We start from the raw sequence: 106,697 nt of genomic DNA on the forward strand, positions 1-106,697 counted from the left end.
CCCGACCGTTCCTGCTCACGAAGCGCGGCCCGGGTCGCGACCACACGACGGACGGGAGGGGGGGGGGGGGGGGGGCCCCCCGCGCCCGCGGCAGGGGGGGGGGGGGGGGCGCGCGGCGGCGGGGCCGGGGGGAGAGGGGGGGGGGGGGCGGGCCCGCCGCCGCGGGGCGCGGGCCCCCCCCCGCCCCCGCCGCCCCCCGCGCCGGGGGGGGGGGGGGGGGGGGGCGCCCCCCCCCCCCCCCCCCCCCCCGTCACGGGGTTCCGACGTCAGTCGGCGAGGATCTGCAGGAGGTCCTTGCGGAGCTGGTCGATCTTGGCGGTCGCCGCCTTCGCCTGCTCCTCCGTCGCGCTGGTGCGGTACATGTGCAGGACGCCCATGGTCTTCCGGAGCGCCTCGATGAACTCGCGCGACGAGTCCGGGAGGCCCGGCGCGTCGAAGGCCGCGGCGATCTCGTCCGCCTTCGCCTCTGCCTCGGCCTTGCCGGCGTCGGTGAGCTCGAAGAGCGTCTTCCGGCCGTCACCCGTGGAGACGACGAGGTCCTCGTCCACGAGCTGCTGGAGCGTCGGGTAGACCGAACCGGGGCTCGGCTTCCAGGCGCCGCCGGTGCGTTCGGCGATGGTCTTGATGACGGCGTAGCCGTTCTGCGGACCCTCGGCCAGCAGGCCGAGGATCGCGAGGCGGACGTCGCCGCGGCGACGGCGTTCGCGGCCGAAGCCGGGACCGCCGAACCCCGGACCGCCGAAGCCGGGTCCGAAGCCGCGACCGAAGCCGGGGCCGAAACCGCCGCGTCCGCCGTGGTCGTGGTCACCGCGGTCGCGGCCGGGGAAGCCGGCGCCGTGGTGCTGCCGCGCGCCGCCGAAGCGGGGGCCGCGCGGGTGCTGGGTGGTGTCGAAGTCGTTGTGCATGGGTCGCATGATGCGTCCTTCCGTCGTGCTGAGTCGGCTCGCGAGCGGTCTGACTGGAATCGTCTTCGTCGTATCGCGATGTGTTAACGATAGATCGGTAACTATCGCTCTGTCAAGGGGTACGTCCGCACGGGCCGCTGTCGGTGGTGACGGGCAGGATGGGACGGACCATGACGGACGTCCTCGAGCGCTTCTCCCCCGCCACCGCGGAGTGGTTCCGCGGCGCCTTCGCCGCACCGACCCCGGCGCAGGCCGGTGCGTGGGACGCCGTCTCCACCGGGCAGCACGCGCTCGTGATCGCCCCGACGGGGTCCGGCAAGACGCTGGCATCGTTCCTGTGGTCGATCGACCGACTCATCAGCTCGACCGACCGTCCACCCGCGAAGCAGCGCACCCGGGTGCTCTACGTGTCCCCGCTGAAGGCCCTCGGCGTCGACGTCGAACGGAACCTGCGCAGCCCGCTCGTCGGCATCACCCAGACCGCACGGCGCCTCGGGCTCGAACCGCCCGACGTCACGGTCGGGGTCCGCAGCGGTGACACCCCGTCGTCCGATCGGCAGAAGCTGCTGCGGCAGCCGCCGGACATCCTCATCACGACGCCGGAGTCGCTGTACCTCATGCTCACCTCGCAGGCGCGCGAGACCCTGGTGAACGTCGACACCGTCATCGTGGACGAGGTGCACGCCGTCGCGTCCACCAAGCGCGGCGCCCACCTGGCGGTCTCGCTCGAACGACTCGACGACCTGCTCGAGAAGCCCGTGCAGCGCATCGGGCTGTCGGCCACGGTGCGCCCCCCGGAAGAGGTGGCGCGGTTCCTCGGCGGACGCGCACCGGTGTCGATCATCGCCCCGCCGGCGCAGAAGACGTTCGACCTGCGGGTCGTCGTGCCGGTCGACGACATGGCCGAGCTCGGTGCACCGCCCGTCGGTGCGGACGCGACCGAGTCACCGACGAACGGGTCGATCTGGCCCCACGTCGAGGAACGCGTGGTCGACCTCGTCGAGGAACACCGGTCGACCATCGTGTTCGCGAACTCCCGCCGCCTGGCCGAGCGGTTGACGGCACGGCTGAACGAGATCCACGAAGAACGCGTGCTCGCGGCGGCGGGCTCGGTCGGTGACGGGGCGCTGGTGCCGGCCGGTGCCACCCCCGCCGACGACGGCCTGCCGGTCGCGCGCGGGCGTCCGCAGTCGCCGGCACGGACCTCGGCGCACGCCGTCGCCCCGCAGGGCACGAAGCGGCCCCCGGCGCAGGTGATCGGCGCGTCCGGGCAGATCGGTGGCGGGGGCTCCGACGCCGCCGTGCCGGTGCTCGCCCGCGCCCACCACGGTTCCGTCTCGAAGGACCAGCGCGCCATCATCGAGGACGACCTGAAGTCCGGTCGACTGCGCTGCGTCGTCGCGACGAGTTCGCTCGAGCTCGGCATCGACATGGGCGAGGTCGACCTCGTCGTGCAGGTCGAGGCGCCGCCCTCGGTCGCGAGCGGTCTCCAGCGCGTCGGTCGCGCCGGGCACCAGGTCGGCGAGATCTCCCGCGGCGTGCTGTTCCCGAAGCACCGCGCCGACCTGGTGAACAGCGCCGTGACGGTCGAGCGGATGGTGGCCGGGCAGATCGAGTCGATCTCGGTGCCGGCGAACCCGCTCGACGTCCTCGCGCAACACACCGTGGCAGCGGGGGCGATCGACACGGTCGACGTCGAGCACTGGTTCGAGCTCGTGCGGCGGAGCGCCCCGTTCAGCGGTCTGCCCCGCTCCGCGTTCGAGGCCACGCTCGACCTCGTGACCGGGCGCTACCCGAGCGACGAGTTCGCCGAGCTCCGCCCGCGCCTGGTGTGGGACCGCGTGCACGGCACCCTGACCGGGCGTCCGGGTGCCCAGCGGCTCGCGGTCACCAGCGGCGGGACGATCCCCGACCGCGGCATGTTCGGCGTGTTCATGGTCGGCGAGAAGGCCTCACGCGTCGGCGAGCTCGACGAGGAGATGGTCTACGAGTCCCGCGTCGGCGACGTCTTCGCGCTGGGTGCGACGAGCTGGCGCATCGAGGAGATCACCCACGACCGGGTGATCGTCAGCCCCGCGTTCGGGCAGCCGGGTCGCGTGCCGTTCTGGAAGGGCGACGGTATCGGTCGCCCCGCGGAACTCGGCCGTGCCACCGGGGCCTTCGTGCGCGAGGTCGAGGGGGCTTCCGACGACGACGCACGCGCCAGGGTCGCCGCCGGCGGGCTCGACGAACGGGCCGTGACGAACCTGCTCACCTTCCTCCGCGACCAGCGCGCCGCGACCGGACACGTGCCGAACGACACGACCCTCGTGATCGAACGCTTCCGTGACGAGCTCGGCGACTGGCGGCTCATCCTGCACTCGCCGTACGGCATGCAGGTGCACGCGCCGTGGGCCCTGGCCGTCGCCGCACGACTCCGTGAGCGCCACGGGATCGACGGCGACGCCATGGCCGCCGACGACGGGATCGTCGTGCGCATCCCCGAGACCGATGCCGAGCCTCCCGGCGCCGACCTGTTCGTGTTCGAGCGGGACGACCTCGAAGCGCTCGTGACGGACGAGGTCGGGGCGTCGGCGCTGTTCGCCGCGCGCTTCCGTGAGTGCGCCGCGCGGGCGCTCCTGCTGCCCCGCCGGAACCCCGGGCAGCGGTCCCCGCTCTGGCAGCAGCGGCAGCGGGCCTCGCAGCTGCTCGAGGTCGCCCAGAAGTACCCGACCTTCCCGATCGTGCTCGAGACCGTGCGCGAGGTCCTCCAGGACGTGTACGACGTGCCCGCCCTGCTGGGGATCGCTGACGACATCGCGGGCCGGCGCATCCGGTTGGTCGAGACCGAGACGGAGACGCCGTCGCCGTTCGCGCGCTCGCTGCTCTTCGGGTACGTCGCCGCGTTCATGTACGAGGGGGACTCCCCGCTCGCCGAGCGTCGGGCGGCCGCACTGTCCCTCGACTCGACGCTGCTCGGCGAGCTGCTCGGTCGTGCCGAACTCCGCGAGCTGCTCGACCCGGCGGTCATCGCCTCGGTCGAGCGTGACCTGCAGCGGCTCTCGCCGGACCGCCGGGCGCGCGACGCCGAGGGGATCGTCGACGTCCTGCGGCTCGTGGGCGCGCTCGACCTCGACGAGATCGTGGACCGGAGCTGGCTGGCGGAGGCGGACGACCGCGCCGCAGCGACGACCGAGGTGCAGACCGTGCTCGCCGCGCTCGAGCGAGACCGCCGCGTGCTCGCGTTCTCGCACGCCGGTGCGACCCGGTGGGCCGTGATCGAGGATGCCTCCCGCCTGCGCGACGCCCTCGGGGTGCCCCTGCCGATCGGCGTGCCGACGGCGTTCGTCGAACCGGTGGCCGATCCGCTCGGCGACCTGGTCGGCCGGTACGCCCGGTCGCACGGGCCGTTCTCCGCGCAGGACGCCGCCGGACGGCTGGGGCTCGGGATCGCCGTCGTGCAGGACACCCTGCGCCGCCTCGTCGCCGACCGTCGCGTGGTCGAGGGCGAGTTCCGTCCCGATCGCCAGGGTGCCGAGTGGTGCGACGCCGAGGTGCTCCGCCGCATCCGCACGAAGTCGCTCGCGGCGCTCCGGCACGAGGTCGAGCCGGTCGCGCCGGACGCCCTCGCGCGGTTCCTGCCCGCGTGGCAGCACGTCCGGACCGCCGGCACCCGCGGTGGGCTGCGTGGCGTCGACGGGGTGCTCCAGGTCGTCGACCAGCTCGCCGGGGTGGCACTGCCCGCGAGCGCGTGGGAGACCCTCGTGCTGCCGGCACGCGTCGGCGACTACGCGCCGAGCATGCTCGACGAGCTCACCGCCACGGGCGAGGTCCTCTGGTCCGGCGGCGGCACCCTGCCGGGCAACGACGGCTGGATCCGCCTGCACCTCGCCGACACCGCGGCCACGACCCTGGCGGAGCCCTCCGGCGACGAGACGACCGAGCTCCAGCGGGACGTGCTCGGTGCGCTCGCGGGCGGCGGCGCGTACTTCTTCCGGCAGCTCGGTCAGGCCGTGGGCAGCACCGACGACACCGCCCTGTCGACCGCACTGTGGGACCTGGTGTGGGCCGGGCAGATCACGAACGACACCTTCGCGCCGTTGCGCGCGATGCTCGGTGGGAAGGCGAAGAGCTCGAGCGCACCCCGCGCACGGGCGTACCGCGGGCGTCGTCGGCCGACGATGCCGACGCAGTCCGGTCCGCCGTCCGTCGGCGGCCGGTGGTCCCTGCTCCCCCTCGCCGAGTCCGACGCGACCGTCCGTGCCGCTGCGACCGCCGAACAGCTGCTCGAGCGGTACGGCGTCGTCACCCGCGGCGCCGTGCAGGTCGAGGGCGTCCGGGGCGGGTTCGCCGGCGTGTACCGGGTGCTCTCCCGCTTCGAGGAGTCCGGCCGGGCCCGCCGGGGCTACTTCGTCGAGGGCCTCGGCGCCGCGCAGTTCGCGACGGGGCCCACCGTCGACCGGCTCCGCACGTACGCGCGCGACATCGACGACGACGAACGGGCCGACCCGGACCGGTCGCGTGATGCCCTGACGCTCGCGGCGACCGACCCGGCGAACGCGTACGGGGCATCGCTGCCGTGGCCGTCCGACACCGCCGCCGGGCCCGACGACGACGGTCCGGGCAGCTCCGACGGTACCGCTGGTCGTCCCGGCGGGGCCGCCGACTCCGCCCCCGCGAAGACGACGGGCCGCGGGCACCGGCCCGGGCGCAAGGCGGGTGCGCTCGTCACGACGGTCGACGGGCACCTCGCGGTGTACGTCGAACGCGGTGGCAAGTCGGTGCTGACCTTCACCGACGACCCGGCGGACCTCGCCGTGGCGGCGGCGTCGATCGCCGCGACCGTGCGGAGCGGCCTGCGGAAGCTCTCGGTCGAGCGGGTGGACGGGGACTTCGTCCTCGAGACCCCGCTCGGTTCGGCGCTGCGCGAAGCCGGGTTCACCGCCACGCCGCAGGGGCTGCGTCTCCGTGTCTGAACGCACGACGGGGGTGCCCGGTGCCTGAGGGCGACACCGTCTTCCGTGCCGCCCGTCGGCTCCACGCCGCACTGGCGGGGAAGGTCCTCACCCGCAGCGACTTCCGGGTGCCGGCCTTCGCCACGCTCGACCTCGTCGGCCGCACGGTGGACGAGGTCGTCCCGCGTGGCAAGCACCTGCTCCACCGGATCGGCGACCTCACCGTGCACTCGCACCTCAAGATGGAGGGGCGGTGGGACGTCTACGCACCCGGGGACCGCTGGCGTCGCCCGGCACACCAGGCACGGGTGGTGCTCGACGCTGCGGAGGTCTCGACGGTCGGCTTCGCGCTCGGGGTGCTCGAGGTCGTCCCCCGCGACCAGGAGTCCGAGATCGTCGGGTACCTCGGCCCCGACCTGCTCGGTCCCGACTGGGACGCCGACCTCGCGCTGGCGAACCTGACGCGGGACCCTGATCGTCCGGTCGGCCTCGCACTGCTCGACCAGCGGGTGCTCGCCGGCCTCGGGAACGTCTACCGCAACGAGCTGTGCTTCCTGCGCGGAGTCCTGCCGACCCGTCCGGTGCGCGAGGTGCACGACCCGGCGCGGATGATCGCCCTGGCGAGCCGGCTCATCCTCGCCAACCGTGACCGCAGTGCCCGCGTGACCACCGGGGTCGATCGGCCCGGTCGGCGCTTCTGGGTGTACGGCCGGGCGGGGAAGCCGTGCCTGCGCTGCGGGACGCCGATCCGGTACGGGGAGCTCGGTGAGTCGGAGCTGACCCTGCGGGACACGTACTGGTGCCCGCGCTGCCAGTCCTGACCGGGCGCAGCGACCGCGCCGGCGCTACGCGCGCGACATGATCCACGCCAGCATGTACGACCGCGAGTTCGCCGAGTCGACCACCGCGTCCGGCAACGCCCGCGCCTCCCGCAGCGCCGTGGCCGCATCGGCCCGTGATGCCAGCGCCCGGTACATGAGCAGGTAGTCGCCGAACTGGACGTCGTACCTGCCGTCCGGCACGGCCTCGGCCAGCACCCGGCGGATCTGCGCCGCCCCGCCGGCGTCGACGTACGAGGCGGCCACGGCCGGCATCGGGATGAGCTCGATCCCCGCGGGCGCGGCCGCCGCGGCGCTGAACCAGGTCGCGTGGTCGCGCTTGCCGCCCCAGGTCAGCGAGACCACCCGGTGCCGGAACTCCGGGAACGCGGACAGGTCCGGGTCGAGCACGTCCCGCGCGGCCGAGGCCGCCTCGTTCGAGAGCAGCCACGTCCCGATCGACCGGAGCGACGACGACCCCGACGACGACCCCGACGACGAGCCGGACACCGCTCCCCACAGCGCGACGCCGTTCCACGCCGAGACGGCCTCGGACGACGACTCCTGGTTGTTGCCGTCCGCGAACGGCGAGAACCCGGACGCCCACGAGTGCTGCACGTACGGGTCGTAGACGCGGAGCGCCGGGAACGAGGCGGTGCCCTCCGGCGAGGCGATGTCCGCGGCGACGAGGTCGGCCACGGTCCGCCACCGGCTGACGAGCGCCGGGTCGTCGGCGGCGAGGACCGCGGCTGCGGACAGGACGTAGCCGTAGTGGAAGTGGTGGTCGTTGAACTCGTCGGAGCCGAACGAGGCCTCCTGCCCGACGAGTCCGTGCAGCGTGGGGTCGTAGGCGAAGCACCGCGCCGTGCGGGTCCCGCACCCAGCGGGGTCGAACCACTGGTCGAGCTCGTCGACGACCGAGGTCTTCAGCGCGTCCGCCACCGACGCGAGGTCGAGCTGCGTCGCGAGCCGGTACAGGTTCGCGACGCGGTACAGGTCCTTCCCACCGCCGTAGCTGTCCGCGGCGTACGACGAGGCATCCACCGTGGACGCGTCGGCGCGGACCTGGGTGACGAGCGCCGCTCGCTCCGCGGACGACAGCCCCGACAGGTCGAGGGTGTCCGATGGCCGGACCGTGTCGACCGCGAACCGCAGGGCGGTGCCGGTGCAGACCGGGGCCGGTCCCTGGACGGTCTCGTAGTGCAGGCCGGTGCACTCCAGGCCGGTCGTGCCCTGCCCCGACTGCGGGACGAGCACGCCCCGGTCGCCGGAGCCGAAGTCGTACGTGAGCGTCGTGCGCTGCTTCCCCCGCGAGGCGCTGCGGTCGAGCGCGACCCCCGTGAGCGGACGGGCGGCGGCGACGAGTCTGGCTATCTGTGCCGCGGTCGCGCCGTCCGGGACCGGCAGGAGCACGACACTGCCGCCGGACCGCAGGTCGATCGCGTCGCCGTCGATCGTCCCGTCGCGGACGACGAGCTGCCAGGTCCGGCCGCCGCTGGTGACGGTCCCGGTACCGTCCCCGGTGCCGTCGATGGGCGAGGTCGCGGTGACGGTGCCGGCACGCGCGGCGGTGTACGTCACGAGCGGCGAGCCCTCGGCGATCACCGTGTGCCCGAGGACGGTGGAGCCGTCACGGTGCTCGACGGTCACGGACACCGAGTCGTAGGCGGACACCAGGGTCGAGGTCGCACCGAGGTCGAGTCCGACCTGCTGCGTCGCGCCGCCGGCGATGGTCTTCTCGGTGGCCGTGACGGTGGGGAGCCCGGCCGCGAAGCCGTCGTCGGTCACCTGCCACGAGATCGGGCTGGGGAACACCGGCTGCGGTGCCGCGCCGAAGACGAGTCCGGAGAACCAGCGGTTCGTCGGCGGCAGCAGGCCGTCGGCGAGGCGCATCGCGCCCGCCTTCGACGACGCGACGTCGCCGAGAGCGGCGACCGCGCGCGCCTGTGCCGCACCGTTCGCGGTGGGCGAGGTGGTCTCGCCGGGGTGATCCGTGCCTCCAGGACCGGTGCACGCGGTCACGAGCATCGCGACGGCCGTCACGACGGTGACGCTGGTGGACAGCCTGGAGGCACGGCGCACGCCGACCCGACGGCGCGCGTCCGGCGCCTGGTCGCGACGGGCAGACCGAGGCAGCCGGAGCATGGGGCTACAGTCCGATCTGCCGCGCGAAGTCACGGACGAGGTCCGTGACGCCCGCGAGCCGGCCGTCGTCCCGCAGGTGCAGGGTGGCGTCCACCGGCGTCCCGGGGCTCGTGATCCCGCTCGACGGCGACGCGGAGAGCTCGGGGCTCTCGACGTCGACCGTGGTCTTCGCCTGTCCCTGGTCGTTGGTCTCGACGCTGACGCTCTTCACGGTGCCCCGGATCGTCGTGTCGTTCGGGAGCACGAGGTCGACCGCGGCGCCGTTCCGGATCCGCCCGTAGTCCCGGGCCGTCACGATGAAGCTCGAGGTGACGAAGAGGCTGTCCTCCTTGTGGATCGTGCCGAGCTCGGAGCCGGCCTGGACGTATCCGCCGGTCTTCACGTCGACCTTGGCGACGGTACCGGAGACCTCGGCCTTGAACGTGATGAAGCCGTCGGCGCCGATGTCGTACGCGCTCGTCTGCGTGTTCGCGCCCACGACGCCCTTCCGGATGTCCTGCGCGAGCTGGAGGCTCTGCACCTGCAGGAGCTGGTCGCCCTTCCGGACGGTGTCGCCCTCCTCGACGTACTCCTCGGTGACGGTCCCGCCGTAGTCGGTTCCGACGGCGTACTCCTGCGCGGCGATCGCCGCCGAGGTGCTCGCCACGGCGCTCTGCCGCTGGTTGAAGACGAGCGTGCACGCCGCCACGACCACGAGCACCACGATGAGTCCCGCGAACAGCCGGAGTCGGTTCGTCCAGGTCATGCCGTCACCCCGTCCAGCATCGCGGTCAGCCGGTCCGTCACGCGGTTCCGGGCCTGTTCGCGGAACGCGGCGATGATGAACGCGAGGAACACGAGGGTGTTCGTGGTGTTCCAGGCCGTCGCGAGCGTCAGCTGCCCGTTGTCGAGGTCACGCCAGACCGCCACGACGCTCGTCAACGCCAGGAACACGAACACGAGCACCTGCGGGACGATGAAGTTGAACGGGGAGGGCGTCCGACCACGGGAGGCGCCGGTGACGTGCCACGCCTGCTCCTTGCCGCAGACGACGTTCCAGAGCGCGCTCGCGTAGATCGGGAACGAGACCGCGGCGAGCAGGAGCGTCTCGTACCGGAACGACCCGAGGGCGTAGAACGCGAGGAGCACCTGCGCGCCGTAGAAGCCGAGGTAGAACAGCACCCACTCGCCGGCCCCGATCGTCAGGTTCATCGGGCGCAGGTCGAAGTAGATCTCGAGCGGCGGCACGAGCAGGAGGAGCCCGGGGACGATGCCCGTCAGGTAGAAGCTCGCGGTGACGAGGTACTGCAGCCGCTGGTCCATCGTCAGCCGGTGCTTCGGGCGGAACGGGAAGTGCGTGAGCAGGATCTCGAAGCCGCCCGTGGCCCACCGGAGCTGCTGCTTGGTGAAGCCCTCGATGGTCTCCGGGGCGTCCCCGACGGCGAGGGTCATCGGGATGAAGACGGTCTTCCAGCCGCGCTCGTGGAGCATCAGGCTCGTCCAGACGTCCTCGGACTTCGAGTCGGTGTACATGCCGCCGATCTCGTCGATGGCCTCGCGGCGGAAGATGACGTTCGTCCCGACGCAGAACGCCGCGTTGAACCGGTTCCGGCCGGGCTGGATGAACCGGTAGAACACCGTCTGCATGTACCCGGCACCCCGCGAGACGAGGTTGTGGAGGTTGCCGTACGACTGCGGGGTCTGCACGAAGGCGATCCCGTCGTCGGCGAAGAACGGCACGGTCTCGAACAGGAAGTCCGGCTTCGGCACGAAGTCCGCGTCGAAGACCGCGAAGTAGTCGCCCTTGGCGAGCGTCAGCGCGTGGTTGATGTTGCCCGCCTTCGCGCCGTGCGACGACAGTCGACGGACGTACCGGGCGCCGAGCTCCTCGGCGAGCGCCCGCACCTCGTCGCTCCGCCCGTCGTCGAGCACCCACGTGCGGTGCTCTCCGCGCATGGCCACCGCGGCCTGCACGGTCGCGGCCACCTTGGTGAGCTCCTCGCCGTAGACGGTGATGAAGACGTCGACGTCCACCCGGCGTCCGCGCACGTGCATCGGCCAGCGGTGGGGCTGGTCGGCGGCGCCGCTGCGGGCGATGGTGTCGCGGTCGAACAGGGTGTCCTGGGTGTGGTGGAACGCGAAGTCCCGGGGATCGGAGCCGCCGGACAGGATCGTCCACATGGACAGGAGCGCCTGCCCCACGAGCACGCTCTCGGCGACGATCACGAGCCCGTACGGCAGGAAGTCGCCCCGGTTCGCCGGGTCGAGGAGGAACACCGCGTACGCCATCACGCCGAGCGTGGCGACGAGCACGATGAGGACCATCACGGGGCTGTGCGCCCGGCTCTCGGCACGTGGTCGGACGTAGGGCACCGGCTCGGTCTGCCGGCGGCGTCGGGCGCGCTCGCGGTCGCGCGGCGTGAGCGGTGCCGGGAGCTGGAAGTCGAAGGACTGCAGCTCGTCGGTCGCCTCTGGTGCTCGGAGTGGCGTCTGGGTACGACGGACGTCGGGTGGTGCGGACATGGCGTGGTCTCCTGTCGGGTTCGGAGAGGACTCACGCGTGGTCGGGCGCAGGCGCCGACGCATCGTGAGACGGGCGTCGGCGGCTGCGGCGACATGGATCCGGACCCTCGGGAGGTCCGGCCGGCGAGGGACTAGGGATCCTGCGCCGGCGGTGCTCACGACCGTGGGTGCGGTCGCGGTGTTCGGTGTGTCGTGTCGTGGTGCGGTCGTGCGGTCGACGGCCCGTCGCCGTCGGTTCTGCGATCGTAGGGCCGCGATCGGGCCGGTTGCGTGACGAACGTGTGAACACGGCCCCGGGGGCGGCGATCGTGCGGTTTCCCGCAAGCGGCCGCCCCCGACGCGACGTCAGGCCGCGGAGCGTCCCGCGGCGGGGCGTCGGCGCAGGGTGGCGTCGAGCACGGCCGGCGGCTGGTACTGCTGGTCGAGCCTTCCGACGTCGGTGCCCGGCGGGACGATCGCGTCGATGCGGTCGAGGACCTCGTCGGGGAGCACCACGTCGGCGCCGGCGAGCAGGTCGTCGAGCTGCTCCACGGAGCGCGGGCCGATGAGGGCGCTCGTGACGCCGGGGTGCGCGATCGCGAAGGCCATCGCGAGGTGGGTCATCCGGATGCCGGTCTCCTCGGACAGTGCGACCACCTGTTCCACGGCGTCGATCCGTCGCTCGTCGCGGTTGTGCCGGAACATGGTCGCGCGGGCGAGGTCGGTGTCCTGCCCCTTCCGGAAGCGGCCGGTCAGCATGCCGCCGGCGAGGGGACTCCACACGAGGGACCCCATGCCGTACCGCTGGACGACCGGGAGGACCTCGCGCTCGATGCCGCGGTTGAGGATCGAGTACGTGGGCTGCTCCGTCCGGAAGCGCTCGAGCCCGCGGCGCTCCGACGTCCACTGCGCCTCGACCTGCATCGACGCGGGGAAGTCCGAGCTGCCGATCGCCCGGACCTTGCCGCTGCGGATCAGGTCGGTCAGGGCGGACAGGGTCTCCTCGAGGTCGACCGTGTCGTCGGGTCGGTGCGCCTGGTACAGGTCGATGTGGTCGGTCCGGAGGCGCCGCAGCGACCCCTCGACGGCCTGCGTGATCCACCGCCGGGAGTTGCCGCGCCGGTTCGGGTCGTCGCCCATCGGGCCGTTGAACTTGGTGGCGATGACGACGTCGTCCCGGCGGCCGGCGAGCGCCTTGCCGAGCAGTTCCTCCGAGCCGCCCTGCGAGTAGCGGTCGGCGGTGTCGATGAAGTTGATGCCCGCGTCGAGTGCGCGGTGGACGATGCGGATCGAGTCCTGCTCGTCGCCGTTGCCGATGCTGCCGTCGGTGCCGAGCATCATGGCGCCGAGGGCGAAGGGGCTGACCTGGATGCCGGTGCGGCCGAGGGTGCGGTACTGCATGTGCGGTTCCTCCTGTCGATGGCGTTCCGGGTGTCGGTGCCGTATCGTGGCCCGAAGTGGAACGCTCTTCCGGAACTATACGGAACGGCTTTCCGTTTACGCAAGAGGAGGACTCCGTGCGCGCCGACGCCCGACGCAATGCCGACGCCCTGACCGACGCCGCCAAGGCCGTCTTCGCGACCGACGGGGTGGACGCCCCCGCGAAGCTGATCGCGGACCGGGCCGGAGTCGGCGTCGGCACGCTGTACCGGCGGTTCCCGCAGCGCTCGGACCTCGTCGTCGCGGTGTTCCAGCGGGCGGTCGAGTCGACGGCGGCCGCCGCGGACGAGCTCGCCGCCGCGCACGCCCCCGACGAGGCGCTCGCCCTGTGGTTGCAGCGGTTCACCGAGTTCGTCGCGACGAAGCGCGGGCTCGCCGCCGCCCTGCACTCGGGCGACCCGGCGTTCGAGGCGCTGCCGGACTACTTCCTCGCGCGGCTCGGTGGCGCCCTCGGTGGGCTCCTCGACGCAGCGGCGGCCGCGGGGACGATCCGCCCCGACGTCGACGCGCAGCAGCTCCTGCACGCGGTGGCCGACCTGTGCCACGGTGCTCCGACGATCGAGCAGAGCCAGCTGCTCGTCGGGCTGCTCGTGGACGGGCTCCGCTACCGCGCGACGGCCTGACCGGCGGGGTGGAGCCGCTCGGCCGCGGTCACCCGGACGGCCTCGGTCACGCGCTCGAGCAGCGGTGAGGCCAGGTTCCAGCGCTGCCACCAGAGCGCCACGTCCGCCCGACGCCCGGGAGTGAGCTCGACGAGGTCACCCCGGTCGAGGGCATCGAGGCACTGGGCCTCCGGCAGCATCCCCCAGCCGAAGCCGAGCGACACCGCACCGGGGGAAGTCCGCCGAGGTCGGGACGAAGTGCCGCGGCCCGGACGGTGCGTGGCCGAGCACCCGCCGCAGGTACCCCTGCTGCAGGTCGTCGTCGCGGTCGTAGTCCACGAGGGGCACCCGGTCGAGGAGCCGTGTCATCCGCTGCTCACTGTCGACACCCGGCAGGTACCGGGCGACGAACGACGGGGAGGCGACGGCCCGGTACCGGTCGATCCCCAGCGGCACCGAGGAGCACCCCTGCACCGGCTCGGCCTCGGCCGTGACCGCCGCCATCACCGTGCCCGCGCGGAGGAGTTCGGCGGTGCGGTCCTGGTCCTCGCGGTGGAGGTCGAACACGACCTCGGTGTCGGCACGCACGAGGGCGAGCGCGTCGAGGAACCAGGTGCCCAGCGAGTCGGCGTTCACCGCGAGCGGGATCGACGGGACGACCGAGTCGCCGCCGCCGAGCGCCCGGGTGGTCTCCTCGTCGAGCAACTGGGCCTGTCGTGCGTGACGGAGGACGACCTCGCCGTCGGGGGTCGGGCGGACCGGCGTCGTCCGCTGCAGGAGCACCCGGCCCACCTGCTGCTCCATCGACTTGATGCGCTGCGACACCGCCGACGGCGTGATCGACAGCGCTCTGGCCGCGGCGTCGAGCGTCCCGTGGTCGACCGCGGCGAGCAGGGTCTCGAGGTGTTCGCGCTGCAGTCGTGGCATGCAGCTGAGCTTACGCAGCATCAGGAACGTGAGCTGTTCTGCACGTGGCCGCGGCCGTACGGTCGGACCGTGACCATACTCCTCCCCCTGCTCGCGGGCCTCGGTACCGGGCTCGCGCTCATCGTGGCGATCGGTGTGCAGAACACGTACCTGCTCCGGCTCGCGGTGACCTCGTCGGTACGGGTCGTGGCAGCGGCGGTGGTGGTCTGCGCGCTCTCGGATGCCGTGCTGATCCTCGCGGGGGTGCTCGGCGTCGGGGTCGTGGTCGAGCGGTTCCCGGTGGCGCTCGTGGTGATCCGCTTCGTCGGTGCGGCGTTCCTGGTGACCTACGGGGTGCTCGCGGCTCGGCGGGCGCTGTGGCCGTCCGGCGCGGCGATGCGGGTGGAGTCGGCGGCGGCGGCGGACGACGGCGTGCCGGTGGCGACCGCGGCGGTGGGACCGGCCACCTCGGCGACGGTGGGTGCGGGGCGGACGCGCACCGCGCCTCCTGGACCCGGACGGACCGACCGCGCCGTCACCATGCGGACGGCCGTCGTGACGATGCTGCTGTTCACGTGGGCCAACCCGCACGTCTACCTGGACACGCTCGTGTTCCTCGGGTCCGTCGCGAACCAGCAGGGGCCGGCGGAGCGGTGGTGGTGGACGGTGGGGGCGGTCCTCGCGAGTTGCCTGTGGTTCGGCGCGCTCGGGTTCGGCGGACGGCTGCTGCGACCGTTGTTCGCGAAGCCGCTGACGTGGCGCGTGTTCGACGGGCTCGTCGCGCTCGTCATGCTCGGGTTCGGCGCGGCGCTCGCACTGGGCGCCTGACGCGGCGCGCGGCCGCGGCGCGCGAGCGCGCCCACGCCCGCGTGGAACCACGTTTCCGACACCGAACCAGCCCCCGCGCGTGGTTCGGTGTCGGAAACGTGGTTCGACCCGCCCGCCAGCGCCCGCGCGCGGCCCCTACTGCAGCCCCTTGCCCACCCGGCTGTTGCGGCGGCTGTACCCGAAGTAGATCGCGAACCCGACCACGAGCCAGACGACGAACCGGAGCCACGTCTCGACCTCGAGGTTCAGCATCAACCAGAAGCACAGCACCGCCGAGACGATCGGCAGCACCGGCGACCACGGCACCCGGAAGGCACGCGGCGCGTCGGGACGCGAACGACGGAGCACGATGATCCCGATCGACACGAGCACGAACGCGGACAGGGTGCCGATGTTGATCATGCCCTCGAGCTTGTCGACCGCGGTGAAGCCGGCGAGCAGCGCGACGACGACCCCCGCGACGACCTGCACGCGCACCGGCGTCTGCGTCTTCTCGTTCGTCTTCGAGAACCAGCGCGGCAGCAGGCCGTCACGGCTCATCGCGAAGACGATGCGGGACAGGCCGAGCAGCAGCACCATGACGACCGTGGTCAGACCGATCAGGGAGCCGATCGCGATGATGCCGGCGGCCCACGGCAGTCCGACGATGTCGAAGGCCGAAGCCAGCGACGGCGTCTTCTCCTCGGCCAGGCGCTGGTACGACACCATGCCCGTGATGACGACGCTGACGCCGACGTAGAGCAGCGTCACGATGCCGAGGCCGATGAAGATGCCGCGCGGCAGGGTCTTCTGCGGGTTCTCGGTCTCCTCGGCGCTGGTCGCGACGACGTCGAATCCGATGAACGCGAAGAACACGAGGGAGGCCGCGGCGAGCAGGCCGAAGACGCCGTACTGGGCGGGCTCCGAGCCGGTGAACCAGGACACGAGCGACTGGGTCCAGACACTCCCCTCCGAACCGCGGGCGGGCGACGCCGGCGGGATGAAGGGGGTGAAGTTCGCGGCCTTGACGAAGAACGCACCGGCGACGATGACGAACACGACGATGGCGACCTTGATGACCGTGATGACGGCCGAGACCCGCGACGACAGGCGGGTGCCGAACGCGAGCAGCACCGTGAAGATGCCGACGATCAGGACCGGGCCCCAGGTGAACGGGATCGGCCCGAGCTGGATCGTGCTCGGCAGGTCGACGCCGAACACCTCGAACGCGGTGCTGAGGTAGATGCCCCAGTACTTCGCGATGACGGCGCTGGCGGTGAGGGTCTCGAGGATGAGGTCCCACCCGACGATCCAGGCGAGCAGCTCGCCCATCGTGGCGTAGGTGAACGTGTACGCGGAGCCGGCGACGGGGATCGTCGAGGCGAACTCGGCGTAGCACATGATCGCGAGGCCGCAGGTGACCGCGGCGAGCAGGAACGAGATGATGACGCCGGGCCCGGCGAAGTTCGCGGCGGCGTTCGCACCGACCGAGAAGATGCCGGCGCCGACGGCGACCGCGATCCCCATCGCGGCGATGTCGAACGTCTTCAGGGAGCGTTTCAGGGACCGGCCCTGCTCCTCGGAGTCGGCCAGTGAGGCCTCGATCGACTTGATGCGGAGCTTCTGTGCCATGGGGTGGATCCCGTCATCGGCTGGCGGCGGACCCCGCGACATTACTGGTGTACCACCCCGACACGCAAACACCGCGGACGGGTGTGGCCCGGCAGCGCGGCCTGCGACTGCGCGTGGTCCGGGGCCCGGGAGGCGCGGCTCGGCTCAGACGGACCGGCGCCAGTCCGACAGGAACCGCGCTCCGGCGTCGTCGTGGATCACGCCGTCGGGTGCCGTGAGCACCGGGTAGGGCGTCGCCGGGACCCCGTCGGACGGGCGGACGTCGACGTGCGCCACCTCGTGGCCGTTCGCGTGCAGCCAGTCCGCCATCGCGTAGTCGCTCCGGGAGTCGCCCATCGTCCGCCACGCCAGGGGCAGCTCGCCGTCCTGCGTGAGGAGCTCGAGCGACCGCTCGGCGCCCATGTCCTTGCCGCTGCGGTCGGACTCGACGTCGGTCGAGATGATCGTCGGGTCGATGCGCCACTGCACGGCACCGTCCGCGTCGGGGCGGACGTCGTCGAGCCGGCGGACCCCGAGCCCGCGGCGCTGGAGCGCGGCCATGGCCTTCGCGTCGAACTCCGGCTGGCGGGCGAGGTAGGTGGCGTTCGGCACCTCGACGCGCTGCTCGATCGAGACCATCGCGCGCTTCGTCTCGTCGAAGAAGACCAGGTCGGCGTACTCGTCGCGGACGAGCTCGCGCATCTCGTCGGCGTAGTCCCGCGGCAGCGCCAGGTCCTCGGCGACGGTCAGCTCGCCCATGCCGCCCTCGTACTGCGGGCCGATCGAGCACCAGACGGCGCCCTTCTCGCACACGGCGTGCACGCGGCCGCCCGCGGCGAGACCGCCGGCGAGCAGGGGTCCGACGACCTCCTGCCGGATGAAGGCGTCGCTCCGCCCCGTGTTGAACACGACGGGGATGCCCTCGGCCGCGAGCGCGACGAGGTCCTCGATGATGCTCGGGATCGCGATGGTGCGCGAGACGGGGCTGGCGATGGGCCCGTCGACGTCGAGCAGGAGTCCGAGGCGAGGTGCGTTCACGACGACCATCCTTGCAGCCCCGGTGGTCAGCGCCGTGCGGCCGTCCGCGCGGTGAAGCGATCGAGCAGCTGGCCGAGGGCCTCGGGCGCGGGTACATGTCCCTGCCCCGGCACCTCGGCGTACTCCGACCCCGGGACGGCCTCGACGACCGCTCGGGCCGCCTGCCGCATCCACTCGAGGCCGTCGCCACCGGCCGCGACGAGGACGGGCACGCCGACGGCTGCAGCCACCCGCTCGGGGATCGCGAGACCGTTGAGGACCCGGACGTCACGGCTCAGCACGTGCGCGTCGACGACGAGGGACCGCCACAGCGCACCCTTCAGCCGGAGTGCGGTGATCTGGCCCATGGGGACGCCGAGGACGTGCGCGAGGAACGCCCGGACGGCCTGGGCGCGACGGCCGACCGCGACGTGCTCGTCGAGGACGTCCGCGAAGACGACGTCGTCGGCGTGCGGGTCGACGGTGGCGCGGTAGGGCGGTTCCCAGAGCACGGCGGCGTCGAGTCGGACCCCGCCCGCGAGGCCGTGCAGCACCACGCCCGCGCCCACGCAGAGGCCGACCGCCGTGACGGGACCCTCGACGTCGGCGACGACGGCCGCGAGGTCCTCGACCTCGCGCTCGATCGCCCACGGGTCGGTGTCGCCGCTCGCGCCGCGGCCGCGTCGGTCGTAGGTGATGACCCGGTAGCGGTCCTGCAGGGCCGCGGTCAGGCCGGTGACGAACGGGGTGCCGTGGTGGTCGAACGCTCCGCCGACGACGACGAGCGCGGGGCCGGTCCCGGCGTCGGACACGGCGAGCACCGTGCCGTCCGCGGAGACGACCGTGCGGTCGACGTGCTGGTCCATGGGGTCCTCGAAGGTGGGTCGACCGCGGTGCGCCGCTGGCGCGCGTGGGGTCCTTCGGGTCTGGTCCTTGGCGGGTCGGTTGTGTCGAGCATGACAGCCCCGTGCCCCCGCGTCGACACCCGCAACCAGGGGGAGAACACCGGTCCGGCCGCTCTCGACTCAGACCAGTGCCGTCGTGCCCACCGACTCCCGCTCGAGCAGGGACCGCTTCACGTCGAGCCCCCACGCGAAGCCGCCGAGCGTGCCGTCGGTCCGCAGCACGCGGTGGCACGGCACGAACAGCGCCGGTGCGTTCCGCGCACACACGCTCGCCGCGGCCCGGACGGCGTCGGGTCGCCCCATCGCCGCGGCGAACCCGGTGTAGGTCAACGTCCCACCGGCGGGGATCAGTCGGAGCTGCCGCCAGCCCTCGGCGAAGAGCTCGGTGCCGAACTGGCGCACCGGCACCTGCATCGCGTGCTCGACCTCGCCCGCGTAGAACGCGTCGACGGCGTCCGCCGAGGCCACACGTCCGTCCACCACGCGTTCCGGCCGGTGCCGGTCCGCGAGGCGCGCGAGGATGCGCTCCGCGTCGTCCGTCCAGCCCGAGGCGAGGACACGGCCCTCGGTGTCCTCGAGCACGGTGAAGGGGCCGTCGGGGGTGTCCAGCGTCTGGATCGTCGCATCGGTCATCGTTCGTCCTTCCGGGCGGCCGGAGCCGCGGTCGTGTGGGTCGCACCGGTCGTCGCCGTCGCGCGGTCGATGATCGGTCGCCAGCAGTGCATCGTGAGGTAGCTCCGCCACGGCGCCACCTGCTCCGACCATAGGGAGAGCTCGCGCGCCGAACCGGGCAGACCGAGTTCCTGTGCACCGTTGCGCACGGCGAGGTCGCTGTGGAGGAAGACGTCCGGGTGGTGGCGGACCCGGAGCGCCACGTAGTCGGCCGTCCAGGGCCCGATGCCCTTCACCGCGAGGAGTCCGGCGCGCAGCTCGTCGAGCGACTGCCCGCCGTCGACCACGAGCGACCCGTCGGCGAGCGCGGCGGCCACCCGGAGGATCGTGTCGACGCGGGCAGCCGGGCCACGGAGCACCTCGTGCCCGCGGGCCGCGATGACGGCGGCGGACGGGAACAGCAGGCCGTCCGGCGCGATCGCGGACGGCATGGGCGCACCGAGCGCCGCGACCAACCGTGTCTGCGCCGTCCGGGCCGCCGCGACGGACACCTGCTGGCCGATGAGGGTCCGGAAGACGATCTCGTGCGGGTCCACGGCGCCGGGCAGCCGGATGCCGGGGACCCGGGCGACGGCGTCGGCCAGCTCGGGCACCGCGCCGAGCACGGCGTCGACGGCTTCCGGATCGGCGTCGAGGTCGAAGTACGAGCGCACCCGCGCCACGAGCGTCGGGAGGTCGGAGAGGTCCGTGACCCGCACGCGCAGGTCGATCCCGGTCCCCCGCCCGGCCACCCCGGGGACGGCGGCCGAGGCGCTGAACCAGGCCGCGCCTCCTGGCAGGTCGAGCACCCGTCCGTACGACGTGACCCGCCCGGTGTCGTCGACCTCCACCTGCTCCGTGCCCGCCAGGGCGTGGAGCGCGTGCCAGTCGAGGAGCCCCTGCGCGTCGAACGGCGCGCGCGCTGGCAGGTGCACGTGCAGCGCCCCGTCCGCGACCGGTCGGAGCGTGCGGCGTGCGCGGAGCTCGGTCGGCGTGACCGCGAAGACCTCGCGCACGGTCTCGTTGAACTGGCGGACGCTCGCGAACCCGGCGGCGAACGCGACGTCCGCGACGGGCAGGTCGGACGAGGTGAGCAGCGTCCGCGCGGTCTGTGCGCGGTGCGCCCGGCTGAGCGCCTTGGGCCCGGCCCCGAGCTCGGCGGTCATGATGCGGTTGAGCTGCCGCTCGGAGTACCCGACGCGGGCGGCGAGGCCGGGCACGCCGTCGCGTTCGACGACGCCGTCGAGGACGAGGCGCATGGCGCGTCCGGCGACGTCCTCGCGGAGGTCCCACTCGGGGCTGCCCGGTGTCGCCTCGGGCAGGCAGCGCTTGCAGGCGCGGAAGCCGGCGAGGTGCGCGGCGGCACTGGTGCGGTAGAAGGTGACGCCGGACTCCCGGGGCGTCCGGGCCGGGCACGAGGGGCGGCAGTAGATGCCGGTGGAGTGCACGGCGGTGACGAACTGCCCGTCGAACCGGGCATCGCGGGAGGCGACGACCCGGTAGCGCTCGGCGTGCAGTGCCTCTGGTGCGGTGGACATGCCCACAGCCTGACACGGCGCACCGACATCGACTGGCGGAAATCAGACAGGGCAGCGGACGTCCGTCGGTGCGGGAACGGCGGCCTGGAGGCGCGGCTAGTGTGGGCTGCGTGACCCTGGTGGACGACGTGGCCGGCTCCGGCGACCTGCCCTGCCGGACCGACGTCGAGATCGCGCTGCTGCTGGTGTCCCGGCGGCACCGGTACGAGGGGCGACCGGCGGACGGGGCGCTGCCCGCCGTGGACGGCGAGCCGGACGACCTGCGCGAGCGCGTCGAGCTGCGCGCGGGGCTCGGGATCGTCGGCGACCGGTACTTCGCGTCGCGGGCGCACGTGCACGCCTCGGTGACGGTGATCGGACTCGAGGGGCTCGACGCCGTCGCCGCCGAACTCGGTGCGGCCGTCGACCCGGTCGCGACCCGGCGGAACGTGTTCCTCCGCGGGGTGGACGTCGAGGCGCTCCGGGGCGAGCCGTTCTCCCTGCAGAGCACGGGTCACGAGCCGGTGCTCTTCCGCGGATACCGGCCGGCGAACCCGTGCGCCTGGATGGACCACGAGGTGGCCCCGGGGGCGTTCCGGGCGATGCGCGGGCGGGGCGGGGTGCGGTGCGACCCGGAGTCCGACGGCGTCCTCGCCCTCGGTCCCGCGGTGCTCCGCACGGCCCGCCCCGTCGCGCTCCCCTGACGCGCCGGCGCGCTCGGGGCGCCGAGACTCGGGCCCGCGGACTCTTTCGCGCTGCCGCAGCCCACGCCGAGTCCGCCGAGCCGAGACTCGGCCCAGCCTCCTACGCGGTCAGTGCGGACTCGATCGCGTCGACGAACGCCGGCAGGTCGTCCGGGTTCCGCGAGGTGATGAGCCCGCCGTCGACCTGGACCTCCTGGTCGACCCACTCGGCCCCGGCGTTCCGCACGTCGGTCTGCAGCGACGGGAACGACGTGATCGTCTTCCCCGACACGACGCCGGCCTCGATGAGGGTCCACGGCCCGTGGCAGATCGCGGCGACCGGCTTGCCGGCCTCCGCGAACGCCTGCACGAGGGAGACCGCCTGCTGGTCGGTGCGGAGGGTGTCGGCGTTGATCGTGCCCCCGGGGACGACGAGCGCGTCGAACGAGCCGGCGTTGACACCGGCGATGGTGGTGTCCGGGTCGACGTGCTTGCCCGGGTCCTTGTCGCCGACGAGGGTCGCGATCGCCCCGGTCTCCTGCGCCGCCACCGTCACGGTCGCGCCGCGCTCGCGGAGCTGGTCGATCGGGACGACGATCTCGTCCTGCTCCACGCCGTAGTTCGTCGCGATGACGAGGATCTTCTTGCCGTCGAGTGCTGCCATGGTCGTTCCTTCCGCGGCCCGGTCGTTCCGGCCGCACGACCAGCGTCGTCGGGGAGCGCTGGAAGCGTCCGCAGGTGGACAGCCGTGGGCGGCGGTCGGGTCAGCCGCGGATGCGGAAGGCCGTTCCCTCGCGCTCCACGGAGATGCCGTCGTAGCCGCCCACTCGGTACAGTCCCGCGGTGACGTCGGCCTCGAGCGTCCCCACGACGACCGTGGTAGCCCCGGAGGCGATGGCGGCCTCGAGCCCGGCGGGTGCGTCCTCGAACGCGACACAGTCGGCGGCGTCGACACCGAGCAGCGCCGCACCGCGCAGGTACCCGTCCGGGTGCGGCTTGCCGTGCTCGACGTCCTCGGAGGCGACGAGCGCCTCGGGCACGTGCACACCGGCGGCCTGCATCCGCTCCACCGCGAGGTCGCGGGGCGCACTCGTGACGATCGCGACCGGCACCCCGGCGTCGACCAGGCGGGACACGAACGCTCCGGCGCCCGGGACCTCCGAGATGCCCTCGGTGCTCTCGCGCTCCTCGGCGACGAGCCCGGCGGCGATCCGCAGCTGCTCGTCGTGGTCGAGGTCGGGCAGGAAGCGCTGGATCGTGCTGATCGCCTGGCGGCCGTGCGAGAAGGCGAGGATCTCCGCGGGGTCGATGCCGTGCTCGACGCCGAACCGGGTCCAGGTCGCCTCGACCACCGCGGTCGAGTCGACGAGCGTCCCGTCCATGTCGAAGAGGACCCCGGACGCCACGATGTCGATCACGCGCCCGACCCTAGCGTGCCGCCCCGGTCACTCGCCGGGGTCCGGCGCCCGTACGTACCGGGTGAGCAGCACACCGTCACGTCCGAGGAGCACGTGGGCCGGCCGGAAGCGCCGGAGGTCGGGCGAACCGCCGTGGGTGATGCGCGGGCCGGCGCCACCCTCGAGCGACGGGTCGACCGTCAGCGTGAGTTCGTCCACGAGGTCCGCCGCCACGAGCGCCCCGAAGAACGTCGGTCCGCCCTCGCAGTGCACCGTGCCGAGGCCGCGCGACACCAGGGCGTCCCGCAGGGCGACGGGGTCGACCGTGTCCGGGTCGTCGTCGGAGCTGCACGGCACGACGTCCGCGACCGCCGCGAGCGCCGCGGCCGGGGGCGACGACGCTGCGGTCGTCGAGGTGAGGACGATCGGACGCACCGGCGCCTCGGTGAACACCCGGGACGCCGGGTCGACGGACAGCGAGCCCGAGACGATCGCGAACACCGGGTGGTCGGGCAGCCCGTGTGCCCGCCGCCAGGCCACGTCGGCGTCGTGCAGCACCATCGGCCCGTAGCCCTCGTCACGGACGGTCCCCGCGGCCACCAGCACCGCGTCGGCCACCCGGCGCAGCAGGTCGAACACGCGCAGGTCGTCCGGCCCGCCGAGCGAACCCGAGACCCCGTCGCCCGCGGCCGTCGCCGAGCCGTCGAGCGTCGTCACGAAGTTCACCCGCAGCCAGGGTGCGACCGCCCCCGCCGTGTACAGCTCGAGCAGCTCGTCGTCGGACAGGTCGGCGATCGACGGCGGGAGGACGCTCACGTGTTGTGCCGCGCTTCCACCGGTGCCCGCCAGCCGAGCGTCGCCTCGACCATGCGCATCGCGTCCACGCTCTCGGCGACGTCGTGCATCCGGACGATCCGCGCGCCGAGCATCGCGCTCACGGTCGCGACCGCCAACGACCCCGCCAGTCGCTCACCGCGGGGACGCCCGAGCGACTCCCCCACGAAGTCCTTGTTCGAGACCGCCGCGAGCACCGGGTAGCCGAGCGCGACCACCTCGGGCAGGCGTCGGGTGAGCTCGAGCGTGTGCACCGTGTTCTTGTTGAGGTCGTGCCCCGGGTCGACGATGATCCGCGACTCCGGGATGCCGGCCGCGAGGGCCCGGTCGACCCGCTCGCGCAGGAACCCGACGACCTCGGTCGTCACGTCGCCGTACTGCGGCGGGGCCGGCAGCGGACGACGGGGCTCCGCCAGCGAGTGCGTGATCACGATCGTCGCGTCGGAGTCCGCCACGACGGCCGCCATCCGGGGGTCGGACAGCCCGGTCGTGTCGTTGACGACGCTCGCACCGGCCTCGATCGCCGCTGCGGCGACCTCGGGCCGGAAGGTGTCGACGCTGATCGTCACGTCGGACTCCTGCGCGAGCTGCCGGACGACGGGCACGACGCGGTCGATCTCGTCGGCGGCGGGCAGCTCCGGCCCCGGCGCGAACTTCACGCCGCCGATGTCGACCCAGTCCGCGCCCTGCTCGGCCGCGTGCACGGCGGCCTCGACGGCACGGTCGAGTGCGAAGGTCGCGCCGCGGTCGTGGAACGAGTCGGGCGTGCGGTTCACGATCGCCATGACGGCGATGCGGTGGTCGAAGTCGAAGGTCCGGCGGCCGATGGTGCGCACGGGCTCGCGCAGGTCGGGGACGACCCACCCGGGTGCGGTGGCAGCAGGGCCCTGGCGCGCCCCGCCTCGCTCGGTCGTCACGCGTCCGCCCCGCGGCCGGCTCCGACATCCGCGCCTGCACCGATCAGGGCGATCGCCTCGGCCCGTCCGGCTGCCTCGGCCAGAGTGCCGGTCGCTGCCACGGTCACGGTCGTCGACCCGGTCTGCCGCTCCCCACGGGTCGTCACGCACTGGTGCTGCGCGTCGAGGACCACGAGGACGCCGGCGGCCCCGAGCCCCTCGGCGATGGTCGCCGCGACCTGCTCGCCGAGCCGCTCCTGCAGCTGCGGACGGGAGGCCACCGCGTCGAGCACGCGCGACAGCGTGCCGAGGCCGATGAGCCGATCCCCCGGCGCGTACGCGAGGTGCGCCACACCGAGGAACGGGAGCAGGTGGTGCTCGCAGACGGACCGGAACTTCACGTCGCGCACGATGACGAGCTGCCCGCGGTCGCCCGGTTCGGCGTGGACCGTGCCGTCGCGGGCGATCGCCACCGCGTCCGTCCCGACGCCGGAGAAGAACTCGGCGTACGACTCGGCCACACGAGCGGGCGTGCGGGCGAGTTCCGCGCGGTCGGGATCCTCGCCGATCGCGAGCAGGAGCTCCCGCACGGCGGACTCGATGCGCGCACGGTCCAGACGTTGGTTCACCCGTCCATCCAACACCAGCCCTGGCCGCAGGACGCGACCGGCCACCGGGGGTGACGTACCCCGTCGAGGCGAGCCGCGCCTCCAGGAAATCCCCTGGAAGGAAGCTGTGACTTGCCGGAAACCCAGCGCCCTTTAAGCTTGTTCGGTGAGCGCCCCGCAGACCGACACCACGCCCCGGAACCGCTTCGCGACCGGCCTCGACCGCTTCTTCTCCATCACGCACCGCGGATCGACGATCCCCCGCGAGATCCGGGGCGGCCTCGTCTCCTTCGTGACGATGGCCTACATCGTCATCCTCAACCCGCTCATCCTCGGTGGGTTCAGCCAGGACCAGGCGCCGCAGGACGTCCTCGGCGGCTGGCTGCAGAACGCCCAGGTCGCCGCGGCCACCGGACTCGTCGCCGGGCTCATGACGATCGCGATGGGCCTCATCGCGAACCTGCCGTTCGGCATCGCCGCGGGGCTCGGGATCAACTCGTTCCTCGCCGTCAGCGTCGTGCACCAGGTCACCTGGGCCGAGGCGATGGGCCTCGTCGTCATCAACGGCGTCGTGATCGTGGTCCTGGCGTTGACGGGCATCCGGACGATGATCTTCACGGCCGTGCCGGCGCAGCTCAAGGCGGCAATCACCGTCGGCATCGGCCTGTTCATCGCGTTCATCGGCCTGGTCGACTCCGGGTTCGTCCGCACCACGAAGAACGCCTCGCCGCCGCTGCAGCTCGGCGAGGACGGCTCCATCGCAGCACTGCCGACCATCGTCTTCCTGATCGGCCTCGTCATCATCGGCACGCTGATGGCCCGCAAGGTCCGGGGTGCCCTGCTCATCGGCATCGTGGCGACCACGGTCATCGCGATCATCCTGCAGGCGATCTTCAAGGTACCGACCTCGGTCGACTCGCCCACCGGCTGGAACCTCAACGCGCCGGGGCTGCCCTCCGCGCTGTTCGCGGTGCCCGACCTGTCGCTCGTCGGCCACGCGGACGTCTTCGGTGCCTTCACCCGCATCGGCCCCATCGCCGCGTCGATGCTCGTCTTCACCCTCGTCTTCACGAACTTCTTCGACGCCATGGGCACGATGACCGGCCTCGCGAAGGCCGCCGGGGTCGCGAACCCCGACGGCACCTTCCCACGCCTGAAGTCGGCGCTCGTCGTCGAGGGTGCCGGCGCGATCGCGGGTGGTGGCGCCTCGGTGTCGTCGAACACCGTGTTCATCGACTCCGCCGCCGGCATCGGTGAGGGCGCCCGGACCGGCATGGCCTCCGTCGTCACCGGTCTGCTGTTCCTGGCGTCGATGTTCCTCACGCCGCTCACGCAGGTCGTCCCGCTCGAGGTCGCAGCCGCCGGGCTCGTGGTCGTCGGTGCGCTCATGGTGGCGCAGGTGAAGGACATCGACTGGACCGACTTCGGGGCGGCGCTGCCGGCGTTCCTGACGATCGTGATCATGCCGCTGACCTACTCGATCGCGAACGGCATCGGTGCGGGGTTCATCAGCTGGGTGCTCATCAAGCTGCTGTCCGGCCGCGGCCGTCAGGTGTCGTGGCTGCTGTACGTCGTGGCCGCGGGCTTCCTGCTGTACTTCGCGCGGGGGCCGCTCGAGGTGCTGCTCGGCGTCGGCTGAGGCGCGGCGCGGCGCGCTCGCGCTTGCGTCCGCTCGCTGCGTTCGCGTTTCGCACAACGAAAGTCGCCCCGAACCACGGGCAGTCGTGGTTCGGGGCGACTTGCGTTGTGCGCGGGCGCAGGGCCCGGGAGGCGCGGCCTCAGTCCGCCAGGTCGGCCGGCGTCGCCTCGTGGTGGCGTCGGCCCTGGGAGCGCCGGTCCTCCTTCATGCCCGCCTCGAACAGGTGCTTCCGTCCCTGCACGAGCTCGTCCCGCGCGGTCCGTTCGAGCTCCTTCGCGAGGGCGTAGTACCCGTCGTCGTAGTCCTCGACGACCTGGAACGTCCACCGGCCGGCGATGACGTTGCGTCCGACGAGCTCCGAGTCGATGCGGTCCGCCAGCTCGGTGTGGCCCGCGTCCCGGAGCTGCTCGACGGCCTCGCCGAGGTTCAGGTCCGCCATCCCGGTCAGCCGGTGGAACCCGTAGAGCAGTCCGCGGGCGTGCTCGATCACCTCGACCGCTGCCGACAGGGTGCCGAGCGCCTCGACCGTGGCGTCCGAGACCCCCTCGGGCACGCGGTGCTGCTCGTCGGGGCCCTGTGCGTCGTCGTGCGGTGCGTCGTTCGTCATGGGTCCCGTCTACCGGACCGCTGCTCCCACCGCTCCGAGGTGCCTCACTTCGTGGCGTTCGGGTGGTGCGACCCGAGCTCACCACGGAGCGCGTGACACGCGAGGTCCTCGGTCAGCGGGTCGGTCGTCAGGCGTTCCCATGCTGCCGCCACGGCGTTCCGCTGCGTGGCGACGACGTCCCGCCATCCCTGCTCCGCTGCTCGGTTCCCGAAGACGATCGTGTACTCGGTGGTGCGGACCGGCCGCACCACGCCGGAACGACGGGCCACCCGTCAGGGCTTCTCGACGACGACGGGGCTGTCGGTCACCTCGACCTCGGAGGTGTCCCAGCCGGCGGCGATGGCTTCGGCGGAGTTCCGCCATGCCTGCATCTCGAGCAGGAGCCGGCGCGGCTGCCGCAGCGAGAACGAACCCCGTGCGACCTCGACGATCTCCTTCGCGAACCGCTGCTGATCGGCGCGGCTCAGGAGCTTCAGCCACGGGTAGGGGATCGCCAGACGGTCGTGCAGCGGCAACTGCTCGTTGATCGTCACCGCGGCGATGAGCTGGGCGGCGATGTCGAGCACGGCCTCGTCGTCGTCCGAGCGCTCCTTCGTCGTCAGCACGAGCGGCTTGCCGTCGCGACGGGTCACCTCGAGCGGTTCCTGCTCGGCCGCGGCGAACACCTCCTTCGCATGGCGCGAGAGGTCGGAGGACTGCACCGCGCGACGGGGCCGAGACGGTGCGGGAGCAGGGGCGAGGATCGTCACGGATCAAGGCTATTCAGAACACGTTCTGAATACAAGTGGCCGAGGGACCGGCCGGGGCGGTACGGTTCGGGCATGACCAGGTGGGTCGCGCTGCTGCGCGGTGTGAACGTCAACGGGATCACGATCAGGAGCGCCGAACTCGCGGCGCTGTTCCGGGAACGCGGGTACCAGGACGTCCGGACCGTCCTCGCCTCGGGGAACGTGGTGTTCGGCTCGGACGGCACGGCCGCGGCGCTGAAGACCGACATCGAGCAGTCGCTCCGAGACCGCTTCGGCTACGACGCCTGGATCGTGCTCGTCCCCCACGACGACCTCGCCGCCGTCGTGGACGGCTTCCCGTTCCCAGCCGCCGAGGACCGCCACGACTACGTCGTGTTCGGCTCCGACGAGGACGCCCTCGACGACCTGCTGGCCGACCTCGAGGTCGACGAGTCCGTCGAGCGCGTTGCCCGGGGTGCGGGAGTCGTCTACTGGTCGTGCCCGAAGGGGTCGAGCACGGACACGGTGTTCGCCAAGCGGGCCGGTGCCGCACGCTTCAAGCGGACGACGACGACCCGCAACGCGAACACGCTCCGGAAGCTCCTGTGAGCCGGGGTGGTCTGCACCACGTCGAACTGCGCACCGCCGACCTCGACGCGTCCGGTCCCGCGTGGGACTGGCTCCTGACCGAGCTCGGCCACGAGCCCTTCCAGCGCTGGCCCGACGGGCGCAGCTGGCGGCTCGGCGACCTGTACGTCGTGCTCGAGACCGCCCCGCTGCCGGGCGAGCACGATCGACGACGCCCGGGCCTGAGCCACCTCGCGTTCCACGCCGGTGGCACCGACGACGTTGCCCGGATCTGGGCGGCCGCGCCCGCGTGCGGATGGCGACCTCTACGAGGACCGCCATCCGCACGCCGGCGGGCCGGACCACCACGCGGCGTTCCTCGAGGACGCCGAACGGTTCAAGGTCGAACTCGTCGCCGACTGAGCGGCGACGACCGGACGCGGGCAACCACGCTCAGGACTGCGGCGGCTGCCCGTTGCTCGCGGTGGTGCCACCGTCGACCGGCAGGATCGCCCCGGTGATGAACGACGCCGCGTCACTCGCCAGGAACAGCACGGCCGCCGCGACCTCGTGCGCACGACCCGCGCGGCCGAGGGCGATCCGCTCCTCGAACTTCTCCTGCAGCTCCTCGTCCTCCGCCTGGTCCTGCGTGAGGTCCGTCCACACGAGCCCCGGCGCCACGGCGTTCACGCGGACGCCGAACTGCCCGTTGTCGAGCGCGGCGGCCTTGGTGAAGTTCGAGACCCCACCCTTCGCCGCGTTGTAGGGGCTCATCCGCCAGTCCGCGTCCTCGCCGGACACCGACGAGGTGTTCACGATCGACCCCTTCGTGGCACGGAGGAACGGCAGCGCCGCACGGGTGCCGTAGAACACGCTGGAGAGGTCGGTCTCGATCACACGGTGCCACTCGTCCGGCGTGATGTCCGTGATGTCGCCGGAGCTGAAGGTGCCGGCGTTGTTCACGAGCACGTCGATGCGGTCGAACCGCTCGATGGCCGTGTCGACGACCCGCTGCCAGTCGGCCGGGCTCGCGACGTCCGCGTGGAGCGCCACGACCCGGTCCCTCGGCAGGCTGTCGCCGACCGCTCGTACCTTCTCGTCGACGCTGTCGGTCAGGACGACGGACGCGCCCTCGTCGACGAACGCCCGCGCCGTCGCCTCGCCGATGCCGGACCCGGCACCCGTGACGATCGCCACCCTGCCCTCGAACCGGTTGCCCATGGTGTCTCCTCTCGTTGCACGATCCGTGCCCGGGGAGACGCCATCGGCCCAGCGGGGCACGGCGAGCCATGGTGCCCGCACCCGCCTGGGCGCGTTCGGAGGGTGTCAGGCGGACGTGTCGTCCGGCTCCAGGTCGCGGTCGAGCGAGATCGTCGGGATCGACGCCGTGACGACCGATCCGTCGGCACGCAGGGTGCCCTGGATGTCGGCCGTCGTCGGCGCGCGCCCGGACATCCGCGGGCCCTGGTGCGGCAGCGGCACGACGGTCGGCTCGCCGGCGGTGACGTCCCACTGCTGGTTGTGCACCCACGCGGTGAACCCGGAGCCCGTCTCGACCGTGAAGGTCATGGCGTCCTGCTCGAGGTCGACGCGCACACGCGATCCGCGCACCGTCAGGCGGTAGGTGATCCGCTCCCAGTCCTTCGGCAGCCGCGGGTTGAAGGTCATCCGGCCGCCGTGGTCCCGCATGCCGCCGAACCCGTTCACGACCGCGCCCCAGATGCCGCCCGTCGAGGCGATGTGCACCCCGTCGGTCGTGTTGCCGTGCAGGTCGGCGAGGTCGACGTACAGCGCCGTCTGGAAGTACTGCAACGCGAGGTCGTGGTAGCCGACCTCGGCCGCCATGATCGACTGCACGACCGCCGACAGCGTGGAGTCGCCCGTCGTGAGGGCGTCGTAGTAGTCGAAGTCGCGACGCTTCTCGGCAGCGGTGAACTCGTGCCCCTGCAGGAACAGTGCGAGCACGACGTCGGCCTGCTTGAGCACCTGGAACCGGTAGATCACCAGCGGGTGGTAGTGGAGCAGCAGCGGGCGCTTGCTCTCGGGGGTGTTGTCGAGGTCCCAGAGTTCCTTGTCGAGGAACTGGGCGTCCTGCGGGTGGATGCCACGGTGCGGGTCGAACGGGATCTCCATCGACTCGGCCGCGTGCTCCCAGTCGGTCACCTCTTGCGCCTGCAGCCCGGTCCGCCGCACCATGCGCTCGTACTCTTCCGGGTCGTCGGCTGCGAGCTCGCGGCAGGCGTTCACGGCGAACCACAGGTTCGCCCGGGCCATCACGTTCGTGTAGAGGTTGTCGTCGACGACCGTCGTGTACTCGTCGGGACCGGTGACGCCGTCGATGTGGAACTTCTTGTCGCCGTTCGACCGCCAGAACCCGAGGTCCTCCCACAGGCGGGCGGTCTCGACGAGGATGTCGATCGCACCGCGCTTGAGGAACTCGCGGTCGTCCGAGGCGCGGACGTACTGCATGAGCGCATGCGCGATGTCCGCGTCGATGTGGTACTGCGCGGTGCCGGCGGCGTAGTAGGCGCTGGACTCCTCGCCGTTGATCGTCCGCCAGGGGAACAGCGCGCCGTGCTGGTTCAGCTCGCGGGCGCGGGACCGAGCCGCGTCGAGCATGTTGTAGCGGAACCGCAGGGCGTTCCGGGCGACGATCGGCGCCGTGTACGACAGGAACGGCAGGACGTAGATCTCCATGTCCCAGAAGTAGTGGCCGCCGTACCCGGAGCCCGTGACGCCCTTCGCCGCGATGCCGTGCCCGTCGGTCCGGGCCGTGGCCTGCGCGAGCATGAACAGGTTCCACCGGACGGCCTGCTGGAGCGCGGGCTGCCCGACGATCTCGACGTCGCTCCGCGCCCAGAAGTCGTCCATCCACTCGGCCTGCCGCGCGAACGCGGCGTCGACGGACTCGGCACGCGAGCGGTCGAGGGTCCGCTCGCAGCGGTCGGCGAGTTCGCGCGCCGGGACCCCGCGGGACGTGTGGTAGACCACGTGCTTCGTCAGGCGGATCGGCTGCCCGGCGCGCGCCTGCACGCGGTAGACGTGCTTCGCCAGGTCGTCCTCGATCGACGAGGACTCGTCCCAGCTGTTCTCGGTCTCGAGGTGGTGCTCGACGCCGACGCAGATCGTCATGCCCGAGCTCGCCGCCTGGTACCCGAGCAGCGAACGGCCGCCGGTGCTGCGCTTGAGCTTCGGCTCGAGCATCCGCTCGGTGAACGCCTCGGCCTTGCGCGGGTCGAACGCGTTCGCCGCCGCACGCATCCCCGCGTGGTACTCGTCCTGCACGTCCTGCCGGTTGAGGATCTGGCTCGACAGCAGGATCGAGGCGTCCGCGTCGAGCACGGTCACCTCGTAGTCGATGACCGCCAGGTGCCGGTCCGTGAACGACACCAGCCGCCGCGACCGGATGAGCACGCGCTTGCCCGAGGGCGTCGACCACTCGGTCTCGCGGAACAGGTACCCGCCCCGGAAGTCGAGCCGCCGGGTGTGCCGGAGGATGTCCGCCTCGGCCAGGACGAGCGGTTCGTCGTCGACGTACAGGCGGATCACCTTGGCGTCGGGCGCGTTGATGATCGTCTGCCCGGTCTTCGCGAAGCCGAAGGCGTCCTCGGCGTGCCGGATCGGCCAGGTCTCGTGGAAACCGTTGATGTACGTGCCGTACTGCACGCCGCCACGACCCTCGTCGAGGTTGCCGCGCAGGCCCAGGTACCCGTTGCCGACGGCGAAGTTCGTCTCGGCGACGCCCTGCTCGTCGGGCGCGTACTCGGTCTCGACGAGGGCCCACTCGTCGATCGGGTAGCGGACGCGGTCCAGCGGGTCGGAGGTGATGGGGTTCATGGTGCTCCGTGGGGAAGGAGGGTGTTCGTGGGGAGGGTCGGGAGGGCCTGGAGGCGCGGATCGCCCCGGCCGCTTCGCCTACGTCGTGCTCGTGGCCGGTTCCGGCAGCTCGTCGACGAGTTCGTCGAGGTCGCCGACCACGACGTCGGCGCCGTGCGCCCGGAGCGCGTCGGCCCCGGCTCCGCGATCGACGCCGATGACGAGCCCGAAGGCACCGTTCCGTCCCGCCTCGACCCCGCTCGTGGCGTCCTCGACCACGACGCACTCGGCAGCGGTCAGGCCGAACCGGCTCGCGGCGTCGAGGTAGGTGTCGGGCGCGGGCTTGCCGGCCAGACCGTCTTCGCGGGCGACGAGGCCGTCGACCACCACGGGGAAGCGCTCGAGGATGCCGGCCGTGCGGAGCACCTGCACGGCGTTGGCGGAGCTCGACACGACGGCGACGGACAGCCCGGCGTCGATGGCGGCGACGAGGAACCGGAGCGAACCGGGGTAGGGCTCCACCCCGTGCTCGGTCAGCTCGGCCGTGAACTCGGCGTTCTTCCGGTTGCCGAGCCCGCACACCGTGTCGGCGTCCGGCGGGTCGTCCGGCGTGCCCTGCGGCAGGTCGATGCCGCGGGACTCGAGCAGGGAACGCACCCCGTCGTACCGAGGCTTGCCGTCGACGTACGCGAAGTAGTCCTGTTCCGTGTACGGAGCGACGCCGTGCTGGGCGAGGTAGGGCGTGAACAGCCGGCTCCACGCACGCATGTGGACGTCGGCGGTGGGGGTGAGGACACCGTCCAGGTCGAACAGGAGCGCTCGCTGGTCAGCGAGTCGCGCGGGTGTGCGCCGGTCCGGCGTCGTCATGTGCTGCCCTCCGGGGGACGGGGTCGTCGACGTTGCTTCCGGACGAGTCTAGGACCGCTCCAGGACCGGCGTTCAGGCGCGCCGGGCCCCTGTGGAAAGAGTTCACACACTCGTTCGCTGTGCAGGAGGTTCAGCGCAGCGCAGCGCCCGACGGCAGCGTCCGCACCCACTCCTCGATCGCCGAACCGATCTGCTGCCGGGCGTCGGTCCGCGAGATCGTCGCGGTGTCGTCCCCGGGCTGCGCACCGTACGCACCGAAGTCGGCGTGGTTCGCGCCCTGCACCTCGACCGTCATCGCGTTCGACGGCAGCAGGTGCCGCGCGGCGTCGACCTTCTCGGGGGTGGAGAGCCCGTCACGCGACCCCGAGACGCTGAGCACGCTGATGTACGACTTGCTGATGTCGTTCGCGCAGTAGCTGCCGAGCAGGAGCAGCCCGTCGGCGTCCGGCGCGAGCTGGCACGCGCGCACGCCACCGAGCGAGTGCCCGCCGACCGCCCAGGACCGGACGTCGGGGGCGTGGGACTCGAACGTCGACAGCGGGCGGGTGTCGAAGAAGGCGAGGTGCAGCGTCGGCTTCGTGATGACGACGGTCGTCCCGCTGGCGACCACCTGCCGGAACGTCGCCATGTACGCGTACGGATCGACCTTCGCGCCCGGGATGAACACGATGCCCGCGCCGTTCGCGGTGCCGGTCGGCGTCATCACCACGGCGTCCCCGGCGTCCCGGACGGCCACACGGTCGTCCCGCCAGACCTGCAGCGCCGCACTCCGGGTGCCCTGCATGACGATGTTCGCCCAGACGAGGAACACCACCGCGATCAGCACGATCACGGCGACGACCCAGGCGGTCCAGCGGAGTGCTCGGTTCATGGTCTCCCTGCTTCCTGCGGGCGTCGGGCGGTGACGGTGAGCCAGCGCTCGTCGGCACCCGGGCGCGTGGTCTCACGGACGTCGACGTCGGTCCAGCCGGAACGGCTGACGACCTCGGCCAGGGGTCCCGGCGTCCAGTAGGCGAAGTGCCGGGCGAGGTCGAGCTTCCGCGTGCTCCACGCGTCGCCGTCGCCGAGCTTCACCGTGGCGGCCAGCACACCGCCGGGGTACACGGCGTCGCGGAGCCGCACGAGGACGCCCTCGAGCTCCGTCCGACCGACGTGCAGCAGCACGGCGTTCGCGAACACGGCCTCGTACGGGCCGCCGAACGCGTCCGAGCGCACGTCGACGAGGCGCGCCTCGTGCCCCGCGGACCGCAGCGCGTCGACGAACGACCGTGCCCCGTCGGTCCGGTCGACGACGAGTCCGGCAGCCTCGAGCGCGAGGGCGTCACGCCCCGGGCCCGACCCGAGCTCGAGCACCCGCGCCCCGACCGGGACGAGTGCGAGCAGGTCGTCGACGAGCCCGGCACGGTGGTCGTCGGTGCGCTCGGCGTAGCGGTCGGCCGCACGCTCGTAGGCGTCCAGCGTGCGCTCGGCGGCGAGGTCACGACGCATCACGACCTCGTGCCGACCGTCGGGCAGCGGGTCACCGGGCTCGTCGGCCGCGGTGAAGCCACAGCGCTCGTACGTGCGACGGGCCGTGGCGTTGTCCGGCATGACCGACAGTTCGAGGGTGTCGGCCCCGGCGCTCGCGGCCCAGGTCGCGACCGCACGGATGAGCGCGGCCGCGATCCCTCGGCCGCGCGCGGCGGGGTCGACCCACATCGAGATGAGTTCGGCGGTGCCGGGGTCCTCGCCCGGGACGCCGCTGGCCATGCCGACGACGGAGTCGTCCTCGGCGTGGGCGAGCAGGTCGAGCGCTCCGGGGATCGAGAGGCGGGTCCGCCACCGGTGCTCGGGCGCGTCGGCCCAGTCGGCGAGCGTGGACCCGAAGGCCTCGGGAGCGTCCGCGAGCGCCGCGAGCCGGACCGGACGCCAGGTCTCCCAGTCGTCCGCCGTCACCCGGCGCAGCGCGATCGTCACGCCCCGACGCTACCGCCCGCGGGTGCGAGCCGACCCTGTCGGGCCGACCCGCGCCTCCTGGACCGGATCAGACCGCCGCAGCCTCCGTGACGGCCGCACGCAGCTCCGCCGCCGCGGCTGCGACGTCGTCCGCGCTGTAGATGGCGCTCCCGGCGACGGCGATGATCGCTCCGGACGCCTGCACGGCCGCGATCGACGACGCGTTCACGCCGCCCGCGATCGAGAAGGGGACGCCGGAGGCCTCGCCGGCCTCGAGCAGGGTGGAGAATGTGAAGCCCTCCTCGGCCTGCTCGTCGAGCCCCGCGTGCACCTCGACGAACTGCGCGCCGAGGGCGACGACCTCACGGGCCCGGGCGGGCTTGTCCGCGACGCCGATGAGGTCGACGACGACGCCCTTGCCGTGCTTCTCGGCAGCGGCGACGGCGCCCGCGATGGTGGAGTCCCCGGCGACGCCGAGCACGGTGACCAGGTCGGCGCCCGCGGCGAACGCGATGTCCGCCTCGAGCTCGCCGGCGTCCATGGTCTTGAGGTCGGCGAACACGGTCTTGTCCGGGTGCGCCTCCTTCATCGCGGTGATGACGGAGAGCCCGGCGCTCTTGATGAGCGGCGTGCCGAGCTCGAGGACGTCGACGCTCGGGGCGGCCTTCGCGGCGAGGTCGAGCGCGGCCTCGGTGGTGAGGGTGTCGATGGCGAACTGGATCTGCATGGGTGTGCCTTTCACTCGAGGTTGGCGTGGCTGGGCCACAGGTCGTCGGCGGAGCGTCCGCTCCGGGTCCACAGGGCGTGGAAGAGTGCGTCGCCGAGCAGGACCACGGCCTGCTCGAAGCGGCTGCCCGCGTACTGCTCGGAGGCGCTGCCCGACCGGTCCGTCTTCGTCGCGGCGGGGACGACGAGGGTGACGGCGGCGAGCGCGCCGAGCGGCGAGTCGTCGGTCGTCGACACGGCGAGCACGTCAGCGCCGACGTCGACCGCGGTGCGCGCCGCCTGGACGATGCCGGTGGTCGTGCCGGAGCCGCTCGCGACGAGCAGGACGTCCCCCGTCCGGATGGCCGGGGTCGTCACCTCGCCGACGACGTGCACGTCGAGTCCGAGGTGCATGAGCCGCATGGCCGTCATCCGCAGCGCGAGGCCGGAGCGGCCGGCCCCGTGGACGAACACGCGCTCGGCACCGCTGAGCAGCTCGAGCGCGGCATCGGTGTCGCCCTGGACCGTCTCGGCGAGGTCGGCGGACTCGCGGACGATCAGGGCGAGGGCGTCGGTCACGGTGTCAGCGGGCATGCCATCGATCGTGGTCGGGACGCGGGTCCGCCGCCGCTACCCGACACGGCGGGGTCCCCGTCCGATCGGGTGGCCCCACCCGCTCGGGTGGGAGTCGTACGGTTGGTCACGTGACCGACAACGTGCGCGATGACGGGGCGGCGGCTCCGTCGGCCGTCCAGGAGGCGCGGCGCGACCCCGCAGGACGCCTCGCCGCCGCCGACCACGCGCGCACCGTCGCGGAGCAGGCGGACCGGCACGCACTCACCCTGGAGTCGGTGCTCGCCGTGCTCCGGTCGCCGCGTGTCGGCGACGCGGCCGCCCGTGCCGAGGCCGTCGAGATCGCGTCGGCAGCGCTCGTCGACCTCCGGACCGTCACGGACCGGCAGCGCGGAGCCCTGCTCGAACCGGTCACGGGGGCGTTCTCGCGGCTCCGGGCCGACCTCCGTCCGCTCGTCCGGTTCGGGGACCTCGACGTGCAGTTCGTGGAACCGCCGGCGACCGGTCGAGCACTCCCCGGGGACGTCGCCCACAGCGCCCGGGCGATCGTGCGGACGGCGGTGCTCGCCCTCGTCGACGAGGGAGCTGCGCGGCGCGTCCGGATCCAGTGGGACTGCGACGGCCGGAACCTGCTCATGCAGCTCCGCGACGACGGAGCCGGCACGCTCGACGTGCACGACGACACCGTCCGGCCGATCGCCGAGCGGGTCGCGACCCTCGACGGCGAACTGCACGTGGCGTCCACGGCGGGCTGGGGGTCCGTGCTCGACATCGCGATCCCGCTCGACCCGCCGGCGGGGACGCCGGTGTCGTCGGAGGCGTCCGACCTCACGCCGCGGGAGCAGGACGTGCTGCGACTCGTCGCCACCGGGATCGGCAACCGGGAGATCGCCGACGGGCTCGGGATCAGCCCGAACACGGTGAAGTACCACGTGGCGAACCTGCTCCGGAAGCTCGGCGCGCGGACCCGGGCGGAGCTCGCCGCGGTCAGCTCCCGGGCGTGATCCCGGCGGGGCTGAAGCGGTAGCCCATGCCCGACTCGGTCACCAGGTAGCGCGGGTGTCCCGGGTCCGGCTCGAGCTTCCGCCGCAGCTGCGCCATGTAGAGCCGCAGGTACCCGGAGTCGTTGCCGTGCGACGGTCCCCACACGTCGGTGAGGAGCATCTCGCGCGTCATGAGCCGGTCGGGGTTCGTCACGAGGACCTCGAGCAACCGCCACTCGGTCGGGGTCAGTCGGATGGCCGGACCGGACGGCGGCGTGACCTGCTTCGCGACGAGGTCGACGACGAGGTCCCCGATCGACACCGAGGGCGTCGCACCCGCGGCCGACGCTGCCGCGACCTGCCGCCGGCCGAGCGCCCGGAGTCGGGCGAGCAGCTCGTCCATCTGGAAGGGCTTCGTGACGTAGTCGTCCGCGCCGGCGTCGAGCGCGTCGACCTTGTCCGACGAGTCGGTCCGACCGGAGAGCACGAGCACCGGGACCTGCGACCAGGCCCGGATGCCCTCGAGCACCCCGATGCCGTCGAGCCGGGGCATCCCGAGGTCGAGCAGCACGAGGTCGGGCCGCTCGGTGATGACCGCGTCGATCGCGGCCCGGCCGTCCCGGGCGGTGACGACGTCGTACCCGCGGGCGGCGAGGGTCACGGCGAGCGCCCGGACGAGCTGCACGTCGTCGTCGGCGATCAAGACCTTCATCGCGCACGGCCCTTCATCGGATCTCCACTCCCAGGTGTCCGGCGATCGGCAGCCGCACCACGACGGTGAGTCCGCCGCCGGGGGTGTCGTCGACCTCGATCGTGCCGCCCATGCCCTCGGTGAAGCCGCGGGCGAGGGCCAGTCCGAGTCCGAGTCCGGTGTCGTTGTCGGTGTCGCCGAGGCGCTGGAACGGCTGGAACACCTCGTCGACGCGGTCCGACGGGATGCCGGGGCCGTGGTCGGCCACCCGGAGCTCGACGCCGCCGCCGAAGGCACTCGCGGCGATGCGGACCCGGGTGTCCTCCGGGGCGTACCGCACCGCGTTGGCGAGGAGGTTCACGACGACGCGCTGCAGCAGCACGGCGTCGGCGAGCACCGGCGGGAGGTCGGCGGGCAGGTCGAGGTCGACGTCGTCCGGACCGAGCTCGAGCTCGTCGAGGGCGGGGGCGACCACCGTCTCGAGGGCGAGCGGCACCGGCGTCACGGCGAGCACCCCGGCCTGCACGCGACTGACGTCCAGCAGGTCCGCCAACAGCACCGCGAGCTGACGCAGGCTCTCGTCGGCGGTGGCGAGCAGCGCCTCCTGGTCGTCCGCCGACAACTCGATGTCCGGCGCCCGCAGCGTCTGCACGGCCGCCGAGGCGGCCGCGATCGGCCGCCGCACGTCGTGGCCGACGGCCGCGAGGATCGCGCTCCGCACCCGGTCCACCGCCGCGATGCGCTCGGCGTCGACGGCCGCGCGGGTGAGGTCGCGGTGCTCGACGGCGGCGTCGAGCTGCTGCTCGACGACGCGCAGCAGTCGGCGCTGGGTCGGGTCGTCGGGCGCGCCCGCGAACTCCAGGACGGCGCCGGACGGGAGGGACGTGGCGGCGTCCGGCGTCTCGCCGAACGTCCCGGACGTGGCCGGCACCTCGTCGCCCTGCCGGATCCGGACGCCGGCGAAGCCGAAGGCCTCGCGGGTCCGGTCGAGCAGCGCCTGCAGGGCGTCGTCGCCGCGGAGCACGCTGCCGGCGATCCCCATGAGGAGGCCCGACTCGGCGGCGGCGCGGCGGGCAGCTCGCGATCGACGGGCCGAGCGGTCGACGACGAAGCTCACGAGCACGGCGCTGATGACGTACATGACGAGGGCGACCAGGTGCCACGGCTGCTGCACGGTGACCCGGTGCAGGGGTTGGACGAAGAAGAAGTCGAGGCTCAGCCCGGACAGCACGGCGGCGAAGACGGCCGGCCACATCCCGCCGACGAGCGCCACCACGAGTACGAGCAGCTGGTAGGCGAGCACGTCCACGGTGATCGAGTCGGGGTCGGTGCTGAACGACAGCAGCCAGGTGAGCAGTGGACCGGCGACGAGGGAGAGCACGAACGCGGCGACGATCCGGCCGCGGGACAGGCTGCCGCCGAGCCTCGGCAGGGCGAAGCCACCGCCCGCCCGCTCGTGGGTGACGACGTGGACGTCGATGTCGCCGGACTCGCGGATGACGGTGTTGCCGATGCCCGGGCCCGTGATCGCCGCGGCGAGCCGACTGCGGCGGCTCACCCCGATGACGATCTGCGTGGCGTCGATCGACTTCGCGAACCGCACCAGGGTCGTCGGCACGTCGTCGCCGACCACCTGGTGGTACGTCCCGCCGAGCTGTTCGAGCAGGGTGCGCTGCTTCCCGAGCGCCCCCGGGTGGCGCTCGCGGAGGCCGTCGTTCGTCGTGACGTGCACGGCGGCGAGCTCACCGCCGGCGCTGCGGGCGGCGATCCGGGCGCCCCGGCGCAGCAGGGTCTCGCCCTCGGGGCCGCCGGTCAGGGCGACGAGGACGCGTTCCCGGGTCTCCCACCGGTGGTCGATGCCGTGCTCGGCGCGGTAGGCCTTGAGCGCGTCGTCGACCTCGTCGGCGAGCCAGAGCAAGGCGATCTCGCGCAGGGCGGTGAGGTTGCCGAGCCGGAAGTAGTTCGACAGTGCCGCGTCGATCCGGGTCGCCGGGTAGACGAGCCCGTCCGACAGTCGCTCGCGCAGCGCCGCCGGGGCGAGGTCGACCACCTCGATCTGGTCCGCCGCGCGCACCACGGCGTCCGGGACGGTCTCGCGCTGGACGGTGCCGGTGATCTCGCGGACGACGTCGCCGAGGGACTGCATGTGCTGCACGTTCACGGTGGAGATGACGTCGATCCCGGCGTCCCGCATCGCCTCGACGTCCTGCCAGCGCTTCTCGTTCGTGCTGCCGGGCGCGTTGGTGTGGGCGAGTTCGTCGACGAGCGCGATGTCGGGCCGGCGAGCCAGCACGGCCTCGAGGTCGAGGTCGTCGAGCTGGACGCCGCGGTGCTCCACGATGCGTCGGGGGACGACCTCGAGCCCGTCGACCAGTGTGGCCGTGGCGGCGCGGCCGTGGGTCTCGACGACGGCGACGACCACGTCGCGGCCCTCGGCGCGCAGTCGGTGCCCCTCTTCGAGCATCGTGAACGTCTTGCCGACACCGGGCGCCGCACCGAGCAGGACCCGCAGCTTCCCGCGCTTCACGTGCTCATCCTCTCGCGTCCACCCTTGCTCCACGACCGATCGACTGATATTCTCCTCACAACCGTTCCCACCAAGGCTCGAGCATCAGCTTCCTCAAATCGGGTGGGACTGTCCCGTCCCGCGTCCGTCTCGGACGCGGGACGGTGTTCTTCCCCGCTCACGTTCGTTCCCTGCGCTGTAGTTGCTGCCGGCTTGCCCGAGATCACACGTTCCCCCGATCTCGGAGCCGATCGATGCCAGACCCAACGGTCGCGATGTCCCGCTACCGCCACGCGCAGTTCCGGCAGGCGTTGCACGCGCAGGGGCTCGATGACTCCGCGTCCTCGGTCTGGCGGGTGCACGACTTCGACAGCTCGCTGCGATCGGTCACACTCGGTCTGGTCGAGCAGGTCGAACTCGCGCTCCGTGGTCGGCTCGACGTCGCAGCCGGAGCCCGTTTCGGATCGCGCTGGTACGTCGACCCGCGGTCCTTCCGCGCGACGTTCGACCACAGTGCGATGCTCCGCCGCGTTCGATCGGCACTCGAGCACGCGGCCGATCCCGCCGTCGGGTCGGCATGGCGCGAGCGGCGGTTCGAACGCGTCCCGTTCGGGATGCTCGCCGAAGCGCTCAGCCTCGGCGAACTGTCCCGGATCGCCGCAGGTGTCGAGCCGGCCACCCGCGACGAGATCGCCGCAGCGTTCCGGCTCCCACCCGCGACGCTCCGCCCCTGCCTGCAGCACCTGACGCACGTGCGCAACTGCTGCGCGCACCACACGCGGATCTGGGCCCGGAAGTTCCGGATCCCGCCGCCGACGTTCGGCTCCCCACCCGACCTCGTCGCGCGACTGTCGAGCCTGCCGAAGCGGACCCCGGTGCACTCGCTCGAGCTCCTGGCCCACCTCGCCGAGACGGTCGGACCGTGCGACCGCCACGCCGCAGCCGTCCGGCGCCTCGTCGACGAGCACGACGACCTGGTCGTCGGCATCGGCGGGCGGCCGACTTGGGCAGCGGCGTGACGGCACGGTCAGGACGCCTTCGCGAGCGCCAGGTTCAGCTCGAGCACGTTCACCACGGGCTCGCCGAGGAACCCGAGCTGCCGCGCCTCGGTGTGCTGCCCCACCAGGGTCCGCACCGCCGACTCCGACATCCCCCGCGCAGCGGCCACGCGGGACACCTGCTGCAGCGCGTACTCCGGGCTGATGTCCGGGTCGAGGCCGGAGCCCGACGCCGTCACCGCGTCCGCCGGCACGTCGGAGACGGGGATCCCGTCGGCCTTCGCGACCGCCGCACGCCGCTCCTGCACGCTGCGGAGGAGGTCGGGGTTCGACGGCCCGAGGTTCGACCCGCTCGACGCCCCGGCGTCGTAGCCCTTCTCCCCCGCGGCGCTCGGCCGCGACTGGAACCACCGGTCGGCTCCGCGGCCGTCGAACGACTGCCCGATGAGTGACGACCCGACGACGGTGCCGTCCGACGACGTCACCATCGAGCCGTTCGCCTGGTCGTGGAACGCAGCCTGGCCGACGCCCCACACCGCGAGCGGGTAGGCGATGCCGAGCACCACGGTGCTGAGGAGGGTGAGCCGGACCGCCACCCCGAGTGAGCGGAACGAGGAACGAGATGCAGACGTCATGAGGAGAACCCCGGGATGAGACCGACCACGAGGTCGATGAGCTTGATGCCGATGAAGGGGACGACCACGCCGCCGAGCCCGTAGAGGAGCAGGTTCCGGCCGAGGATCGACGATGCCGAGGCGGCGCGGTAGGCGACGCCACGGAGGGACAGCGGGATGAGCGCCACGATCACGAGCGCGTTGAAGATGACGGCGCTGAGGATCGCGGACGCGGGACTGTGCAGCCCCATGACGTTGAGCGCGGCGAGCCCGGGGAACGCCATCTGGAACATCGCGGGGATGATCGCGAAGTACTTGGCGATGTCGTTCGCGATCGAGAACGTCGTGAGCGCCCCGCGGGTGATGAGCAGCTGCTTGCCGATCCGGACGACGTCGATGAGCTTCGTCGGGTCCGAGTCGAGGTCGACCATGTTGCCGGCCTCCTTCGCCGCGGTCGTCCCGGTGTTCATCGCCACGCCGACGTCCGCCTGCGCCAGGGCCGGGGCGTCGTTCGTGCCGTCACCGGTCATCGCGACGAGGTTGCCGCCCTCCTGTTCCTTGCGGATCAGGGCGAGCTTGTCCTCCGGCGTGGCCTCGGCGAGGAAGTCGTCCACACCGGCCTCGGCGGCGATCGCCTTCGCGGTGCGCGGGTTGTCGCCGGTGATCATCACCGTGCGGATCCCCATCTCGCGCAGCTCGGCGAACCGTGCCGCCATGCCGTCCTTGACGACGTCCTTGAGGTGGACGACCCCGAGCAGCGTGACCGCACCGGAGGGTGCGCGGCGTCCGACGACGAGCGGGGTACCGCCCTGGTCCGAGACCTCGACGACCGTGGCGTCGATGGCCTGCGCGACCGCCTCGGGGACACCGGCTGAACCGGTTGCAGCCCAGGCGAGCACTGCCGACGCGGCACCCTTGCGCACGGAGCTGCCGTCGGGCAGGTCGACGCCGGACATGCGCGTCTGTGCGGTGAAGGGCACCTCGACGGCACCGGCGGGGAGGTCCGGGGCGACGCCCGCTCCCGCGGCGAGGTCGACGATGGACCGCCCCTCGGGGGTCCCGTCCGCGGCAGACGACAGGGCAGCCGCCTCCATCAGGGCCGGCTCCGTGACACCGGGGACCGGCACCACGCGCGACGCCCGACGGTTGCCGTACGTGATCGTCCCGGTCTTGTCGAGCAGCAGGGTCGTGATGTCCCCGGCGGCCTCGACCGCACGGCCGGACATCGCCAGGACGTTGTGCTGCACGAGTCGGTCCATGCCCGCGATGCCGATCGCGGAGAGCAGGGCACCGATCGTCGTCGGGATGAGGCAGACGAGCAGGGCGATGAGCACCGGCACGCTCACGGTCGCCCCGACGAGCCCGGCGATCGGCTGCATCGTCAGGCAGACGATCACGAACACGATCGACAGCGAGGCGAGCAGGATGTTCAGCGCGATCTCGTTCGGCGTCTTCTGCCGGGCGGCACCCTCGACGAGCCGGATCATCCGGTCGATGAAGGTCTCACCGGGGATCGACGTGATGCGCACGACGATGCGGTCCGAGAGCACCCGGGTGCCGCCGGTGACGGCACTCCGGTCGCCTCCGGACTCGCGGATGACCGGGGCGGACTCACCGGTCACGGCCGACTCGTCGACGGACGCGATGCCGTCCACGACGTCGCCGTCGCCCGGGATCACCTCGCCCGCGACGACGACCACGACGTCGCCCTTGGCGAGGTCGACGGACGCGACCTCCTCGGTCTCGTTGCCGGTCGCCGCCGCGTCGGACCGGTCGTACCGGAGCACCCGACGGGCACTCGTGGTCGAGCGGGTCTTCCGCAGCGTGTCGGCCTGCGCCTTGCCCCGGCCCTCGGCCACCGACTCCGCGAGGTTCGCGAAGACGACGGTGAGCCAGAGCCACACGGCGATGGCGATGGTGAACGCGGACGGCTCGACGACGGCTGCTGCCGTCGTCAGCGCGGCGCCGACCTCGACGATGAACATGACGGGGTTCCGCCACATCAGTCGCGGGTCGAGTTTGCGCAGGGCACCCGGGAGGCCCGCCACGAGTTGACGGGGTCCGAAGGCGGACGAGCGTGTGGCCGGCCTGGAGGCGCTGGTCGCCTCGTGCTCGGAGGTCGCGGTGGTCATGGTCTCGGCTTTCATCGGGCGAGGGCTTCTGCGAGCGGTCCCAGTGCGAGCACCGGGAAGTAGGTGAGTGCGGTCACGACGACGGCGACGCCGCCGAGCAGGACGATGAACAGCGGCCGGTGCGTGGGCAGCGTGCCGACGGTCTCCGGCACCCGGTCCTGGGTCGCGAGGGACCCGGCGAGCGCCAGCACGAACACCATCGGGACGAACCGGCCGAGCAGCATCACGACGCCGAGCGCGGAGTTCATCCACGTCGTGTTCGCCGTCAGGCCGCCGAACGCGGAGCCGTTGTTGTTCGCGCCCGAGGTGAAGGCGTAGAGGAGCTCGGACAGGCCGTGGTTGCCCGGGTTGAAGATCGACGTGCCGACGACCTGCTCGCGGACGCCCGGGAGCACCAGGGACAGGCCGGTGCCGAGGAGCACCAGGGTCGGGGTGACGAGGATGTAGAGCGACGCGAAGGTCATCTCGCGGGCCCGGATCTTCTTGCCGAGGTACTCGGGGGTCCGACCGACGAGCAGCCCGCCGATGAACACCGTGATGACCGCGAGCACGAGCATCCCGTACAGCCCGGAGCCGACGCCGCCGGGGGTGACCTCGCCGAGCATCATGTTGACGAGCGCCATCATCCCGCCGATCGGCGTGAAGCTGTCGAACATGCCGTTCACGGCGCCGGTCGACGTCGCGGTCGAGGTCGTCCCGAAGAGCGTCGTGCCGAGGATGCCGAACCGCACCTCCTTGCCCTCCATGGCGGCCCCGGCGGCGTGGGTCGCGCTGCCGCCGCCGCCGAGCTCGGCGATCGACATCACCGAGAGCGAGACGAGGAAGATCGCGCCCATCACGGCGAGGATCGCGTAGCCCTGACGGTCGTCGTCCACCATGCGGCCGAACGTGCGCGGCAGCGAGAACGGGATGACGAGCATGAGGAAGACCTCGACGAGGTTCGTCCACGCCTGCGGGTTCTCGAACGGGTGCGCCGAGTTCGCGTTGAAGTAGCCGCCACCGTTCGTGCCGAGTTCCTTGATGGCCTCCTGCGAGGCGACGAACCCGTCCGGGATGTGCTGCGTCCCGCCGACCAGGGTCGTGACGTCGGTGCCGCTCCCCCACGACTGGATGACACCACCGGCGACGAGCACGATCGCGAACACGAACGCACCCGGCAGCAGGAGCCGGCCGGTCCCGCGGACGACGTCCACCCAGACGTTGCCGAGCGTGCCGGAGCGTCGACGGGCGAACCCGCGGACGAGCGCCACGGCGACGGCGAGCCCGACCGCCGCGGAGAGGAAGTTCTGCACCGCGAGGCCGGCCATCTGCACCGTGTACCCGACGGTGACCTCGGGCGAGTACGACTGCCAGTTCGTGTTCGCGACGAACGACGCCGCCGTGTTGAACGCGAGCGACGGACCGACGTTCGGCAGCCCGAGGTCGCCGGGCAGCACGACCTGGATGCGCTGCAGGAGGTACACGAGCAGCAGCCCCACGGCGCTGAAGAGCAGCACGCCGCGCAGGTACGCGGGCCACGACTGCTCAGCGTCGGGGTCGACGCCGATCACCCGGTAGACCCCGCGCTCGATCCGGCTGTGCCGCGTCGGCGTGAACACCCGCGCCATCCAGTCGCCGAGCGGCCGGTAGGCGACGACGAGCAGCAGCACGAGGGTGGCGACCTGGACGATCCCGGCCCACGTGTCCGCGGTGCTCATCAGAACTTCTCCGGGCGCACGAGGGCCCAGACGAGGTACACGAGCGAGGCGACGCCGAGGACGGCGGCGGCGATGGTGATGGTGATCACAGCCGTTCCACCGCCTTGGCGATGAGTGCCACCACGCCGAACACGGCGAGGACACCGGCGACGACGAAGACGTCGAACACGAGGGACTCCAGAGGTTCACGGGGTCCGCGCCGGGCGACGCGGACGGCACCACGTGTGGTGCCGAACCGATGCTGGATCCGCAGCCGCGCCTCCTGGGCCGTCCTGACGGTTCCCTAACGCGCTCCTGACACACGCATGCGCGTCACTAACGCCCATTGCTCGGTGTCCGCTGGATCTGCTAGCGTTGATACATCACGATCGGCCCGCTCGCCTCACGGCTCGGGCCGATTTTCTGTTCGCGGGAGGGCGATGGAGTACGGGAAGCCGTGGCTCTCGGTCGAGGAGCAGATCGACAAGCTCCGCGGTCGCGGATGTCACATCGACGACGCGACCTCCGGATCGTCGGTGCTCCGTGAAGTCGGGTACTACCGACTGACCGGCTACCTGTACCCGTTCCGAGAGTCGTGTCCCGTCGCGGACGACGACGGACACCGACGTGTCGTGGTGCGCGATCAGTACCGGACGGGGACCGACATCCGTCACGCCGAGGCGCTCATCGACTTCGATCGTCGACTCCGGCTCCTCGTCATCGAGGCGGTCGAGCGGGTGGAGGTCGCCGTGCGGACACAACTCGGCCATGTCCTCGGGGCTCACTCCCCCTTCGCTCATGAGGACTCGACGTTGTTCACCGAGGCCTTCACGACACCGCGCCCGACGGACGCCGACGGTGTCAGCGCCTACACCGCATGGCTGGTGCGGGTCGCTGAACGCCAGAACTCGTCTGACGAGGCGTTCGTCGGACACTTCCGCACGAAGTACGACGGCCGGATGCCGATCTGGGCGCTCACCGAGATCCTCGAGCTCGGCCATCTCGCGCGTCTCTACGGAGGTCTCAGGAACGACGTCGCGACCGAGATCGCCCGGTCGTTCGGCGTCCCGACGAAGAAGACGATGCTGAGCTGGCTGTCGTCCGTGAACTACGTGCGCAACGTCTCCGCCCACCACGCCCGCCTGTTCAACCGGAAGTTGGTGGCGGCCCCGAAGCGGCCACGACCGTCGGAGGTCCCCGTGTTGGGGCATCTCTCCGACGGCACCGCGCCGAAGGAGTTCGGCGTCTACAACACTCTCGCTGTGCTGGCGTACCTGCTGCGGTCGATCCCGTCGGACCGCGACTGGGCACCGCGCGCAGCGGCGCTCGTGCGCTCCTTCCCAGCCGCCGGTCCGGTGACCGTCGCATCGATGGGCGTCGCAGCCGGATGGCTCGACGAAGCCCTGTGGGCGGACACCTGATCAGTCCCGGCGGCGCGCGCTCGCTCGCCCCAGCCGCTCGGCGAGCACGGCGGTTGCCGCACGGAGTTCGTCGGGCCCCTCGACGGTGAAGTCCGCGGTGGCACCGGCGAACGCCGCCGCGAGGCCCTCCCACGACCAGGAGCCGCGCGTGAGACGGCACCGGTCCGGGCCGAGCGGCTCGAGCACGGCGTCGTCGGGGAGGTACGGCGCGACGGTCTCGGCCGGCACCTCGAGGACGGCGGTGCCGGTGCACGGCCAGACGTCCTCGCGGTCGGACCCCTTGAACCGCGCGGCCACGAACGCTGCCGGATCGCCACCGGGCACGGGCCGTGTCGTGAACGGCACGCGCGTCCGCATCCGCGGGGTGATGCGGTCGACGCGGTGGGTGCGCCAGTCTGCGCGGTCGAGGTCCCAGTCGAGCAGGTACCAGCGGCCGTTCCGGGCGACCACCGCGTGCGGCTCGACCCGGTGGGGCGTCTCGTCGGGGCCGTACCCGAAGCGGAGGACCTCGCCGAGGTGGACGGCCTCGCTCACCGCGACGAGGACCTCCGGGTCGACGGAGGTGCGGCCGGCCGACGTGACCGCGTCGATCGCGTCCACCCGTGTGCGCAGGCGCGCGGGCATCACCTGTCGCACCGTCGCGAGCGCCCGGGCGGCCGATTCGGCGATGTCTGCACCGGACGCGGGCGCCACGGCGAGCGCGATGGCGATCGCGACTGCCTGGTCGTCGTCGAACAGGAGCGGGGGCAGGTCCGCACCCGCTGCCAGCCGGTACCCGCCGGCCGGGCCGCGCAGTGCCTCCACGCGGTAGCCGAGGCCGCGGAGCCGGTCGACGTCGCGGCGGAGCGTGCGCGGGCTGACCTCGAGCCGCCCGGCGAGCTCGTCGCCGGGCCAGTCCCGGTGCACCTGCAGCAGCGAGAGCAGCGCGAGCATGCGCGAGGACGGTCCGGACATGCCTCCAGTATCGGTGGAGAAGCGGACAGGATCTGACCGCAATGCCCGGGATGCTGGTCCCATGAGCATCGAAACGACAACCCACCTCAACTTCGACGGACAGGCCCGCGCGGCCCTCGACTTCTACGCCTCGGTCTTCGGCGGCGAGGTCGCGTCCATGACCTACGGCGCGATGGGCGCCTCGGACAAGCCGGACTGGGCCGACCGCATCGTCTGGGGTCAGGTCGCCACCGACGCCGGGCTGCGCGTGATGGCCTTCGACGTCTGGCCGGGGCAGCCGTACGACCAGGGCACGAACGCCTTCTACGTGTACGTGCACGGTGACGACGCGGCCGAGCTCGAGCGGTACTGGGCGGCGCTGTCCGAGGGGGCCGAGATCCGGCAGCCGCTCGGTCCGTCGGCCTGGGCGCCGCTGGCCGGACAGCTCCGCGACCGCTTCGGCGTGATCTGGGCGCTGGACGTCGCGTGACGTTTCCGAGCCACTTCCCCACGGAATCCGACCGCCGGTAGCGTGCCGGCATGCCCGAGTTCCGTCCGATGCCCGGCTACGAGCTCGGCGACGGGTGGGTGGCCGCGCGTCGACGCCGCTCCCGGTTCGGCCGGGTGTGGCGCTGGGCCGGCCCGCCGGTGGCGCTCCTCGCCCTCGTCGCGGCCGTGCTGCTGTTCCGCTGGTACGCGGGCGTGGCCGACCAGGTCCGGTGGGAGTGCGCCGTGTCCACCTGCGGGACGAACGACCCGCGGTCCTTCGCGCCGGAGGGGTGCTGGGCGCTCCTGGTGCTGGCCACGCTCGGCGTCGGACGGCTGCCGGGGCGCTGGTGGTGGCGAGCCGGACTGCTGCTGGCGTTCGCCGTCGTCGCCGCGTGGTCGATCGACTGGTGGCTGCTGCCGGGGACGGACCTCGGCCTGTTCGTGACCCCGATCGGCGCGGGTGGTGTCGGCGCCGTGCTGCTGCTCGCCCGGATCGGGATCGCGGTCGACCGCGCGCGCGGACGGTCCCACACCGCTCGGCGGCGACCGCGGTGACGGGCGGTCAGCGCGCGGGACTCCACGTGCTGACCGTCACGGCAGCGGTGACGCTCGTCGGCGCGAACACCTGCCCCGGGTCGACGTGGTGGTGGCTCGGCCCCATGTGCACCACGTCGTGGACGTCCTCGGCGGACAGCTCCATCGTCCACGTGAGGTCCTCGGCCGAACGCTGCGCGAATGCGGGCGTGAGGGAGTCGTGCAGCCGCCGTTCCTTCTCGGGGTCCACCGTGATCGTCGCCTCGGCCAGCTCCGTCAGGTGTCCGGTGCGCGGGGTCACCACCACGAGGAGGCCGTCGGGGTGCAGCACACGGGCGTACTCCGTCTGGTTGCGTGGCGCGAAGACGTCCAGCACGACCGCGGCTGCGCCGTCGACGACCGGGAGGCGCTCGGTCACGTCCCCGACGACGGCCCCCGCACGCTCGTGGATGCGAGCGGCCCGTCGGATCGCGACCGCGGACAGGTCGAGTGCGACCCCGAGCCGCGGGACGGCCTCGAGCGCGTGCGCGAGGTACGTGCCCGGCCCGGACCCGACGTCGAGGACGACACCGGGCACGTCCACGGACGCGACCGCCCGGGCCACGGCCCGTTCGACCGGCGCGTAGTGCCCGCGCCCCAGGAAGCGCAGCCGGGCGTCGACCATCTCCGGGGTGTCCGCCGTCAGCGCACGACGCTTCGCGGGCAGCAGCGTGAGGTGACCCTGCTTGGCCTCGTCGAACCGGTGGCCCGTGGCGCAGCCGACCTGGCCACCGTCGACACGGCCGAGGGGCTCGGCGCAGACGGGGCAGGCGAGCATCGGCAGCAGGTCGTCACGCACCGGCCCAGCGTACGGGGCCTCGCTAGCCTGGCCGGATGTCGCTGCAGCAGCTCTTCGGCCTCGACGGACGCACCGCCCTGGTGACGGGAGGCAGTTCCGGCATCGGGCGAGCGATCGCCACCGCCCTCGCGGACGCCGGCGCGCACGTGCTCGTCGCTGCCCGGACCGCGGCGACCATCGACGCCACCGTCGCTGCGATCCGGCAGGCGGGTGGCTCGGCCGACGGCATCGTCGCAGACCTGTCCACGCGCGCCGGAGCCCACGCCCTCGCCGACACTGCGGGCGATGTCGACGTGCTCGTCAACTCCGCGGGGATCAACCTGCGGCCGCCCATGGCCGACCTCGACGAGGACACCTGGGACGCCACGATGGCCGTGAACCTCGACGCGCCGTTCGTGCTCGGGCAGCGGCTCGCGCCAGGCATGGCCGCTCGCGGGCACGGCCGCATCATCGGCATCAGCTCCCAGCAGGCGCACCGACCCTTCGCCGCCAGCGGCGCGTACGGGGTCTCGAAGGCGGGCCTGGAGGCGCTGGCCCGGTCCCAAGCAGAGGCCTGGTCCGGGCACGGGGTCACCTCCAACGTCCTCGTCCCCGGTTTCGTCCGGACCCCGCTCAACGAACGGCTCAGTGCCGACCCCGCGACCGTCGCCGCCCTCGCGGCACGGACCCTGGTCGGGCGGAACGGGCTCGCCTCGGACTTCGCCGCCGCCGCGGTGTTCCTCGCCGGCCCCGGTTCGGTGTACGTCACGGGGCAGTCGATCGCGATCGACGGCGGGTTCTCCGTGCACTGATCCCGGTACGGTCGGGGCATGGCCGTCATCCACCGCGCAGAACTCCGCCCGTCGAAGCTCGAGGCGCTCGCCGCCTGGCTGCCGGACCAGCCCTGGAGCGGGGTGTCCGCCGGCGACGACCTCGCGATCGCGGGGAAGTTCCGGTTCGACGACCCCGCGGGCGAGGTCGGCGTCGAGACGGTCCTCGTGCGCACCACGGACGGCCGGGTGCTGCAGGCACCGCTGACCTACCGCGGCGCACCGCTCGACGGCGCCGAGGCCTTCCTCGTGACCGAGATGGACCACTCCGTGCTCGGACGACGCTGGGTCTACGACGCCGTGGGCGACCCGGTGTACGCCGACGTCCTGCGCCGGGCGATCGCCACGGGCGGGCACGAGGCCACCCTCGAGCGCGCCGACGGATCCGGGGCGTGGGACGCCGAGGGGACGGCATCGGGCAGCGGGTCCGACGCCGACTCCCCCGCCGTGACGACCGTGGACACGCAGACCTCCGGCGCCCTGACCTCCGTCGCGACCGACCACGGGACGCTCGTCGTCGCCCGTGCCGTCGGGGCGGAGCTGCCCGCTGGTCGCACGCTCACCGGCAGCTGGGCCGACGGGACCGGCGTGCTCGCGGTCCTGGTGCCCTGAACCGGACCGCCTGACGGACGCGGCGCCCGTGGCGGGGCCGAGCCGCGCCTCCCGTCCGTCGCTCGCGCCGATGCCGGTACGGACAGGGCCTGCCTGCCCGGGCACGCCGATGGCAGGATCGAGGGCGTGAAGACACTGGAGTTGCCACAGACGGACCTCACCGCCTCCGACGTCGTCGTCGGCCTGATGCGGATCAACGACATGAGCGACGAGGACATCCGCGCGCTCTACCGCGCCTCGCGCGACGCGGGCGTGACCATGTTCGACCACGCCGCGGTGTACGGCGGGTGGCACGGCTGCGAGGAGCGCTTCGGCTCGGCCGTCACGCTCTCACCCGCCGAGCGCGCCGAGATCGTGCTGCAGACCAAGGTCGGCATCCGCCCGACCCCGAACGGCGCGTACTTCGACTTCTCGTACGAGCACATCATCGAGTCCGTGCACGAGTCGCTCACGGCACTGCAGACCGACCACATCGACGTCCTGCTGCTGCACCGCCCCGACGCCCTCGTCGAGCCGGAAGAGGTCGCGAAGGCCTTCGACGAGCTGCACGCCGCCGGCAAGGTCCACCACTTCGGCGTCTCGAACCACACGCCGGGGCAGGTCGACCTGCTGCGCCGCTCGGTGCGGCAGCCGCTCGCGTTCAACCAGGTGCAGCTGAGCATCACGCACGCGAACGTCATCGCGCAGGGCGTCACGGCGAACATGGGCGGCCTCGACCAGTCGATCGACCGCGACAACGACATCCTCAACCACTCGCGCAGCAACGACATCACGCTGCAGGCCTGGTCGCCGTTCCAGAAGGGCTTCTTCGACGGCGTCTTCCTCGGCGATCGTGAGCACTACGCCGAGCTGAACGACGTGCTCGAGGAGCTCGCGTCCGCGCACGGGGTCACCCCGACGGGCATCGCCGTGGCGTGGATCACCCGCCACCCGGCGCACTTCCAGGTCGTCCTCGGCACGACGAACCCGCAGCGCGTCCGGGACTCGGCCGCCGGGTCGGACGTCGTACTCTCGCGCGAGGAGTGGTACCGCGTGTTCACCGCCGCGGGGCACACCGTTCCCTGAGCGGATCGGGCAGGGTGGGACCCGTGCTCCACGACCTCACCCTGCCCGTCCCCCTCGTCGCCCGCTCCGGCCCGGTCACCGTCCGGGACGCCTCGCCCGACGACCTCGACGCCCTGATGGCGCTGCTGTCGGACGATCCGATCAGTGCCGCACGCGGGGACGTCGCCGCGCCGGAGGACGAGCCGCTGTACGCCGCCGCGCTCCGGGCGATCGTCGAGGACCCGGCGAACGCGCTCCTCGTCGTGACGGACGAGCGGGACGTCGTCGTCGGCACGCTGCAGCTCACGCGGATCCCCGGGATGGCCCGGCGTGGATCCGCCCGGCTGCTCGTCGAGGCCGTCCGGGTGAGCAGTGGCGTGCGCTCGGGCGGGATCGGCAGCGCGGTGATGCGGTGGGTGGTCGACGTCGCCGCCCGGGAACTCGGGACGCCGCTCGTGCAGTTGACCTCGGACGCGGACCGGACGGACGCGCACCGGTTCTACGAGCGGCTGGGGTTCACGGGCTCGCACGTCGGGTTCAAGTACCGCGTGCCCGGCGGGCCCGCCGGGCGCTGACGCGCCGCGCTGTCGCGGCCCGCGGCCGCGGCCCGCGCCCGCGGCGTCGCTTGCCGTCGCACAACCGAACGCACGTCGAACCGCGGTTCCGCGCGGTTCGTGGTGCTTTTGGTTGTGCGCAGCACGAGCGCTGCCGCGCGGGCGGCAGCGCGCGGCGCAGGCAGCGGCGCGGCGTGCGGGCAGCGCCGCGCGCCGCGCGCGGCGCGCGGCGCGGGGCGCGGGTCAGTCGGCGCGGGTCGGGGCGCTCGGGACCGCCACGTCCACCGGCGACACCCCCGCGGGGTCGGCCGACGCCCCGCCGACGACGTCGAACGTGATGCCGAGCTCGGCCGCCGACTCCTCGTCGAGCTCGAGGCCGTCTTCCTTCACCTGGTCCTCGGGGATGGCACGGCCACCGGACGGGTCCCACGAGTTCGCGATCGACATGCGCCCGAGCATGCCCGGTCCGCTTGGCAATCGCCCTGGAAGTCCGTCAGAGATCGTCCGGGTGCAGGCGGTCGCCGGCCTGCGGTCGCCGGAACACCGGCCCGCCGCCGGCCTCGTCCTCGTCGTCGTGACGGACCGGCGAGACGCTCGGGTCGGCGGAGTCCTCGCCGACGTCGGCGCCGCGGTCCTCCTCGATCTGCAGCTCGTCCTCGTCGGAGCCGTCCACGGGGATCGAGCCGCCGTCCTGTTCGGGATCGAAGGGTGTGCTCATCGACATGGGCCGAGCATGCCCCCGCCCGGTGAACGGCGGGTCAACGCTGTCCGTCCGCCGCGATCAGCTCGAGCTGGGTGAGCGGCAGGTCGGAGACGGCCGTGAACGTGAAGGCCGCCCCGGAGCCCTGCAACCGGAACACCCGGGTCTGCCCGGCCCAGTCGAACACCGCGTCCTGCACGGCGACGCGGGTGTCCCCGAGCGCGGCCTCCCACGAGTGGACCCCGGGTTCCGCCGCGGTGACCGTGTAGAGCGAGGTCGGGACGTCGGGGACGTCGAACGACACCGAGGTCCCCGCGGCGAGCACCGTGACCGTCCGCCCGGTGTCGTCGACGAGCGAGGAGGCGGGCGACGGGAGGTCGGCGGACGACAGGCCGACCGGCAGCAGGTCGACGGGGGTGTCCCGGTACCCGTGCACGTCGGACGCGGACACCGGGCGGGTGTCCGATGCCCAGCCCTGCGGCTCGGGCGACAGCGTGAACACGATCCGCGACGCCGACACCACCACCGAGTGGGGGATGCTCACCGACGTCCAGGGTGAGCCGTCGACCGTCACCGACGCGACGTACGCGCCCTCGGAGCCGTCGGCGACCTCGATGACGGTGGGCGCGCCTCCCGGCTGCTGCAGCACCGTCCTGCGGACCGACGGCGGCACGAGGACGTAGGTGCCCGTGGACGGCGCCAGCGGGTAGAGGCCGATCGTCGCGAAGACGTACCAGGCGCTCATCTCGCCGTTGTCCTCGTCGCCGGGGTAGCCCTGCCCGAGGTCGGACCCGACGAAGAGCCGGTGCAGCGCCTCGCGGACGATGCGGTGCGCCTCGTCGTGCCGCCCGGTGAACATCGGGAAGAACGGGATGTGGTGCGCGGGCTGGTTGGAGAGCCCGAGCATCCCCATCCGCACGTCGCGGGCCTCGGTCATCTCGTGGATCGGGAAGCCGTAGGAGCCGGAGCGGACGGTCGCGCCGGTCTCCGGGGTGGTGAAGAACGCGTCGAGCGCGGCGTCGAAGCGGGACGGGCCGCCGTGCAGGTCGACGACGCCGGACCCGTCGTGCGGAGCGGTGAAGGCGGTCCCCCACGCGTTCGTCTCGGTGTAGTCGTCGCCCCAGTCCCGCGGGTCGAACTCGGTGCCGACCCGCCACGAGCCGTCGGGGTCGCGCCCGATGAAGAAGCCCCGTTCGGAGTCGAACACGTTCCGGTACTGCAGGGACCGACGGGCGAACCACTCCGACTCGGCCTCGTAGCGGGCGAGGTCGGCGGGTGTCCGGGCGCGCGAGGCGAGCAGGCCCGCCATGACGGCGAGGCCCCAGTCGTTGATGGCCGCGTCGAGGGTCCAGCTCATCCCCTCGTGGGTCGCGGTGTCGACGTGGCCGCGGAAGGCACCCGGGAGGCTCCCCTTGCGTCCGACACGCTCGTCGCGCGGCGGGACGGTCGCGTTCCGCAGTGCGCTGCGGTACGCCTGCGCGAGGTCGAACCCGGTGACGCCTTTCACCGCGAGGTCCGCGAAGACGGTGTCGCTCGTGGTGCCGGTCATGCAGTCCTCGGCGCCGGGGGCACTCCACCGGGGCGTCCACCCACCGTCGTGGTGGTGCTCGACGAAGCCCTGCGCGAGGTCGCCCGCCGTGTCCGGGGTGAGCAGGGCGAGGAGCGGCCACGCGGTCCGGTAGGTGTCCCAGAAGCCGTTCGTGGTGGTGAACGGCCCGTCGACGACCTCGGGTCCGGGCTCGTCGCGGATCGGCTCGGCCTGCACGGAGCCGTACGGGGAGCGGTGCCGGGGAACCCCGTCGCGCGCGGTCTCGCCGGCACGGTTCGGGTAGAGGAACAGGCGGTAGAGCCCTGAGTACAGGCTCGTCAGCTGGTCGGGGGTCGCACCCTCGACGGAGAGCGTGGCGAGCTCGTCCGTCCAGAGCTGCTCGGCACGGGCGCGCATGGTGTCGAACGGGCCGGCGGCGTCGAGGTTCGCGCGGGCGTCCTCGAACGAGACCGTGGAGATCCCGAGCAGCACGTCGGTGCCCTTGGCCCCGCCGGACAGCGACAACCAGCCGCGGAGCTGCTGCTCGCCGACGGTGGTGTGGTCGGCCGTCACTCCGGGGACGCGGACGTGCACGAAGTGGGGCGGGGTGCCTGGACGGTCGTCGAGCAGGGCCTCGACCACGGCGGTGCCGTCCGTGACCGTCACCGAGACGTCCGAGACCCGGCCGTGGTGGTCGAGCACGATGCTCCGGGTGCCGGTGAACCGGAAGCCGAGGGCGAACTCCCCCGCGGTCATCTCGGCCGTGACGCCCTCGTCGAGGTCGACCCGGTAGCGGTGCGGGCCGTCCTGCTCGTCGTCGTGGTCGAAGCCGAGGGCACGGGCTGCACGGTCGACGTCGGGGGTGTCGAGCGGGGAGGGCATGACCTGGAAGACGCCCCGGTCCCCCATCCACGGTGACGGGATGTGGCTCGTGGCGAAGGCCTGGATCGCCGGGCGGACCCGGCCGGTCGCATCGGTGCGGTCGTGCTCCTGGTAGGCGTACGGCCAGCGGTTGCTCGAGGCGTCGGTCATGGGCAGGCCGAAGACCCCGCCGTGCGGGATGCCGACCAGCGGGGCGTTGTTGCCGCGGGAGAACCGCGAGGACGCCTGCGTGCCGCGGGTCGTGCGGACGTGGTCGAGCGGGGTGCGCGGGACGGGGCGCGCGGGCCCGATGCGGACGGCGTCGAGCCAGCCGCGGAGGTGCGGGCGCGACCCGTCTGCGGTCGTGGGGTGCGGGGCGGAGCCGAGCCGCGCCTCCAGGCGGTCCACGACCCGGCTCGCGAGCGGGGTGAGGTCCACCGCCCGACGGTTCCACTGGTCGACCCACTGCTTGCGCGCGGCGTCCTGCGCCTCCGGCGTGAGCGCGTCGCCGTACTGGTCGCGCGCCGCGTCGCTCAGCCGCGTGCCGTCGGTGCAGACCAGGTCGAGCGCGAACGCCGTCGCGTCCCAGAAGTGCGGCAGGTCGTCCTCGGTGGGTTCCGTCGCACCGTCCGGCAGCACGCGCTCCGGGAACCACACCCACGAGAGTTCGTCACCCGACTCGATCGTCCGACCGGCGAACCCGGGGACGACCGCGGCGGCGACGTGCTCCCCCGCGGGTCGTTCGACCAGCCAGCCCTCCGCCGAACCGAAGCCGACACCGTTCCGCGCGGCGACGGCCGTCGTCGGGCCACCGCTCCGTTGCAGTTCTCGCACCGGCCCAGCGTATTTGGTCCACCGTCTGGAGGAAAACCCTCGGCGTGTCAGCCCCGGTTGCGCCCCGGCGCGTTCGCCGAGTTCCCGGGGCCGGAGTCGGAGCCGCCCGGACCACTGGTGTCGACGGCCGGGTCGGCGCCGTCCTGCGGAGCCTGCACGGGGTTGGACGCCGGGCTCGACGGCTGCGGCCCCACCGAGGGGTCGTCCGCCGGGTCGCTCGGCTGTGCCGGCTCGGACGGCTGCTCGGCCGGTTCGGACGGCTGCTGCGCGGGCTCGGACGGCTGCTCGGCCGGTTCGGAGGGCTGCTCGGCCGGCTCGGACGGCTGCTCCGCCGGCTCGCTCGGCTGCTGGTCGTCGGTCGACGGCGAGCTCGACTCGGTCGGTGCCGGCGTCGACCCGTCGTCCCCGTTCAGGGCGAACACGGCGACGACGATGCCGGCGAGCACGAGCACACCGATCACCACGGCGGCGATGATCGGCCCGCGTCGGCGCCGGGGTCGGTCGTCCGGCGCCGGGGCCGGGGGTGCCGCGACCGGGCCACGGGGGCCTCCGGCACGGCCGACCGCTCCGGTCGCGCCGTCCGCACTGCGGCCCCCCTGCGCGCCGAGCACCGTGGTCGCGACGTCGTCGGAGGCGTTCGGCCGCTGCGCGTCCAGGACGCGCGTCGCGTCGTCGGCGCCGCCGGGCTGCGCGGTCGGCATGGCTCGTGTGGCGTCGTCGGCCCCGGAGGCGCGACTCGCCGGCATCGCCTGCGTCGCCTCGTCCGCACGGGCGGCACCCGCAGCGCCCGCAGCCGCGGCACCGGCCGCCGCACCCGCCACGGCCGGCGTGACCGTGCCGGGACCGCCTGGGAGGAGTTGCGTGGCCGGAGCGGCGTCGTCGTGGCCGAGCGCGCGGAGTCGCTGTGCCGCCTCGGCCGCGGAGGGCCGGTCCGCCGGGTCCTGCGCGGTCATGACGTGCAGGAGCGTGCGCCAGGCAGTGGGCAGGTGCGGGTCGATCTCCGGACCGCGGGTGAGGCGAGCTGTCGCGGACTCGACCGCGCTGCCCGGGAACGGCTGCTTGCCGGTGAGCGCCTCGAGGAGCATGAGCCCGAGCGCGTACACGTCGGCCTTGCCGGTGATCGGCTGCGCCAGGACCTGCTCCGGTGCGATGTACGCCGCCGTGCCCATCACCGTGCCGGTCTGGGTGGCCCGGGCGCCGTCCCGCAGCAGGGCGATGCCGAAGTCGGCGAGCTTGACGTGGACGCCGTCGCTCTCGAGCAGCACGTTCGCCGGCTTCACGTCGCGGTGGACGATGCCCTGCGCGTGCGCCGCCGCGAGGCCGTCCGCGACTTGCGCCCCGACACCGGCGGCGGTGGCACGGTCGAGCGGCCCCTCGCGCAGTCGCGTCGCGAGGTCGCTGCCCGGGACGAGTTCCATCACGAGGTACGAGTCGCCGTCGACGTCGTCGAGCGCGGCGTCGTACAGGGTCACGAGTGCCGGGCTGCGGAGCGCCGCGAGGGTCTGGATCTCCGCCTCGGCACGGGCGCGTTCGCCGTGGTCGACCGCTCCGATGCGGAAGACCTTGACCGCCACCTCACGCCCGAGCTGCTCGTCGACCGCCCGGTAGACGGAGGCCATGCCACCGTGCCCGAGCGTTCCCGTGACGCGGTACCGACCGCCGAAGACCCGTTCTTCCATGCGGGGCAACCTACCGGGACGACCTGACGGGTCGCGCACCGCGGCGGAGCGCCGTGAGGTAGAGGCGGTGCGCCGTGATCACCAGCGCGAGCCAGGCGAGCCCGAGCGCCCACGCCGCCAGGACGTCGGTCAGCCAGTGGTGGCCGAGGAACACCCGCGAGATGCCGACCGAGACGACGAAGAACGTCCCGGCGACGATCGTCAGCACCCGGGTCACGAGCTTCGACTGCCGGAGCAGCAGCAGGTACACGATCGTCCCGACGATGACGGTCGCGTTGAGCGTGTGCCCGGACGGGAACGACGGCGAGTGCTCGTACGGCGGGACGGCATCGCGCAGCGGCGGGCGGGCACGGCCGATGAGGTCCTTGCCCGCGACCGTCATGAGCAGGGACCCGCCCGCGGCCGCGACGAGCAGCACGAGGGGCGTCCAGGCACGACGCTGGATCGTGAACCCGACGAGGAACCCCAGGGCGACGATCGGCATCCCGATGGTGCCGGCGACGTCCGTCCACCAGGTCACGAGGGTGTCGGCCGTCGGCGACCGGAGCGTGAGCATCCAGTCGAGCACGGGGCGGTCGAGCACGGCGACGTCGTCGGCCTCGCGCACGGCGTCGTAGACCTCGGAGGCCGCCCAGGTCGCGGTCACGGCGACCCCGATGCCGATCGCGAGGGTGACCACGAGCAGCGGGAGCGCGCCCCAGCGGTGGCCGAGCGCTGCCCAGCCGTCCGCGGACGCCCGGCCGGCGCGGGTGCGCCACGTCGTGAGGTCGACGTCGCCGACGCGCTGGTCGGGGGCCTCGGGGTGATCGGTCTGCATCGACCCACCCTGCCCGAGTCCCGGTGTGCGGGTGCGGTGCGCCCGGGCGCCGCCGTTGCGCCGGGCACCCGGCGCCGCCGGTGCGCCGGGCACCGGGCGCGCAGGTGCGCCGCGTCAGTCCTTCGCGGCGCCGTAGTCGTCGACGACCGCCACCGCGAGCGGGAACACCACCGGGAAGTCGCGGAAGAGCAGACGCCCGGCATCGGCGGCGGCGGCCCGGATCTGCTCGGCCACCCACTCGGCGTGCTCGGCCGGGGTGTGCACCACGATCTCGTCGTGCACGAAGAACACCAGGTGCGGGCCGTCCGTCACCGGCCCCCGGAAGCGCTCGGCGAGCCGCGAGCGCAACGAGCCCATCCACGCCAGCGCCCACTCGGCAGCGGTGCCCTGCACGATGAAGTTCCGGGTGAACCGCCCCCAGCTCCGTGCCCGCGACTCCACCGCCCGCTGCATCGCCGGCGTCCCCTCGACCGTGTAGGCCTGGTTCCGCGCCGCGAACCACGAGGCGTCCGGCACCGGTGACGTCCGGCCGAGCAACGTCGTCACGGGTTCGCCCCGCTCCCCCGCCCGGGCTGCCCGGCTGACGAGTCCGAGGGCAGCAGGGAACGCCCGCTCGAGCCGCGGGACGAGCCGCCCGCCCTCGCCCTGGGTCGCCCCGTACATCGCGCCGAGCATCGCGCCCTTGGCCTGCTGCCGGGTCTCGACCGCGCCGGAGGCCACGACGCCGTCGTACAGGTCGCGCCCGTCGCCGGCCGCCGCCATCGCCCGGTCGCCGGCCATCGCCGCGAGCACCCGGGGCTCGAGCTGCGCCGCGTCGGCCACCACGAGCTTCCACCCGTCGTCCGCGACCACGGCGGCGCGGATGCCCTTCGGCAGCTGCATCGCTCCCCCGCCGTCGGCCGCCCATCGCCCGGTGACGACCCCGCCGACCAGGTACTTCGGGTGGAACCGACCGTCGTGCACCCACTCGTCGAGCCAGGTCCAACCGTTCGCGGTCAGCAACCGCGCGAGCCGCTTGTACTCGAGCAGCGGTTCGATGACCGGGTGCTCGATCTCCTGCAGCTCCCACTTCCGCGTGCTCGTGACCATCAGGCCGGCCCGGCGCAGGGACTTCAGGACGTCGGCGGGCGAGTCCGGGTTGAGCGACGGGTCACCGAGCCGCTCGCGCACGACGGCAGCGATCTCCTCGAGCCGCCGAGGTCGCACGCCGTACGGCACCCGCGGTCCGAGCGCGTCCTCGAGCAGTCGTTCGTGCACGTCGGCGCGCCAGGGCAGCCCGGCGTGGAGCATCTCCGCCGCCACGAGCGCGCCGGCGGACTCCGCCGTCACCAGGAGCCGCAGCGCACCCGGCGCGGTCGACGACGCGACCGCGTCGAGCTGCGCCCGCAGCTCTGCCACCGGGTCCAGCTCGTCGTCGGGAGGCGACACGTCGAAGAGCGCGTCGTCGAAGAGGCGGGCGTGCGTCGGGCGGGTGACCCGCGCCTCCTGGACGGCGGCGTCCCACGCGTCGACGGGCGCGGCGGCGAGCGCGGTGTCCCGTGCCGCGAGGGCCGATCGCAGGATGCGGCGGCACAGGCGCAGGTCGATGCAGCGCCCGACCCGGCCGCCGGCCGCGAGCACGGCCGGGTACCAGCGCGCGGTGTCGTCCCACACCCAGCGCACGTCGGGCGCGTCCCGGGATGCGACGAAGGCCGGGAGGCGCGGCTCGTCCACCCGGATCGGCTCGCCGTCTGCGGTCCCCGCGTCGGTCAGGGGCGTCGCGAGGACGCCGCCGTCGACGCGGCGGAGGACGAGGTGCACGGAACGATCATGCCGTGCGCCACCGTCAGTCGAGCTCGACGACCTCCGCGCCGGGCGCGTTCTGCTGCACGGAGGCGATGCCGTTCTTCGCACCCGCCTTCGAGGCGTACCCCTCGGACGTGGCGATGACCTCGCCGTTGCCCGCCTTGAGGTGGAAGCGGTACTCCCCCTTGGCGTCGGTCCAGATCTCGAACTTGCCGGCCATGTCGACTCCTCGCGTCGATCCGATGGTGCCCGTTGTCCGCGGAGCGCGGTCTGCTCCGCACGCTACTGGCCGGGACCGGATCGCGGAAGCCTCAATCCGCGGTGTTCGCGTCCCCGTCACCGCGGGGTCGCTGCGAGGTCCCGCCGCCGGGGCGGACCGCGGCACTGTCGGAGACGTCGATGCGGACGTCGCCGTCCTCGGCGCGGGACACCTCGACCCGTGGGTCGGCGTCGTGCTCGTCGGAGCCGGACATGCGTCGGAAGGTGTCCTGGCGGCGTTCTTCGAAGGACATGTCGACACCGTCGTCGAGGTGGTCGCGGTCGGGCTTCGTCATGGGAGGGACGGTACTCAGCAGAGCGGGACGTTCACCGCGAGCCCGCCCATCGCGGTCTCCTTGTACTTCGTGGACATGTCGGCGCCGGTCTGCCGCATCGTCTCGACGACCTGGTCGAGCGACACGTGGTGCACGCCGTCACCCCGCAGCGCCATCCGCGCCGCATTGATCGCCTTGTTCGCGGCGATGGCGTTCCGCTCGATGCACGGGATCTGGACGAGCCCGCCGATCGGGTCGCAGGTGAGCCCGAGGTTGTGCTCCATGGCGATCTCGGCGGCGTTCTCGACCTGCTCGGGCGTTCCTCCGAGCACTTCGGCGAGCCCTGCGGCGGCCATCGACGCCGCCGACCCGACCTCGCCCTGGCAGCCGACCTCGGCGCCGGAGATCGAGGCGCGCTCCTTGTAGATCGAACCGACGGCGCCCGCGGTCAGCAGGAAGCGCACCACGGTGTCGTCGCGGTTCGCCGGCGTGACCGTCGGCACGTAGGTGAGCGCGTAGTACAGGACGGCGGGGATGATGCCGGCGGCACCGTTCGTCGGAGCGGTGACCACCCGTCCACCGGTGGCGTTCTCCTCGTTGACGGCCATCGCCATGAGGTTCACCCACTCCATCGCGAAGAGCGGGTCGTGCCCGGGGTCGTCGGCGGTGAGCTGCTCGAACCAGTTCGCGGCGCGGCGTCGCACGGTGAGTCCGCCCGGGAGCGTGCCGGAGCGTTCGACGGACCGTTCGACGCAGGACTCCATGACGCCGTGGATGCGGAGGAGGCCGGCGCGGACGTCGTCGGTACTGCGCGTGGCGGTCTCGTTGGCGAGTGCGACCCCGCTGACCGGCAGCCCGGTCGCCGCGCAGGCCGCGAGCAGCTCGGCGCCGCTCGAGAACGGGTACGGCACGGCGTCGTCGACGGGGATCGCGGTCTCGGCGACGTCCCCCTCGGAGTCGTTCGTGACGAAGCCGCCGCCGATCGAGTAGTAGGTCTCCTCGGCGATGGTCGCCCCGGACGCGTCGGCGGCGCGGAGGCGCATCGCGTTCGGGTGGCGGGGGAGCATCGTCAGCGGGTGGAGCACGATGTCGGCGAGCCGGAACGGGACGCTCGCCCCACCCTGGAGCCGGAGCACGCCGGTCTCCTCGAGCTCGGCGAGCGATCGGGTCATCGCGTCGGGGTCCACGGTTTCGGGGTCCGACCCCATCAGGCCGGCGACGACCGCGCCGAGCGTCCCGTGGCCCTGGCCGGTCGAGGCCAGCGAGCCGTAGAGGTCGACGGCGATCGTCGCGACGGGAGCCTCGGCCACGCGGGCGGCGAAGGCGCGTCCGGCCCGCATCGGTCCGACGGTGTGGGAACTCGACGGACCGATCCCGATGCTGAACAGATCGAAGACGGAGACCGGCACCCCGCCACACTAACCCGTCCGGACGGGTGGGGGATCAGCGCCGGGAGCCCTGGTTCGGCATGAGGATCCAGAGGACGACGTAGGCGATCCAGAGGGGCCCCGGGAAGAGGCTCAGGATGACCCAGGCGATGCGGACGAGGGTGCGGGACCAGCCGAACCGGTCGGCGATGCCGGCACAGACCCCGGCGAGGAGGCGGCCGGTGCGGGGGCGGATGAGTGTGTTCATGTCGTCGACGGTACGGAGGATCGGTCCGACATCGAATCCGGGGGACACCCGCATCCGTGGTGGGGACAACCCCACCCCCTCCACATCTGACTCCTGTGGACCGCTCCATCCCTGCTGCCATGGGAGACTGACGACATGCCCATCCTCAACAAGGACATGCAGGTCTGCATCTCACTCGCCGCTCGACCGAGCAACATCGGCACTCGCTTCCACAACTTCCTCTACGACGAGCTCGGGCTGGAGTTCGTCTACAAGGCGTTCACCACGACCGACCTCCCGGGCGCGGTGACCGGCATCCGGGCACTCGGCATCCGCGGCTGCTCGGTCTCGATGCCCTTCAAGGAAGCGATCATCCCGCTCGTCGACGTCGTCGAGGAGTCCGCGGCGGCGATCGAGTCGATCAACACCGTGGTGAACGACGACGGCGTCCTCACGGCGTCGAACACCGACTACGAGGCAGTCGCGTCGCTGCTCGCCTCGCACGCCGTCGATCCGTCCGCGAGTGTGCTGCTCCGCGGCTCCGGCGGCATGGCCAAGGCGGTCACGGCGGCGTTCCGGGGTGCCGGGTTCGACGACCTCACCGTGGTCGCACGCAACGAGCAGGCGGGGCCGGCCCTCGCGGCGCAGTACGGGTACGAGTGGGTCGCCGACGAGCGGGACGCGCCGGTCACCGACGTCCTGGTGAACGTCACGCCCCTCGGCATGCGCGGCGACCAGCAGGACACGCTCGCCTTCGACCAGGATCGCGTCGGGGCGGCGACGACCGTGTTCGACGTGGTCGCGTTCCCGTCCGAGACCCCGCTGATCCGCGCCGGTCGCGCTGCGGACAAGCAGGTCATCACCGGTGCCGAGGTGATCGCGCTGCAGGCGGCGCGGCAGTTCGAGCGGTACACGGGCGTCGCGCTGACGGACGACCAGGTCCGCCGGGCGAGCGAGTTCAGTCGCAGCGAGGCCTGATCGGCTCGTCGGTGTACCGCATGCCCATCCGGGTGCGGACCTCGTCGAGGGTCGCCTCGGCGATCTCGTTCGCCCGACGGTTCCCGGCCGCCAGCACCGCGGTGACGATCGACGGGTCGCGAGCGAGTTCGGCACGACGGCGTCGGTGCGCGGCGAAGCGCTCGTTGACCGCCTCGACCGCGACACGCTTCACCGCCGCCGCGCCCGCTGAGCCGATCCCGTCGGCGATCGCCTCCGGGGTCGAGCCCGTGCACAGCGCCGCGGTCGTGAGGAGCGCTGCGACCCCCGGCCGGCGCTCGGGGTCGAAGGTGATGTGCCGATCACCGTCCGTGCGTGCCCGTCGGATGACGTCCGCGGTCTCGTCGGCGGTCATGCCGAGCGCGATCGCGTTGCCGTAGCTCTTGCTCATCTTCCGGCCGTCGACACCGGGGACCTCGGGGGACGTCGTGACGAGCGGTTCCGGCTCGGGGAACAGCGCGCCGAACCGGTCGTTGAACCGCCGAGCGATCGTCCGTGTCATCTCGACGTGCGGCAGGTTGTCCTTCCCGACCGGGACGAGGTTGCCCTTGCAGAACAGGATGTCCGCGGCCTGGTGGACGGGGTAGGTGAGCATCAGGCCGCTGAGCGCGCGACCGGATGCCGCGACCTCGGCCTTCACGGTCGGGTTGCGGTGCAGCTCCGCTTCGGTGACGAGGCTGAGGAACGGCAGCAGCAGCTGGTTCAGCGCCGGCACCGACGAGTGCGCGAAGACCGTCGTCGCGGTCGGGTCGAGTCCGGCCGCGAGGTAGTCGAGCACGGCCTCGCGGACGTTCGAGGCGACGTGGTCAGCGGTGTCCCGATCGGTGATGACCTGGTAGTCGGCGAGCACCAGGAAGGTCTCGACGCCGCGCCGCTGCAGCGCGACGCGCTCGGCGATCGTGCCGAAGAAGTGCCCGAGGTGCAGCCGACCGGTCGGCCGTTCGCCGGTCAGGACTCGGAAGCGGTCCGGTCGCGCCCGGATGCGGGCGTCGAGGTCGTGCATGCGGTGTTGTGTGGCGGTGAACGTGTCCACTGGAGTTGCCCTCTCGAGAGAAAGGGCTGCACGACGGTCCTGCGGTCTGCGAGCTGCCGTGCAGCCCGCGACCATGCGTCAGGAGGCTGCTACCGCAGCCACCACGAAGAACGAGGAGAACGCATGTCGGGATCGTAGCGTGAGCGTCGGCGCAGCGACACCCGTCCCCACCGCTCGATGTCGGCGCTCTACGCTGGTCGGATGCTCTCCCGACGTGACGCCGCCGTCCGGCTCGACATCTCCCTCGAGATGGCGACCCGGCACGGGATCCCCTCGCACCTCAGCGAGGCCGAAATCACGGCGATCGAGCAGGACCCGCCCGCCTGGCTCGTGCAGTCCCGCGCCAACCGCACCGGCACCAGGAAGGTCTGGGTCCGTCTCGAGTGCGTGGTCTGCGGCTTCGCGGAAGAGGCACGTCCGAAGAAGTGGTGGCCCGATTGGGACCACCTGATGTGCGACTACCACGAGCCCTACCAGGCGCCGGACCCCGTCGCGGGCTTCACCCGGCACGAGGTCGAGGGCATCGGCAGCCGCTTCGTCGCGCTCGTCGACACCCGGCCGTAGCGCGGAGCACACCCGCACCGTCCACGACGGAAGGCACGGTACCGTCCGGCACCGCGCCTCCCGTCCTGCCCGCACACGGCGCCAACCGGCGCCGTCACGCGGCTCCGTCAGTCGACGGCGTCCCCGATGGCGGCACCGACCCCGGCCGCCGCCACGACTGCGCCGGCCCAGGCCACCGCTGCCGGGGTGGCCGCGACGGGACGGAGACCACGGAACGTGGTCGCCTCGTCACTGTCGAACGGGACGGCGTCGAGCTGTCGTGTCTGCTGCATGCGCTGGTTCCTTCCTCGATGTCCTGCTGATCAGTTCCCGACGGCCTCTTCGACCGCGTACGCGGCGACCGCACCCGTGAAGACCGAGGTGGCGGCGAGCGCTGCGAGCGGGGTCGCGGCGAGGGGCTGCTCCGGTGCGAACCGCTGCCCGCGGTCGCTGTCGAACGCGATGTCGGCGATGGTGGTCATGCTGGATTCCTTCCGTTCTGCGATGGTGTTGGTCGGGCGCTGGGCCCGGTTCCCGGCCCGGTGGGCCGAGGTCACTCTCGTCGTGCCGAGACGACGAAGACTGCGGCTGCGATGCCGAGCACGACCAGGACCGACAGCCACGCGAAGCCGGGCAGGTCGAACAGGAGTATCGCCACCGCGATGGCGATGAGCACGACGGGTGCTGCGAACCACAGCGCGGTCCGTGTGTTGGCGTTCATCTGGTCTCCTCCTTCGGTCGTGCGGACGCTGCGGAGGCGGCGTCCGGCTGCCGACGGGGGCCGTCCCCGTCGTGCATGGGTTCCCGTCGGGATGCGAAGAGCTCCTCGACGGGCACGGTGTCGTCGTGACCGCCCGTGCGGACGATCGCGAACTGGACGGCATCGGCGCGACCACCGGTCTGCGCGGCGACGACGCGGCGGACGAAGGCGAGCAGCGCGCGGTAGTCGGCGCCCGTCTCGTACCCGTCCGGCAGCTGTTCCGCTGCCACCAGGAACCGTCCGACCACGTCGAACAGGCCCTTGTCGACCCGCCGGTCCGGGAACCACAGCATGTGCCGGAGCCGGCGTGCTGCGACGTCCTTGGTCCGCGTCCACTCGCTGATCACGTCGTCCTGCCGGTACCGGTGCAGCAGCTCGAAGTCCATCGAGGCGGGGATCGGTGCGAAGAAGCGCCAGTTCGGGATGAGCAGCGCGGCGGTGTCGACCTGCCGGACCCGGTCGAACCGACGGTTCGGGTGCTGGCCGATGACCGTCGCGACGATCCAGAGCGCGAGGCAGATCGCGAGGGGCAGGGCCCGACCGTCACTGCGGCGGCTCATCGGTCCGCCCCGATCGCCTCGCGGACGAGTGCACCGACCCGTCGGACCGGTCCGGGGTGGACGAGCAGGCCGTCGTGGGTGGACCGGACGACCTCGCGGCGACCGTCGTGCTCGTGCGCGACGCGTTCGTGCGCGGCGCTCACGGCCGGTTGGAGTTCGTCGCTCGTGCTCGCCGTGACGACGAGCACGTCGGCACCCTCGGGGATGCGGCGTCCGGGTCGGTCGGCGACGAGGTCCGGCTCCGCCGCCTGCCACTCCGCACGGCCGGTGCGCCACAGTCGGGCGTTCCGGTACACGGGGCTCAGGTCGTCGGTCCGTTCCTGGCGTGCGGGGATCGCCCAGGTCGTGGCGTCGAGCAGCCATCCCCAGCCGGTCCGCAGGGACCACTCCATCAGCGGGAAGCCGTCGGTGAGCGACCGGACGGCGGTCAGGACGTCCTCGTCGGGTCGGTCCACGAAACCGGTGGTCGGGTCGAGGAGGACCACCCCGGCGACGTCGCGCCCGAGCTCGGCCGCGTGGCGTCGGAGCAGGTGCCCGCCGAACGAGTGCCCGACGAGCCAGAGGGGTCCGTCCCCGGCGTGGCGGCCGACGAGGAAGCGGAGGTCCTCCGCGTAGGTGGCGAGCGTCGCGCCGGATGCCGTGCTCGCGCCGGTGCCGGGACGGTCGTACGTCAGCGTGGCGACGTCGCCGCCGAGCTCCGCGATGATCGGGTCCCAGTACTCCTGGACCGCGACGAGCGAGTTCTCGAACACCACCAGCGGTGCGCCCGGGCCCGAGGCCGACGGCCGGTACCGCACGGCCAGGCGCGATCCGGTGGGCGTCTCGACCACGGTCTGTCCGGCACGGGGACGTCGACTGCGCCGGGCGTCCACGACCTGCCGGACCACGGCCTGCGTCCCGACCGCGGCCCCGATCACGCCGAGGACCCACGGGAACCCGTCGTGACGACGCGGCACGACCGATCGCCGGTCCGCGGTGACGTAGAGCACCGCGGGCTGCAGTGCGAGGAACGCGGGGAGGAACCGACCGAGCCCCATGGTCGCGGCGATGGTGAGGTGCATCCCGGCGATCGCGCCGAGGTACGCCACGCGCATCCGCGGGCCGAGCACGAACACGATCGGGAACGCGCACTCGAGGACGAGCGTGGCGACCTCGCCCACCCGCGCCAGTGCCGGCCGGTCGCGCAGGACCCGCCACACCCACTCCGAACCGTAGGTCCGCGTGCGCATCACCCCGAGCAGCGCCGAGCCGTTCCGCCAGGGCTCACCCATCAGCTTCACCCAGCCCGAGACGAGGTACGACAGCGTCGCCTGGCTCGCGACCGCCCACAGCGCGGTGTCCACCGTCGCGGGTCGTCCGGAGGCCCGGGCCACACCCGACAGCGCCTGCGTGAAGAACGCCGCCTGGTCGCTGCCGTCGCCGCCGTTGTGGTGCAGCGGCCCGAGTGCGTAGCCGGTGAGCACCGTGACGGCGGACGCCGCGGCGCGGACGCGTCGGTCGCGGACCGGGGACAGGTGGACGAGGGCGGCGGCCACCCGGAGCCCGTGCATCGCGGTCACCACCCGGGGCCGGTAGACGCGGTCGAGCACGCGGCGCAGACGCTCGTTGCGGACGAGCGCGGAACCCCGCAGCAGGGTCCAGTCGTTCAGGCCGCCAGTCCGGCGGTTGTCCGCGTTCGCGAGGTGCTCGAGACTCCCCATCAGCACCACGAGCGCGGACGCCCGCTCGGTCGCGGCGAGCACGTTCCCGCGGTCGGCCGATCGGTCGACGCCACTGCGGACGACGCGGTCCACGAACCCGATCACGGCGCCACCTCGAACTCGACCGTGTACGTGGGGGACTCCGGCGTCACCGGACCGCCGTCCCGGTCGCCCGTCACGGACCGCACGGCGAGCCCGAGCTCCGCACCGAGGCCCGTCAGGACCTCGACCGGTGTGAGGAGGCTCACCTCGTTCCCGATGGTCGTCCGTCCGCCGTCGTGCCACAGGTGACTGACCTGCCAGAGTCCGGTCGGCTCGTCCAGGGTCGCGTAGGTCTGCAGACCACGGCCGGCGCCCGGGTACGGGACGAACCAGGTCTCACGACGACGTCCGCCGTGCAGGCCGAGCACCGCGTCCGGGTTGTGCGTCTCGACGACCAGGCGGCCACCGTCGGCGAGGTGGTCCCGCGCGGTGGCGAGCGTCTCGCGCTGGTGCTCGCGGGTCAGCAGCATCGAGATGGACGCGCAGACGCAGAAGACCAGGTCGAACCGCCGTCCGAGGCGGAGGTCCGTCATCGAGCCCTGCACCAGGTCGAGGTCGACGCCGGCGTCGTCGGCGCCGTCGCGGCACCGGTCGAGCATCTCGGCGGACAGGTCGACGCCGGTGACGGTGACGCCCCGCTGCGCGAGCGGAATCGCCACGCGGCCGGTCCCCACGCCGAGCTCGAGCGCCGTCGCCGGTGCGCTGGAAGCGAGCACCTCGACGAGGCCCGGGTCCGGCGGGAAGACGTCGTCGTAGATCTCCGCGAACTGCTGCCCGTACGTGTGCTGCACGACCCGACCCCCCTCGGCGCCGGGCTCCCTCGGCCCGACACCGAGGGACGGTAGGCCTGTACGTCCGCTCAGTCCCACGAGTCCCGACGATCGCTCAGGCTGCTCGGAGGCGTTCGCCAGGTCCGGTCGGCACCCCACCCCGGCGCGTGCGCCGCGTCGAACCGCACCAGCTCGGGGAAGCAGGCGGATGCGCACCGGATCGGGTCGGTCGGGCACGCGGCGGACCGGTGTGTACCCCGGCCCCGCGGTCAGTCGGCGACCACAGGACGGACTGGAGGCGCGGTGCGGGCCCGCACCGCGCCTCCCGTCCCTCAGGACGTCGCGACGCGACCCGCGGCCACCCAGCCGAGCCGCCGCAGCGTCTCGCGGTTGCGGATCCAGATCATCGGCTGCATCAGGAGGTCCGGCACCCAGGAGCCCGGCCCCGCCACGGCGTTCTCCACGATGGTGACCTTGCAGCCACGGCGGTGCTCCTCGACGACGAGCTCGACCCGGGCCTCGCCGAGGGGCCACCCCTTCGGCTGGATGACCATGCGGTGCGGGGCGTCCCACTCGAGGACCGTCGTCACGTCGTCGATCACGAGCGGCCAGACGCCGAACGAGTGGTGCAGGCGGGTGCCGACCGCCGGCCAGCCCGGGTCCTGCCCGCGCATCCGCGAGGCGCCGACGACCCACGTCGTGAAGAGCCAGCCGTCCGCGAGCACGTCGAAGACGTTCTCCGGGCGGCAGTGCAGGATGCGGACGTTCTTCGCCATGGTCAGTCCTCCGGTGTGAGATCGACGTGCTCGGGCAGCCCGAACGTGTGCCGCAGGGCGCTCCGGGCCGCGTGCCAGCCGGCCATGCCGTGCACACCGGGGCCGGGGGCGGACGCCTCGGAGCAGAGGTACATGCCGCCGCCCATGCGCCACGGGTCGGACGACAGCACCGGACGCTTGACCAGCTGCCAGAAGCTCGCGGCACCCGCGGCGATGTCACCGCCGACGTAGTTCGGGTTGTACGCGCCCATCTCGACCGCGGTGCGGCTGCTCGACTGCAGGACGGTGTCGCGGAAGCCGGGCGCGAACCGCTCGATCTGCCGCGTGATCGCCTCGGTCTGGTCGACGTCCGACCCGGCGGGGACGTGCGCGTACGCCCAGAAGACGTGCTTGCCCACGGGCGCGCGGCTCGGGTCGACCACGGTGGGCTCCGAGCCGAGCACGTACGGACGCTCGGCGTGCTGGCCGCGTGCGACCGCGCCCTCGGCGGCCGCGATCTCGGCGCGGGTCCCGCCGATGTGCACCGTGCCGGCGCGGCGGAGCGCCTCGTTCGTCCACGGGACCGGATCGGAGAGCGCGAAGTCGACCTTCGCGGCGGCGTTGCCGAACCGGAAGCGCCGGAGGGCACCCCGTCGCGGCGTCGGGATCTGCTTCCCGGCGATCCGCAGCATCCCGGGGACGCTCGTGTCGAACAGCACCGCCTTGGCCGGGGTGAGGTCGGCGAGCGAGCGGACCTCGCGCCCGGTCTCGATCCGGCCGCCGTGCGCGACGAGGTCGGCGGCGAGCGCGTCGACGATCGCCTGGCTGCCGCCGATCGGGACGGGCCAGCCCCGCGCGTGCGCGTAGGCGCCGAGGGACAGCGCGGCGGCGGCCGTGGCGAGGGACGGCATGTGCTGGATCGAGTGGGCCGCGACGCCGGAGACCATGGCGGGGGCGACCTCGTCGCGGAAACGGAGGTTCCACGCACTCGTGCCCTGCTCCAGCGCCCGCAACCCGAACCGGAGGACGCTCAGCGGGTGCCGTGGGACGTGCAGCAGGGCGCCGGTGGCGAAGTCGGCGACCTGGTCGGCGTTGCCGGACAGGGGGGCCATGAGCTGCCGGAACGCCGGGCCGTCGATGCCGAGCGACTCGGCGGTGCGCGCGAGGTCCTGGTACGCGATCCCGGCACGGCCGCCGTCGAGCGGGTGCCCGTACTGGACCTCGGGCAGGCGGAGTTCGATGCGGTCCTCGAGGCGGAAGCGCCGGAAGAACTCGGACTGCAGCGCCATCGGGTGCACGGCGGAGCACACGTCGTGCAGGAACCCGGGCAGCGTGAGTTCGGCGGTCCGCGCACCACCGCCGATCGTGTCGGCGCGTTCGACGACCTCGACCGACAGCCCGGCACGCGCGAGCGTCACCGCCGCCGCGAGTCCGTTCGGTCCGGCTCCGACGACCACCGCATCCACCATGCCCCCGAGCCTAGGGACCGCTGCTGCGCGCCGTCTCGGGCAGCGCGCCCGCATCCCCCTCACGGCGAACGGTGATCGAGGTGCGCTCCGCACCGTTCGGCGTCCTGGAGGCGCGGGTCTGCCACGCCCCCGCGTGCAGCCCGGCATCGCGTCCGTTCCAGGGCCGTTCCCGGTCCTGCAGATGACCGTTCCGGTTCGCGAACCCCGTGATCCGCGAACCGGAACGGTCACGGCGCGGACGACTTCAGCAGATCCGCTCCGAGCCGCAGCGCGTGGATCGAGGTGCCGGGCATCAGGCGCGGGCCGGTTGGCGGCGACGGGCCGCGACGCCGTCGAGATCGCTGCGCTCCGACGGCCGGTCCGGTCAGACGCGCGCCGCGTCCGGGTCCGCCGGGTCCGACCCGTCGTCGCCCGCGTCCGCTGCGTCGGGCTCGTCGGCGTCCACCGGGGTCGACCCCACCGGGTGCTCCGCCAGCAGCGCCGCGAAGTCCTCGTCGAGCATCTGCTGCAGCCGGTCGTCGCGCCCGACCTCGTAGTCGTCCGCCGGACGCTGCGCCCACCCGAGCCGCCCGACGACGGTCGTGCCGATGTCGTCCCAGGCGCGGGCACGGGCGGCGAGGACGATGCCGTCGACGAAGCCCTGGTCGTCCCGGCGCTTGTCGAGCATCGTCGCGAGCTGCTCGTACGTCGCCTCACGCGTGCGGAGCTTGAGGTCGTCACCGCGGCGGTAGTCGTGCTGGTGCCGCGAACGGCCCTTCTGCTTGCTCGACCTCGAGCGGATCTCGCGCATCCGGGCAGCGTCGCCGCGCTGTTCCTCGGCCATGCGGTGGAGTTCCTCGCGCGCGGCGTCGGCGATGACGGCGTGGTCGAAGTACCCCTCGTCGCGGAGGGCGTTCGTGATGATCCGGTTGCCCACGGCGATGGTGACCGCGGCCTTCGCGATGAGGAAGCCCTCGTCGACGGCGCGCTTCAGTTCGACCTGACTGACGGGTCGGTCGCGCACGTCGTGCTTGCTGCGTCGTCCGAACAAGGCCATGCAGTCGACGATACCGGCGTCCGGTGACCATCCGTCCGCAGGTGGACCCGGATCAGGCCCTGGAGGGACGACCCGCCTCCCACGGACCCGTAGCGTCGGGTGCATGGTCACGTACTCGGAATCCCCCCGCACCGGGCTCGGCACGGCGAGTCTCGTCCTCGGCGTCTGCTCGTTGCTCGCCGGCTGGACGTTCGTCGCGCCGATCGTCGGGCTGTGCCTCGGCGTCGCCTCGCGGAGCCGCGAACCGTTCGCCCGCGGGCGTGCCGGGTGGGGGATCCTCCTGAACCTCGTCGCACTGGCGGTGTGGATCCTGCTGCTCGTGCTGCTCGTGGTGGGCGGCGCGTTCGCCGTGTGGTCGGGCGCGACGCAGGGCCGCTGACCCGGTCGGCCCTGGGCCCCGGGGCTGCCCGCTCAGAACACGAGGCCGTACACGGCGACGTCCACCCGCACCGGCCCCAGCGGCATCGCGCTCCGCAGGGTGCCCTCGTGCGTGAAGCCGAGCCGCTCGGCGAGGCCCCGGCTGCGCACGTTGTCGACCGCCGTCCGGATCTCGGCACGCGCGGCGCCCCGCGCCCGGGCCACCCCGACGAGGACGGTGGCGGCGCGCCGGGCGACACCCCGTCCCTCCTGGCCCGCGTCCACCCAGTAGCCGAGCGATGCCTGCCCCAGGTACGGGTCGAAGGCGAGCGAGGCGGCACCCACGACCCGGTCGTCCTGCCGGATGACGCAGGGCAGCGCCCGGTCCATCGCGTACTGGCCGAGCAGGTGTTCGGTGTGCAGGCCGATCGTCTCGACGGTCTGCTCCTGCCACGCCCACGGCTCCGCGGCACGGAGCCGGTCGGCGTTCGCGACGACGAGCTCGTGCAGCGGCCGGACGGTGGTGAGGTCGCGCAGCGTCAGCGTGTACCCGTCCCCGAGGTCCCGTCCGAACGCCGCCACCCCTCGAGACTAGGCACGCGTGCGCCTACTCGTACCGGAGCGCCTCGATCGGGTTCTGCCGGGCCGCCCGACGCGCCGGCAGCGTGCCCGCGAGGAAGGCGATGAACATCACCACGAGGATGATCGTGATCACCGAGGACGGCGCGAACTGCATGATCTGCAGCCCCGGCAGGTCCTTCAGGACGGTCCCGGCGAGGACGTTCGAGATCCCCGTGCCGAGCAGGATCGCCACGCCCGCACCGATCGCACTGCCGAGGAACCCGATGAACACGGCCTCGAGCGAGAACAGCGTGTAGACCTTCCCGCCGCCCATGCCCATCGCCTTCATCAGGCCGATCTCACGCGTGCGCTCCTGCACGCTCATGAGCAGCGTGTTGATGATGCCGAACCCGGCCGCGACGAGCGCGATCACGGCGAAGGCGTTGAGCACGCCGACGATGCCGTTGATGACCGTCTGGAACTGGCCGAGCTGGTCCTGGATGGTCTGCCCGGTGTAGCCGTCCTTCGACAGGGCGCTCTTCACGCTGCTGGCCGACGCACCGCTGTCGAGCGTGGCGGTGGCGCTGGCGTACGAGGTGTCGATCGACGAGGGCTTGCCGGTCTCCTGCGCGGCCTGCATCGCGTCGGTGAGCGCAGCGTTCGCACCGGCACCGCCGCCGAACAGCGACTCGTTCTGCACCCCCGCGATCGTGGCGGTCAGGGTGTGCTCCTTGCCCTGGTAGTCGTCGACCGCGACGGTCAGCTCCTTGCCCACGGCGGCCTTCGCGCTGCCGAGCCCCAGGTTCTCCAGGTAGTTCGTGGGCAGGAGCACCTGGTTGCCGGCGGAGGACGCGTCGTCGAGCTGCTTCCCGGCGGCGAGGTCGGCGTCGAGCTCCCCGGCGTTGGCGGCGATGTCGACGACGTACTTGCCCTTCCCGTCGTACTCGACCCACTTCGTGCTCAGGGCGACGGCGGGGCGGACGCTCTTCACCCCCGAGACGTCCGTGATCTTGGCGACATCGGACTGCGACAGGTACGCGAACGAGGCCGGCCCGCGGTCCACGCTCTGGCTCGACTCGTCGGGGTCGTACTTCGCCGGCCCGGAGTCGGTCGACGACTCGACGGCCTTGGTGATCGTCAGCGACCCGGTGTCGCCGATGGAGGCCACCTGGGTGTCGATGTAGTTGCTGACGCCCGTGCCGATGGCCGAGGTCAGGGTGATCGTGAACGCGCCGATGAAGATGGCGATGACCGTCAGCGTCGTGCGCAGCTTCGACCGGAAGGTGTTCGCGACCGCGGTGCGGAAGAGGTCGAGGACGTTCATGCGGAGTGCCTTCCGTGGGTGGCCGGCGCGTCGACGGCGTCGTCGCTCCCGCCCACGATGAGTCCGTCGCGCACGTTGACGCGCCGGTCGCAGCGTTCGGCGAGTTCCTCGTCGTGGGTGACGACCACGAGGGTGATGCCCCGGTCGCGCTGCAGCCCGAAGAGCATGTCCTCGACCACCTGCCCCGTGTTCGTGTCGAGGTTGCCGGTCGGCTCGTCCGCGAAGATGACGCTCGGCTCCCCGACCAGTGCACGCGCGATGACCACGCGCTGCTTCTGCCCACCGGACAGGTCGTTGGCGTCGTTCTTCGCCTTGTCGGCCAGGCCGAGGGCGTCGAGTGCGGCCATGCCCCGGCGCTTCCGCTCGGCACCGGAGACGCCGGCGATCTTCAACGGGAGCACGACGTTCTCGAGCACCGAGGTCTTCGGCGTGAGGAAGAACTGCTGGAAGACGAACCCGAAGGTGCTGTTCCGCGTGCGGTTCACCTGCCGCGCGCTGAGCGTCGCGGCGTCGGTGCCGTCGAGGAGCACCTGGCCCGCCGACGGCTTGTCGAGCAGCGCGAGGAGGTGCATGAGCGTGGACTTCCCGGAGCCGGACTTGCCGACGATCGCGAGGCTCTCGCCCTGGTTCACCTGCAGCGACACCCCCTTGAGCGCGTCGAACCGCGTCGCGCCGCGGCCGTAGGTCCTGGCGAGGCCACGGGCCTCGAGCACGGGAGTGGTCATGCGCCCACCGTACTGTCCGCTGCACGACTGCAAGTTTGCGTTTGCTGTAAACGATGTGACGTTCCGGTTACAGTCGGGCCATGCCCGACACCGCGCCCGCCTCCGAGATGGGCCTCCGCGACCGCAAACGCCTCGAGACCCGGCACCGGATCGCCGAGGCGGCACGCTCCCTCGCACTCGAACAGGACATCGACCGCACCACGATCGAGCAGATCGCCGCGCGCGCCGAGGTCTCCCCGCGCACGTTCTTCAACTACTTCGAGAGCAAGGAGGACGCGGTCCTCGGGCACACCGAGCTCGACCTCGCGCCCGAGACGCTCGACGCCCACCTGGCCGCCGTCGCGGGGGAGCCCGCGGCACAGGCCGTGGTGGACCTGGCGTTCCTGGTGTTCGGGGAGTCCTTCGGTGACGAGCACGAGCGGCTCGCCCGGAAGGAGGTGATCGTGCGCTTCCCGCAGCTCATGCGCCGCCAGGTCTCCCGGATGACCACGGTCGCCGAGGCGATGACGGGCGCGGTCCGGACGATCCTCGAGCGGGACCCGGCCTGGGGTCCGGACGCGGCCACACCCCAGGCGGCCGAGATGCTGCTCGGCATGTGCATGACCGGGCTGCGGAGCTCGGCGCGCCACGAGGGGTCGGACCCGGAGGAGGTCCGCGCGCGGGTGGTCGCCACGATCCGCGACACCGCGGCCCGCATCACGGGCAGCCGTTGACACAGTTCGATATATCCCACACACTCAATATGTGAAATACAACATGATGTGGCGCGCTCCGGTGTCCATCGGCGTCCTCGTGTTCCTGGTCACCTGCGTCGGCATCTGGGTACCGTCCGCCTGGTCGGACGAGGCAGCGACCCTCACGAGCACCGGTCGGACCTGGCGCGAGCTCTGGGCCGAGCTCGGCACGATCGACGCGGTGCACGGCCTGTACTACGCCGTCGTCAAGCTGATCACGGCCGTCGCCGGACACTCGATCCTGACGATCCGCCTCGTCTCGGCCGCCGCCGTGGCCGTCACCGCCGCGCTGCTCGTCGTCCTCGGGCGGACCCTGGGCGGCGCACGCCTCGGCTTCGCGAGCGGGCTCGCCTTCGCCCTGGTTCCCCGCGTCGTGTGGGCAGCGGGCGAGGGCCGCATGTACGGCTTCGTCATGCTGGTCGCGGTCGGCTCGACCCTGCTGCTGCTCACCGCTGCACGACGCACCGGAGGCCCGGCGCGCCGGGCATGGGCGGTGTACGGGCTGGTCGCGGCCCTCGGCGTCCTCCTCAACCTCTGGCTCGTGCTGCTCGTCGTCGCGCACGGTGCCGCGCTGCTGCTCGTGGCGCGGTCGTCGGCGCGCGGGACGACCCCGGGCGTCGTCCGCGTCGCACCTCGAGCCCTCGTCGCCTGGGCCGTGGCCGCCGGTGCCGTCGGCCTCGCGACCGTCCCGTACGCCGTCGTGCTCATGTCGCAGGCGCAGCAGGTCGCCTGGATCGAGTCGGTGTCCGCGCGGACCGTCCGGTTCTTCGTCGTGGACGGGTGGTTCCGCTCGGCGATCGACTTCACGCCCGCGGGCATCGTGACGCTCGCCGTCGTCCCCGTCGCCTGGACCCTGATCGGCATCGCGGTGGCCGCGACGATCCGCCACCGCATCCGCATCCGGAGCCCTCGCCCGGCGCCGGCTCGTCCCGACCGGACGGGCGCCGCGCCGGTCGAGCCGGTGCTGCTCGTGCTGCCGCTCGCGTTCCTGCCGAGCCTCCTGCTCATCACCGCCACCGCTGCCGGCATCCGGACCTACGCCCCGCAGTACGCGTCGATGAGTGCGCCGTTCGTCGCGGTCCTCCTCGCAGCCGGCGTACTCGCGCTCGGTCGCCGGTGGCTCCGCGTCCTGGCCGGTGCCCTCCTCGTGGCGACCGCGGTCCCGAACCTCGTGGCCCTGCGGCTCCCGGAGACGAAGGCCGACGGGTACTGGGCACCGACCGCCGCGACCGTGGCCGAGCAGCGCCACCCGGGCGACACCGAGGGTGTGTGGTTCGGCTCGCTCGACGACGCGCACTGGGCCAACTCGCACCTCGTCTCGATCGCCTACCCGCGGGCGTTCGACGGCATGCGCGACCTCGGCACGGTGACCGACGCGGCCCGTGACGGGCACCTCTGGGAGTCGAACGGCGCCCCGGCACGACTGCTCCCCGACCGGACGGCCGACCTCGACCGGGTGTGGTTCCTCGGCAACGAGCGCGGTGACGCCGAGGGCCGTCAGGTCGCGGCGACGCTCGAGGACCTCGGCTTCGAGCGCGCGGACCGGACCGTCGTGGGCGCCGGCGTGGTCGATCGGTGGGAGCGCATCACGGGCCAGTAGCGGCCGGGAGGCGCGGGGCGGGGCCGCCACGCGCCTCCCGTCCGTCGCATGGTGAGCAGAAATGGTCGGGTGCCGCTCGGGGACCCGACCATTTCTGCTCACGATGCGAGCGCGCGGCGCGCGCGCGGCGCGCGGCGCGCGCCCGTCACGGCTTCGTGATGAAGCCCTCCTTGACCATCCAGTCGAAGGCGACGTCGGCGGGCTCGCGACCCTCGACGTCGACCTGCCGGTTCAGCTCCTGCAGCACGGCGTCCGTGAGCTTCGGCGAGATCTGGTCGTAGACGTCCTCGAGCTGCGGGTACTCCTTCAGCGTCGCCGAGTCGAGCACGGGCGCGACGTTGTACGCCGGGAAGAAGCCCTTGTCGTCCTCGAGCACGGTGAGCCCGAGCGACTTGATGCGGCCGTCGGTGGTGAAGACCTCACCGAAGTTGCACTTGCCACGATCGGTCGCGGTGTAGACCGTGCCGGTGTCGAGGATGCTGACGTTCTTCGTCGGGATGCCGTTGTCGCCCGAGCCGCCGAGCTCGAGCCCGTACTTCTGCAGCATCGGCTTGAAGCCGTCGGCACGAGAGTTGAACTCGGACTCGACGCAGAACGTGCGATCGCTGACGGGGAGCTTCGTGATGTCGGAGAGCGTCTTGATGTCACCGAGTTCCGACACGGCCTCGTCGCGGACGGCGAAGGCGTACGTGTTGTTCATCGGCGCCGGCTCGAGCCAGGTGAGGCCGTTGCCGGCGTCCTCCTTCTTCACCGCTTCCCACTGCTCGGTCTTGTCCGGGATGCCCTCGCTGTGGCCCATGAAGGTCAGCCAGGCCGTGCCCGTGTACTCGTACGTGAAGTCGGCGCCGTGCGAGGTCATCAGCTCGCGGACGGCGACGCTGCCCGGCACGTTCGTCTCGTCGGTGACGTCGAACCCGGCGGCCTTCGCGGCCAGCACGGCGATCTTGCCGAGCACCAGCTGCTCGGTGAAGTTCTTCGAGGTCACGGTGATGTGCGCGCCGTCCGGCAGGTCGTCGATGCGCTGGATCGAACCGGGGTCCGCGGCGGGGACGAAGGACGTCGCCGGCTGCAGGCCGCAGCCGGTCAGCACGAGGGCGGCCGCGCCCGCCACGGCGGTGGCGGTCGCGACCCGGCGACGGACGGTCGGACGGGAGGCGCGGCGTGCGCCCCGCAGATCGGCGCGCGGCACGTCGTGGGTCGCGTTCGGGGCGTCGTGGGTCATCGGAGTCCCTTCGGTCGTGCGACCGTCTCGACCACGCGGCCGATCCAGTCGATGGACAGGGCGAGGAGCGCCACGAGGAGCGCCCCGGAGACGAGGACCTTCGGCAGGAACAGGTTCACGCCCGTGGTGATGAGCAGTCCGAGGCCACCGGCGCCGACGAACGTCGCCAGGCTCGCGGTGCCGACGAGCAGCACCAGCGCGGTGCGGATGCCGGAGAGCATGACCGGCACGGCCAGCGGCAGCTCGACCTTCATGAGCACGCTGAACGCGCTCATGCCCATGCCCCGCCCGGCCTCGACCAACCGCGAGTCGACGCTCTGGATGCCGATCATGGTGTTCCGGAGCACCGGCAGGATCGCGTAGAGCACGAGGGCGACGACGGCCGACCACGAGTTCAGGCCGAGCCACGCGGCGAGCAGCACGATGAGCCCGACGGCCGGTGCCGCCTGCCCGAAGTTGGCGACGGCGAGCACGTACACGCTCGCACGGCGGAGCGGCCCGCGGGTGAGCAGGACGCCGAGCGGGATGCCGATCACGAGCACGAGCACGGTCGACTCGAGGGTCAGCACGAGGTGCTGCCCGGTGAGCGCGAGGATGTCCGCCGGGTTGAGCGTGGTGCGCTCGGTCGGCGTGAGGTCCGCCGTGGCGAGCCAGACCGCGAACCCCGCGAGCACCACGAGGATGGCGATCGGCTGCACGAGCAGCCCCTTCCACCCGGTGCGGCTGCCCGTCCCCGTCCCGGCGGCGACCGCGCTCACAGGTCCTCCCCGCTGGTCGCCACCACGGGCGACGACGGCATGGTCTCGATCGGGTTCGTGTTCGTCCCGACCGGCGTGTAGGCCTGCTCCTGGGCGGCGGCGGCACGCGACCGGGTGATCGCGTCCATGACCGTCTCGACGGTGATGACGCCCTGGAACGCCTCGCCGCGGCCGGTCACGAGTGCGGCGCCGGCACTCGACACGAGCATGGTGTCGAGCGCGTCGTTCAGGGTGGCGGCCCCGCCCACGACGGGCAGGTCGGGCTCGATGCCCTCCGGGATCCGGTCGAGCCGCTCGAGCTGACGACGCGTCGGCCACCCGATCGGACGCTGTCGGCGGTCGACGACGACGGCGTGTCCGTGGCCACCGGCCTCCTGCATGCGCTGCAGCACGGCCTTCGCCTCCTCGCCCGGCGAGCAGGTCACCGCGGGGGCGAGCTCGACGTCGCGGACCCGGTTCAGCGTGAGCTGCTTGAGCCCGGCGCCGGACCCGATGAAGTTCTCGACGAACTCGTTCGCCGGTTCCGCGAGGATCCGCTCCGGGGTGTCGTACTGCACGATGTGGGCACCCTCGGTGAAGATCACGATCCAGTCGCCGAGCTTCACGGCCTCGTCGAAGTCGTGGCTCACGATGACGATCGTCTTGTGCAGCTCCTCCTGGATGCGGAGGAGCTCGTCCTGCAGGCGCTGGCGGGTGATCGGGTCGACCGCGCCGAACGGCTCGTCCATGAGCAGGACGGGCGGGTCCGCGGCGAGCGCCCGGGCGACGCCGACGCGCTGCTGCTGGCCGCCGGAGAGCTCGCGGGGGAACCGGTCGCGGTAGGTGTCGGGGTCGAGCGAGACGAGGTCGAGGAGCTCGTCGACGCGGGCCGCGATCTTCTCCTTCGACCACCCGAGCATCTTCGGGACGATCGCGATGTTCGCCGCCACGGTCATGTGCGGGAAGAGTCCGCCGGCCTGGATCACGTAGCCCATGCGGCGACGGAGCTCGTCCGCGTCGATCCCCGTGACGTCGTCCTCGCCGACGACGATGCGTCCCTCGGTCGGTTCGATCAGGCGGTTGATCATCTTGAGCGTGGTCGTCTTGCCGCAGCCGGACGGGCCGACGAGCATGACGATCTTGCCGGCCGGGATCTCGAGCGTGATGCCGTCGACCGCGGGCTTCGTCTGACCGGGGTACCGCTTCGTGACCTCGTCGAGCAGGATGCGGCGGCCGGTGACGTCGCCGGCGGGAGCGGTGGTGGTGGCGGAGTCAGTGCTGGACACGGATACCTCTCGAGATGGTCAGACGGCCGAGGCCGAGGAGGAGCAGGTCGAGGACGAGGGCGAGCAGGACGACCCCCACCACCCCGACCGTCACGGAGAAGAGGGCGTTCGCACCGCCGAGGCGGGACAGCCCGGAGAAGATGAAACCGCCGAGCCCGGGGCCGAGCGCGTAGGCGGCGATCGCGGCGATGCCCATCACCATCTGCGCGGACACCCGCACACCGCTGAGGATGATCGGCCACGCCATCGGCAGCTCGACCTGGAGCAGGGTCCGGAACCGGCTCATGCCGATGCCCCGCGCCGACTCGACGACCGTCGGCGGGATCTCGGCGAGGCCGACGACGGCGTTGCGCAGGATCGGCAGCGTGGCGAAGAAGACGACCGTCACCACGGACGGCACGACGCCGAAGCCGAGCGGCACGATGAGCAGGCCGATGACCGCGAAGGACGGGAGCGTCAGGCCGATCGCCGAGACCCCGTTCGCGACGGAGGTGAGCCGTTCGCTGCGGTAGACGAGTGTGGCGAGGACCACGGCGATGAGCGTCGCGAGCACCGTGCACTGGACGACCAGTGAGAAGTGCTGCCACGACGCGAACCAGATCTGGTCCCACCGCTCCCCGATGTACTGGAACACGCGCAGAACGCTCCCCTCCGGTCGGCCGAACTGCCCACGGGTCGGGGCACAAGTGGGTTCGAACCTACGCAGGGGGCAGGGTCACCGCACAACCGGGGACGGGCGCCGGAGCGACTCCCTGCGGATCCGCGAAGCCGGAAACACCCGGTCAGGACAGGTGCAGCGCCCCGACCCTGGGAGAACGGTAACGATCCCGAGCAGTCGTCGGCTATGCGCCGAGGTCGCGGAGTCCCGACCGCTCGGCGACGTCGACGAGGTGCTCGCGCCAGAGGACCCACTCGTCCGGGGTCTTCTCGGCGAGGTTGCCGTCCCCGTCACCCGCGAGCCCGTCGAGCATCTCGCGCACGATGTCGGCGTGCCCCGCGTGCCGGGCCGTCTCGTACCCCATGTGCACGAGGATCCGGTGCAGGGTCACCCGCCGGCGGTCCTCCGGCCACCAGGGAACGACCCCGCGGGCGTCGAGGTCGAGCGCCTCGATCGTGGCGTCGGTGTGCGCGGCGCTGCGGTGGTGGAACGCGACGACGTCGTCCAGGGTCTCGTCGAGCGTGGCGTACATGTCGTCGCCGTCCTCGGACTCGAGCCAGGCGGGCGGGTCCGGCAGCGGGCGCCCGAAGACCTCGCCGAAGTACATGGCCTGCACGCCCGCGACGTGCTTCACGAGACCGAGCACGTTCGTCCCGGTCGGCGTGACCGGCCACCGTGCCTGCCGCTCGGCGAGCCCGTCGAGCTTGGCGACCAGTGCCGCGCGGTGCTTCTGCAGGTACCGGTGCAGCGTCCGCTTGAGGACCTCGGCGTCGATGCCGGTCGTCGACCCCTCGTCCGACAGCATCGAGCCGCCGCTCGAGGCGATGGTCGGTGCTGCCGGTGCGGGGTGGACCTCGGGGACCGGGTCGGCGCTCGTCATGCCCTCGATCGTGCCACCGAACGCTCGCGGACGCGCTCCGACTCCTGCACGGCGACCCGTTCGGCGGTGAGCAGGAGCCCGGCGACCTCGCCGGAGTTCCGCGCCGGGGCGTCGTTCCAGCTGGTCAGGTCGCGGACCCGTCCCATCCGGACGTCCGGCGCCGGGCACCAGAGGACCGGCTGTCCCTCGTCGACGGCGAGGGCGTGCCACACCAGGTCGAGGGCGCGCTGGACCTGCTGCGAGTGCACGGCGTGCGGGCCACCGGCAGCGGAGACCACGGACCCGACCAGGCACGCGGCGACGAGGGGGCGGCCCTGCACGTCCATCGCCGCGGCGCTGGAGGCCTTCCGCATCCGACCGTGCTCGTCGACGTACGCGAACCACGCGTGCTGGATCCACCCCCGTTCGATGACGCCGCGTGCCCCGGAGAGCAGCCGGGCGAGGTCGTCCAGCTCCTGCAACCGGGCCTCGACGCGACGGTCGCGCGCAGCGGAACGGTGTGCGGAGAACCGGTCGAGGAGCCCGCGGAAGCCGGTGCGGGTCGGGGTGGACGGGACGGGAGAGGCGTCGGTGGCGACGTCGTGCTGGACGCGGAACTCGAGGGTCATGACGGCCCCTCCGATCTTCACGTGCACGGATTGGTGCGGTCACGATAGCCCCGCGCGGACTCAGTCGTCCAGCACTTCTCCGATCACCCGGCGTGCGACCGCGCGGAACGCGCGGTCGTCGGACAGGTGGAGTGCCGAACCGATCGAGACGGCCCAGGCACGCGCCCGTTCCCAGGTGTCGCCGTCGGCCGCGACGCGCGCGCGGAAGGTGCGCCGCGCCTCCCGGTCGAGCGTGAGCCACGCGGTGGCGAGGTCGACGGCCGGGTCGCCCGCCGTCACGTCGCCGAAGTCGACGACCGCCGACAGGCGGGTCCCGCCGTCCGGCGCGGTGTCGACGAGCACGTTGAAGGGGTGCAGGTCGCCGTGCACCCAGACGGGAGGCCCGGCGTACGCGGGCAGCGCCGCCGCGGTCCGCCAGACTGCCGCGAGTTCACGGGCCCGGGGCACGTCCGCCGTCGCGAGTCGCGTCAGTACGCTGTCGCTGCGCGTGGCGAGCGGCACCGCGCGGACGGGGTTCACGGGAGCGTCCGGCGGCGCGGGGACGTGCAGCAGCTCGACGAACGCGGCGAGCGCCTCGGCCACCTGCACGCCGCCGGCGCGTTCGCCCGCCGGGGTGCCGGGCAGCCAGCGGACGACGCTCCACGACCACGGGTACCCGAGGGCCGGGCGTCCGGTGCGGACCGGATCGGGGACGGGCACGATCGCCGCCACCCGGTGCGCGATCTCCGGCAACCACCGCTGCTCGTGTTCGATGAGCGCCGCAGCGGCCGCCCGGCGGGGGAGCCGTACGGCGAGCAGCTCGCCGAGCCGGACCACGACGTTGTCCCAGCCGCTCGCCACGATCGCGAGCGGGAGGTCCGCGAGGTCCGGGTGCTGGTCGCGGAGCAGGGCGGCGACGAGCGGGACGTCGACGTCGACCTCGGCGGCGGGGGTGGCCATCGGGTCAGGGTAGCCGGGGGCGCGCACACCCGTGAACTGGGGAGAGCCGGGCGGGATGGGCGCTCGGTAGCCTCGAGGGACCAGCGACGTGGGTGTCCATGGGGGGACCCGCGTCGCGTGGCGGTCGGGTCAGGCGTCGTCGGGCAGCGGGGCGATGAGCGCGACGAGCCGGGGGATCTCGGGGCGCACCCGGTCGGAGACGATCGCCGCGAGCAGGACCGTCCGGAGCTCACGGAGCCGGACGTACAGGTCCGCACGGTCGGCGAGGACGTCCGAGACGGTCTGCACCCCCGTGTACGCGGGGATGACGACGCGGCCGACGAGTTCCGGGTCCCACGCGGGGTCGACCTCGCCGGCGTCGATGCCCTGTCGGACGAGGTCGGTCACCACGGCGATCCAGTCGGCGTACGGGTCCTGCCGGGCCACGTCCGCCGTCGCGGCCTCGGTGGACAGACGGATGCCGGCGCTCACGACGGTCTCGTGGATCATCTGCGACGCGAGGCCCTGGGACATCCACATGAGCACCTCGAGCGGGGTCGTCCCGCGGGCGGCCGCCGCCTCGCCGTACCGCCGGGAGACCTCGTGCTGCCGGGCGATCACCGCGCCGGCGAGGTCGGCCTTCGACGTGAAGTGGAAGTACAGCGCACCCTTGGTGAGGCCGGCCCGCTCGGCGACGGCGTCCATCGAGGTGCCGAGGTACCCGCGCTCGTCGAACTCGCCCGCCGCCGCGTCGAGGATCGCGGCACGGGTGGCGACCGCCCGCTGCTGCCGCGTGCCACCGTCCTGCGCCATGATCCTGCAAGCGTACCGATGCGGCCGTCCCAGGCGGTGTCCGGGTGACGTCCGGGAACCTCCCCGGTCGGCTGTCGTACGGTTCCCGGCATGGACGGATGGCGGAACCCGGTGCGCTGGGCACGGACGGGTCGGTGGCTGCTGCTGCCGATCGCCGTGCTCGACTGGGTCGCGCTGGCGCCGCAGACCGTCGTCGTGCTGGCGTTCGCGATCGCCGTGGTCGGGCTGGCCGGCATCGCCGCGGCGCTCGTCGCCCGGATGCTCCGAGGGTCGCGCGGCGCGATGGCGGCACTCGGGGTGGTGCTCCTGCTCGGCGGGCTCGTCGTGTTCGGCCTCGATCCGTTCCCGGCGTCGATCCCGTTCATCAACGGGTGGTGGCCGGAGTCGATCACGCAGCCGCAGATCGTGGGGAGCGCCTACTGGCAGCTCGCCGGCCTCGGGATCGAGCTCGCCGGGTTCGGGATGCTCGCGACGCTGCTGGTCGTGTCCCTGACCGCGAAGCCCGCGCAGCGCTGACGACCGCGGGCGCGGGCTGCCCGTCGCGCTCAGTCGCGCGTGAGGACGAGGAGCGTGCCGGCCGTGGCGACGCCCCGGACCCGGTCGACCAGGCTCGCGGTGTCGTCAGCGCCTCGCACCCATCCGATCAGCGTGTCGAGGTCACCGACCGCGGCCAGCAGTCCGTCGGTGCACAGCACGACACGGTCTCCCGACACGAGGTCGAGCGCACCGGGGGTCCGCGGCGTCCCGTCCGGTTGCAGGCCGATCGGCAGGTCGTGCGACCGGAGCACCGCGGCACCGCCGTCCGCGCGCACCACGGCCGCGAGGCCGTGCCCCGCGTCCCCGTACACGACGTGACCCGACGCGGGGTCGAGCCGCAGGTGGAAGAGCGACCCGACGGTGTCCGCAGCCGACAGGTCGGCGGCGACCTGCGCCTCCAGGCCGACGATCGCGGTCTCCATGTCGACGTCGGTCCGCGCGATCACGGCTGCCCGGACCGCTGCTGCCAGCAGTGCCGAGGCGCGACCGGCTGCCGGGACGGCTCCGACGGTGCAGTGCAGGCGGCCGTCGGCGGCGACCCGCCAGTCCGCGACGTCGCCGGAGTCCTCGCGGGGGAGCGTCAGCACCTCCAGCGAGTACCCCGGGACCTCGACGGGTCCGGGGACCAGGCCCTCCACGACCCGCCGGACCCGGTCGCGCTCGATCGTGTGCCCGAGCTCCCGCTCCGCCCAGCGCGCGAGGTCGCGGAGCAGGTCGATGTCCTCGGCCGTCAGCGTGCGCGGCGTCGCGTCCATGATGCAGAGCGTGCCGACGCGCGTGCCGTCGAGCATCGACAGCGGCGCGCCCGCGTAGAACCGGATGCCCTGCTCGGTGACCGCGGCGAGGTGGGCGAACCGCGGGTCGAGCGTCGCGTCCGGCACCACCATCGGCTCGTCGGTCAGGACCGTCGTCGAGCAGAACACCTGCTCCGCCGGAGCGCTGCCGCCCTGACGCCAGCCCTGCGTGGACTGCGCCGTGACGAGCCCGTCGTGCACGAGGTTGAGGAAGGACAGCGGGACCCCGAAGGCCTCCTGCGTCATGCGGGTGATGCGGTCGAAGCGCTCCTCGGGGCCGCTGCCGAGGACGCCGAGCGCCTCGACCACGGCCGACCGGTGCGCTGCGGCGTCGAGGTGGGTCACCCGTCCTGTCTACCCGCACCCTCGCCCAGGAACCAGTCCCGCGGGTGGGGGTCGGCGGTCAGTTCGCGTCGCTCGGACACCGGCGCCGCCCACGCGGCCGCGTTCGACAGCACCCGCTGGATGTCCGGGTGGTGGTACACCGGGTACTCCTGGTCACCGGGGGAGAAGTAGAAGACCTTCCCGAGGCCCCGGCGGTACGCGACGCCCGAGCGGAAGACCTCGCCGCCGGCGAACGTCGACAGGAAGACCTCTTCGTCGGGGCGCGGGATGTCGAAGTACTCGCCGTACATCTCCTGGCGGTCGATGACGATCGGGTGCGGGACGCCCGCGGCGATCGGGTGCTCGGGCGCCACGGTCCAGACGAGCTCGCGCTCCCCGTCGTTGCGCCACTTCAGGGAGCAGGTCGTGCCCATCAGGCGCTTGAACGGCTTCGAGTAGTGCCCGGAGTGCAGCACCACGAGGCCCATGCCCGCGTGCACGGCATCGACCACGAGGTCGACGACGGCGTCGCTGACCTCGTCGTGGGCGGCGTGGCCCCACCAGAACAGGACGTCGGTGGTGGCCAGGCGCTCGGCGGTGATGCCGTGGTCGGGCTCCTGCAGGGTGGCCGTGCTCACGGTCGCGTCGGGGTGGTGCTCGCGGAGCGCGGCGGCGATCACGGTGTGCATGCCGTCGGGGTAGTGCCCGACGACGGTCTCGTCACCCCGGCTCTCGTGCACGTTCTCGTTCCAGACGACGATGTTCAGGGGACGGGATTCGGTCGGCGTCGACATGGCTCCCACGCTAGTCCGCCTGGTCGTCGAATCGATACGACCACCGGAGTGTCGGGGCTTTCCCGGGAGGCGTCCGCGACGATGTCCGCATGACTCCCCGCTCCCTGTTCCGCGCCGCCGCGGTCGCCGAACTCGTGACCTGGACCATGCTCATCGCCGGGATGGTGCTCAAGTACGGCCTCGGTGCCGGCGACTGGGGCGTCCGGATCGGGGGCGGGGTGCACGGGTTCGTGTTCCTGGCGTACCTCGTCGTGACGACCGTCGTCGCGGTGAACCAGCGGTGGTCTGCCGGAGCGCTCGTGCTCGGGTGGGCGAGTGCCGTCGTGCCGTACGCGACGGTGCCGTTCGAGGTCGCCGTGGCCCGGCGCGGGATGCTCGAGGGTCCGTGGCGCCGTGGTGCCGAGGGGCGCGTCGGCTTCTGGGACCGCCTGCTGTTCTTCGTGGTGCGGCACCCGGCGGTGTCGATCCTCATCGGCGTCGTGGCCGTCGCCCTGGTGTTCGTGGCGCTGCTGGCCGCCGGCCCGCCCGTCCCGTCCCGCGGCTGACGCGCTGCCTTCGTGAGCAGGAACGGTCGGGTTCGTGATGCGGACCCGACCGTTCCTGCTCACGAAGCGCGGCCCGGGTCGCGACCACACGACGGACGGGAGGCGCGGTGCCAGCCGGCACCGCGCCTCCTGTTCGTGCGTCCCGCGTCTACAGCGCGGCGAGGATCCCGTTCAACGTGGCGGACGGGCGCATCACGGCGCTCGTCTTGGCGTCGTCCGGACGGTAGTACCCGCCGATGTCCGCCGGGTGCCCCTGCACGCTGTTCAGCTCCTCGACGATCGTCGACTCCTGCTCGTCGAGCGTCGCCGCGATCTCGGCGAACGCCGAGGCGAGCTGGGCGTCGGTCGTCTGCGCCGCGAGCTCCTGGGCCCAGTACTTCGCCAGGTAGAAGTGGCTGCCGCGGTTGTCGATCGACCCGAGCTTGCGCCCAGGCGACTTGTCCTCGTCGAGGAACGTGCCGGTCGCACGGTCGAGCGTCTCGCCGAGGATCTTCGCCCGCTCGTTGCCCGTCACACCGGCGAGGTGCTCGAGGCTGACCGCGAGGGCGAGGAACTCGCCGAGGCTGTCCCAGCGCAGGTAGTTCTGCTCGACGAGCTGCTGCACGTGCTTCGGCGCCGAACCACCGGCACCGGTCTCGAACAGGCCGCCGCCGCCGAGGAGCGGGACGACGGAGAGCATCTTCGCCGAGGTGCCGAGCTCCATGATCGGGAACAGGTCGGTGAGGTAGTCGCGGAGGACGTTGCCCGTGACGGAGATGGTGTCCTCGCCGCGGCGGATGCGCTCGAGCGAGAAGCGCATCGCGTCCTCGGGGGAGAGGATCTCGATCTGCAGCCCGTCGGTGTCCTGCTCGGCGAGGTACGTCCGCACCAGGCCGATGAGGTTCGCGTCGTGCGCACGGGTCTCGTCGAGCCAGAACACCGCGGGGGAACCGGTCGCACGGGCACGCGTCACGGCGAGCTTCACCCAGTCGCGGATCGCGACGTCCTTTGTCTGGCAGGCGCGCCAGATGTCGCCGGCCTCGACCTCGTGCTCGATGACCGTCTCGCCGCCGCTCGTGACCACGCGCACGCGGCCGGCTGCCGGGACCTCGAAGGTCTTGTCGTGCGAGCCGTACTCCTCGGCCTTCTGCGCCATCAGGCCGACGTTCGGCACCGAGCCCATGGTCGCCGGGTCGAACGCACCGTTGGCACGGCAGTCCTCGATCGTGGCCTGGTAGATGCCGGCGTAGCTCGAGTCCGGGATGACCGCGAGGGTGTCGTGCTCCTCGCCGTCCGGACCCCACATGTGGCCGGAGGTGCGGATCATCGCGGGCATGGAGGCGTCAACGATGACGTCGCTCGGGACGTGCAGGTTCGTGATGCCCTTGTCGGAGTCGACCATCGCGAGCTCGGGGCCCGCGTCGATGCCGTCCGCGAACGCCTGCTTGATCTCCGCACCGTTCGGCACGGCGTCGAGCCCGGCGAGGATCGAGCCGAGGCCGTCGTTCGGGTTGAGCCCGGCGGCGGCGAGGTCGGCGCCGAAGCGCTCGAAGACGCTCGGGAAGAACGCCCGGATGACGTGGCCGAAGATGATCGGGTCGGAGACCTTCATCATCGTGGCCTTGAGGTGCACCGAGAACAGGATGCCCTGCTCCTGCGCCGCGCGGATCTGGTCCTGCAGGAAGGCCTCGAGCGCGCGGACGTGCAGCACGGTGCCGTCGACGACCTCGCCCGCGAGGACGGGGATCGACTGCTTGAGGACCGTGGTCTCGCCGTCGGTACCGACGAACTCGATCGTCAGGACGTCGTCGGCGGGGGCGATCCAGGACTGCTCGTTCGAGCGGAAGTCGTCCGTGCCCATCGTCACGACGTTCGTCTTCGAGTCGTGGCTCCAGGCGCCCATGCGGTGCGGGTGCTTGCGGGCGTAGTTCTTGACGGAGAGCGGCGCGCGGCGGTCGGAGTTGCCCTCGCGCAGGACCGGGTTCACGGCGCTGCCCTTGGTGCGGTCGTAGCGGGCGCGGGCGTCGCGCTCGTCGTCGGTCGTCGGCTCGTCGGGGTAGTCCGGCAGGTCGTAGCCCTGCGCCTGGAGCTCCTTGATCGCGGCCTTGAGCTGCGGGATCGACGCCGAGATGTTCGGCAGCTTGATGATGTTCGCCTCGGGGGTCTTCGCGAGGTCCCCGAGCTCGGCGAGGGCGTCGTCCAGGCGCTGCTCGGCGGTGAGCCGCTCCGGGAACTGGGCGATGATCCGGCCCGAGAGCGAGATGTCGCGGGTCTCGACGTCGACACCTGCGGTGCCGGCGAAGGCCTGGATGACCGGGAGGAAGGAGTGGGTGGCGAGGAACGGCGCCTCGTCCGTGAGGGTGTAGATGATCTTGGCCATGCTGGCGGGTACTCCCTTGTTCGACCGTCGGTACGTCCACGCTACTCGCGCAACGGGATGTCTCGACGTCAAGATACATGGTGCCGCCTGCGTGGAGCACATACTCGGATGGCTTCCTGGAGGCGCACTGTCGACTCATAGGAACGTCGCGTGGAGTGGTCTTCCGCACCACACGACCGCAGGAGGCGCGCATGTCGACGACACGGCAGACACCGGAGGACTTCGGGTGGTCCGCGGAGGACCTCCGTTCGGCGTACGCCGTGGACGGCAGCGGGCCCTACCGGTACGCGCCGGACGGGTCCGGGCCGTTCTCGTACGACGAGGACGGCTCCGGGCCGTGGCTGGTCGGCCCGATGCCGCGTCGAGGGCTCGCCCGCTTCGCGCCGCGGGACCGTGGGTCGGGCTCGCGGCTGCGGCGGATCGGGACCGCCGTGACCGCGGGCACGCTCGCGCTCGTCCTGGCCGCCGGCAGTGTCGCGGTCGTCGCCCACGTCGTTCCTCCACACCACGCGGTCAACGCCTCGGCGGTCCACAGCGCGGAGCCGGACCGGGACTGATCGCCCGGAACGGTGCCACGCTGGGGGAGTGAACGAACTCCTCGTCATCGGTGTGGTCGCCCTGGTCGCCATCGCGGGCGCCGCCGTGCTCGGCCCGCGCATCGGGGTCGCCGCGCCGCTCGTCCTCGTCGCGGTGGGGGTCGCCGCGAGCCTCGTGCCGTGGATCCCGCACGCCCGGATCGAACCGGAGTGGATCCTCGCGGGGGTGCTGCCGCCGTTGCTGTACTCGGCGGCGGTGTCGATGCCGTCGATGAACTTCCGGCGGGAGTTCGGCGCGATCAGCGGCCTGTCGGTCCTGCTCGTCGTCGCGTCGAGCCTGGTGCTCGGGCTCTTCTTCGCGTGGGTCGTCCCGGGCCTGGGCTTCTGGTGGGGCATCGCGCTCGGGGCGATCGTCAGCCCCACCGACGCCGTCGCGACCTCGATCGTCAAGCAGACCTCGGTGTCACGGCGGGCGATCTCGATCCTCGACGGCGAGTCGCTGCTCAACGACGCGACCGCGCTCGTGCTGCTCCGCACCGCGATCTTCGCCGCGGGCGCGTCGTTCTCGTTCTGGGGCGCACTCGGGGACTTCGCCCGGGCGGTCGCGATCGCCGTCGTCATCGGCTGGTTCGTCGGCTGGCTCAACGTCTGGGTGCGGTCCCGGGTGCCGAACGCCGCGGTGAACACTGCACTCTCCTTCGCGGTGCCGTTCGTCGCCGCGATCCCGACCGAGCACTTCGAGGGGTCCGGCCTGGTCGCGGCCGTCGTCGCGGGGCTGTTCACGGGCATCGTCGGCCCGCGCAGGCTCCCCCCGGGGCACCGGCTGTCGGACGCCCAGAACTGGCAGACGATCGAGCTCGTGCTCGAGGGTGCCGTGTTCCTGACGATGGGGCTGCAGCTCGCGTCGATCCTCGGCGACGTGCAGGACCAGCACGCCGGGATCGGGCCGGCGCTCCTCATCGCCATCGGCGCCCTCGTGCTCACCGTCCTCGTCCGGGCCGCCTACGTCGTGCCGCTGCTGCTCGCCCTGTCCGCCAGCGCCAAGCGGGGCGAACGGATGCAGACCCGCTTCGCGGAGATGCACGCGCAGGACCGCGACGCCATGAGCGAGGTGATCCGCGAACACCGACCGGGCAACCGGGCGCCGTCCGAACGGGAACTCGACCGGTTCGCGGTGCGGGTCCGACGCACCCTCGCGGACATCGCGTACTACACGAAGGCACCGCTCGGCTGGCGGGAGGGCACCGCGGTGGTCTGGGCGGGGATGCGCGGCGCGGTGACCGTCGCGGCGGCCCAGACCCTCCCCGACGGCACGCCCCAGCGGTCACTGCTCGTCTTCGTCGCGTTCGCCGTGGCCCTGCTGTCGCTCGTGGTCCAGGGCGGGACGATCGGGCCGCTCCTGCGTCGCATCGCCGCGCCGACGACGGACACCGCCGCGCAGGACACCGAGGAACGCAAGCGGCTCCTCGAGCTCATGCGGGCAGCGGCGGAGCAGGTCCCCGGGACGAGCGAGGCCGGACCCCGCGCGCGGGAAGAGCTCGAGGCCGCCGACCCCGCCGAACTCCGGGCGTGGATGGGGCGCGAGAAGGCCCGGCGCCTTGCGGTGCTCGAAGCGCAGCGCGCCGCGATCCTCGACGCCCGCGACGACGGCAGCTTCGACGCCGAGGTGCTCGAGTCGATGCTGCAGAACCTCGACGCCGAGCAGATCGCCCTCGAACTCAGGGGCGCTCCCGCACGGTGACGGTCACTCGCCGATGCGCACCCGGAAGACCCGGACGCCGGCGGTCTTCAAGGCCGCGAGCCCCACGCGCATCCGGAAGTTCCGGAACGGCCGCTCGAACCCGGACGGTGCCGACGCCGCGCCGATCTGGTGGAGCACCTCGGACGTCAGCGTCCGCTCGACCTTCGGCGCGAGCCGGGTCAGCCCCGAGACCGTCACGACGATCCGGACCGCGTGCGGCGCGAGCAGCGGGTCGATCATCTCGGCGGCCTCGTGCGCACGGTGGAACGCCGGGTCGTCACCAGGCCGACGGATCGCGATGACCGCGAGTTCGGCGTCCCAGGTCTCCTCGGGATCGGGCAGGTCGTCCACCCCGACCACGCGCATCCGGGCCGCGTCGACCCCGGCCCGGACGGCAGCGGTCCGGAGCACCGGCAGGAGCTCCTGCGTCCCGGCGAGCACGACGTGCGCCGACGCCAGGTCGACCGGTTCGTGCCGCTCGCGCGGTGTTCGGGCCATGTGGAGGGTCCTTTCCGCTCGCTCACTGCGGACACTACTGATCGGGCGGCCTCCGGGGCCGGGGCGGGCTGTGGGATCAGCAGCCTCCCAGCACTTCGGTAACGATGAGATCACGAAAGGACCTGTACAAAGCGACAGAGTCGTGCAGAATGGTGGGCGGCCATGACGACTGCACGCGAACTCGACCAGCACCCGGACACCCCGGTGGTGCACCTGTCCCGTCGCGCCGCCCTCGAGGCCGAGCGCGCCGCAGCCCGCAAGCCGGCCCGCCGTGAGCGGACGCCGAAGCCCGAGCGCGCACCGAAGGCCGAACGCACGCCCGCGCCGCCTCGCGCGCCGAAGCCCGAACGCACGCCCGCGCCGAAGCCCGAGCGCACCGGCCGCCGAGCGGCCGCCGCGCGTGCGACGACCGAGCACGTCGACGCCCGCATCCAGCGCGTCGTCCGTCGCCCCGCACCCAGCGTGACCGCCGTCGCCCGGGCGACCCGCGCCTCCAGGTCCCGCCGCGCCAGCCGCGTGACGCTCACGAGCGCCCTCGCCGCCCTCGCGATGTTCGCCGCGTCCGCGATGCCCGCGCACGCCAGCGCCGGCACCTCGATGGCGACCGCGACCCTCGCACCCTCCGTCCGCACGCAGGACTACGCCGTGACGCAGGCGATCTCCGCCTCCGCCCTCGACCGCGACGGCTTCACGGTCGGCGGCGGTTCGGCCGGGGCCCCGGGCACGTCGGTGTCCTACGGCGGCGAGGTCCGGTCGCCGTTCCCCGGGCCGGTACGGATGAGCTCGGGCTTCGGCTACCGCTCGGCTCCGTGCGGCGCCTGCTCGTCGCTCCACCAGGGCCTCGACTTCAACCCGGGCATGGGCGCGCCGATCGGTGCCGTGGCCGCGGGGACCGTCCGGGTCTCCGGCACGTACTTCTCGTACGGCACCGCGGTGATCATCGACCACGTGATCGACGGGCGCGAGGTCTCGACGCTCTACGGCCACATGATCCCCGGCTCCTCGCCACTGAAGGTCGGCGACACCGTCGAGGCCGGGCAGTTCATCGGCAAGGTCGGCTCCTCCGGGGTCTCGACCGGGGCGCACCTCCACCTCGAGGTCCTGATGGACGGCGAGACCCCGATCGACCCGGAAGCCTGGCTCGAAGCGCGCATCGGGCGTTCCCTCACCGCCTGATCAGGTTCCCTGTGCATGCTCACAGGCATGGACGATTGTCACAGACCGCCCGCCCGTCGCCGATCTGAGCCGGCAACCCGCTGATGGGACCCGACACCTGGATCGCCTTCGGGCTCGTGGTCCTCTTCGTGCTCGTCGGTGGCGTGTTCGCCGCAGCCGAGATCGCCCTCGTCTCCCTCCGTGAGTCGCAGCTGCAGCAGCTCGAGCGCCGCGGGTCCCGGGGGATGCGGGTCGCCGAGCTCGGCCGCGATCCGAACCGCTTCCTCTCCGCCGTGCAGATCGGCGTGACCGTCGCCGGGTTCTTCTCGGCCGCGTACGGCGCATCGTCGATCGCTCCGGACGTCGCGCCGCTGTTCACGGGCCTCGGGCTCGAGCAGGGTGCTGCCGAGACGGTGGCACTGGTGCTGATGACCCTCGTGATCGCCTACCTGTCGCTGGTCTTCGGCGAGCTCGTGCCGAAGCGGCTCGCCCTGCAGCGCGCCGAGGGCTTCTCGATGGCCGTGGCCCCGACGCTCGACCGGTTCGCCACGCTCATGCGCCCGGTGATCTGGCTGCTCTCGAAGTCGACCGACACCGTCGTGCGGCTGCTCGGCGGTGACCCGAACGCCCGGAGCGAGTCGATGAGCACCGAGGAGCTCCGCGGTCTCGTCGAGGACCACGACGCCATCGACGCCCAGGGACGCCGGATCGCCCGGAGTGCCCTCGACGCGGGCGACCGGATCCTCCGCGAGTCGATGCGGCCCTGGTACGACGTGTCCACGATCGACGCGGGCACCTCGATCGCCGCGGCCACCGACCACGCCATCGACCTCGGGCACACCCGGTACCTCGTCACCGACGGCACGCGGGACCACGTCGACGGGTTCGTCCACCTGCGGGACCTGCTGCGCCCGGAGGACCCCACCGCACCGGTGTCGACCCTCGTGCGTCCGGTGCTCGCGCTGCCCGAGACGAAGTCGCTGTCGAGTGCGATCGCGGACATGCGCACCGAGGGACACCAGATCGCCCTGGTCGTCGACGAGTACGGCGGCAGCGCGGGCATGGTGACGCTCGAGGCGCTGCTCGAAGACCTCGTCGGACGCATCCGCGATGAGTACGACGAGCCCGCGGCCGAGCACGACGGCGTCGACGGGGCGACCGTGCTCGAGGACCTCGTGGCCGACGGCGGCCCGGCCCTCCCCGACGGCGACTACGAGACGGTGGGTGGCCTGGTGCAGGTGGCGCTGGACCGCGTGCCCGAGGTCGGGGACGTCGTCGAGGTCGGCGGCCACCGGCTCGAGGTGACCGCCATGGACGGTCACCGCGTGGCGCGCGTCCGCATCACGGCCGACGCAACCGCCTGACGCGGGCGCGCCCCGCTCGGCGGCAACGCGGAGCGTTGCGCGGGGCGCGCCGACCGAGCCTGCGAGGGAGGACGGTGCGGACCCGCCCCGCGCCTCCCGTCCGTCCCGTCCCGGGTACGGGCAGGGCCTGCCGCGGTACCAGCCACGGGACGTACGCTCGTCGCATGGGTATCGACGTGCGCAACGAGATCCGCGACTTCCTGTCCTCGAGGCGGGCGCGGCTCACTCCCGAGCAGGTCGGCATGCCGTCGTTCGGCGGCGGTGTCCGACGGGTGCCGGGACTGCGTCGGCACGAGGTCGCCATGCTCGCCGGCGTCAGCGTGGACTACTACACGCGGCTCGAGCGGGGCTCGCTCAAGGGCGTCTCGGACAGCGTGCTCGAGGGGCTCGCCGGTGCGCTGCAGCTCGACGAGGACGAGCGCGTGCACCTGTGGGACCTCGCCCGCCTGGCGAACGCCGGCGTGAAGGTCATGCACCGCAACGTCCCGACCCGCGTGCGCCCCGGTGTGCAGCGGCTGCTCGACTCGATCACGGGAGCGCCCGCCTGGGTGCGGAACGAGCGCGGTGACGTGGTCGCGACGAACGAGCTCGGTCGCGCGCTGTACGCGCCGATGTTCGCGGGCCCCGGTCGCCCGGTGAACACCGCGCGCTTCACGTTCCTCGACCCCGCGGCGAAGGAGTTCTTCGCGGACTGGGCGCAGACCGCTCGGGACGCGGTGGCGATCCTCCGTGCGGCCGCGGTCTCGAACCCGTGCGAGCCCGGACTCGTGACCCTCGTCGGCGAGCTGTCGACCCGGAGCGAGGAGTTCCGCACGTGGTGGGCCGCCCACGACGTCCGGATGCACCGCACCGGCAAGAAGCGGCTCGTGCACCCCATCGTCGGCGAGCTCCGGCTCGACTACGAGGCGCTGGAACTCGTCGCGGACCCGGGCCTGGTGATGTTCTCGTACTCGGCCGAACCCGGCAGCGAGTCCGAGCGGTCCCTGGCGCTCCTCGGGTCGTGGGCTGCGACCGAGCGTGCCGAGCACTACGCGGCGCTGCGCGAGTCGGAGACCGAGTCGGTCGACTGACCCCGCGCGTCGACGGTCAGGCGGTCGGGATCGCGGGACCTGTCTCGTCCGGGCCGGCACCGTGGTCGTCGATGCCGTCGACGGCGGCGTCGTACCGCAGCCGCTCGATGCGAAGCTGCCGCTCCGTCGCGGACAGCCGCAGCACGCGGATCGCGGCGAACACGAGCACGATGAGCGCGACCGTCAGCACGGCGAGCGCCACGACGAACGCGATGTACAGGACACTGACGACGGCGAATCCCCCGGAGACCATGGCCCGACCGTAACAGGCCCGGTCCGTAGGCTGGGGCCGTGACGAGGACGACGGACGGTTCAGCGGGGGACGCCGACTCCGCCCGCATCGGTCAGGACCACCGGAAGTACCGTCGGCCGGAGCCGTCCTTCGCCCGGGCGATCGCGAAGGCCCTCGGTGACGCCCGGACGGTCCTCGACGTGGGCGCCGGCGCTGGGTCCTACGAGCCCACCGACCGTGAGGTGACCGCGGTCGACGCCACCGCCGGGGACCTGCCGTTCGCCGACGACACGTTCGACGCCGCGATGACGACCTTCTCCGTGGACGAGTGGGGCGACCTCGAGCGTGGGCTGGCCGAGCTGCGCCGGGTGACCCGGGGTCCGATCGTGATCCTGACGTGCGACCCCGACCGTGTCGAGGACTTCTGGCTCGCCGAGTACGCCCCCGAGGTCATGGCGACCGAGGCCCGGCGGTACCCCGCGCTCGCCCGGATCGCGGCGGCCCTCGCCGACGACGCGGTCACGACAACGCGCCTGCCGATCCCGTTCACGTGCGTCGACGGGTTCTCCGAGGCGTACTACGCGCGGCCGGAACGCCTCCTCGACCCGGGCGCACGACGGGCGGACTCGGCGTGGAGCTCCGTCGACGAGATGACCGCACGGCGATCCATCGCCGCGCTCCGCACGGCCCTCGAGTCCGGCGAGTGGGACCGAGCCCACGGCGCGCTCCGCACGCAGCCGACGTTCGAGGGCTCGCTCGTCCTCCTCACCGCGCAGCCGCGCCCGGCTTGACACGTCGACGTAGGCTGGTCGGGTGAGCTTCCAGGAGGTGGTCGGCGCCCGTTTCGCCGACATCAGGGCGTGATGCCCCCGGTCGCACCGTTCGGTGCGGCCGCCGTCATCGAGCCCTGAACCCTCCGCCCGGTGCGGCATGCGTCCGCGTGCCCCGGGCCCGTCCGAGAGCGAACCACCATGCTGCCCATCAGCGAGAAGACCATCCGCACGTCCTTCGTCAACGCCTCCCGCAAGGAGACCGGCGACCTCACGCTGCCCGCCGACCTCGAGACCGTCGACTGGGACGCGCTCGACTACCTCGGCTGGCGCGACCCGAAGCTCGCCCGGCGCGCGTACGCCGTCGTGCCGACCCTCGAGGGCGACCTCGTCGGCATCCTGTTCCGGCAGGCCGAGGCCTCGCCCCGTGCCCGGGCGCAGTGCTCGTGGTGCCAGGACGTGAAGCTCCCGAACGACGTCGTGTTCTACAGCGCGAAGCGGTCCGGCACGGCGGGTCGCAACGGCAACACCGTCGGCACGCTCGTCTGCCAGGACTTCCAGTGCTCGCGCAACGTCCGGCGGACGCCGCCGCTCGCGTACGAGGGCTACGACGTCGAGGCCGCACGACTGCAGCGGATCGAGGACCTGCAGCTGCGCGCGGCGTCCTTCGCCGCGGAGGTCTAGTCGCGACTGCGCACGCGGACGACGAGTGCGCGGCGTGCAGCGCGCGCAGACGTCGTCGAGGTGCGCACCTGCGGTTCGGGAGGCGCGGTGCGGGCCCGACCCGCGCCTCCCGTCTCGCAGCGGCGACCGTTCCGGGACCGTCGGCCACGTCGCGCCGGTAACCACGGCGTAACCCCCGTGAAACGGGCTTTCCCTAGCGTGGCGGCATGGACATCGGCGATCTCGACGACGCGACCGTCTCCGACGCGGTCGCCACGGCCACCGGGTGGGCGGCCGTTCCGGCCTGGGCCGACGGACTCGCCGCCGGACGGCCGTACGGCTCCGTCGCCGCGCTCCTGGCGCGTGCCGCCGCCGAGGCCCGGGGGTGGGGCGCCGCCGAGCTCGACGCCGCCCTCGCGCAGCACCCGCGGATCGGTGAGCGGGGCAGTGATGCCTCGTCGACCCGGGAGCAGTCGGCCATGCGCACCGCGGACGACGACGTCGCCCGGGCGATCGCCGCGGGGAACGCCGACTACGAGCGGCGGTTCGGCCGGGTGTTCCTCGTGCGCGCCGCCGGCCGGTCGCCCGAGGAGCTCCTCGCCGAACTCCGACGGCGGCTCGGCAACGATCCCGACGTCGAGGTCGCCGAGGCCGCCGGTGCCCTCGCGGACATCGCACTGCACCGCATCCGCGCGACCTTCGCCGTCGCCCAGCTGACCACGCACGTCCTCGACGCGACCCGGGGCACACCCGCCGCGGGGGTCGGCCTCGTGCTGAGCACCGTCGACGGCGACGTCCTCGCGACCGGCACGACCGACGCCGACGGACGAGCTGCCCTCGGGCCGGACGTCCTGCCGCGAGGCGACCTCCAGCTGCGCTTCGACACCGGCGCGTACCACCGCGCCGCCGGCGTACCGACGTTCCACCCGTTCGTCGTCGTCGCCTTCACCGTCGGCGGGACCGAGCACCTCCACGTGCCACTCCTGCTCAGCCCGTTCGCCTACAGCACCTACCGCGGGAGCTGATCCCATGCCGCGCGGGGCATGTGTCCCGCCCGCAGCGCACGAGCGGGCGAAATGTGCGCGGCTCCCATGGCGAACGGCGCATGTTCCGCCCGCTCGCCGGGCCGGGATGACGGGCGTGGGTCGCGTCCGTCACCGGACCGACGCCCGGGACGCACGCCGAGACGGCCTGGAGGCGCGGTGCCAGCCGGCACTGCGCCTCCAGGCCGTCATCCGGTCGCGTCTACCGACCGATGGTCGACATGTCGGGGTAGCGGTCACCCGTCGGCACCGGCAGCGCCGAGAGGCGCGCGATCTGGTCCGCGGTCAGGGTGAGGTCGGCTGCGCCGACGTTCTCCTCGAGTCGCGAGACCCGCTTCGTGCCGGGGATCGGCACGACGTCGTCGCCCTGCGCGAGCAGCCACGCCAGCGCCACCTGGGCCGGGGTCCCGCCGGCCTCGGTCGCGATCTCCTTGACGGCGTCGACGATGCGCATGTTCTCGGCGAAGGCCTCCTCCTGGAAGCGCGGGTTCGCCAGGCGGAAGTCGTCGGCGTCCAGGTCGGACGGCTTCGTGATCGCTCCCGTCAGGAACCCGCGGCCGAGCGGCGAGTACGGCACGAGGCCGATGCCGAGCTCGCGGAGGGTGTCGAGCACGTCGCCCTCGGGGTCCCGGGTCCACAGCGAGTACTCGCTCTGGAGGGCCGTGATCGGGTGGACGGCGTGGGCCTTCCGGATCGTCGCGGCGCTCGCCTCGGAGAGCCCGATGTGGCGGATCTTGCCCTCCTGCACGAAGCCGGCGAGCTGCCCGATGACGTCCTCGATCGGGACGGCCGGGTCGACGCGGTGCTGGTAGTACAGGTCGATGTGGTCGGTGCCGAGGCGGCGGAGCGAGCCCTCGAGCGCCTCGCGCACGGACTCCGGTGCGGAGCTGATGCCACGGCCCGTGGCGGGCGTCTCCTCGCCGGCGGTGTGCGTGATGAGGCCGAACTTCGTCGCGATGACGACGTCGTCGCGGCGGTCTCCGAGGGCCCGGCGGAGCAGGTCCTCGTTCGTGTAGGGGCCGTACGCCTCGGCGGTGTCGAACAGGGTGACGCCGAGGTCGATCGCGCGGTGGATGGTGCGGATCGACTCGTCGTCGTCGGTGCCGGCGCCCGTGTAGAAGGCGCTCATGCCCATGGTGCCGAGGCCGACGGGGCCGACCTCGAGGTCTGCGAGCTTGCGTGTCTGCATGGGTGCAGGTCTACTCCGGGTCCCTCGGTTGGAGGGAGGCACTGACCGGACCCGTCAGCCGGGAATGCCGGTTCGTGCGGTTCCTCCAAGGTTCCGCGCGTTCGTGGCCCGACCCTGGTGTGATCGTGGCGTGAACCTGTACTTCCGGCTGTTCCTGCTCCAGTTGCGCGTCCGGCTTCGCCCCGCGATCGGCGGACGGCGACCGACGCTCTGGGACGAGGTCCGCACGCCGTTCCGGGTGACCCTGACCGACCTCGACCCGCTGCGGCACGTGAACAACGGGAAGTACCTGTCGATGCTCGACCTCGGGCGCCTCGACCTCATGCTGCGCTCGGGGTTCTGGGGTGCGATCGCCGAGCGCGGCTGGTACCCGGTCGTGTCGGCGCAGACGATCACCTACAAGCGGTCGTTGACGCTCGGGCAGCGGTTCGAGCTCGTGACCCGGGTGCTCGGGATGGACGACCGCGCGGCCTACCTGGAGCAGACGTTCGTCCGCCGCGGGGCCGTGGTGGCACGGGCCGTGGTGCAAGCACGGTTCCTGCTGCGCACCGGCGGGACGGTGTCCCCGTCGGAACTGCTCGAGGCCGCGGGCGCGACCGACCGGGACCTGTCGGTGCCGGAGTGGGTGCACGAGTGGGCCGGGGCCACCCGGATCAGCAGCTCGGGTACGCTCGCGGGCACGGGGTCCGAGACCCCGGGACGAGAGGGGACGTCATGACAATCGTGTGGATCGTGATCGGCGTCGCGGTGCTGATCGCCGCCGTCATCACCGTGCTCGAGGTGCAGAACCACCGACGAGCGAAGCGCCTCGCGCACCTCGGACCGGCCGACCCGCGGCTCGGGGCGCAGGCGCGAGCGGACGCCGAGGCCGCGCACTCGGTGACCGAGGGGCTGTCGAAGGCCGCGCACCCGGGCATCACCGGCGCCGGCGGCGGGGTCTCCGGACCGTGACCCGTCCCGCCACCAGGCGTGCGGTGCTCGCCGGGGGAGTCGGACTCGGGATCGCCGGGGTGCTCGCCGCGTGCAGTCGACCGGCGCCGTCCCCGTCCCCGTCGGCCACGAGGACGCCCGAGCCCACGGGGACCCCGACCGCGTCACCGGCACCGGGCGGCCCCGACTCGTGGGACGCCCTCGCCGCCGCGGTCTCCGGACGGCTGCTGCGCTCCGGGTCGAACGGGTGGAACAGCGCCCGGCTCGTCGAGAACCCCCGGTACGACGACGCCGACCCGCAGGGCATCCTGCGCGCGGCCGGCACCGCGGACGTCCAGGCCGGGCTGGCCTTCGCCCGGAACACGAACACGCCGGTGGCGCTCCGTTCCGGCGGGCACTCGTACACGGGCTGGTCGGCGGGCGGCGCGAGCGGCACCGACGTCCCGCGGTCGCTGGTGATCAGCACGCAGGACCTCGACGGCATCGACGTGCACGACGACGGCACCGTGACGATCGGTCCCGGTGCGCAGCTCGGCGACGTCTACGCCACGCTCGCCGCCGCCGGACGGGCGATCGGCGCCGGGTCCTGCCCCACGGTCGGGATCGGCGGCCTGACGCTCGGCGGCGGGGTCGGTGTGCTCGTCCGCTCCTTCGGTCTGACGTGCGACCAGCTCACCGGTGCGACCGTCGTCACGCCGGACGGCACCGTGCACGAGGTCTCCGCGACCGCCGAGCCCGACCTGTTCTGGGCCTGCCGCGGCGGGGGCGGTGGGACCGTCGGCGTCGTCACCGCACTGACGTACCGGACCCAGGCCGCGCCCGGCGTCCTGCTCTTCTCGATCACCTTCGCGTGGTCGGCCGCCGCGGCGGTCGTGCGCGCCTGGCAGGACTGGGCGCCCACCGCCGACCCGGAGCTGTGGTCGACGCTCAAGCTGCTGAACGGGAGCCGGCACACCGCCCCGACGGTCACTGTGACGGGTGTGTGGACGGGTTCGAAGACCGGCGCTGACACCACCGTCGACGGTTTCATCGCCGCCACCGGAGCGAAGCCGCTCGCCCACACCGCGCGACAGCTCACCTACGGTGCCGCGATGTCCGCGTTGGCGGGGAGGCCGCAGCGGGTGTCCGAGGCGGCGACGTCCTCGATCGGATCGGTGAAACTGTCCGACGAACAGATCGACGTGCTCGTCGCCCACGCCGAGGCCGCCGGTGACGTGGCGGGGAACCTCGAGGGCGGGGTCGCGCTCGACGCCCTCGGCGGTGTCGTCTCCGACGTCGGACGGACCGACACCGCGTTCCCGTGGCGGTCGGCGCTCATGACCGTGCAGTACACCGCCGTGTTCGCGGACGGATCGGACCCGGCACCCTTCGACGCCTACGTCCGGGGGTTCCGGAAGGCGATGCGGCCGGCGTGGGGGGACGCGGCGTACGCGAACTACTGCGACGCGGCGATCACGGACCCGGCGGACTACTTCGACGTGAACACCTCGCGGCTGCACCGGATCGCCGAGCAGGTGGACCCGGACGGGGTGCTGGCGCAGCCGAACTGGGTGTGAGCGGTGGCCCTCCGGACGACGGTGGGCCGCCCTACGATGACCGCATGGACGCGGACGACCTGGTACTCCCCGACGCCGCTGCCTGGCGCGCCTGGCTCGACGCGCACGAGGACGACCCGGACGGCGTGTGGCTCGTCCTCGCGAAGAAGGGCACCACGGAGCCGACGACGCTGACCTACGACCAGGCGCTCGACGAAGCGCTCTGCTCCGGCTGGATCGACGGCCAGAAGCGCGGGCGGGACACCGCGACCTTCCGCCAGCGGTTCACCCCGCGGCGCAAGGCGTCGATCTGGTCGCAGCGGAACATCGGGCTCGTCGCCACCCTCGAGTCCGCCGGGCGCATGCGCGACCGGGGCCGGACCGAGGTCGACCGTGCGAAGGGCGACGGCCGGTGGGACCACGCCTACGCCGGTGCCGCGACGGCCACCGTGCCCGACGACCTGCAGGCAGCGCTCGACGCCGCTCCCGCGGCCGCAGCGCTGTTCGCCGAACTCGACGCCACGAACCGGTACGCCGTGCTCCACCGGATCACGACCGCGCCGAGTGCGACGGCGCGAGCGAACCGGCTCGCGAAGCTCGTCGGCGGGCTCGAGCGGGGCGAGACCCCGTACCCGCGCACACCCTGACGGCCCCTGTCGAACCACGAAGACGACGTCGAACCAGGCGCGCGGGCTGGTTCGACGTCGGAAACGTGGTTCGACGCAGCCGCGCCGGCGCGCAGCGTCAGCGCCGCAGGCCGACGAGCACGCCCCGGTGGTCGCTGCCGTTCGCGGGCAGGACCTCGGTCGACGTCGTCCCGAGCCCCCGGGTGAACACGTGGTCGATCCGCACGACGGGCAACTGCGCCGGCCAGGTCGCCCCGAACCCGCCGCCCTCGTCGAGCATCCGGGTCAGCGGGAGCATCTCCGGGTCGGCCGCACCGCCGTTGAAGTCCCCGGCGACGACGAGCCGCTCCGATTCGTCGTCGCGGACCGCCTCGGTGAGCGACGCCAGCATCCGCGGCCGACCGTCCTCCCCACCCAACCGCAGTGAGTCCATGTGCACGACGTACAACCGGACGTCGCCGACCCCGGTGTCCACCGTCACCCGGAGCGCCCGGGACCAGCCCAGACCGAGCGTGAGGGGTTCGCCGTCGCGCAGGGTCGTCCGGCTCCACACCCCGATCGACCCGACCCGGTAGTGGTGCGGGTACCGCTCGTCGAGGACGCCCGCGACCGCCGTGCCCGAGGTCTGGGTGAGCTCCTCGAGCGCGATGACGTCCGGGTCACGCGCCGCGATCGACCTCGCGGTGGCGGCCGGGTCGGGGTTGGCGGCCTCGATGTTCTCGGTGACGACCGTCAACTGCGGCGACCCCGAGGTGCCGGGAGCGAGCACGCCGGGCAGGACCGCGACGGCCCAGGCGGCGGCGAAGGCGAGGGACAGCACGGCGAGCCGCTTCGACCGGGTGCCGAGTGCCGCACCGGCGACGGGGACGAGCAGGAGCGCGAGCCACGGCAGCAGCGAGCCGATCACGGACCCCGAGCTCCCGAGGACGCCCAGGACGGCGGGGACGAGGAGGACGACGATCCCGGCGAGCAACGCGATCCCGACGACACCGATGACGAACGAGCGGCCGGGACTCCGTCTGCGGGAGCGGAGGGGCACGCCGAGGAGCATAGGAACCGCTTCTGACAGATCCCGGGGGACACCGGTTCACCAGACCTGCAACGAAGCAGGCGTAGACCGGGGACATGACCACTGGCACCGACACCACGAACCGTCCGGCCGCCGCCTCCGGCACCTTCCGCATCGGTGGTGACCTCGAGGTCCACCGCCTCGGCTACGGCACCATGCAGCTCACCGGCCCCGGCGTCTGGGGACCCCCGAAGGACCACGACGAGGCGATCCGTGTCCTCAAGCGCGCCGTCGAGCTCGGCGTGGACTTCTTCGACACCGCCGACTCCTACGGCCCCTACGTCGCCGAGGACCTGCTCCGCGAGGCGCTGCACCCCTACGGCGACGACATCGTCATCGCGACGAAGGCCGGCCTCACCCGCACCGGGCCGAACGAGTGGCCGCCCGTCGGCCGCCCGGAGTACCTGCGCCAGGAGGCCGAGATGAGCCTCCGCCGCCTCGGCCTCGAGCGCATCGACCTGTTCCAGCTCCACCGCATCGACCCGAAGGTCCCGCTCGAGGACCAGGTCGGCGAGCTGAAGAAGCTGCAGGACGAGGGCAAGATCCGCCACATCGGCCTGTCCGAGGTGTCGGTCGACGAGGTGAAGGCTGCGCAGGAGATCGCCACGATCGTCTCCGTCCAGAACCTGTACAACCTGCAGAAGCGCGACGCCGAGGAACTCCTCGACTGGTCGACCGAGCAGGGCATCGGCTTCATCCCGTGGTTCCCGCTCGCGACCGGCGGTCTCACCGGCAGCGACTCCCCGCTGACCGAGATCGCCGAGCGCAAGGGCGCCACCCCGGCCCAGCTCGCCCTGGCCTGGCTGCTGAAGCGCTCGCCCGTGGTGCTGCCGATCCCGGGCACGTCGAGCGTCGCCCACCTCGAGGACAACCTCGCGGGCGCGACGGTCGAGCTGACCGACGACGAGTTCGAGGAGCTGTCGAAGCTGGGTCACTGACGCGACACGGTGACGGACTGGAGGCGGGGGGGGGGCGGGGGCCCCCCCCCCCCCCCCCGCCGGGGGGGGGGGGGAAAAAGACCCGGGGGGGGAGACGGGGGTTAGGAAGACGGGGGCGC

110 protein-coding genes and 1 pseudogene are annotated in these 106,697 nt (G+C 72.6%); 38 read left to right on the forward strand and 73 right to left on the reverse strand.

Going from position 1 to position 106,697, the window contains the following annotated elements:
• Positions 1 to 266 precede the first annotated feature (266 nt).
• Entirely contained in the window at positions 267 to 905 is a 639-nt protein-coding gene (locus WFH25_RS16785; protein WP_071295190.1) for a PadR family transcriptional regulator, read from the reverse strand.
• Positions 906 to 1,075: 170 nt separating this feature from the next.
• Between WFH25_RS16785 and WFH25_RS16790 the strand changes: the two genes are divergently transcribed.
• Entirely contained in the window at positions 1,076 to 5,860 is a 4,785-nt protein-coding gene (locus tag WFH25_RS16790; protein ID WP_336698656.1) for an Lhr family ATP-dependent helicase, read from the forward strand.
• Positions 5,861 to 5,880: 20 nt separating this feature from the next.
• Entirely contained in the window at positions 5,881 to 6,660 is a 780-nt protein-coding gene (locus WFH25_RS16795) for a DNA-formamidopyrimidine glycosylase family protein (protein WP_336698658.1), read from the forward strand.
• A 24-nt stretch (positions 6,661 to 6,684) separates the two neighbouring features.
• Here WFH25_RS16795 and WFH25_RS16800 read toward each other — a convergent pair whose 3' ends face one another.
• The 4 genes from WFH25_RS16800 to WFH25_RS16815 all read right to left on the reverse strand — a co-directional run bounded on the left by WFH25_RS16800 (position 6,685) and on the right by WFH25_RS16815 (position 12,684).
• Positions 6,685 to 8,802, reverse strand: coding sequence for a glycosyl hydrolase (locus tag WFH25_RS16800; RefSeq protein WP_336698659.1), 2,118 nt, complete (start codon positions 8,800 to 8,802; stop codon positions 6,685 to 6,687).
• A 4-nt stretch (positions 8,803 to 8,806) separates the two neighbouring features.
• Positions 8,807 to 9,547: an HlyD family efflux transporter periplasmic adaptor subunit gene (locus WFH25_RS16805; RefSeq protein ID WP_092385340.1), complete on the reverse strand. Its 741-nt coding sequence runs from the start codon at positions 9,545 to 9,547 to the stop codon at positions 8,807 to 8,809.
• A complete protein-coding gene (locus tag WFH25_RS16810) occupies positions 9,544 to 11,304 on the reverse strand; it encodes a glycosyltransferase family 2 protein (RefSeq protein ID WP_071302464.1) in 1,761 nt (586 codons plus the stop codon). The genes WFH25_RS16805 and WFH25_RS16810 overlap by 4 nt, the downstream gene beginning before the upstream one ends.
• A gap of 345 nt (positions 11,305 to 11,649) precedes the next feature.
• Positions 11,650 to 12,684, reverse strand: a complete 1,035-nt coding sequence (locus tag WFH25_RS16815; RefSeq protein ID WP_336698660.1) for an aldo/keto reductase — start codon at positions 12,682 to 12,684, stop codon at positions 11,650 to 11,652.
• 116 nt (positions 12,685 to 12,800) lie between these two features.
• Here WFH25_RS16815 and WFH25_RS16820 point away from each other — a divergent pair, with 116 nt between their 5' ends.
• Positions 12,801 to 13,346 carry a TetR/AcrR family transcriptional regulator gene (locus WFH25_RS16820; RefSeq protein ID WP_083295158.1) on the forward strand — a complete coding sequence of 182 codons (546 nt, stop codon included), beginning with the start codon at positions 12,801 to 12,803 and terminating at the stop codon, positions 13,344 to 13,346.
• On the opposite strand, the gene WFH25_RS16825 is transcribed toward WFH25_RS16820, so the two are convergent.
• Entirely contained in the window at positions 13,328 to 13,525 is a 198-nt protein-coding gene (locus WFH25_RS16825; RefSeq protein WP_336698661.1) for a hypothetical protein, read from the reverse strand. The genes WFH25_RS16820 and WFH25_RS16825 overlap by 19 nt on opposite strands.
• Positions 13,482 to 14,252: an ArgP/LysG family DNA-binding transcriptional regulator gene (locus tag WFH25_RS16830; protein WP_336698663.1), complete on the reverse strand. Its 771-nt coding sequence runs from the start codon at positions 14,250 to 14,252 to the stop codon at positions 13,482 to 13,484. The genes WFH25_RS16825 and WFH25_RS16830 overlap by 44 nt, the downstream gene beginning before the upstream one ends.
• 69 nt (positions 14,253 to 14,321) lie before the next feature.
• Between WFH25_RS16830 and WFH25_RS16835 the strand changes: the two genes are divergently transcribed.
• Positions 14,322 to 15,059 (forward strand): LysE/ArgO family amino acid transporter, encoded by a 738-nt coding sequence (locus tag WFH25_RS16835; RefSeq protein ID WP_336698665.1) that lies wholly within the window; start codon positions 14,322 to 14,324, stop codon positions 15,057 to 15,059.
• A gap of 135 nt (positions 15,060 to 15,194) precedes the next feature.
• On the opposite strand, the gene WFH25_RS16840 is transcribed toward WFH25_RS16835, so the two are convergent.
• From WFH25_RS16840 to WFH25_RS16860, 5 genes are all read right to left on the reverse strand, one after another.
• Complete coding sequence (locus tag WFH25_RS16840; RefSeq protein WP_336698666.1) at positions 15,195 to 16,670, reverse strand: amino acid permease; 1,476 nt, start codon at positions 16,668 to 16,670, stop codon at positions 15,195 to 15,197.
• A gap of 144 nt (positions 16,671 to 16,814) precedes the next feature.
• Entirely contained in the window at positions 16,815 to 17,696 is an 882-nt protein-coding gene (locus WFH25_RS16845; RefSeq protein ID WP_442892428.1) for a hypothetical protein, read from the reverse strand.
• Positions 17,697 to 17,713: 17 nt separating this feature from the next.
• The gene (locus WFH25_RS16850; RefSeq protein ID WP_229085572.1) at positions 17,714 to 18,532 is read right to left on the reverse strand and encodes an alpha/beta fold hydrolase; all 819 of its coding nucleotides are present in this window, start codon (positions 18,530 to 18,532) and stop codon (positions 17,714 to 17,716) included.
• A 159-nt stretch (positions 18,533 to 18,691) separates the two neighbouring features.
• Positions 18,692 to 19,204 (reverse strand): methylated-DNA--[protein]-cysteine S-methyltransferase, encoded by a 513-nt coding sequence (locus WFH25_RS16855; RefSeq protein WP_070417632.1) that lies wholly within the window; start codon positions 19,202 to 19,204, stop codon positions 18,692 to 18,694.
• A complete protein-coding gene (locus tag WFH25_RS16860; RefSeq protein WP_336698669.1) occupies positions 19,201 to 20,760 on the reverse strand; it encodes a DNA-3-methyladenine glycosylase 2 family protein in 1,560 nt (519 codons plus the stop codon). Before WFH25_RS16860 ends, WFH25_RS16855 begins: the two co-directional genes overlap by 4 nt.
• Before the next feature lie 110 nt (positions 20,761 to 20,870).
• On the opposite strand from WFH25_RS16860, the gene WFH25_RS16865 reads away from it, so the two are divergent.
• Positions 20,871 to 21,443, forward strand: coding sequence for an MOSC domain-containing protein (locus WFH25_RS16865; protein WP_336698670.1), 573 nt, complete (start codon positions 20,871 to 20,873; stop codon positions 21,441 to 21,443).
• 100 nt (positions 21,444 to 21,543) lie between these two features.
• Here the strand turns inward: WFH25_RS16865 and WFH25_RS16870 are convergent, their stop codons facing one another.
• The 5 genes from WFH25_RS16870 to folE all read right to left on the reverse strand — a co-directional run bounded on the left by WFH25_RS16870 (position 21,544) and on the right by folE (position 25,178).
• Positions 21,544 to 22,086 (reverse strand): type 1 glutamine amidotransferase domain-containing protein, encoded by a 543-nt coding sequence (locus WFH25_RS16870; protein WP_336698671.1) that lies wholly within the window; start codon positions 22,084 to 22,086, stop codon positions 21,544 to 21,546.
• Between the two features lie 100 nt (positions 22,087 to 22,186).
• A complete protein-coding gene (locus tag WFH25_RS16875; RefSeq protein WP_071302454.1) occupies positions 22,187 to 22,840 on the reverse strand; it encodes an HAD-IA family hydrolase in 654 nt (217 codons plus the stop codon).
• A gap of 27 nt (positions 22,841 to 22,867) precedes the next feature.
• Entirely contained in the window at positions 22,868 to 23,635 is a 768-nt protein-coding gene (locus WFH25_RS16880) for a pyrimidine reductase family protein (protein WP_336698673.1), read from the reverse strand.
• Positions 23,632 to 24,570 carry a dihydropteroate synthase gene (folP, locus tag WFH25_RS16885; RefSeq protein ID WP_070417628.1) on the reverse strand — a complete coding sequence of 313 codons (939 nt, stop codon included), beginning with the start codon at positions 24,568 to 24,570 and terminating at the stop codon, positions 23,632 to 23,634. Before folP ends, WFH25_RS16880 begins: the two co-directional genes overlap by 4 nt.
• Entirely contained in the window at positions 24,567 to 25,178 is a 612-nt protein-coding gene (gene folE, locus WFH25_RS16890) for a GTP cyclohydrolase I (protein WP_336698674.1), read from the reverse strand. The genes folP and folE overlap by 4 nt, the downstream gene beginning before the upstream one ends.
• A 145-nt stretch (positions 25,179 to 25,323) precedes the next feature.
• On the opposite strand from folE, the gene WFH25_RS16895 reads away from it, so the two are divergent.
• Positions 25,324 to 26,796, forward strand: a complete 1,473-nt coding sequence (locus WFH25_RS16895; protein ID WP_336698675.1) for an NCS2 family permease — start codon at positions 25,324 to 25,326, stop codon at positions 26,794 to 26,796.
• Between the two features lie 139 nt (positions 26,797 to 26,935).
• On the opposite strand, the gene WFH25_RS16900 is transcribed toward WFH25_RS16895, so the two are convergent.
• The 3 genes from WFH25_RS16900 to WFH25_RS16910 are packed head-to-tail and all read right to left on the reverse strand — an operon-like array spanning position 26,936 to position 28,152.
• Positions 26,936 to 27,403 carry a hypothetical protein gene (locus WFH25_RS16900; protein ID WP_336698676.1) on the reverse strand — a complete coding sequence of 156 codons (468 nt, stop codon included), beginning with the start codon at positions 27,401 to 27,403 and terminating at the stop codon, positions 26,936 to 26,938.
• Between the two features lie 44 nt (positions 27,404 to 27,447).
• On the reverse strand, positions 27,448 to 27,672 hold the full coding sequence (locus WFH25_RS16905; RefSeq protein WP_336698677.1) for a hypothetical protein: 225 nt from the start codon (positions 27,670 to 27,672) through the stop codon (positions 27,448 to 27,450).
• 3 nt (positions 27,673 to 27,675) lie between these two features.
• Complete coding sequence (locus WFH25_RS16910; RefSeq protein ID WP_336698678.1) at positions 27,676 to 28,152, reverse strand: prevent-host-death protein; 477 nt, start codon at positions 28,150 to 28,152, stop codon at positions 27,676 to 27,678.
• 72 nt (positions 28,153 to 28,224) lie between these two features.
• Here WFH25_RS16910 and WFH25_RS16915 point away from each other — a divergent pair, with 72 nt between their 5' ends.
• Together WFH25_RS16915 and WFH25_RS19405 are read left to right on the forward strand one after the other, a co-directional pair.
• Positions 28,225 to 28,740: a DUF1697 domain-containing protein gene (locus WFH25_RS16915; RefSeq protein WP_261646728.1), complete on the forward strand. Its 516-nt coding sequence runs from the start codon at positions 28,225 to 28,227 to the stop codon at positions 28,738 to 28,740.
• A gap of 225 nt (positions 28,741 to 28,965) precedes the next feature.
• Entirely contained in the window at positions 28,966 to 29,121 is a 156-nt protein-coding gene (locus tag WFH25_RS19405; RefSeq protein WP_442892429.1) for a hypothetical protein, read from the forward strand.
• A gap of 30 nt (positions 29,122 to 29,151) precedes the next feature.
• On the opposite strand, the gene WFH25_RS16925 is transcribed toward WFH25_RS19405, so the two are convergent.
• The 7 genes from WFH25_RS16925 to hxlB form a co-directional block, all read right to left on the reverse strand.
• Positions 29,152 to 29,919 (reverse strand): SDR family NAD(P)-dependent oxidoreductase, encoded by a 768-nt coding sequence (locus WFH25_RS16925; RefSeq protein WP_336698680.1) that lies wholly within the window; start codon positions 29,917 to 29,919, stop codon positions 29,152 to 29,154.
• A gap of 105 nt (positions 29,920 to 30,024) precedes the next feature.
• Complete coding sequence (locus WFH25_RS16930; RefSeq protein WP_336698681.1) at positions 30,025 to 32,535, reverse strand: glycoside hydrolase family 65 protein; 2,511 nt, start codon at positions 32,533 to 32,535, stop codon at positions 30,025 to 30,027.
• 78 nt (positions 32,536 to 32,613) lie between these two features.
• Entirely contained in the window at positions 32,614 to 33,381 is a 768-nt protein-coding gene (locus WFH25_RS16935) for an HAD family hydrolase (RefSeq protein WP_071295175.1), read from the reverse strand.
• Between the two features lie 130 nt (positions 33,382 to 33,511).
• Positions 33,512 to 34,252: an alpha/beta hydrolase gene (locus WFH25_RS16940; RefSeq protein ID WP_070417618.1), complete on the reverse strand. Its 741-nt coding sequence runs from the start codon at positions 34,250 to 34,252 to the stop codon at positions 33,512 to 33,514.
• Positions 34,249 to 35,337, reverse strand: coding sequence for a bifunctional GNAT family N-acetyltransferase/class I SAM-dependent methyltransferase (locus tag WFH25_RS16945; protein WP_336698682.1), 1,089 nt, complete (start codon positions 35,335 to 35,337; stop codon positions 34,249 to 34,251). Before WFH25_RS16945 ends, WFH25_RS16940 begins: the two co-directional genes overlap by 4 nt.
• A 67-nt stretch (positions 35,338 to 35,404) precedes the next feature.
• Positions 35,405 to 36,043, reverse strand: a complete 639-nt coding sequence (gene hxlA / locus WFH25_RS16950; RefSeq protein WP_070417617.1) for a 3-hexulose-6-phosphate synthase — start codon at positions 36,041 to 36,043, stop codon at positions 35,405 to 35,407.
• 11 nt (positions 36,044 to 36,054) lie between these two features.
• Positions 36,055 to 36,615, reverse strand: coding sequence for a 6-phospho-3-hexuloisomerase (gene hxlB, locus WFH25_RS16955; RefSeq protein WP_336698683.1), 561 nt, complete (start codon positions 36,613 to 36,615; stop codon positions 36,055 to 36,057).
• Positions 36,616 to 36,725: 110 nt separating this feature from the next.
• Here hxlB and WFH25_RS16960 point away from each other — a divergent pair, with 110 nt between their 5' ends.
• Positions 36,726 to 37,598 (forward strand): helix-turn-helix transcriptional regulator, encoded by an 873-nt coding sequence (locus WFH25_RS16960; protein ID WP_336698684.1) that lies wholly within the window; start codon positions 36,726 to 36,728, stop codon positions 37,596 to 37,598.
• Here WFH25_RS16960 and WFH25_RS16965 read toward each other — a convergent pair.
• Positions 37,582 to 38,289 (reverse strand): response regulator, encoded by a 708-nt coding sequence (locus tag WFH25_RS16965; protein WP_070417615.1) that lies wholly within the window; start codon positions 38,287 to 38,289, stop codon positions 37,582 to 37,584. The genes WFH25_RS16960 and WFH25_RS16965 overlap by 17 nt on opposite strands.
• A gap of 13 nt (positions 38,290 to 38,302) precedes the next feature.
• Positions 38,303 to 40,795 carry an ATP-binding protein gene (locus tag WFH25_RS16970; protein ID WP_071295171.1) on the reverse strand — a complete coding sequence of 831 codons (2,493 nt, stop codon included), beginning with the start codon at positions 40,793 to 40,795 and terminating at the stop codon, positions 38,303 to 38,305.
• Positions 40,796 to 41,028: 233 nt separating this feature from the next.
• Between WFH25_RS16970 and WFH25_RS16975 the strand changes: the two genes are divergently transcribed.
• Positions 41,029 to 41,793: an Abi family protein gene (locus WFH25_RS16975; protein ID WP_336698686.1), complete on the forward strand. Its 765-nt coding sequence runs from the start codon at positions 41,029 to 41,031 to the stop codon at positions 41,791 to 41,793.
• A gap of 8 nt (positions 41,794 to 41,801) precedes the next feature.
• Here the strand turns inward: WFH25_RS16975 and kdpC are convergent, their stop codons facing one another.
• From kdpC to kdpF, 4 genes are read right to left on the reverse strand one after another with little or no spacing between them, the layout of a single operon-like run.
• Positions 41,802 to 42,407 carry a potassium-transporting ATPase subunit KdpC gene (gene kdpC / locus WFH25_RS16980; protein WP_336698687.1) on the reverse strand — a complete coding sequence of 202 codons (606 nt, stop codon included), beginning with the start codon at positions 42,405 to 42,407 and terminating at the stop codon, positions 41,802 to 41,804.
• A complete protein-coding gene (gene kdpB, locus WFH25_RS16985) occupies positions 42,404 to 44,518 on the reverse strand; it encodes a potassium-transporting ATPase subunit KdpB (RefSeq protein WP_336698688.1) in 2,115 nt (704 codons plus the stop codon). Before kdpB ends, kdpC begins: the two co-directional genes overlap by 4 nt.
• Before the next feature lie 11 nt (positions 44,519 to 44,529).
• Complete coding sequence (gene kdpA / locus WFH25_RS16990; protein WP_309886532.1) at positions 44,530 to 46,215, reverse strand: potassium-transporting ATPase subunit KdpA; 1,686 nt, start codon at positions 46,213 to 46,215, stop codon at positions 44,530 to 44,532.
• Entirely contained in the window at positions 46,215 to 46,304 is a 90-nt protein-coding gene (gene kdpF / locus WFH25_RS16995) for a K(+)-transporting ATPase subunit F (protein WP_336698691.1), read from the reverse strand. The genes kdpA and kdpF overlap by 1 nt, the downstream gene beginning before the upstream one ends.
• A gap of 330 nt (positions 46,305 to 46,634) precedes the next feature.
• On the opposite strand from kdpF, the gene WFH25_RS17000 reads away from it, so the two are divergent.
• Positions 46,635 to 47,615: an Abi family protein gene (locus WFH25_RS17000; RefSeq protein WP_336698692.1), complete on the forward strand. Its 981-nt coding sequence runs from the start codon at positions 46,635 to 46,637 to the stop codon at positions 47,613 to 47,615.
• On the opposite strand, the gene WFH25_RS17005 is transcribed toward WFH25_RS17000, so the two are convergent.
• On the reverse strand, positions 47,616 to 48,569 hold the full coding sequence (locus tag WFH25_RS17005; protein ID WP_336698693.1) for a helix-turn-helix transcriptional regulator: 954 nt from the start codon (positions 48,567 to 48,569) through the stop codon (positions 47,616 to 47,618). It lies immediately after the preceding gene.
• 61 nt (positions 48,570 to 48,630) lie between these two features.
• On the opposite strand from WFH25_RS17005, the gene WFH25_RS17010 reads away from it, so the two are divergent.
• Positions 48,631 to 49,038, forward strand: coding sequence for a VOC family protein (locus WFH25_RS17010; protein ID WP_336698694.1), 408 nt, complete (start codon positions 48,631 to 48,633; stop codon positions 49,036 to 49,038).
• 50 nt (positions 49,039 to 49,088) lie between these two features.
• Positions 49,089 to 49,592 (forward strand): hypothetical protein, encoded by a 504-nt coding sequence (locus WFH25_RS17015; protein ID WP_336698695.1) that lies wholly within the window; start codon positions 49,089 to 49,091, stop codon positions 49,590 to 49,592.
• A gap of 7 nt (positions 49,593 to 49,599) precedes the next feature.
• Here WFH25_RS17015 and WFH25_RS17020 read toward each other — a convergent pair whose 3' ends face one another.
• Positions 49,600 to 50,409 carry a putative RNA methyltransferase gene (locus WFH25_RS17020; protein ID WP_336698697.1) on the reverse strand — a complete coding sequence of 270 codons (810 nt, stop codon included), beginning with the start codon at positions 50,407 to 50,409 and terminating at the stop codon, positions 49,600 to 49,602.
• A gap of 35 nt (positions 50,410 to 50,444) precedes the next feature.
• On the opposite strand from WFH25_RS17020, the gene WFH25_RS17025 reads away from it, so the two are divergent.
• From WFH25_RS17025 to WFH25_RS17040, 4 genes are all read left to right on the forward strand, one after another.
• Positions 50,445 to 51,200, forward strand: a complete 756-nt coding sequence (locus WFH25_RS17025) for an SDR family NAD(P)-dependent oxidoreductase (RefSeq protein ID WP_336698699.1) — start codon at positions 50,445 to 50,447, stop codon at positions 51,198 to 51,200.
• Between the two features lie 18 nt (positions 51,201 to 51,218).
• Positions 51,219 to 51,830, forward strand: coding sequence for a CG0192-related protein (locus tag WFH25_RS17030; protein ID WP_336698701.1), 612 nt, complete (start codon positions 51,219 to 51,221; stop codon positions 51,828 to 51,830).
• A gap of 126 nt (positions 51,831 to 51,956) precedes the next feature.
• Positions 51,957 to 52,895: an aldo/keto reductase gene (locus WFH25_RS17035; RefSeq protein WP_336698703.1), complete on the forward strand. Its 939-nt coding sequence runs from the start codon at positions 51,957 to 51,959 to the stop codon at positions 52,893 to 52,895.
• Positions 52,896 to 52,918: 23 nt separating this feature from the next.
• Entirely contained in the window at positions 52,919 to 53,449 is a 531-nt protein-coding gene (locus WFH25_RS17040; RefSeq protein ID WP_336698705.1) for a GNAT family N-acetyltransferase, read from the forward strand.
• Positions 53,450 to 53,671: 222 nt separating this feature from the next.
• On the opposite strand, the gene WFH25_RS17045 is transcribed toward WFH25_RS17040, so the two are convergent.
• From WFH25_RS17045 to WFH25_RS17090, 10 genes are all read right to left on the reverse strand, one after another.
• Positions 53,672 to 53,875: a hypothetical protein gene (locus tag WFH25_RS17045; RefSeq protein ID WP_139201893.1), complete on the reverse strand. Its 204-nt coding sequence runs from the start codon at positions 53,873 to 53,875 to the stop codon at positions 53,672 to 53,674.
• 46 nt (positions 53,876 to 53,921) lie between these two features.
• The gene (locus WFH25_RS17050; protein WP_336698707.1) at positions 53,922 to 54,152 is read right to left on the reverse strand and encodes a hypothetical protein; all 231 of its coding nucleotides are present in this window, start codon (positions 54,150 to 54,152) and stop codon (positions 53,922 to 53,924) included.
• 34 nt (positions 54,153 to 54,186) lie between these two features.
• Positions 54,187 to 57,351 (reverse strand): GH92 family glycosyl hydrolase, encoded by a 3,165-nt coding sequence (locus WFH25_RS17055; protein ID WP_336698708.1) that lies wholly within the window; start codon positions 57,349 to 57,351, stop codon positions 54,187 to 54,189.
• Between the two features lie 47 nt (positions 57,352 to 57,398).
• Positions 57,399 to 59,030, reverse strand: coding sequence for a serine/threonine-protein kinase (locus tag WFH25_RS17060; protein WP_336698709.1), 1,632 nt, complete (start codon positions 59,028 to 59,030; stop codon positions 57,399 to 57,401).
• 10 nt (positions 59,031 to 59,040) lie between these two features.
• Positions 59,041 to 59,847, reverse strand: coding sequence for a phosphatase PAP2 family protein (locus tag WFH25_RS17065; RefSeq protein WP_070417601.1), 807 nt, complete (start codon positions 59,845 to 59,847; stop codon positions 59,041 to 59,043).
• A 114-nt stretch (positions 59,848 to 59,961) separates the two neighbouring features.
• Positions 59,962 to 61,647 carry a bifunctional 3'-5' exonuclease/DNA polymerase gene (locus WFH25_RS17070; protein ID WP_336698710.1) on the reverse strand — a complete coding sequence of 562 codons (1,686 nt, stop codon included), beginning with the start codon at positions 61,645 to 61,647 and terminating at the stop codon, positions 59,962 to 59,964.
• Positions 61,648 to 61,672: 25 nt separating this feature from the next.
• The gene (locus tag WFH25_RS17075) at positions 61,673 to 61,852 is read right to left on the reverse strand and encodes a YegP family protein (RefSeq protein ID WP_070417598.1); all 180 of its coding nucleotides are present in this window, start codon (positions 61,850 to 61,852) and stop codon (positions 61,673 to 61,675) included.
• A gap of 91 nt (positions 61,853 to 61,943) precedes the next feature.
• The gene (locus WFH25_RS17080) at positions 61,944 to 62,186 is read right to left on the reverse strand and encodes a hypothetical protein (protein ID WP_070417597.1); all 243 of its coding nucleotides are present in this window, start codon (positions 62,184 to 62,186) and stop codon (positions 61,944 to 61,946) included.
• Between the two features lie 14 nt (positions 62,187 to 62,200).
• The gene (locus tag WFH25_RS17085) at positions 62,201 to 63,574 is read right to left on the reverse strand and encodes an L-serine ammonia-lyase (RefSeq protein WP_336698713.1); all 1,374 of its coding nucleotides are present in this window, start codon (positions 63,572 to 63,574) and stop codon (positions 62,201 to 62,203) included.
• Positions 63,575 to 63,608: 34 nt separating this feature from the next.
• Entirely contained in the window at positions 63,609 to 63,800 is a 192-nt protein-coding gene (locus WFH25_RS17090) for a PspC domain-containing protein (protein ID WP_070419334.1), read from the reverse strand.
• Between the two features lie 135 nt (positions 63,801 to 63,935).
• Here WFH25_RS17090 and WFH25_RS17095 point away from each other — a divergent pair, with 135 nt between their 5' ends.
• Positions 63,936 to 64,757 (forward strand): shikimate 5-dehydrogenase, encoded by an 822-nt coding sequence (locus WFH25_RS17095; protein ID WP_309777486.1) that lies wholly within the window; start codon positions 63,936 to 63,938, stop codon positions 64,755 to 64,757.
• On the opposite strand, the gene trpS is transcribed toward WFH25_RS17095, so the two are convergent.
• Positions 64,738 to 65,778: a tryptophan--tRNA ligase gene (trpS, locus tag WFH25_RS17100; RefSeq protein ID WP_336698714.1), complete on the reverse strand. Its 1,041-nt coding sequence runs from the start codon at positions 65,776 to 65,778 to the stop codon at positions 64,738 to 64,740. The two genes, WFH25_RS17095 and trpS, sit on opposite strands and share 20 nt — an antisense overlap.
• Positions 65,779 to 66,009: 231 nt before the next feature.
• Here trpS and WFH25_RS17105 point away from each other — a divergent pair, with 231 nt between their 5' ends.
• A complete protein-coding gene (locus tag WFH25_RS17105; RefSeq protein WP_336698715.1) occupies positions 66,010 to 66,372 on the forward strand; it encodes a DUF5997 family protein in 363 nt (120 codons plus the stop codon).
• A 107-nt stretch (positions 66,373 to 66,479) separates the two neighbouring features.
• On the opposite strand, the gene WFH25_RS17110 is transcribed toward WFH25_RS17105, so the two are convergent.
• From WFH25_RS17110 to WFH25_RS17150, 9 genes are all read right to left on the reverse strand, one after another.
• Positions 66,480 to 66,644 (reverse strand): hypothetical protein, encoded by a 165-nt coding sequence (locus WFH25_RS17110; protein ID WP_156794816.1) that lies wholly within the window; start codon positions 66,642 to 66,644, stop codon positions 66,480 to 66,482.
• Positions 66,645 to 66,674: 30 nt separating this feature from the next.
• A complete protein-coding gene (locus tag WFH25_RS17115; protein ID WP_156794815.1) occupies positions 66,675 to 66,833 on the reverse strand; it encodes a hypothetical protein in 159 nt (52 codons plus the stop codon).
• Positions 66,834 to 66,904: 71 nt separating this feature from the next.
• Positions 66,905 to 67,072: a hypothetical protein gene (locus WFH25_RS17120; RefSeq protein ID WP_022905510.1), complete on the reverse strand. Its 168-nt coding sequence runs from the start codon at positions 67,070 to 67,072 to the stop codon at positions 66,905 to 66,907.
• Positions 67,069 to 67,671 carry a hypothetical protein gene (locus WFH25_RS17125; RefSeq protein WP_336698716.1) on the reverse strand — a complete coding sequence of 201 codons (603 nt, stop codon included), beginning with the start codon at positions 67,669 to 67,671 and terminating at the stop codon, positions 67,069 to 67,071. Before WFH25_RS17125 ends, WFH25_RS17120 begins: the two co-directional genes overlap by 4 nt.
• Positions 67,668 to 69,476 carry an alpha/beta fold hydrolase gene (locus tag WFH25_RS17130; RefSeq protein WP_336698718.1) on the reverse strand — a complete coding sequence of 603 codons (1,809 nt, stop codon included), beginning with the start codon at positions 69,474 to 69,476 and terminating at the stop codon, positions 67,668 to 67,670. Before WFH25_RS17130 ends, WFH25_RS17125 begins: the two co-directional genes overlap by 4 nt.
• The gene (locus tag WFH25_RS17135) at positions 69,473 to 70,204 is read right to left on the reverse strand and encodes a class I SAM-dependent methyltransferase (protein ID WP_336698719.1); all 732 of its coding nucleotides are present in this window, start codon (positions 70,202 to 70,204) and stop codon (positions 69,473 to 69,475) included. The genes WFH25_RS17130 and WFH25_RS17135 overlap by 4 nt, the downstream gene beginning before the upstream one ends.
• Before the next feature lie 311 nt (positions 70,205 to 70,515).
• Complete coding sequence (locus tag WFH25_RS17140; protein ID WP_336698720.1) at positions 70,516 to 70,959, reverse strand: SRPBCC family protein; 444 nt, start codon at positions 70,957 to 70,959, stop codon at positions 70,516 to 70,518.
• Positions 70,960 to 70,961: 2 nt separating this feature from the next.
• Positions 70,962 to 72,407 carry a phytoene desaturase family protein gene (locus WFH25_RS17145; RefSeq protein ID WP_336698721.1) on the reverse strand — a complete coding sequence of 482 codons (1,446 nt, stop codon included), beginning with the start codon at positions 72,405 to 72,407 and terminating at the stop codon, positions 70,962 to 70,964.
• A gap of 364 nt (positions 72,408 to 72,771) precedes the next feature.
• On the reverse strand, positions 72,772 to 73,443 hold the full coding sequence (locus WFH25_RS17150) for a hypothetical protein (protein ID WP_071294162.1): 672 nt from the start codon (positions 73,441 to 73,443) through the stop codon (positions 72,772 to 72,774).
• A 103-nt stretch (positions 73,444 to 73,546) separates the two neighbouring features.
• On the opposite strand from WFH25_RS17150, the gene WFH25_RS17155 reads away from it, so the two are divergent.
• Positions 73,547 to 73,822 (forward strand): hypothetical protein, encoded by a 276-nt coding sequence (locus WFH25_RS17155; protein ID WP_336698722.1) that lies wholly within the window; start codon positions 73,547 to 73,549, stop codon positions 73,820 to 73,822.
• 32 nt (positions 73,823 to 73,854) lie between these two features.
• Here the strand turns inward: WFH25_RS17155 and WFH25_RS17160 are convergent, their stop codons facing one another.
• The 3 genes from WFH25_RS17160 to WFH25_RS17170 are packed head-to-tail and all read right to left on the reverse strand — an operon-like array spanning position 73,855 to position 76,410.
• Entirely contained in the window at positions 73,855 to 74,382 is a 528-nt protein-coding gene (locus WFH25_RS17160) for a GNAT family N-acetyltransferase (protein WP_070417574.1), read from the reverse strand.
• A 25-nt stretch (positions 74,383 to 74,407) separates the two neighbouring features.
• A complete protein-coding gene (locus WFH25_RS17165) occupies positions 74,408 to 75,685 on the reverse strand; it encodes an ABC transporter permease (RefSeq protein ID WP_336698723.1) in 1,278 nt (425 codons plus the stop codon).
• Positions 75,682 to 76,410: an ABC transporter ATP-binding protein gene (locus WFH25_RS17170; RefSeq protein WP_070417572.1), complete on the reverse strand. Its 729-nt coding sequence runs from the start codon at positions 76,408 to 76,410 to the stop codon at positions 75,682 to 75,684. The genes WFH25_RS17165 and WFH25_RS17170 overlap by 4 nt, the downstream gene beginning before the upstream one ends.
• An 80-nt stretch (positions 76,411 to 76,490) precedes the next feature.
• Here WFH25_RS17170 and WFH25_RS17175 point away from each other — a divergent pair, with 80 nt between their 5' ends.
• Together WFH25_RS17175 and WFH25_RS17180 are read left to right on the forward strand one after the other, a co-directional pair.
• A complete protein-coding gene (locus WFH25_RS17175; protein WP_336698725.1) occupies positions 76,491 to 77,123 on the forward strand; it encodes a TetR/AcrR family transcriptional regulator in 633 nt (210 codons plus the stop codon).
• Positions 77,124 to 77,154: 31 nt separating this feature from the next.
• Positions 77,155 to 78,744, forward strand: coding sequence for a glycosyltransferase family 39 protein (locus WFH25_RS17180; protein ID WP_336698726.1), 1,590 nt, complete (start codon positions 77,155 to 77,157; stop codon positions 78,742 to 78,744).
• A gap of 145 nt (positions 78,745 to 78,889) precedes the next feature.
• Here the strand turns inward: WFH25_RS17180 and WFH25_RS17185 are convergent, their stop codons facing one another.
• The 8 genes from WFH25_RS17185 to WFH25_RS17220 all read right to left on the reverse strand — a co-directional run bounded on the left by WFH25_RS17185 (position 78,890) and on the right by WFH25_RS17220 (position 85,866).
• Complete coding sequence (locus tag WFH25_RS17185) at positions 78,890 to 79,966, reverse strand: glycine betaine ABC transporter substrate-binding protein (RefSeq protein WP_336698727.1); 1,077 nt, start codon at positions 79,964 to 79,966, stop codon at positions 78,890 to 78,892.
• The gene (locus WFH25_RS17190; protein WP_261646858.1) at positions 79,963 to 80,724 is read right to left on the reverse strand and encodes an ABC transporter permease; all 762 of its coding nucleotides are present in this window, start codon (positions 80,722 to 80,724) and stop codon (positions 79,963 to 79,965) included. Before WFH25_RS17190 ends, WFH25_RS17185 begins: the two co-directional genes overlap by 4 nt.
• Positions 80,721 to 81,989: an ABC transporter ATP-binding protein gene (locus tag WFH25_RS17195; RefSeq protein ID WP_070417569.1), complete on the reverse strand. Its 1,269-nt coding sequence runs from the start codon at positions 81,987 to 81,989 to the stop codon at positions 80,721 to 80,723. Before WFH25_RS17195 ends, WFH25_RS17190 begins: the two co-directional genes overlap by 4 nt.
• Entirely contained in the window at positions 81,976 to 82,623 is a 648-nt protein-coding gene (locus tag WFH25_RS17200; RefSeq protein WP_070417568.1) for an ABC transporter permease, read from the reverse strand. Before WFH25_RS17200 ends, WFH25_RS17195 begins: the two co-directional genes overlap by 14 nt.
• A gap of 208 nt (positions 82,624 to 82,831) precedes the next feature.
• Complete coding sequence (locus tag WFH25_RS17205; protein ID WP_336698729.1) at positions 82,832 to 83,527, reverse strand: DinB family protein; 696 nt, start codon at positions 83,525 to 83,527, stop codon at positions 82,832 to 82,834.
• Positions 83,524 to 84,135, reverse strand: a complete 612-nt coding sequence (locus WFH25_RS17210) for a DUF6197 family protein (RefSeq protein WP_336698730.1) — start codon at positions 84,133 to 84,135, stop codon at positions 83,524 to 83,526. Before WFH25_RS17210 ends, WFH25_RS17205 begins: the two co-directional genes overlap by 4 nt.
• 60 nt (positions 84,136 to 84,195) lie before the next feature.
• The gene (locus tag WFH25_RS17215; protein ID WP_336698731.1) at positions 84,196 to 85,074 is read right to left on the reverse strand and encodes an aminoglycoside phosphotransferase family protein; all 879 of its coding nucleotides are present in this window, start codon (positions 85,072 to 85,074) and stop codon (positions 84,196 to 84,198) included.
• A gap of 129 nt (positions 85,075 to 85,203) precedes the next feature.
• A complete protein-coding gene (locus tag WFH25_RS17220; protein WP_336698733.1) occupies positions 85,204 to 85,866 on the reverse strand; it encodes a ScbR family autoregulator-binding transcription factor in 663 nt (220 codons plus the stop codon).
• A 90-nt stretch (positions 85,867 to 85,956) separates the two neighbouring features.
• Between WFH25_RS17220 and WFH25_RS17225 the strand changes: the two genes are divergently transcribed.
• Positions 85,957 to 86,382 (forward strand): hypothetical protein, encoded by a 426-nt coding sequence (locus WFH25_RS17225; protein ID WP_336698734.1) that lies wholly within the window; start codon positions 85,957 to 85,959, stop codon positions 86,380 to 86,382.
• 29 nt (positions 86,383 to 86,411) lie between these two features.
• Here WFH25_RS17225 and WFH25_RS17230 read toward each other — a convergent pair whose 3' ends face one another.
• Both WFH25_RS17230 and WFH25_RS17235 read right to left on the reverse strand, forming a co-directional pair.
• Positions 86,412 to 87,542: a GAF domain-containing protein gene (locus WFH25_RS17230; RefSeq protein ID WP_336698736.1), complete on the reverse strand. Its 1,131-nt coding sequence runs from the start codon at positions 87,540 to 87,542 to the stop codon at positions 86,412 to 86,414.
• Positions 87,539 to 88,315: a ThuA domain-containing protein gene (locus WFH25_RS17235; RefSeq protein WP_229084831.1), complete on the reverse strand. Its 777-nt coding sequence runs from the start codon at positions 88,313 to 88,315 to the stop codon at positions 87,539 to 87,541. The genes WFH25_RS17230 and WFH25_RS17235 overlap by 4 nt, the downstream gene beginning before the upstream one ends.
• An 89-nt stretch (positions 88,316 to 88,404) precedes the next feature.
• Between WFH25_RS17235 and WFH25_RS17240 the strand changes: the two genes are divergently transcribed.
• Positions 88,405 to 88,860 (forward strand): DUF3817 domain-containing protein, encoded by a 456-nt coding sequence (locus tag WFH25_RS17240; protein WP_071294172.1) that lies wholly within the window; start codon positions 88,405 to 88,407, stop codon positions 88,858 to 88,860.
• A 148-nt stretch (positions 88,861 to 89,008) separates the two neighbouring features.
• Here WFH25_RS17240 and WFH25_RS17245 read toward each other — a convergent pair whose 3' ends face one another.
• Positions 89,009 to 91,219: an NADP-dependent isocitrate dehydrogenase gene (locus WFH25_RS17245; RefSeq protein ID WP_336698737.1), complete on the reverse strand. Its 2,211-nt coding sequence runs from the start codon at positions 91,217 to 91,219 to the stop codon at positions 89,009 to 89,011.
• Positions 91,220 to 91,410: 191 nt separating this feature from the next.
• Here WFH25_RS17245 and WFH25_RS17250 point away from each other — a divergent pair, with 191 nt between their 5' ends.
• Together WFH25_RS17250 and WFH25_RS17255 are read left to right on the forward strand one after the other, a co-directional pair.
• Entirely contained in the window at positions 91,411 to 91,776 is a 366-nt protein-coding gene (locus tag WFH25_RS17250) for a hypothetical protein (protein WP_336698739.1), read from the forward strand.
• Between the two features lie 28 nt (positions 91,777 to 91,804).
• On the forward strand, positions 91,805 to 93,496 hold the full coding sequence (locus WFH25_RS17255) for a cation:proton antiporter (protein ID WP_336698740.1): 1,692 nt from the start codon (positions 91,805 to 91,807) through the stop codon (positions 93,494 to 93,496).
• A gap of 3 nt (positions 93,497 to 93,499) precedes the next feature.
• Here the strand turns inward: WFH25_RS17255 and WFH25_RS17260 are convergent, their stop codons facing one another.
• Complete coding sequence (locus WFH25_RS17260) at positions 93,500 to 93,994, reverse strand: hypothetical protein (RefSeq protein WP_070417557.1); 495 nt, start codon at positions 93,992 to 93,994, stop codon at positions 93,500 to 93,502.
• A gap of 162 nt (positions 93,995 to 94,156) precedes the next feature.
• Here WFH25_RS17260 and WFH25_RS17265 point away from each other — a divergent pair, with 162 nt between their 5' ends.
• From WFH25_RS17265 to WFH25_RS17275, 3 genes are all read left to right on the forward strand, one after another.
• Positions 94,157 to 95,170, forward strand: coding sequence for a M23 family metallopeptidase (locus WFH25_RS17265; RefSeq protein WP_336698741.1), 1,014 nt, complete (start codon positions 94,157 to 94,159; stop codon positions 95,168 to 95,170).
• Between the two features lie 83 nt (positions 95,171 to 95,253).
• Positions 95,254 to 96,513: a hemolysin family protein gene (locus tag WFH25_RS17270; protein ID WP_071294176.1), complete on the forward strand. Its 1,260-nt coding sequence runs from the start codon at positions 95,254 to 95,256 to the stop codon at positions 96,511 to 96,513.
• A 164-nt stretch (positions 96,514 to 96,677) separates the two neighbouring features.
• Complete coding sequence (locus WFH25_RS17275; protein WP_070417554.1) at positions 96,678 to 97,583, forward strand: helix-turn-helix transcriptional regulator; 906 nt, start codon at positions 96,678 to 96,680, stop codon at positions 97,581 to 97,583.
• 16 nt (positions 97,584 to 97,599) lie between these two features.
• Here the strand turns inward: WFH25_RS17275 and WFH25_RS17280 are convergent, their stop codons facing one another.
• Positions 97,600 to 97,836: a hypothetical protein gene (locus tag WFH25_RS17280; protein WP_336698742.1), complete on the reverse strand. Its 237-nt coding sequence runs from the start codon at positions 97,834 to 97,836 to the stop codon at positions 97,600 to 97,602.
• Between the two features lie 38 nt (positions 97,837 to 97,874).
• On the opposite strand from WFH25_RS17280, the gene WFH25_RS17285 reads away from it, so the two are divergent.
• The 4 genes and pseudogenes from WFH25_RS17285 (at position 97,875) to uraH (ending at position 100,273) form a co-directional block, all read left to right on the forward strand.
• Positions 97,875 to 98,606 (forward strand): class I SAM-dependent methyltransferase, encoded by a 732-nt coding sequence (locus tag WFH25_RS17285; RefSeq protein ID WP_336698743.1) that lies wholly within the window; start codon positions 97,875 to 97,877, stop codon positions 98,604 to 98,606.
• A gap of 180 nt (positions 98,607 to 98,786) precedes the next feature.
• Positions 98,787 to 99,269, forward strand: a complete 483-nt coding sequence (locus tag WFH25_RS17290) for an FBP domain-containing protein (RefSeq protein WP_336698744.1) — start codon at positions 98,787 to 98,789, stop codon at positions 99,267 to 99,269.
• Positions 99,270 to 99,475: 206 nt separating this feature from the next.
• Positions 99,476 to 99,934 (forward strand): annotated as a pseudogene (uraD, locus tag WFH25_RS17295) (2-oxo-4-hydroxy-4-carboxy-5-ureidoimidazoline decarboxylase); the annotation flags it as partial.
• Positions 99,935 to 100,273: a hydroxyisourate hydrolase gene (gene uraH, locus WFH25_RS17300; protein WP_336698752.1), complete on the forward strand. Its 339-nt coding sequence runs from the start codon at positions 99,935 to 99,937 to the stop codon at positions 100,271 to 100,273.
• Between the two features lie 220 nt (positions 100,274 to 100,493).
• Here the strand turns inward: uraH and WFH25_RS17305 are convergent, their stop codons facing one another.
• On the reverse strand, positions 100,494 to 101,480 hold the full coding sequence (locus WFH25_RS17305; protein WP_071294180.1) for an aldo/keto reductase: 987 nt from the start codon (positions 101,478 to 101,480) through the stop codon (positions 100,494 to 100,496).
• Positions 101,481 to 101,610: 130 nt separating this feature from the next.
• On the opposite strand from WFH25_RS17305, the gene WFH25_RS17310 reads away from it, so the two are divergent.
• Genes WFH25_RS17310 through WFH25_RS17325 form a run of 4 tightly spaced genes read left to right on the forward strand, consistent with a single transcriptional unit; the run spans position 101,611 to position 104,592 of the window.
• Positions 101,611 to 102,198: an acyl-CoA thioesterase gene (locus tag WFH25_RS17310; protein ID WP_336698745.1), complete on the forward strand. Its 588-nt coding sequence runs from the start codon at positions 101,611 to 101,613 to the stop codon at positions 102,196 to 102,198.
• Positions 102,195 to 102,431, forward strand: coding sequence for a hypothetical protein (locus WFH25_RS17315; protein ID WP_071302341.1), 237 nt, complete (start codon positions 102,195 to 102,197; stop codon positions 102,429 to 102,431). Before WFH25_RS17310 ends, WFH25_RS17315 begins: the two co-directional genes overlap by 4 nt.
• The gene (locus tag WFH25_RS17320) at positions 102,428 to 103,966 is read left to right on the forward strand and encodes an FAD-binding oxidoreductase (RefSeq protein WP_336698747.1); all 1,539 of its coding nucleotides are present in this window, start codon (positions 102,428 to 102,430) and stop codon (positions 103,964 to 103,966) included. Before WFH25_RS17315 ends, WFH25_RS17320 begins: the two co-directional genes overlap by 4 nt.
• Before the next feature lie 44 nt (positions 103,967 to 104,010).
• Positions 104,011 to 104,592: a YdeI/OmpD-associated family protein gene (locus WFH25_RS17325; RefSeq protein ID WP_336698748.1), complete on the forward strand. Its 582-nt coding sequence runs from the start codon at positions 104,011 to 104,013 to the stop codon at positions 104,590 to 104,592.
• A gap of 97 nt (positions 104,593 to 104,689) precedes the next feature.
• Here the strand turns inward: WFH25_RS17325 and WFH25_RS17330 are convergent, their stop codons facing one another.
• Positions 104,690 to 105,610, reverse strand: coding sequence for an endonuclease/exonuclease/phosphatase family protein (locus tag WFH25_RS17330; protein WP_336698750.1), 921 nt, complete (start codon positions 105,608 to 105,610; stop codon positions 104,690 to 104,692).
• A gap of 86 nt (positions 105,611 to 105,696) precedes the next feature.
• Between WFH25_RS17330 and WFH25_RS17335 the strand changes: the two genes are divergently transcribed.
• Entirely contained in the window at positions 105,697 to 106,578 is an 882-nt protein-coding gene (locus WFH25_RS17335; protein WP_070417544.1) for an aldo/keto reductase, read from the forward strand.
• Positions 106,579 to 106,697 lie beyond the last annotated feature (119 nt).

Source organism: Curtobacterium sp. USHLN213 (assembly GCF_037144815.1).
In the GTDB taxonomy this organism is placed as follows: domain Bacteria; phylum Actinomycetota; class Actinomycetes; order Actinomycetales; family Microbacteriaceae; genus Curtobacterium.

Coding starts and splice junctions, on each gene's coding strand:
- kdpB (WP_336698688.1), bottom strand. CDS start 44,518: ATGACCACCGCGACCTCCGAGCACGAGGCGACCAGCGCCTCCAGGCCG.
- WFH25_RS16935 (WP_071295175.1), bottom strand. CDS start 33,381: ATGACGACGCCGGACCGGCGCACACCCGCGCGACTCGCTGACCAGCGA.
- hxlA (WP_070417617.1), bottom strand. CDS start 36,043: ATGCAGATCCAGTTCGCCATCGACACCCTCACCACCGAGGCCGCGCTC.
- WFH25_RS17015 (WP_336698695.1), top strand. CDS start 49,089: ATGCCCGAGTTCCGTCCGATGCCCGGCTACGAGCTCGGCGACGGGTGG.
- WFH25_RS16900 (WP_336698676.1), bottom strand. CDS start 27,403: ATGACGAACGACGCACCGCACGACGACGCACAGGGCCCCGACGAGCAG.
- WFH25_RS17095 (WP_309777486.1), top strand. CDS start 63,936: ATGCCCATCCTCAACAAGGACATGCAGGTCTGCATCTCACTCGCCGCT.
- WFH25_RS17125 (WP_336698716.1), bottom strand. CDS start 67,671: ATGAGCCGCCGCAGTGACGGTCGGGCCCTGCCCCTCGCGATCTGCCTC.
- WFH25_RS17280 (WP_336698742.1), bottom strand. CDS start 97,836: ATGGTCTCCGGGGGATTCGCCGTCGTCAGTGTCCTGTACATCGCGTTC.
- WFH25_RS17115 (WP_156794815.1), bottom strand. CDS start 66,833: ATGACCACCATCGCCGACATCGCGTTCGACAGCGACCGCGGGCAGCGG.
- WFH25_RS17110 (WP_156794816.1), bottom strand. CDS start 66,644: ATGCAGCAGACACGACAGCTCGACGCCGTCCCGTTCGACAGTGACGAG.
- WFH25_RS17315 (WP_071302341.1), top strand. CDS start 102,195: ATGACAATCGTGTGGATCGTGATCGGCGTCGCGGTGCTGATCGCCGCC.
- WFH25_RS17155 (WP_336698722.1), top strand. CDS start 73,547: ATGGTCACGTACTCGGAATCCCCCCGCACCGGGCTCGGCACGGCGAGT.
- WFH25_RS17325 (WP_336698748.1), top strand. CDS start 104,011: ATGGACGCGGACGACCTGGTACTCCCCGACGCCGCTGCCTGGCGCGCC.
- WFH25_RS17205 (WP_336698729.1), bottom strand. CDS start 83,527: ATGACGAGCGCCGACCCGGTCCCCGAGGTCCACCCCGCACCGGCAGCA.
- WFH25_RS17245 (WP_336698737.1), bottom strand. CDS start 91,219: ATGGCCAAGATCATCTACACCCTCACGGACGAGGCGCCGTTCCTCGCC.
- WFH25_RS17025 (WP_336698699.1), top strand. CDS start 50,445: ATGTCGCTGCAGCAGCTCTTCGGCCTCGACGGACGCACCGCCCTGGTG.
- WFH25_RS17260 (WP_070417557.1), bottom strand. CDS start 93,994: ATGGCCCGAACACCGCGCGAGCGGCACGAACCGGTCGACCTGGCGTCG.
- WFH25_RS16930 (WP_336698681.1), bottom strand. CDS start 32,535: ATGAACCCCATCACCTCCGACCCGCTGGACCGCGTCCGCTACCCGATC.
- WFH25_RS16975 (WP_336698686.1), top strand. CDS start 41,029: ATGCCAGACCCAACGGTCGCGATGTCCCGCTACCGCCACGCGCAGTTC.
- WFH25_RS17010 (WP_336698694.1), top strand. CDS start 48,631: ATGAGCATCGAAACGACAACCCACCTCAACTTCGACGGACAGGCCCGC.
- WFH25_RS17215 (WP_336698731.1), bottom strand. CDS start 85,074: ATGGCCACCCCCGCCGCCGAGGTCGACGTCGACGTCCCGCTCGTCGCC.
- WFH25_RS16860 (WP_336698669.1), bottom strand. CDS start 20,760: ATGTCCACCGCACCAGAGGCACTGCACGCCGAGCGCTACCGGGTCGTC.
- WFH25_RS17045 (WP_139201893.1), bottom strand. CDS start 53,875: ATGTCGATCGCGAACTCGTGGGACCCGTCCGGTGGCCGTGCCATCCCC.
- WFH25_RS17275 (WP_070417554.1), top strand. CDS start 96,678: ATGGGTATCGACGTGCGCAACGAGATCCGCGACTTCCTGTCCTCGAGG.
- WFH25_RS17080 (WP_070417597.1), bottom strand. CDS start 62,186: ATGACGAAGCCCGACCGCGACCACCTCGACGACGGTGTCGACATGTCC.
- WFH25_RS17175 (WP_336698725.1), top strand. CDS start 76,491: ATGCCCGACACCGCGCCCGCCTCCGAGATGGGCCTCCGCGACCGCAAA.
- WFH25_RS17225 (WP_336698734.1), top strand. CDS start 85,957: ATGGACGGATGGCGGAACCCGGTGCGCTGGGCACGGACGGGTCGGTGG.
- WFH25_RS17150 (WP_071294162.1), bottom strand. CDS start 73,443: ATGGCCTTGTTCGGACGACGCAGCAAGCACGACGTGCGCGACCGACCC.
- WFH25_RS17005 (WP_336698693.1), bottom strand. CDS start 48,569: ATGTCCGGACCGTCCTCGCGCATGCTCGCGCTGCTCTCGCTGCTGCAG.
- WFH25_RS16825 (WP_336698661.1), bottom strand. CDS start 13,525: ATGCTGCCGGAGGCCCAGTGCCTCGATGCCCTCGACCGGGGTGACCTC.
- WFH25_RS17105 (WP_336698715.1), top strand. CDS start 66,010: ATGCTCTCCCGACGTGACGCCGCCGTCCGGCTCGACATCTCCCTCGAG.
- WFH25_RS17210 (WP_336698730.1), bottom strand. CDS start 84,135: ATGACCCTCGAGTTCCGCGTCCAGCACGACGTCGCCACCGACGCCTCT.
- WFH25_RS17290 (WP_336698744.1), top strand. CDS start 98,787: ATGCTGCCCATCAGCGAGAAGACCATCCGCACGTCCTTCGTCAACGCC.
- WFH25_RS17220 (WP_336698733.1), bottom strand. CDS start 85,866: ATGGCGCAGGACGGTGGCACGCGGCAGCAGCGGGCGGTCGCCACCCGT.
- WFH25_RS16965 (WP_070417615.1), bottom strand. CDS start 38,289: ATGAAGGTCTTGATCGCCGACGACGACGTGCAGCTCGTCCGGGCGCTC.
- WFH25_RS17235 (WP_229084831.1), bottom strand. CDS start 88,315: ATGTCGACGCCGACCGAATCCCGTCCCCTGAACATCGTCGTCTGGAAC.
- WFH25_RS17145 (WP_336698721.1), bottom strand. CDS start 72,407: ATGGTGGATGCGGTGGTCGTCGGAGCCGGACCGAACGGACTCGCGGCG.
- hxlB (WP_336698683.1), bottom strand. CDS start 36,615: ATGCCCGCTGACACCGTGACCGACGCCCTCGCCCTGATCGTCCGCGAG.
- trpS (WP_336698714.1), bottom strand. CDS start 65,778: ATGCACGACCTCGACGCCCGCATCCGGGCGCGACCGGACCGCTTCCGA.
- WFH25_RS16790 (WP_336698656.1), top strand. CDS start 1,076: ATGACGGACGTCCTCGAGCGCTTCTCCCCCGCCACCGCGGAGTGGTTC.
- WFH25_RS17030 (WP_336698701.1), top strand. CDS start 51,219: ATGGCCGTCATCCACCGCGCAGAACTCCGCCCGTCGAAGCTCGAGGCG.
- WFH25_RS17065 (WP_070417601.1), bottom strand. CDS start 59,847: ATGCAGACCGATCACCCCGAGGCCCCCGACCAGCGCGTCGGCGACGTC.
- WFH25_RS17335 (WP_070417544.1), top strand. CDS start 105,697: ATGACCACTGGCACCGACACCACGAACCGTCCGGCCGCCGCCTCCGGC.
- WFH25_RS17075 (WP_070417598.1), bottom strand. CDS start 61,852: ATGGCCGGCAAGTTCGAGATCTGGACCGACGCCAAGGGGGAGTACCGC.
- WFH25_RS16785 (WP_071295190.1), bottom strand. CDS start 905: ATGCACAACGACTTCGACACCACCCAGCACCCGCGCGGCCCCCGCTTC.
- WFH25_RS17240 (WP_071294172.1), top strand. CDS start 88,405: ATGACTCCCCGCTCCCTGTTCCGCGCCGCCGCGGTCGCCGAACTCGTG.
- WFH25_RS16830 (WP_336698663.1), bottom strand. CDS start 14,252: ATGCCACGACTGCAGCGCGAACACCTCGAGACCCTGCTCGCCGCGGTC.
- WFH25_RS17185 (WP_336698727.1), bottom strand. CDS start 79,966: ATGACCCACGACGCCCCGAACGCGACCCACGACGTGCCGCGCGCCGAT.
- WFH25_RS16840 (WP_336698666.1), bottom strand. CDS start 16,670: ATGGCACAGAAGCTCCGCATCAAGTCGATCGAGGCCTCACTGGCCGAC.
- kdpC (WP_336698687.1), bottom strand. CDS start 42,407: ATGACGTCTGCATCTCGTTCCTCGTTCCGCTCACTCGGGGTGGCGGTC.
- WFH25_RS16915 (WP_261646728.1), top strand. CDS start 28,225: ATGACCAGGTGGGTCGCGCTGCTGCGCGGTGTGAACGTCAACGGGATC.
- WFH25_RS17265 (WP_336698741.1), top strand. CDS start 94,157: ATGACGACTGCACGCGAACTCGACCAGCACCCGGACACCCCGGTGGTG.
- WFH25_RS16855 (WP_070417632.1), bottom strand. CDS start 19,204: ATGACCGATGCGACGATCCAGACGCTGGACACCCCCGACGGCCCCTTC.
- kdpA (WP_309886532.1), bottom strand. CDS start 46,215: ATGAGCACCGCGGACACGTGGGCCGGGATCGTCCAGGTCGCCACCCTC.
- WFH25_RS16805 (WP_092385340.1), bottom strand. CDS start 9,547: ATGACCTGGACGAACCGACTCCGGCTGTTCGCGGGACTCATCGTGGTG.
- WFH25_RS16845 (WP_442892428.1), bottom strand. CDS start 17,696: ATGGTCGTCGTGAACGCACCTCGCCTCGGACTCCTGCTCGACGTCGAC.
- WFH25_RS16850 (WP_229085572.1), bottom strand. CDS start 18,532: ATGGACCAGCACGTCGACCGCACGGTCGTCTCCGCGGACGGCACGGTG.
- WFH25_RS16810 (WP_071302464.1), bottom strand. CDS start 11,304: ATGTCCGCACCACCCGACGTCCGTCGTACCCAGACGCCACTCCGAGCA.
- WFH25_RS16940 (WP_070417618.1), bottom strand. CDS start 34,252: ATGAACCGAGCACTCCGCTGGACCGCCTGGGTCGTCGCCGTGATCGTG.
- WFH25_RS17170 (WP_070417572.1), bottom strand. CDS start 76,410: ATGACCACTCCCGTGCTCGAGGCCCGTGGCCTCGCCAGGACCTACGGC.
- WFH25_RS17305 (WP_071294180.1), bottom strand. CDS start 101,480: ATGCAGACACGCAAGCTCGCAGACCTCGAGGTCGGCCCCGTCGGCCTC.
- WFH25_RS17165 (WP_336698723.1), bottom strand. CDS start 75,685: ATGAACGTCCTCGACCTCTTCCGCACCGCGGTCGCGAACACCTTCCGG.
- WFH25_RS16800 (WP_336698659.1), bottom strand. CDS start 8,802: ATGCTCCGGCTGCCTCGGTCTGCCCGTCGCGACCAGGCGCCGGACGCG.
- WFH25_RS16925 (WP_336698680.1), bottom strand. CDS start 29,919: ATGGGCAACCGGTTCGAGGGCAGGGTGGCGATCGTCACGGGTGCCGGG.
- WFH25_RS16870 (WP_336698671.1), bottom strand. CDS start 22,086: ATGGCAGCACTCGACGGCAAGAAGATCCTCGTCATCGCGACGAACTAC.
- WFH25_RS17000 (WP_336698692.1), top strand. CDS start 46,635: ATGGAGTACGGGAAGCCGTGGCTCTCGGTCGAGGAGCAGATCGACAAG.
- WFH25_RS17060 (WP_336698709.1), bottom strand. CDS start 59,030: ATGGAAGAACGGGTCTTCGGCGGTCGGTACCGCGTCACGGGAACGCTC.
- WFH25_RS17120 (WP_022905510.1), bottom strand. CDS start 67,072: ATGAACGCCAACACACGGACCGCGCTGTGGTTCGCAGCACCCGTCGTG.
- WFH25_RS16815 (WP_336698660.1), bottom strand. CDS start 12,684: ATGCAGTACCGCACCCTCGGCCGCACCGGCATCCAGGTCAGCCCCTTC.
- WFH25_RS17250 (WP_336698739.1), top strand. CDS start 91,411: ATGTCGACGACACGGCAGACACCGGAGGACTTCGGGTGGTCCGCGGAG.
- WFH25_RS17270 (WP_071294176.1), top strand. CDS start 95,254: ATGGGACCCGACACCTGGATCGCCTTCGGGCTCGTGGTCCTCTTCGTG.
- WFH25_RS17140 (WP_336698720.1), bottom strand. CDS start 70,959: ATGGCGAAGAACGTCCGCATCCTGCACTGCCGCCCGGAGAACGTCTTC.
- WFH25_RS17090 (WP_070419334.1), bottom strand. CDS start 63,800: ATGAACACACTCATCCGCCCCCGCACCGGCCGCCTCCTCGCCGGGGTC.
- WFH25_RS17050 (WP_336698707.1), bottom strand. CDS start 54,152: ATGTCGATGAGCACACCCTTCGATCCCGAACAGGACGGCGGCTCGATC.